We start from the raw sequence: 115343 nt of genomic DNA, 5'->3' as shown, positions 1-115343 counted from the left end.
ATGTTTGGGTGGTGAAACCTGACCAGACCATTCAGAAAGTCTTTGTGACTTTAGGTGCTTATGGTCGTGACAGCGTACCGGTATTGTCCGGCTTGAATCCGCAAGATTATGTGGTGATTGGCGGGGTACATTTATTGCGTGAAAAACAAAAAATCCAGCCGATTGACCGTGAAAACCGTGCCGTGAAAATTCAGGCAGGGACCGCATCATGAAGCAAGACCTGAATTCTGGATCGCGTTATAACCTGTCTGAATGGGCACTGAAAAATAAAGGCTTGATCCTTTATTTTATGCTGCTGTTGGGTATAGTCGGTATCGTTTCCTATTCCAAACTGGCGCAAAGTGAAGATCCCCCTTTTACCTTTAAAGTGATGGTGATTCAAACCTATTGGCCGGGTGCAACCGCTGAAGAGGTTTCCTTACAGGTCACCGACCGTATTGAAAAAGAACTGATGAGCACGGGCAAGTATGAGCGCATCATGGCCTTTTCACGTCCGGGCGAATCGATGGTGACTTTTGTTGCCAAAGACTCGTTGCGCTCCAATCAGATTCCAGATGTGTGGTATCAGGTCCGTAAAAAAGTCGGGGATATCAAACAGCAATTACCCAGTGGCGTACAAGGTCCATTTTTTAACGATGAATTTGGCGATACCTTCGGCAATATTTATGTCCTCACCGGCAAAGATTTTGACTATGGTGTATTGAAAGAATATGCCGACCGCTTGCAACTACAATTGCAACGCGTCAAAGATGTCGGCAAGGTCAATTTGGTCGGCTTGCAAGACCAGAAAATCTGGATTGAACTCTCCAATACCAAAGCAACTCAACTCGGTATTCCGGTCACGGCTATTCAACAAGCCCTGCAACAACAAAATACCGTGGCCAGTGCCGGGTTCTTTGAAACGGGAACCGACCGTATTCAGATGCGGGTCAGTGGTCAGCTACAAAGTGTTGAAGAATTAAAACAGATGCCACTTCTGGTGGCAGGCAAAACCATTCAATTGGGTGATGTCGCAGAAGTCTATCGTGGCTTTAGTGAGCCGGCTCAACCGCGTATGCGTTTTATGGGTGAAAACGGGATTGGCATTGCGGTCTCAATGCGTAAGGGTGGAGATATTCTGGCTTTGGGTGAAAACCTCGAAACCGAATTTTCCCGTTTACAAAAGTCTTTGCCTTTAGGCATGCAGCTGCAAAAGGTTTCCGATCAACCGGTGGCAGTGAAACACAGTGTCAATGAGTTCATGAAGGTGTTGGCTGAGGCGGTGATTATCGTTTTACTGGTCAGCTTCTTCTCACTCGGCTTCCGTACCGGACTGGTGGTGGCATTTTCCATTCCCTTGGTACTGGCGATGACCTTTGCCGGGATGAATTTATTCGATGTCGGACTGCATAAAATTTCATTGGGTGCCTTGATTTTAGCCCTCGGTTTATTGGTTGATGATGCCATTATCGCGGTCGAGATGATGGCAATTAAAATGGAGCAGGGCTATAGCCGGCTTGAGGCCGCAGGCTTTACCTGGAAGACCACCGCTTTCCCCATGCTGACCGGAACCTTAATTACCGCAGCAGGTTTCTTGCCGATTGCCACAGCAGCATCCAGTACCGGTGAATACACCCGTTCCATTTTCCAGGTGGTGACCATTGCCCTGATTGTGTCATGGTTTGCCGCGGTGCTTTTTGTACCGTATTTGGGTGATAAACTTCTCCCCGATTTTGCAAACTTGCCACAAAAAGCGCCGTGGTATCAGCGTCTTTGGGCGCGTCTACGCAAGCAACCTGAACCGCAACCGCTACAGCATCATGCCGGTGAACATCATGATCCATATCAAACCAAGTTTTATCAAAAGTTTAGAACTTGGGTGAATAGGTGCCTGACCTATCGTAAAACGGTGATTGCAGCGACGGTGGGTATTTTCATATTGTCGGTTCTGATGTTTAAACTGGTGCCGCAACAGTTCTTTCCACCCTCAAATCGTGCCGAAATTTTGGTGGATTTAAAACTGGAAGAAGGGGCATCGCTCACAGCCACAGAAAATGCGGTGAAGAAAGTCGAGAAATTCTTGTCGACCAAACAAGGTATCGACAATTATGTGGCTTATGTCGGCACGGGTTCAACCCGCTTCTACTTGCCGCTGGATCAGCAATTGCCACAAGCCAGTTTTGCTCAGTTTGTGGTCTTGGCTTCCTCTCTGGATGATCGCAATGAAATTCGCAAATCTTTAGATCAGGAAATTCGTAAATTGTTGCCGGATGTGCGTACCCGGGTATCTTTGCTGGAAAATGGTCCGCCAGTGGGTTATCCATTACAGTACCGTGTTTCTGGCGAAGACCTGAATCTGGTCCGTCAGTGGGCACATAAAGTTTCGGCCGTCATTGCAGAGAATCCGAATAGCACCAATGTCCATCTGGACTGGGGTGAGCCAAGTAAGGTTATTCATCTGAATATTGACCAGGATCGTGCCCGTCAAATGGGGGTATCGAGCTTGGATTTAACCAATTTCTTAAACAGTTCAGTGAGTGGTGCTACCATTAATCAATATCGTGAAAAACGTGAGTTGATTGAAATTCGTCTGCGTGGTGATCAGGCTGAACGGATTAATGTTGAGGCATTGTCCAGTCTGGCGGTACCCACTGCAAATGGTGTTTCTGTGCCGCTGGCGCAAATTGCAAAAATTGAATATAACTTTGAAGATGGTCTGATCTGGCATCGTAACCGTTTGCCGACCATTACCGTACGTGCCGATATTCGCAGCAAATTACAGCCGGCAACCGTGGTCGGTGAACTGGCTGAAAAAATGGATCAACTGCGTGCAGAACTGCCAAGTGGTTACTTGGTTGAAGTGGGTGGAACCGTGGAAGAGTCGGCACGCGGACAAAACTCGGTAAATGCCGGTATGCCATTTTTCTTGGCGGTGGTGATGACGTTATTGATGATTCAGCTCAAGAGCATGTCACGTGCATTCATTGTCTTGTTAACCGCACCTTTGGGTTTGATCGGAGTGGTGTTATTCCTGTTATTGTTCAATAAACCTTTTGGTTTTGTGGCGATGTTAGGCACGATTGCACTTTCGGGCATGATCATGCGAAATTCTTTAATTTTGATTGATCAGATTGAACAGGATATTCAGGAAGGACATGATCCATGGTCGGCGATTGTTGATGCAACCACGCGCCGTTGTCGTCCGATTGTGTTGACGGCATTGGCTGCGGTACTGGCAATGATTCCTCTATCTCGCAGTATTTTCTTTGGTCCGATGGCGGTTGCCATTATGGGCGGATTGATCGTTGCAACCCTGTTAACCTTGTTCTTCTTGCCTGCATTGTATGCACAATGCTTTAAAGTGAAAAAAAATAAGCAAAGTACATAATTATTTGACAAGAATCAGGTGCGAAATATTGAAAATTTCAATATAGTAGCACCTAATATTTGTATATATTTCTATAAAGCAATTTACTGCATATTAAAAAACTAAACGTGTAGTAAATGGGGTTAAAAAGCACATGAAGCAAGATAACTTAAGCCGACTTCGCCGTTCCATTGCGACTTCTTATGTCTTCATGTTTTTTGCTTTATTTACTGTGATTAGTGGCATATTTGCTTACTGGTATGCGCGCAAAGTCACACAAGTGGATGAGGTTGAAGTATGGCTTGAAGCTCAAGCGCTTTGGGTGATGCGAAATATTGTGATCTATTCTATTTTGGTGTTATTTGCTGCACTTTGGTTTATTCCGCTGATTTTCTTTTATTGGGATAGCGCACTTTGGGTAACCGGTTGTACGGTTGCTGGTGTAGTATTTACGATTATTGCCTTTTTGTTTCTGCTTAATGCTTGGCTTAAAGGCATCTCTCGATTTTTAAAAAATAAAGCCGTTTTCTAAGCTGGCTAAATTTTTTTCCATCATTCCCCTTGTAAAATTTGGATTGACCCCCAATTTCAGTCCACAGTTAAGCATTAAATCAAATTCCGTGAGGAGCATCGCCAGACATGGCTAAACGTGATTATTATGAGGTTTTGGGCGTCGCTAAAACCGCTAGTGATGATGAAATTAAAAAAGCCTACCGTAAGTTGGCGATGAAATATCATCCGGACCGCAATCCAGACAACCCTGAAGCTGAAGATAAATTTAAAGAAGCTGCTGAAGCTTATGAAATTTTATCCGATGGTGAAAAACGCAGCATGTATGACCGTATGGGGCACAATGCCTTTGAAGGTGGTATGGGCGGCGGTGGCGGCTTTGGTGGTGGTTTCAATGCAGAAGATATCTTTAGCCAGTTTGGCGATATCTTTGGTGGCGCTTTTGGTGGCGGTGGTCGTCAACAACAACGCGCACGTCGTGGATCTGACCTTCGCTACGTGATGGAATTGACTCTTGAAGAAGCGGTCAAGGGCGTGAAAAAAACCATTACTTTTACCGCACCTGCACCTTGTGATGCGTGTGATGGCAAAGGTTCAAAAAATCCGAAAGATGTTGAAACCTGTAAAACCTGTCATGGTGCTGGTCAAGTACGTATGCAACAGGGATTCTTCTCTGTTCAACAAACCTGTAGCACCTGTCGTGGTCAAGGTACCATCATTAAGAATCCATGTAATAAATGTCATGGTTCTGGTGTATCAGATCGTCAACAGACGCTGGAAGTTACCATTCCTGCAGGCGTGGACAATGGCGACCGCGTACGTTTAACCGGCAAGGGTGAAGCGATTCGTGATGGTCAGTCAGGCGATTTATACGTTGAAGTTGTGGTTCGTGAACACGAAATCTTCCAACGTGATGGTGCAGATCTGTATATGGATGTGCCTGTCAGCATTGCTGATGCCGCGTTGGGTAAAGAAATTCAAATTCCAACCCTCGATGGCCGTGTAAGTTTGAAAATTCCTGAGGGAACTCAAACCGGTAAAATGTTCCGCTTACGTGGTAAAGGGGTTAAACCGGTACGTACCAGTATGCAAGGCGATTTACTCTGCCGCGTCGTGATAGAAACACCGGTGAATTTGACTGCTCGTCAACGTGAGTTGTTAAAAGAATTGCAAGAAACGATGGATGGTGAGGACAGCAAATCATCTCCAAAGAAAAAATCGTTCTTCGGTCTGTTTGATTAATTTCAGACACAGTTTGAAAAAAGGGGGGAATATTCAATATTCCCCCCTTTTTTTATAGCCATTTAAGCGCTTATTCGATGATTGGTTGGTCAATAGCTTCCACATCTACCAATTGCGTTGCTGCTTCGCCAGCCGGTTCTTGCTTGGTCGCTGCCTGATTATTTTCAGCTTGAACCGGTGTAGCGCTATGGGTACGAATATTTATTTTGACTTGCGATAAGCTTTCTAAAGTATCTCCCGCTTGGATTGCAGGTTCTGCCCACGCTGTGCTGACGATGGTTGCCATAAAAACGGTTAACGCGATTTTTTTCGAATGCATGCTGATCTCCTTATAATTCATCTTTTGATCATTCGTGTCGCGTAGTCTGCGCAGTGATGTTTACAGGGAGATGAAAATCAGCAGCAAAATCATTTATTTTTAACGCTGAACGTTCAATACGGGAACTGGTCATGGCTAAGCCATTTGCATCGTGCTTTGGCATAAGCATTCATCATGACCGGTTTCTCTTTTTTCAATAAAAAATTTCAGGCTGAAACTTAGTCTCGGTACAGAGTTTTGCTATAGTAAGAACAATTTAGAAGCAACATTAGGAATATGTTATGTCAGCAGCTCCACGCATTGGTGTATTGGGTGCAGGCGGTCGTATGGGACGCATCCTCATTCAAGCAGTAAAAGAAGCAGGTTACCAGCTTGCAGCGGCAGTTGAACGCCCTGAAAGCAGCTTGATTGGTGCAGATGCAGGCGAGCTTGCCGGTATTGGTGCTGTGGGTGTTAAGGTTGTGGGCAATCTGCAAGACGTATTAAAAGACTGTGACGTGGTCATTGATTTCACAGCGCCTGTTGCGACTGAACAGCATTTAAAATTGTGCCGTGAAGCAGGGGTTGCCATTGTGATTGGCACTACAGGCATGAATGACGAACAAAAAGCATTTTTAGATGACAGTGCAACTCAAACCCCTGTGGTCTATGCAGCGAATTATTCTGTTGGGGTAAACGTCTCGATCAAACTGTTAGAACTTGCGTCCAAAGTATTTGGTGACACAGTTGATATTGAAGTGATCGAAGCACATCACCGTCATAAAGTGGATGCGCCATCGGGTACCGCACTGATGATGGGTGAAGCGATTGCCGGTGCTTTGGGTCGTAACTTAAAAGAAGACGCTGTGTATTGCCGTGAAGGGCATACCGGTCCGCGTGAGCGCAAAAGTATCGGTTTCCAAACCATCCGTGGTGGCGATATCGTAGGTGAACATACTGCAATGTTTATTGCCGATGGCGAACGTGTTGAAATCACCCATAAAGCCACCAATCGCATGAACTTTGCTTCAGGTGCAGTACGTGCTGCAGCTTGGGTGGTAGGCCGTGAAGCGCGTAAATATGACATGAAAGATGTACTTGGATTTAACGATATTCAAGTATAAAAATGCATCAAAATCATTTATAACAATACAACAAAATTAAAATAAGATGTTCAATGGAATGAAAAAAGTGATATTGATGGCTTGTGCTGTAGCAATGTTGGCTACAGTGCAGGCTAAACCTGTTGATAATGCCAAGCTCAGCATTAATAAAAACAATATTAAAGTTTGGACCTTTCAAAACAGTCAAAACCCTGTGTTTTTATACAAAGCTGAAACGACCTACGATACTGCGCTAGAAAAAGCGGTCAGTCTGATTTTGGATGTCGACCATGCGGTGAAATGGGTGCCGTATATGGGCAGTATCAAGGTCCTTTCACGGGATGACAAAAAAGGTGAATTTTTATTGTATATGGTGCTGGATTTTCCTTTTCCGCTGAAAGATCGTGATTTGGTGGTGCAAGGTAAAATGATCAAAGATGCTCAAGGTATTATCACGATTAAAAATAAAGCAGTCGATAAAGGCTATGCCAAAAATCCAGATTATGTACGTCTCACTCATTATGAGGGTGATTGGACTTTTCAGAGACTCACCAATAATAAAATCAAAGTTTCAACTTATGGTTATGCCAATCCTGAAGGTTCTATTCCTTTAACCTTTGTGAATATGTTTGTACAGCAGCAACCCTATCAGATGCTGCAAAAAATGAAGATGGAACTCGGCAAGCCATCCAGTATTCCCACTTTACCCGAAGCTTTGCGTTAATTAAAACCATTAAAAAGTCCGCATGATGCGGACTTTTTTCACAGTGTTTTATGAACAGGGATTGATAATTTAGTGCTTTGTTAGATGCAAGTTTCATTTGAATAAGCACCCATATTTACTGAAGAAACCAGACATGAAGCCTTCTGTATTTTGTAGTGGAGAAATCATGGAAAAAGTGGCGGTATATTAAATGATGATGAATTCCAATGCTGTTAATGCATTGCTGGGGTAATTCAATCTTTAAGTTTTCAAGATAAGCGTAATTTTGAAAGTTTTATTGTTGCTAAAAAACGCAGTAATTTGCAAAATATTGTTGACTGAAAATCAATAAATGAGTGGAAGATGAAATCGACCATCGAAGAACTTCACGCTTTTGTGACTATCGTGGATAGTGGCTCGATTGTGATGGCAGCAGAGCGTTTAGGACAAACCACATCAGGAGTCAGTCGAGCCTTACAACGCCTGGAGAATAAGCTGAATGTAACGTTGTTGGAACGGACTACACGTAAGCTGAAACTGACCCAGGAAGGGCAACTGTTTCTTGAAAGATCCCGCAAAATTTTAAATGACCTCGCCGAAGCCGAAGATGCTTTACTCAAGTCAGATACTGATACTTCTGGACTGATTCGGATCGATTCTGCAACGCCTTTTATCTTGCATGTGATTGTGCCGCTAATTCATGAATTTATGCAGCAATATCCCAATATCGAAATTGAACTGACTAATCATGATCAGGTGATTGATTTACTGGAACATAAAACTGATGTCGCGATTCGTTTTGGAGAACTGTATGATTCAAGTTTACATGCCAAATTATTGTGTCGCAGTCGCTTATATATTGTGGCCAGTCCTGCGTATTTAGAACAACATGGGATACCGCAATCTCCAGCAGATCTATCGCAACATGCTTTACTGGGCTTTAGTCAGCCGACCCATTTAAACACTTGGCCAATTCAATTCAATGGTGAAGATTTTATTGCTCATCCCAAAATAAAAGCCTCTAATGGTGAAACGGTTCGGCAATTAGCTTTACAAGGCGTCGGGATTACCTGCTTGTCACAGTTTCTAGTGGAAGAGGATTTACAGGCCGGTCGTCTGAAAGCCTTATTTGAAGATCAAATCAGTCTGCATTATCAAAAAATCCATGCAGTTTATTATCGACAAGAACACCTGCCGAAACGGGTGCGGTTATTTATTGAATTCCTGGCGCAAAAGCTTGCCGTGTATTTATAAGTAATTTAATTGTGAATTTTCAAAGAAAATCTGCCCAGCCATTGCGGTTGGGCAGATTTGAATTCAACAAGATCAAAGAAAAATTAGAAATCCGCTTTTAAGACAATCCGGTAACGTGCTTTGCCTGAGTGTAAGTGTTCAATTGCTTCATTGAGCTGTGACATTGGAAAGACTTCAATTTGCGGCGCAATATTTTTACGCGCTGCAAACTTGAGCATTTGACGCAGTGCAGCAGGCGAGCCGGTAGGCGAACCTGTGACCGATTTTGCACCACCAATCAGCATGCCCGCTGGAATTTGCATCGGCTCCAAAACCAGACCCAACATATGAATTGTGCCATGGGGTGCCAGACTACTTAAGTAAGCAGGCCAGTCTAAAGTCACATTGACGGTGCAGAGTAGCAAATCGAATTTGCCGCGCTGGGCTTTTAGCGCAGCCGAATCGCGACTATTTACCACATGGTCTGCACCCATGGCTTTCAGTTCTTCGGTCTTGTCTAAATTTGATGTGAATGCAGTAATTTCACAGCCCCAAGCTTTTAGCAGTTTAATTGCCATATGCCCCAAACCGCCAATCCCAATCACCCCCACATGGTGAATCGCTTGAATTTGATGTTTAAGCATAGGATCAAATACCGTAATCCCACCGCACAGCAGTGGACCGGCACTTTCTGGATCTAAATCTTCAGGGAGTGGAATTACCCATTGCCAGCCAGCGCGAACTTTGTCGGAAAATCCACCGGCATGATCAACAATCGTCGCTTTTTTCTCACCGCTACACATGACTTGCTGACCTGATACACAAGGATCGCAATACTGGCAGCTTTCGGCAGTCCAGCCGATGCCAACGCGTTGACCCACTTTCAAGCCTTTGGCTTCTGCACCCAACTGGGTAATGATGCCAATAATTTCATGCCCTGCGACTACAGGATAAACCGAAGATTTCCAGTCATTATTAATCACTGAAATATCAGAATGGCATAAACCGCAATATTCAACTTTGACTTCAACTTGATGCGCTTGTAATTCTCCAGCATCAAATTGATAGGCTTCAAGTTCTGCGCCAGCCTGCATGGCTGCATAGGCATGGATGATGTTGTCATTCATAAGTGAATCCTTTTATTATCTTGTTTGTGCTTTAAAATGATTTAAAAGAGCAGTGATTTTCATGATCATCGACCATACCGACAGCCTGCATAAATGCATAACAGGTGGTCGGTCCGACAAATTTAAAACCTTTCTTTTTTAAAGCTTTGGAAAGTGTCACACTGATTTCTGTTTGGGCAGGTGCCTGACGATAATCTGGTACATCATTATGTTTAGTTTGATCTGCAACAAAACGCCATAACCAGTCGCTGACATTGATCTGCTGTTGTTGTAATTCTTGGGTTAAATGTTGCCAGGCAATGGCATTGTTACGAATGGCTTTGAGTTTACCGATATGCCGAATCAAGCCAGCATCTTGTAGCATCTCTTCTAATTTAAGATCACTGAATTGTGCGATTTCGGCAATAGGGTATTGAAAAAAATGCTGACGATAGTTGTCCCGTTTTTTCAGCACCGTAATCCAGGACAACCCCGCTTGTTGGCCTTCCAGACACAGCATTTCAAATAAATGGGCTTCATCATGACTGGCTTTGCCCCACTCATGATCATGATAAGCGATATAAAGAGGATCATTCGAGCACCAACCACAGCGTTGAATCGACAATTTTTGATGCTCCTGAAGCGGCTTAAAGCTTAAATTCAGCCCATTGATCGTGTTGATTATCCCAATAATACAGCTCTGCTTGTGGTAAATCGGTGAATTGAATCCACATATCTGTGCCGGTTTTTTCGGCAAAACCGGTACTAATCAAAAGCGCTTCTTCAGTGATTTCCATCACCCAGCCTTGATGGCTTTTTCCAGCCAAAACAATTTTTTGTTGATTGCCTGATTCAGCAAATTCGACCAAACGATTGATCAGCGCTTCTGACATGAATAGTTCCTAAAAAATTAACGTAAATAAGGATAGGGGTTGACCACACCACGACCTTTACCATCCAGGTAAATCCCATAGTGCAAATGCGGTGCTGTATGCCGCGCATTACCGGTGTTACCGACATAACCAATCAGATCACCTTTTTTGACATAATCCCCGACATTTAAGCCGCGTTTATGCTCATCCAGATGGGCATAATAATGCCAGGTTCCGCCAGGCCCCATAATCCAAACCACTTTACCACCCAAATTGTTATTGCGTAAGTCAGCAATTAAACCTTCTGTGGCACTCAGCACTTTTGTTCCACGTGGAGCCATGATGTCAATGCCTTCATGGGTGCGTCCACTACTGCGGGAAGCTCCCCAAGTATCGCGTAACTGTTTGGCTTTTATATTTTGCACTGGAATAGGCAATGATGATTTCAGCTGCATACTTTTCAGCTTTTGTACTTGAGCAGGCGAAAGGGGTGTCGTTGAGGACTTTTTAGGACTTGAGGTACATGCGGCAATCCATAGCATGCTAAAACCAAGTAATAATGCATAAATAAAACGAAGCACTGTTCATCCTTTTTTCATTCTAATCTGTGTGAAAATTATTTGAATAACAGTGCCTGACTATGTCATAAATTTATGGCAGAGATCAATTTTTTCATCGCCGTGGGAATGCCCATTTCGGTTGCATTTTGTGTAGCTAACCAAGTGCCATTCAGTTCAATGGAAAGATGCTCTTGTTGATCCGCATCAACCTCAAAACACACCGCTTCAAGTTGCCAGGTAAAATGGGTAAAGCTATGCGTGATTTCAGCGCGTTGAATCACTTTTTTAAGTCCCAATGTCTGGCACAGGCTTTCAAACTCAACCGGATTTTCAATAATCGGCAAGCACCATAATCCACCCCATAGTCCGCTATTGGGACGCTGCTGCCATAACCATTGATCATTCGACTGAATCACCAAGACCTGTGCTGATTTGACCGGCACGGCTTTTTTCGGTTTTTTAAAGGGCAGTTCAGTTTCTAAACCCTGCTGATGCGCTTTGCAGTGCGGCTGCATCGGGCAATATAAACACAGTGGTTTTTTTGGGGTACATACGGTTGCACCCAAGTCCATAATCGCCTGAGTATAGTCGTGATTGCGCTCAACAGGACAAAGTTGTTCTGCCAGTTGCCACATCGCACGTTCATGTACAGGTTTAGTCAGATCATCTTCAATGGCAAAGAAACGTGCCAATACCCGCTTTACATTGCCATCCATAATTACGCCGTATTGACGTAAACCAAGTGACATGAGTGCACCAGCGGTCGAAGGACCAATCCCGGGAAGCTCGATCCATTCTTCTAAGTTCGTTGGAAAATAGCCCTGACGTGCCACAATTCCCGCAGCTTTATGTAAATTTCGTGCGCGGGCATAGTAACCGAGCCCTGCCCAATATGGCGCAACATCATCCCAACTGGCTAAGCCTAAATCGTTAACTGTTGGAAAGCGTTCTATAAAACGATCAAAATATTGCAGCACGGTTTTGACTTGGGTTTGCTGTAACATAATTTCAGATACCCAAACCTTATATGGATCATCAACCACTTGCCACGGCAGATCATGACGACCATGGACATCGAACCAGGAAAGAAGAGCATCGGAAAAAGAAAACTGTGACATGCGAACCGCGTATTTGGAATAGATGAATAGTATAGCGAAAACTCTGCAGCATTGCGGTTGCAACAAGACATAAAAAATGATGCCGCAGCATCATTTTTAAATTATTCGAATCTATTATTTACTCGCTGGTCATGCCCCAACGCTCATCCAGTTTTAAGGTCTGACCTTCATAACGTGGAATAATGTGAATGTGTAAGTGCTCTGATGCTTCACCAAATACACTGCCATCATTGAAACCAATATGAAAGCCAGAAGGATGGTGACGTAACTGAAGCTCATTACGTGCAAGCTCAAGTAAAGACATTAAGCTTTTACGCTCTTTGTCGGTGACCTCGAAAAAAGAGCTGACATGGCGTAGAGGAACAATGACAGAGTGACCTTTAGATAATGCATTCGGCTCAGGCAAAATCACCCCAAAGTCATTTTTATCAATGATGTCATATTCATCAAAGTTGCAATATGGGCAGTTTTTTTCAGTCATTGTTATATCCTCTTTAAAAATATCCGTGTAATTGGATGGGTAAATATAACCGTGTCATATTTACCCTAAATTTTATGCACCCAGTCGAGTTTTTAATAATTCGTACATGGCAGATAGACCTTTTTGTTCAGCTTCAGCGTTATAGCCCAGATCAACCCCATTCTGTTTAGCACGTTCATCTGCAAGTGGGTTACTAAAACCATGTTTAGCATCTTCAAAGATCATTACCTCATGCTCAACGTGTGCCGCATGCATTTCTTCCTTAAAGCGTGCCACATCATCCAGGCTGACCATGCTATCGAGTTCTCCGTGCAACACTAAAATTTCAGCTTTAACTTTTCCGGACTGGGCAGGTGCTTTCGGAGTCAATGTGCCATGGAACGTGACCACCGCTTGTAAAGGGGTACCAGAGCGTGCCAGATCAAGCACAACTTTGCCGCCATAACAGAAGCCTATAGCAGCCAGTTTATCTGCATTTACTTCTTCTTGCGCGGCTAATGTTGCTAAACCTGCAGACGCACGAGTCACAATTGTTTCAGGATCTTCAAAGGTTTGCATCATCCATTCACTGGCTTGTGGCACTGCAGTAGTTACTTTTTTATTACCATACATATCAATGGCAAGTGCTGCATAACCATGTTCAGCAAGTTCACGGGCACGCTGTTCAGTGTATTCATTTCGTCCCCACCATTCAGGTGCTACAATCACGCCCGCGACCGGTGTTGTCGATTCAGGCGCTGCAAAGTATCCAATTAAATGAGTTCCATCTGCAGCAGTGTACTGAATTTCGCGAGTTTTGATTGTTAGAGCCATTGATTCAATCCTTGTTCTTAGTGAAGTTGGTGTATTGATGAAAATATAGAAATAAAACATCTTTGATGATTGTACAAGATCGATTTATTTTGACTGCATAGTATTATTAATAAATTGAAACATGCTATTAAGTACGACTATTTTAAAATATAACAGTTTAATAAATATAAGTTTTTATTATGCTGTGTAGTGGAGCAAGGTAATATACGTCGCTTGAAAAAGAACAAGTGCACTTATATTGAATGCCAATACTGAAAATAGGTTGATTAAATCATAAAAAAATAGCGAGCAGGGAATGAGCATGATTTTTGCTCATATTGACCTACTCGTTATTTTTTAATATGGATTAAATAGGGGAGCTATTTAGTCGATTTAGGTAAGACTTCAAGAAGTTCTACATCAAAAATTAAAGTGCTATTCGGTTCGATCACATCACCAGAGCCAATTTGACCATAACCAAGTTGTGCTGGAATGAAGAAACGATACTGAGCACCTTCTTTCATCAGTTGTAAGCCTTCAGTCCAACCTTGAATGACTTGACTGACCTGAAATTCAGCCGGTTGATTCCGGGCAATTGAGCTGTCAAAAACTGTACCGTCTATTAAACGACCTTCATAATTGACTTTGACAACGGAATTGGCCTGAGGGGATTTCCCTGTACCTTGTTTTAATATTTGATATTGCAAACCAGATTTAGTGGTTTGCACGCCTTGTTTTTTAGCATTGGCTGTTAAAAATTCTGCCCCGATTTTGGCATTCGCATCTGCTTTTTGTTTCAGCTCGATAAGCTGTTTTGCATCACTGAGCTTTTTATGTTGGGTCAGAACGCGCGCCATTTCCTCATCAGTGAGGGCAGATTTACCGCCTTGAGCCGCGGTCTTTAAACCGAGCATGAAAGCATCTAAGTCCAAATCTTTTACAGATTCGGCATTGCTACGCCCCATTAAGTAGCCAAAGCTGTAGCCTACTTGTTCATTCAAACTACTGGTATTGGTTACGGGTTTTGCAAAGCTAGCCGTGGTGAAAAGGCAGAAACAAAGCAATGTTATAGGTGTTTTCATTCTCTTATCCCAAGATAAATAAGGAGAGCAAAAGCTCTCCTTGAATTTTTTTATTTTACTTTGATCAGTTCAACATCAAAAATCAGGGTACTGTTGGCAGGAATCATTCCCGGAACACCTTGTTCACCATAGCCCAATTTTGAAGGGATATAAAGGGTCGCTTTACCACCTTCTTTCATCAATTGCAGACCTTCAGTCCAACCCGGGATCACTTGATTTAATGGGAACTCAATCGGTTCACCACGTTCAATCGAGCTATCAAATACTTTACCGTCAACCAACTGACCTTTGTAGTGTACGGTCACCATAGAGTTGGCAGCAGGCTGTTTACCTGTACCTTCCTTGATGATTTTGTACTGTAAACCAGAAGCTGTAGTTTTTACACCCGGTTTTTTTGCATTTTCAGTTAAGAAAGAATCGCTAGCTGTTTGTACTTGCTGTGCTTGCTGAACTTGCTTCTGTTGCATTTCTTTCTGGAATTGCTCATAAGCTTGTTGAAGTTCTTGTTCTGTATAAGCAGGTTTATTTCGAGCGTGACCTTCACGTACACCGGTAACAAAGCTATTGATATTTAATTCAGGTGGTGTTTGATGTGCAACTTCGTAGCCTAGCGCATAACTGATTTTCTCAACAGCAGATGCATTCTTTGATGCTTTTGATGTCACAGTAGCCGGGTTTTGAGTTGCATAATAAACAGGTACAAGTGCAGCACCGCCTAAAAGAACAGCGACAGCGATGGGTAAGGCTTTACTCATAGGTTTTCCCAAATTCATTTTATATTCAAAAGTTGCATTAATTTTAGCAGACTTTCCTATCCAACACGTTTCGAGGAAGCCGCATTGTACAGAAATCCAATATATTCTTATCAAGCCAGTTATTCTATAACAGACTGAATATATAAAACATTTTTAATACAATTAAATATGAAATTCTTTTTTGAGTAAAGGAAGTATTTTTATTGTTCAATTTTTTAAATATGTAAGCTAGGTAAAGAAAAAAGTCAGGTTTACCAATGAAATAGTTTGGAAATTATAGACGTGGTTCTTCATTGGAGGCCGAATATAATTTTTTGGTCGATTTGATAACTGTGAGAAAACTATTTCCCAGAATGAATAAAATATTTTAAACGATAGAAAAAAATAAGTGGATTAGCTTGTAATTTATGATCACGATTTTTTTTACAATTAAAACAACTGCAAATTCTGCTATATTATAGGGCTGTTTATAACGTAATGATGATGAATAAAGCATCAATCACATAGGCTTCTATATGTTACAACTCTCTGAACTAAAAATAGCAATTATTGGTCTAGGTTATGTAGGACTACCTTTAGCTGTGGAGTTTGGAAAAAAAGTTCCAGTTGTTGGCTTTGATATTCACCAAAAACGTATTGAAGAATTAACACGTGGCCAAGATCATACTTTAGAAGTATCGCCTGAAGAATTAAAACAATCGACACATTTAAGCTATAGCACGAGTTTGGATGACTTAAAAAGCTGTAATTTTTTTATTGTGACTGTGCCAACGCCGATTGATCAATATAAGCAACCTGATTTAACGCCACTGGTAAAAGCCTCCCATAGTATTGGTCAAGTCTTGGAAAAAGGCGATATTGTGGTGTATGAATCAACAGTTTATCCGGGTGCGACTGAAGAAGTATGTATTCCTGAATTAGAGAAAATTTCAGGTTTAAAATTTAATGAAGACTTTTTTGCTGGTTATAGTCCGGAACGTATTAATCCGGGCGATAAGCTGCACCGTGTGACCAATATTTTAAAAATTACCTCGGGTTCTACACCAGAAGTCGCTGACTTTGTGGATCAGGTTTATAACTTGATTATTGAAGCCGGAACACATAAAGCCGCAACCATTAAAGTCGCTGAAGCTGCAAAAGTGATTGAGAATACTCAACGTGATGTCAACATTGCTTTAATTAATGAACTCGCATTAATTTTCAATAAAATGGGTATCGATACGGAAGCAGTTTTGGAAGCTGCAGGTACCAAATGGAACTTCTTGCCATTCCGTCCGGGTCTGGTCGGTGGTCATTGTATTGGTGTCGACCCGTACTACCTCACGCATAAAGCACAAGCGATTGGTTATCACCCGGAAATTATTTTGGCAGGCCGTCGTTTGAATGATGGTATGGGCGCGTATGTGGTGACGCAGCTGGTCAAAGGTATGATCAAGAAAAAAATTCAAGTTGAAGGTGCTAAAGTTTTGGTACTTGGCTTAAGTTTTAAAGAAAACTGTCCAGATATTCGTAATACCCGAATTATCGATATCGTAAATGAATTGCAAGAATATCATGTCAATGTTGATGTCTATGATCCTTGGGTAGATGCTGCGGAAGCAGAGCATGAGTATGGTATCAGTCCTGTACAGTCTGTGGAAAAAGGTGCTTATGATGCTGTGATCTTGGCAGTTGCACATGAGCAATTTAAAGACATGGGCGCTGAAGCGATCCGCGCACTTGGCAAGCCTGAACATGTGCTATATGACTTGAAATACGTATTGTCTCAAGCCGAATCTGACCTTCGCTTATAATAGGACATGCCCTCATGAATCAATATCAACAGGTATGTGAAACCCTGCAAGCTCAACCTAAAATATGGTTAGTGACAGGTGTGGCTGGTTTTATCGGCTCTAATTTATTAGAAACTTTATTAAAGTTAGATCAAACGGTTGTGGGGTTAGATAACTTTGCGACAGGTCATCAATATAATTTAGATCAAGTACAAGCTTTGGTGAGTCCTGAGCAATGGGCTAAATTTAAGTTTATTGAAGGTGATATTCGTCAATTCTCAGATTGTCAAAAAGCCTGTGCAGGTGTGGATTATGTCTTGCATGAAGCCGCGCTTGGCTCTGTACCCCGTTCCATTGCAGATCCGATCACCACCAATGAGACCAATATCAGTGGTTTCTTAAATATGCTGACTGCAGCGCGTGATGCAGGTGTATCTAGCTTTACTTATGCAGCGAGTAGTTCAACGTATGGTGATCATCCAGCATTGCCAAAAGTCGAAGAAAACATTGGTAAACCATTATCACCTTATGCAGTGACTAAATACGTGAATGAGCTATATGCTGATGTATTTGCCAAAACCTATGGTTTTAAGGCGATTGGTCTGCGTTACTTTAATGTATTTGGTCAGCGTCAGGATCCAAACGGTGCCTATGCTGCGGTGATTCCAAAATGGACTGCAGCGATGATTGCCGGTGAAGATGTGTTTATTAATGGTGATGGTGAAACCAGCCGTGATTTCTGCTTTATCGACAACACTGTACAAGCCAATATTTTAGCTGCGACTACGCAAGACGATGCAGCGAAAAACCAGGTTTATAATGTGGCAGTCGGTGACCGTACCACGCTGAATGACTTGTTTAATGCCATTAAAGTTGCGTTGAACGAAAATGACGTGAACTATGCCAAAGATGCTGTGTATCGTGAATTTCGTGCAGGCGATGTGCGTCATTCACAAGCCAGCATTGCCAAAATTGAAAAGGCTTTGGGCTATGCACCTGAGTTCCGTATTGATGCCGGTATTCAATTGGCGATGCAGTGGTATGTGCAAAATCTGAAATGAGACTGGCACGTTTGGTCCGTCAATATAAATCGATTGGCTTAATTACTTTAAGTTTATTAGTGGGTGCGATAATGACATTTATCGCACTTCCTTTTTTAACGCGCCTCTATTCGGTTCATGATTTTGGTCAGTACGGTGTGGCGTTGGCATTTGTCAGCGTCTTGTCCACGGTGGCGAATTTACGCCTCGATCAAGCCTTGTTGGTGGCGGAGCCTGAACATCAAAAAAGCTTGATCTTTGAAAGCAGTGTTTTTTCACTGCTTTTTTCAGTTTTAAGCGCCGTAGTGATTGGCCTTATTTACAATGCGGAAATGGCGGTTGCGATTGCGCTCGGTGTGTTTGCCAATACCCTCATTCAAAGTGTCTATAATTATAAATTTGCCCATGAAGCGGAATGGTTTTGTGCAGGCTTAAATATTTTCCGCAGTCTGATTGTAGTGATGGTGCAGCTGAGTCTGCCGTTGATGTTGAGTATTAATTTACTCAATAGTTATAGCTTCAGTTCACTTGTCATGATCATGGTGCTGTTGATCTATGTGCTGAATCAGCGTCTCTATCAAATCAGTTGGAATGCCTTTAAAAATTATAAGGATTTTATTTTCAGCAATACGCCGCATGCTTTACTGAACAGTTTTTCACATAATTTGCCATATTATGTGGTGGCGCATTTTGTTGGCTTTCAAGCAGTAGGTTTTTATTCCATTGTCGAGCGGACTTTGCGTGTGCCGATTAATTTGATGTCGCAAACCATCCGCCAGTTCTTTATCCGTAAATTCTATCAGCAGGATTCTGCTACTGAGGCTTTAAAAAGCAGTGTCTTTTTAAGTCTTGTATCTTTGCCGTTTTTTGCGATTTTCTTTGTGCTGCCTGAATCTTTTTATTTAATGATTTTTGGTCAAGCATGGCAGGGAATTGCTACATATTTCCAGATTTTAGCCTTGGGCTATTGGGCAGTTTTCTGTAATCCGCCAAGTTCGGCATATCTGATTGCCAAGCGCCAAAGCCATATTTTGTTTAAACTGCAAATTATCGAACTCATCATTAAGTTTATTTTGTTTGCAGGGTTATATTGGCTGTGTGCAGACAAATTGTATATGTTGCTTGCGGTGCCTGTTGCGCTGATCTTCTATAATTTTGCCATTTTAGCCGTGGTATGGAGACGTCCAGAATGATCTTTTTTAAATGTTTAAAATTGCTGAACTGGTTCTCTGCACAGTGTCGAAAAAGCCTATACGGCATGGCTTTTGCCAGTCGGTTTAAATATTTTGGACGCCGAACCAAACTCGAAATTTCAGGTAAAGTCAGCATCGGAAAAAATGTCTATATTGGCGATGATGTTACGCTAATTGTTGAATCAGGCGCATCATTGATTATTGGCGATAACAGCTTTATTGGTGAAAGTTGTTATATCAAATGCTTTGGTGGAAAAATTGAGATTGGGCATGATGTCAGCATCAATTCCAAATCCTTTTTAAATGGCTGCGGCGGTTTGAAAATTGGCAACAACACCCGTATTGGTACGCAAAGCATCATGATTGCCAGTAACCATAAGTTTGATGATCCCGAGGTTTTGGTGAAAGATCAAATTACCAAGCAGGGCATTGTGATTGGTGAAAATATTTGGTTTGGTGCAAGAGTGACAGTTTTGGATGGTGTCATGATTGCCGATAATAGCGTGATTGGGGCGTGTTCTTTGGTGAGTAAAAACATCACTGAAGCAGGCGTTTATGTCGGCATTCCTGCCAAGAAGCTGGAAAAGTCCTTACCGAAGTTACCAGATTAAACCAATATGTGGGGCAGTATCTGTCAGGCGCATTTTCGGTTAAAATAATCTGTCGAAAAAATGGGCTGATTAAAGCCCATTTTCTTTTGCTGTTTCACTTGAATTATTGCCTTTATCGGATCACACAGGTTTCAATCATGAGCTTTATCCGTGCTGTTTTTAACGCTGTCTTTGATTTGGCCTATTTTTTTGCCAAAGGCAGTGTGGCATACGCGCGAAAAAAAGGCGTGACCATTGGCAACAATTGCAGAATCTATATCCGCAGTTGGGGTTCTGAACCATTTTTGGTGAGTATGGGTGATGATGTTACCGTCACCTCAGGGGTGAAATTTATTACCCATGATGGCAGTACCTGTTTGGTCAAAGATGAGCACGGTAAACGCTATCAACGCTTTGCCCCGATTCAAGTCGGGTCGCATGTGTTTATTGGGGTCAACAGCATTGTGATGCCAGGGGTAACGATCGGTTCAAATGTGGTAATCGGTGCTGGTTCCGTGGTGACCAAAGACATTCCAGATAATTCAGTCGCCATTGGTGTTCCGGCTAAAGTTGTTTCAAGCTTTTCCGACTATCAAGCCAAAATCAAAGCCACTTGCGCCAGTGATTCTGAACTTGCAGGCATCACTGATTATGCCGAGCGTGTGCAGCGCGCAATTGAGCTGCAAGCTCAAAAACAGTCCCATCATTAATCTCCCATTCATTAGGTTTCGTTATGCTGAATAAAGTCATGTTCTTTTTACCCACACTTGGTGGTGGCGGGGCAGAACGTACGGTCATTCAACTTGCCAACAGTTTTGCTGAGCAAGGTTTGCAGATCGATTTGGCAGTATGTAATTTGAATGGTGAAAAAGCGAAATTGCTTGCTGAAGTGAACAGCAAAATTCAGCTGATTAATTTTAATTGCGGGCGTGTGGCCAATGCCTTATTTCCACTAAAAAAGCGTTTACAAGAACAACACTATGATTGTGTGGTTGCAACACAAACGCATACTAATATTATTTGCGCTTTTGCCAAAAAATTGGCGAGGGTGAATACCAGACTGATTTTTAGAGAGGTATCCACGCCTTCTAAAAATATGAAGCTTTCAGGCTTCAAGAAGTTTATTTTGACTAGTCTCATCAACTGGACGTATAACGCGGCAGACCAAGTGGTATGTGTGTCGAATGGTGTCTTGGAAGATTTTCGTGAATATTATAGCTATCAAAAGCAAAATTTAATCACCATTTATAACCCTGTGATTGATGATGCCTATTTGGCAAAACTAAAAGTCCTTGTTGAGCATCGTTTCTTTCAGCCAGAACAGAAAGTGATTCTTGCGGTGGGACGTTTAACTGAAGCGAAAAATTTTGGCTTTTTGATTCGTTCTTTTGCGAAATTACATCAGCAGCACCCTGAAACCCGTTTGCTTATTTTGGGCGAAGGTGAACTGCGTGCTGAGTTTGAAACTCTAGTAGCAAGTTTAGGTCTGCAAGATGTAGTCGATTTACCGGGGTTTGATCCAAATCCTTATGCCTATTTAAAATATGCCGATTTATTTGTTTTAAGTTCAAATTGGGAAGGCTTGCCAGGCGTTTTAATTCAGGCCTTAGCCTCTAAAATTAAAGTGGTCAGCACCAATTGTCCAAGTGGTCCAATGGAAATTTTGGTAAATTCAAAATTTGGTTTATTGGTTGAATGTAATGATGTCGAGGGCATGGTTGCTGCAATGCAACGCGCGCTTTTCCAGAATTATGTCGAATATGCGGATGCTGAATTGGAACAGCATTGCCAGCAATTTTATAAATCCAATGTGTTAAATCGCTATTTAACGATGATGGAGAACCCATCATGAACAAAGAATTGATGGTGCATGTGATCACCAATTTTGCCGGTGTGGGCGGTGCCGAAATGATGCTGGCACGCCTGATCAAGCAAACGCAAAATGAATATGATCATGTGGTGATTGCATTGATGAAAACATCGGATGTCTATGCGGATACTTTGGCAATCTGTTCATCTCACTATGCACTAGCGTGGAATGGTTTAAACAGTTTTGGTGTGCTTGCCAGACTTAAAAATTTATTAAAACAACTCGCACCAAAAACAGTGCAATGCTGGATGTACCATGCCAATGTGATGACCAGTCTCAGTGTGTTGGGCTTAGCGAATAAACCGAAGGTGTTTTGGGGGATCCATCACTCACTGGCTTCTCCAAAAGAAGAGTCGATAGCGACTAAATTATCTTTGGCAATCAGTAAAATGTTGTCAGCCAAACCGGCAGGCATTATTTACTGTGCGCATTCATCGTTACACCAACATCAGCAATATGGTCTGAATAACTTGAATGCACGAGTGATTGCCAATGGTGTATCGCTAGATAAATTTCAGCTGAATCCTGTATTGCATGACCCGATTGTGATTGGTTTTGCAGGGCGTTATCACACGGCAAAAGGCTATCCTTATTTATTTGAAACGATCGCCAAACTGAAAGATCAGCCGGTTATTTTTAAAATTGCCGGCCAAGGTGCCCATTTAGACAATCCTGAAATCAAGGGCTATTTTGAGCAATATCAGCTCGATGAAAATCAAGTACAGTTGCTGGATCAAATCTCCGATATGCCTGCATTTTATCAATCGATTGATGCCTTTTTAATGACCTCGATTACCGAAGGCTTTCCGAATGTGCTGGTTGAAGCGATGGCATCGGGTTTGCCGTGTATCAGTACCGATGTTGGAGATGCGAAATATATCGTGCAAGAACTGGGTTTAATTGTTCCGCCACGTGATGCTGATGCTTTGGCAAAAGCAGTCATGGACTATGTTTATTTAAGTCCAAGCCAGAAGCTTGAATTAAAGCAGTTGACCCGTCAGCGTGTGGAACAAAATTTTAGTATCGAATATGTCAGTCAGCAGTATGTGGCAGCGTGGAGACAGTCGGCATGAAGTTTTTAATGATTTGTAGCTATCTTCCTTCAGCCTTGAATTTTAGGGGGAAACTGTTAGAAGCCATTCAAGCTAAAGGCTATGAAATTCATGTGTTCGCACCTAATTTAACTGACTTTGCTGATGAGTTAAATCAGCTGCAGCAGTTGGGCTATCAGATTCATGAAATTCCAATGCAGCGCACAGGCACTAATCCGCTCAAAGACTTGAATACCTTGATGGAAGTGTATCGTTTAATTCGTCAAATTCAGCCCGATGTTGTATTGTCGTATACCATTAAACCGGTAATTTACGGGACTTTGGCGGCTTGGCTGGCGAAAGTTCCGAAGCGTTTTGCGCTAATTACCGGTCTTGGTTATGCTTTTCAAAATGTCGAGTCGGGCAAGCGCAGTATCTTTCAAAAAATGGTGCATGGCCTCTATGCACAAGCCCTAAAACAGGCTGATAAAGTGTTTTTCCAAAATCCGGATGATCTCAAGCTGTTCCAAGACATGCATCTATTGTCTGTAAGCAAACCGACAGTGGTGGTGAATGGTTCAGGGGTGAATGTGCAAGACTTTGAGGTTATGCCTTTGCCTTTAAATGATCAAGGCATCGTCAAAGCCTCATTTTTGCTGATCGCCCGTCTTTTAGGGGATAAAGGTGTTCGTGAATATGCAGAAGCGGCACGTATCATCAAAGCCAAATATCCCGAAACTGAATTTCATTTGGTCGGTTGGATTGATGATAATCCCTCTGCCATTTCTCAAGCTGAATTGGATACTTGGGTCAGTGAAAAAACGGTAAATTATTGGGGTAAACTCAGTGATGTGCGTCCTGCAATTGCGGCAAGTTCGGTCTATGTGTTGCCATCTTATCGTGAGGGTACACCGCGTACCGTGTTAGAAGCGATGGTGATGGGACGTGCGGTAATTACCACCGATGCGCCGGGTTGCCGTGAAACGGTATCAAATGGGGTGAATGGCTATTTGGTCGCGGTGAAATCGGTTGATGATCTTGTGCAAAGCATGCAATATTTTATTGAAGATCCAAAGCTGATCACCTATATGGGGCAGCGTTCACGTGAAATTGCACTGAATAAATATGATGTGCATCAAGTGAATCAACATATGATGACGGAAATGGAGCTGATCTGATGCTGAAACGTGTCTGTGATGTGGTGATTGCTTCGACGGCACTTATCATTTTGTCTCCTTTATATGCTTATGTGGCCTATAAAGTACGTAAAAATTTAGGGTCGCCCGTATTGTTTCGTCAGGTGCGTCCGGGGCTACATGGCAAGCCTTTTGAAATGATTAAATTCCGCAGCATGAAAGATGCAGTGGATGCGCAGGGCAATCCTTTACCGGACAGTGAGCGTTTAACGCCATTCGGCAAAATGCTCCGTGCCACCAGTCTGGATGAAATGCCGGAACTGTGGAATGTGATCAAGGGTGAGATGAGCATTGTCGGACCACGCCCGTTGTTGATGGAATACTTGCCTTTATATAATGTTGAACAAGCGAAACGCCATGACGTGCGTCCGGGTATGACAGGGCATGCACAGGTGAATGGCCGCAATGCCATTTCATGGGAAGAAAAGTTTAAGCTCGATACCTGGTATGTGGAAAATCAATCACTTTGGCTGGACTTTAAAATTATGCTAAAAACAGTAAAAAAAGTGATTGCCAAAGATGACATTAGTGCCGAAGGTGAAGCGACTATGACCAAGTTCACTGGTACGCCGGAACAGAAAAATGACTAAACTTTATGCGGTTTATGGTGCATCGGGGTGCGGTCGCAGTTTAATGCCGGTGGCACGTCAGCAATTGGCACGTGAAAATGATACATCAGAAATCGTGTTTATTGATGATGTCTTAGATGACATCCAAGTCGTGAATGGTCATCGTGCCATGAACTATGTGACTTTTAAAGCACAGCACGCTGAGCAGAAATTTGCATTGATAGCGATTGCGAACAGTGCAGTTCGTGAAAAGCTAGCGTTACAACTCGAACAAGATGGTATTTATTTATGGTCTGTGATTGCAGACAACGCGGTCTTAATGGATCAGGCTGAGATTGCAGCAGGTGCAGCTTTAAGTCCATTTGTCAGCATTACCTCGAATATTAAAATCGGTAAATGCTTTCATGCCAATTTATATAGCTATGTTGAGCATGATTGTGTGATTGGAGATTACGTTACTTTTGCACCGGGCGTAAAATGTAACGGTAATATTCATATTGAAGATCATGCTTACATTGGTGCAGGCGCTGTGATAAAACAAGGCACACCCGATCAGCCTTTGGTGATTGGGCGCGGTGCGATTGTCGGGATGGGGGCTGTTGTCACCAAAAGTGTTCCTGCAGGCGTGACTGTGGTGGGCAATCCTGCTCGTATTCTCGAGCAAAAATAGATATTAAAGCTAGGAAAAATCCATGTTAAACACTGCATTTGAGCCGTGGCCAAGTTTCACCCAAGTTGAAGCAAATGCGGTTTCAAAAGTTCTATTGTCGAATAAAGTGAATTATTGGACTGGTCAGGAATGCCGTGAGTTCGAAAAAGAATTCGCACAGTTTACAGGCACTGAATACGCCGTTGCTGTGGCAAATGGTACGGTAGCATTGGATTTAGCTCTCAAAGCACTCAATATTGGTCAAGGTGATGATGTCATCGTTACATCACGTACTTTTTTGGCATCAGCAAGCTCGATTGTCACTGCAGGGGCAAACCCAATTTTTGCCGATGTCGAACTGGCTTCGCAAAATATCTCGCGGCGTAGCATTGAAGCCGTCATCACGCCAAATACCAAAGCGATTATCTGTGTGCATTTAGCTGGCTGGATGTGTGATATGGATCCAATCATGCAATTGGCAAACGAGCGAGGCATTTTCGTCATTGAAGACTGTGCCCAAGCCCATGGTGCTATGTATAAAGGCAAATCTGCAGGTTCAATTGGTCATATTGGTGCCTGGTCATTCTGCCAAGACAAGATCATGACCACAGGCGGTGAAGGCGGCATGGTCACCACCAATGATGAAACACTGTGGAAAACAATGTGGTCATATAAAGATCACGGTAAAAATTTTGACAGCATTTATAATAAACAACATCCACCGGGTTTCCGTTGGTTGCATGATTCTTTTGGTACTAACTGGCGCATGATGGAAATGCAGGCAGTGATTGGTCGTATTCAGCTGAAACAGATGCCGGAGTGGACTGCTAAACGTCTGGATAATATGCACAAAATTCAAAGTGCCTTTGCCAATAGCCCATATTTCACTGTCGCTCAACCCTCAAGTGATTATGTACATGCAGCTTATAAATGCTATGTACAAGTGAATATTGACGCTTTACCTGAAGGCTGGTCACGTGACCGTATCATGCAAGAAATTAGCGGTTTAGGTGTGCCATGTTTTAGCGGTTCATGTTCAGAAGTGTATTTGGAAAAAGCCTTTGATGGAACAACGTGGCGTCCTGCACAGCGTTTAGAAAATGCCAAACAGCTTGGTGAAAGCAGCCTGATGTTTGTGGTACATCCAACTTTGTCTGAGCAAAGTATTAGCAAGACAGTGGATGCGATTCAGCAAGTCATTGCTAAAATCTAAACAGCAAAAGGGCGTATAATTTACGCCTTGTCCAATTTCCTAGACCTTACTTCGAGCCCTTTGTGAAAGACATTATCCGATCTATAGCATCATTACCGCGTCGCCAAAAACAAATCGTTTTGGTGCTAATGGATATTTGTGTTTTGCCATTGATGATGTGGCTGGCTTATGCCATTCGTTTGGCACGTCCCAACGTGCAAGTGATGCAAGGGCTTGATGGCTGGTATGTGTATATTGGTATTTTTGGCATTTTGATTTTTGCCTTGCTTGGCATTTATAGTGCCATTGTCCGTTCATTTAATGAAGATTATTTACTGCGGATCTCCATTGGCACATTTATTCAAATTGTCGCTCTATATGCCATTAAAAAGCTAGATTTGGCTTTTATCCCGATGAGTATTCCGCTCATGTACGGCTTTATGCTGTTTTCGTACATGTGGTGGAGCCGTGCTGTCATTCGCTATGCAACGATTAAAACCTTTGCCAAAAAACAAACCCGTAAACGCGTGGCGATTTATGGTGCGGGACTTGCTGGTCAACAAATTGCAGCAGCGTTAAATCGCTCAGATGATTATTTACCGGTATGTTTTATTGATGATAAAAAATCACTACAAGGCCAATCCTTAAGTGGTTTGAAAATTTACTCACCCAAACGTGCAGCGACAAAATTTGGAAAATTTGCGATTGAAGAAATTCTTTTGGCAATGCCTTCAGTGGGGCGTGCGCGTAAAAAAGAGATTATTGAATCTTTTGATTCTGCTAACGTGAAAATTATGGAATTGCCAGGGGTAACCCAGCTGGTCGATGGTCGAGTGCAAATCTCGGATATCCGTGAAGTGGATATTATCGACTTACTCGGCCGTGATCCTGTTCCACCTAAACCTGAGCTGCTTGAGAAAAATATTAAAGATAAAGTCGTGATGGTGACTGGAGCTGGGGGCTCGATTGGTTCCGAGCTTTGCCGTCAAATCGTGAAACATCAGCCGAAACTTTTAGTGTTGTTTGAGATGTCGGAGTTTGCACTGTATTCGATTGATCGGGAATTACAGGTTTCAGGCATTCAGGTGATCCCAGTTTTGGGTTCTGTCACCAATCAGCAAAAACTGGAACGTATTATTGCCCAATACCAAGTACAAACGGTTTATCATGCGGCAGCGTATAAACATGTACCGCTGGTTGAAGCGAACCCATTTGAAGGGATTTACAATACCTCAATTGGTACAGCGCGTAGTGTGGATGCTGCAGTAAATCAGGGTGTTGAAACCTTTGTGTTGATTTCTACCGACAAGGCAGTACGTCCGACCAATGTCATGGGTGCTTCTAAACGTATGGCAGAGCTCTATTGCCAAGGTTTAGCTGCAACAAAACCGCAAACACAAATCAGTATAGTTCGCTTTGGTAATGTGTTGGGTTCCTCAGGTTCTGTTGTACCTTTGTTTAAAAAGCAGATTGCTCAAGGCGGACCTGTGACGGTGACGCATCCAGAAGTAACGCGTTACTTTATGACTATTCCGGAAGCTGCACAGCTGGTGATTCAAGCTGGTGCCATGGGTACAGGTGGTGATGTATTCCTGTTGGATATGGGTGAACCGGTGAAGATTATTGACCTCGCCAAACAGATGATTCGTCTGAGTGGTTTTCGTCCTGTCGATGACCAAGGTATAGGTGATATCCAAATTCAGTTTACCGGATTGCGCCCGGGTGAAAAATTGTATGAGGAACTTTTGATAGATCAGGAAGGTATTGAAAAAACAGGTCATGAACGGATTTTAAAATCTTTTGAAAAATATGATGAATATTCTGAAATTTATAATGTTTTCAATAGTCTAAGTAAAAGTGTTGATAATAGTAATTCTCATCAGTTAACAAATATATTAAAAAAATATGTTGATGGATATAGGGTTTATTGACTTTGTTACACTAATAAAAGTTGAGTCTTGATCCAACTAACCAACTTTAAGATATGAGAAAAATTGTTTCGTAAGGGAGATGAGGTCTACCTAATTTGGTAAACTTACTCAGTACCTGAGCCAGCACCGCTACGCAAGTTGCATGAACCTCATTCACCTGATTTTGAAAGTTCCTCGCAGTGAGTTTATCCCCTAATAATTCAATATATTACATTTTAGTTTACACCAAACTTCGACGATGATAACCAGACCATTTTTTCCATAAGTGCCTGTCTAAATGCTTAACCATTTTGAGTAGCTCATTTCTTTCAATTAAATTTACTCTTGAATCCTTCTACGGTTTTGCATTAGGTCTTGGGGAAATAGCAGCATGAGTTTATCTTTGTGAAATGGCTTCACGATATTGTTTAGTATCAAAGGCACCATCTGTATAGACTGAATGGATGTGCTCGTCTAATGATATTTGATCAAGTAAATCACTAAGCATTTGTGAGTAACTAACATTATTGCGAGTGAGCCGAATAGCCACGTATTTTAAGGGGCTTTGAATCTATACTAATATATTCTTGTCATCTGCAAATCGTGGTGTAATCAGGTGCTTTTCAATTAAGCTCACACATTTTATTAAGTCCTGTACAAATCTAGAGGCTATTCTTAAAAACAGCCGAAAATAGAGATTTTATCATCAGGCAGCATTGAAGGCTGTATCAGTGTCAGTTTGCTTTCGACCTCGTTTGCCTTTTGATTGTGTATGCCATTGAGTATGAGGATCAAACCAAATACTCAAATTTTTTCAGTTAAACAAAATGTGATTATATTCAGGGCAGTTAAAAGTACGGTAGACCTTAGGTGCTGGTTTATTCATTTTAGACTTATAGGGAGGAATAAACTCTCAGTCAGAGGTTTGTGCAACAAAGCTGACCAACACTGCCTTAAATGACAGCAACTACAACGAGTAAAGCTTTCTCAAAGTATCCCATCCTGACTTACCATGTTGATTATAAGATTTTACCCATTCTTCAACATTTCTAGAATTTATATTAAATTTACTACCTGTTGTTTTTGATCCAAAACCTGATAAGTAATATTGAACAGCTTTAAGTTTGAATTCTTACGAATATTTAGCCATAGAAAGGTACCCTCCAAATTAGATGAAGTGTCCAACTTTCGGGGTACAGTTCATAATGACTGGCTTTTACAATAAAAAAATTCAATTGATAGGAATCAGATCCGTTTTATCCTTGTCTTTTGAAGCTTTATAACCATAAGTATAGTTATAACTATAACCGCGAGTACCACTTTGAATATTATTCAGAATAAAGCCATTCACTTTAACATTGGCGTGTTCAAAACGATTCAATGTTAATTCTAGCTCTTTCATTTGTGATTTTGCATAACGTGCAATGATTAAATTCACGCCGGCATATTGTGAAATGATAATCCCATCGGTCACGGCCAGTACAGGAGGCGTATCAATAATAATATGGTCATACATAGGTGAAAGTTGTTCTAGCATTACAGCGAATTTTGCAGAGCTTAAAAGTTCTGATGGATTCACCGGACTTTTGCCACGTGTAATCACATCTAAAGTGGAAACTTCAGTCGGTCTAATAATACTTTCAAGACTTTGCTGATTATTTAAATATTCAGCTAAACCAGGTTGGTTGTCATGATTGAAATATTTATGTAAGTAACCACGACGCATATCCCCATCAATGATTAAGACACGTTTATTACTTTGCGCTAAAATCGTGGCCAGGTTGGTAGAAATAAAGGATTTACCCACTTCTGGTGCAGGACCTGAAATCATAATGATATTGTTTTTCGCTTTACTCATGGCAAAGTGAATTGCGGTACGCATGCTGCGTAAGCTTTCAATCGCAATATCGTCGCCATTTTTAATCGCTAAAATAGGAATATGTTTTTTCTTTTTCAGCAATTTAATACGGCTTTCTTGAATAGTTGAATGAGGAACAGTAGCATAAACCGGTAAATCCAGTTCATTTTCAATTTGACTTGAATCTTTAATACCTGAGTGCATCATATTACGCAGTAGAGCTAGCAAGATACCGAGGAAACCACCCACAAAAAGAGAAAGAGCTAATACTATAAGTTCTTTAGGTTTAATCGGTTCAATAGGAAGTACCGCTGTATCGACAACACGGACATTACCAATTTCCCCTGCTTTAGCAATACGCAGTTGCTGGTAAGAATTGAGCAAAGCAGTATAGAGTTGGGTTTTAACCTCAACCTCGCGGTATAGTTGTAAATAGCGACGCTGCAAGTCTGGCAACTGTTTTAAAGTACTATTGAGCTCAGCAATTTTTTTATTAATCGCTCCCAACTGTGCATTGATTTGCTGCATCGCGGGATGTTCGTTGGTATATTTTGCTGCCATTTCAGCTTGTTGCTGTTGAAGTTGTGATTTTTGCGTCTCCAAAGTAATACTTTGGGTTAAATACAATTCAGACTCTTTGGTCACATCAACGGTATTATATTGTTGACGGAAGGTGTTAAATTCACGTTCTGCAATATCAAGCTGTTGTTTTAATTCAGGTAACTGTTCGTCGAGGAATTTGAGTGTTTGTGCTGTTTCAGCAGAACGACGTTCAATATTTTGTTGGCTATAAGCAACCAGAATAGAATTCAGGACTTTGGTGATATGTTCTTTATCTTGACCTTGATAATTCAGACCTAAAATACCGGTCAATTTACCTTTTTCAGCCACAGAATAATTATTTGTGATTGAACCCATAGCGGCCGGTAAAGACATTTTTTGGATATTATAGGTATTTTTGAATTGATTTTGAGTATAGATTGCAACTTTCCAGGTGCCATGGGCTGAAGTGTACTGGCTTTCTTGGTTGGTCGGTGCATTAAACAGAATATGCTTAGTCTTTGCATCGGTTAAAGTAAATTTGTTTGCATTAAAATTCAGCAGCAAATTCTTATCTAAATAATAAGCTGGAACTTCAAATTTTCTAACCTCAAAAGACTTGGCATCATCCTGGAATACCACGGATTTGGCTTGATAGTGAGTTTGATAATCATGCGGGCTGAGTAAACGATCAAAAAAACTATTTTCTGTTCCGGAAATTTTTAAATCCAGGTTTAGGTTTTTAATGACCGAACCCAGCACTAAACGTGATTTAAGCAGTTCTATTTCAGCTTGAGCCGGTTGTTTTTGTGCAATCATGCCCGATAGATTACCCAATAACGCGGCAGAGGTGCCTTTACTTTCTTCAACTTGTACTAAGGCATCGACTGAATAAGTGTCGGGTGTGGTTCTTAAATACAATAACGCACAGACCAAACTTAAAATCACACACAGTGCGATGAGTTTCCATTGAGCAATGAGTGAAAAAAAAAGCTCTTTTAAATCAATGGGATCTTCGGTTAAACTATTTTTTTCGTTCATAATAATTATTCTAAAAGTTAAATATATTGTTTCCAATCAGCAATGCAACTTTGTATGAGCTGACACGTCTCATCAAATATAGCCTGATCGTGTTTGTACGGGTCAGCTACATTCTTACTTTGCCAATGTCCCAAACGGAAAGTCTTGCCTTTAGCAAAAGGCCAGATTTGTTCTAAATGTTTTTGCTGATTTTGGCTCATCACCAAAATTAAATCAGCCTTTTTAATCAAGTCATTATTCAGTTTCTTGGCAATATGAGGACTCATATTGATGCCTAAATGCTGCATGCAGAGTATGGCTTTTTGATCTGCAGCATGACCGATTAAACCAAAAATACCTGCAGACTCAATATGGAGTTGCGGATATTGCTGTTTTAAAAAGTATTCAGCCATCGGGCTGCGGCAGATATTGCCCATGCAAACCACAAGAATATTTTGAATATTCATATTAATTGCCCACATTATTGGCCGTATTAACAAGACCAGAAAAAGGAACAACTTGGTTAACCACACGTTGCCAACGAGCAAGTCCAGAAGCATCGACATAGACAATATCATTGCTGCGCATTTTAAATTGATTGGCTAAACCAAAGTCACCGATACTGGTCAAATCTAAATGATAAATTTCTGTAGAGGTAGCTACAGTATTGCTACGAACTACATAAATTTTACTGCGGCTGGCAGAGAGAGGATTTAAACCTAAACTTTCACCTAACACATCACTTAAACTCATGCCTTGATCCCGAAGCAGCACGGGTTGATTTTGCCCGGACTCACCCATGACATAAATTTTTTGATTTTCTTTAGAGTTTACATAAATGGTATCATTGGGTTGAATCAGTAGGTTATGTAACGAATAGCCTGATTTTTCCAGTTCAATACTATTCAGGCTATAAGTCTGACCTTGGCGAACAAGGGTAATGGAGGTGTTGTCACCTTTTTCAGTATTCACCCCACCAGCAAGACCTAACGCAGTATAAATACTTACCGGTTGATCACTTAAGAAAAACTGTCCACCATGTATGACATTACCTTGCACAGAAAAGCGCTGGCCTTGATAAGACAATACCCGAGCAATAACATCTGGGGTTTTTAAATAACGAGCCAATTGACTGCGTAATTCCTGATTGACCTGTGTTAATGATTTTCCGGCAGCTTTATAACGACCAATCATGGGGAATTGAATATAACCATTTTGGTCAATCTGATAGCCATTGCTATTATCCGTTGCAGCTGTACTGATTTCAGGATACGCCCATAATTGAAGGGATAAAACATCACCCGGACTTAAGCGGTAGTTCTGCATTTTATTTTGGAATAAAAATGCGTAGTTTTTTAGATCATGAATTTGGGTTCGTTGCCCAGCAGGTAGGGTGTGTTGGGTCAATTTTACGATATTTACTTCAGTACCTAGTTCGGTTTTATAGATTCCCTCTTTTGGCAAATCATAGGTTTGAAAGCCAGATGTTATTGCACATCCGACTAAAGATAGGCTTAAGGTTAAAATGCCTAAAAGGTGTTTATAGTTCACTTGAAACCCCCTTTATTCTTATGTATTTAAAATTAGTATTTATTAGTAGTTATTAATTTTTTAGTTTACGTGATTAACATTTAAAAAACTATAACAAATTGTATACCTTGTCTATACTTATTTTAGGTCTCTGTGTGAGTTTGAGTTGAGACATACTAATAAGATTGGCTCAAAACGAGTCTAAAAATTCCATTAAATAGAGTATAGAGCTATAAGCGAGTTGCTTAAGCTATTAAAGCGATATTTATTGTTTCTAAATGTTATTGTCTGATGATTAAGGTAGCTGTGCCAGTATAATTTAAAAGAAAATTGGTGAACAAAAAAAGTATTTCCATATCAATTATTTCTATTTTAAAGGTTTTTTAGATTTTGATCTTTATTAAATTTCATCTATATTTAATAGATTTTAGATGTATTGTATAGATGAAGTGTTAATTAATAATCTATTGTTAATTAAGAAAAATATGTCATTGGCTATAAATATTATTTGGTTTATATTGGTTGAAAATTATCTAAAAAATGGTAGATATATAACCTTTGGTAAATACTACGAGGAAAATACTTGTTTATAAAGTGTAACTAGATTTGAAAATAATTTTTTTTGTATATGGTTTGTGTAATAAAATTAATTTATGTTATAAACAACTAAGAAGAATATATATGCCTAAAAGGCATTGATTGATTAAGAATAATATTTGAAAAATAAAAATGAAAAAAGGAACGCTAAAAATGATGATAAAGATATTAGTGACTGGGGGAGCTGGTTTTATTGGATCTGCTGTAATCCGGCATATCATAAAAGATACTGAACATCATGTTTTAAATATTGATAAATTGACTTATGCCGGTAATTTAGAATCTTTAATTTCTGTATCGGATAATCCACGTTACCAATTTTCTGAAACTGATATTTGTGACCATGCGGCTGTAGAACAATTATTTACAGATTTTCAGCCTGATATTGTGATGCATCTGGCAGCAGAGTCCCATGTGGATCGTTCGATTGATGGTCCGGCTGCATTTATTACCACCAATATAGTGGGGACTTATACGCTATTAGAGGTTGCACGAAAATATTGGCAAAATCTGGATGAAGGAAAAAAGTCTAAATTTAAATTTCATCATATTTCAACTGATGAGGTGTATGGAGATTTAGAAGGTACAACTGACTTATTTACTGAAAACACAGCTTATTTACCAAGTTCCCCTTATTCAGCTAGTAAGGCCAGCTCAGATCATTTGGTTCGAGCTTGGCATAGAACCTATGGTTTTCCAGTGGTGATAACTAACTGTTCAAATAATTATGGACCTTATCATTTTCCTGAAAAATTGATTCCATTGGTGATTTTAAATGCCTTGGATGGTAGGCCATTACCCGTCTATGGCAATGGTCAGCAAATTCGTGATTGGCTCTTTGTGGAAGACCATGCTCGTGCTTTATATCGAGTCGCCACTGAGGGAGTGGTGGGTGAAACCTACAATATTGGTGGGCATAATGAAAAACAAAATATAGAAGTTATTAAAACCATTTGCCAGATTTTAGATGAACTAGCACCTCAGTTGAATGGTCAAAATTATGAAAAATTAATGACTTTTGTCAAAGATCGACCTGGACATGATTTACGTTATGCCATTGATGCCTCAAAAATTGAGCGTGAATTAGGTTGGAAACCACAAGAATCATTTGAAACCGGCATTCGTAAAACAGTGCAATGGTATCTGGATAATTTGGAATGGTGCCGTCGTGTTCAGGATGGTTCTTATCAGCGTGAACGCTTAGGGGAGGTAGTATAATGTTAAGAAGAACAAAGGGGATTATTTTAGCGGGTGGTTCGGGGACACGTTTGCATCCCATTACCAAAGGTGTGTCGAAACAATTACTCCCTATTTATGACAAACCAATGGTGTATTATCCGTTGTCTGTGTTGATGCTGGCGGGTATTCGTGAAGTTCTTGTTATTAGTACCCCAGAGGATATTGATGGCTTTAAGCGCTTATTAGGGGATGGGTCACAATTTGGTATGGAGCTGAGTTATGCGATACAGCCCTGTCCTGATGGTTTAGCACAAGCGTTTATTGTGGGTGAAGAATTTATTGGTCAAAGCAATGTGTGCCTAGTTCTTGGTGATAATATTTTTTATGGCCAAGGTTTTACACCAATGTTACGTGAGGCTGCAGAACGTCAAAAAGGGGCAACTGTATTTGGCTATCAGGTTAAAGATCCTGAAAGATTTGGTGTAGTGGAATTTGATGAGCAACAACGTGCTATTTCAATAGAAGAAAAACCGAAACAGCCAAAATCCAACTTTGCTGTGACTGGTCTGTACTTCTATGATAATGAGGTCATTCAAATTGCCAAACAGGTGAAGCCATCTGAGCGTGGTGAGCTGGAAATTACCACAATAAACCAGATGTATTTGGAACGTGGTGATTTGAAAGTTGAATTGCTAGGGCGTGGTTTCGCCTGGTTGGATACGGGTACACAGGGGAGTTTACTTGAGGCAGCTCAGTTTGTGGAAACGCTTGAAAAGCGTCAAGGTTATAAAGTTGCCTGTCTAGAAGAAATTGCACTGAATAATGGCTGGTTGAGCAAAGAGCAAGTTTTAGCGATTGGTCAAACTATGAGTAAAAATGGATATGGTCAATATTTGATTTCTTTGGTGAAGGAATAACAATGAGTCTGGTTAAATTGATTGATTTATCAAGTTTTAGTGATGACCGTGGTGGATTTGTTGTTATTGAGTCTGGTCAAACAATCTCTTTTGAAGTTAAACGTTTGTATTATATTTTTAATACATCTGGTAACAAACCACGTGGTTTTCATGCACATATTGATTTAAAACAAATCGCTATATGTGTAAACGGGAGTTGCCGGTTTATTTTGGATGATGGTCTCCAGAGAGAAGAAGTTATTTTAAACTCACCAACAAAAGGGCTAATGATTGAAAGGTTAACTTGGCGTGAAATGCATGATTTTTCTGAAGATTGTGTGCTATTAGTGTTAGCAAGTAGTCATTATGACGAAACTGATTATATTCGGAATTATGATGAATTTTTGAGGGTTGTAAAAAATGATGCTCGATAATGGGTTTGTTATCAATGCGCCAAAACATTTATTACCTTCGTATAGAATTAGTCCTTTCCGTACAATTGATATTTATAAAAATAGAAGCATTCAAGGTGGGGGCGAGATAGGAATTGAAAAATATCTGTCGAATAGATTTGAATGTAGAAAGATACTTTTGACAGATAGTGGAAGAAGTGCGCTAGACGCTTCTTTAGTTGCATTAGGCCTAAAAGCTGATGATGTGGTAACAATATTTACTACAACAAATAAATTTTATATTAGTGGTTGTGTTACAGATCAGATTGAGAAATATTGTAAATGGTCAAGAAAAATTGAAAAGAATACAAAGGCTATATTGGTAAATCATGAGTTCGGTTATTGTAGTCAAGAAATGAAAAGTTATGCATCACTAGGGTACCCAATCATTGAAGACTTTGCTCACTCATTTGCCTCAGATTCAATCAATAATGATGCTGGATATTATGGGGATTTTTTAATATTTAGTTTTTCTAAATACTTTCCAATACAGATAGGGGGAGCATTGGTTTATAGTAATAAATTTAATATTAAAAATAAAGAAGGAAGTGGGTTTGAATCTTATGTAAGAAATACTGTTTCTGATTGTATAGATTTAATTCCAAGTATTAAGTTAAAGAAGCTTGAAAACTATAAATATTATTCGGAACAATTCTTAAAATTAAATTTGAAATCTTATTTTAAATTAGAAAAAAATGACTGTCCTGGTGTTTTTTGTTTTAAAATAAATAATGATATTGATTTAAATAAAATGAAAAATTTTATTAATTCCCAGGGTATAGAGTCAAGCATTTTTTATGGAGAAAAAGCATATTTTCTACCATGCCATCAAAATATGAATAAGCAGGATATTGATTATATATATACGGTGGTTAAATATTTCTTAGAGGTTAATTTATAGTTGTAAACTATTAGTTTAGCTTGTTAATAGTGAAAGTAGAGGAATGGCAGATTAATTTTTTGAAAAAACTGATAAAAATATAAAGTGAAAAAAGTATTTTAATTTTTATATAGCTAAATAGCCTGAATCAATTACATTTTATTATTAAATTAAATTTAAAAAAAAGTGATTGAAATAGAACTGATTTAGCTATGTTAAGAAGACGGCGGTAGAAGGCTTTAGTTTCAGAGCTATAGTCCCTAATTTTTTTATGAGATTGATAACAATGATTCCATTTCTCGACCTTAAAACTATTAATTCTCAATATCATGACAAGCTTGTAGCTGCTTGTATACGTGTTATCGATTCTGGTTGGTATGTAGGTGGTAAAGAACTAGAACAGTTTGAACAACATTTTGCAAATTATTGTGGAGTACAGTATGCAATAGGTGTTGCTAATGGATTGGATGCACTTATTTTGACCCTGCGTGCATGGAAAGAATTAGGTAAATTGAAAGATGGCGATGAAGTGATTGTTCCATCAAATACCTATATTGCAAGTATTCTGGCCATTACAGAAAATAATTTAAAACCCGTATTGGTTGAACCAGATGCTGAAACTTTTAATATTGATGATAAAAAAATAGAAGCAGCTATTACAGCTAAAACTAGAGTGATTCTGCCGGTTCATTTATATGGGCAACTTGCAGCAATGCCTGAAATCACCGCCATAGCAGCAAAGTATAATTTACTGGTGTTAGAGGATTCGGCACAGGCTCATGGAGCTGAAATAGCAGGAAAAAAAGCGGGTAGTTGGGGGGATGCTTCTGGCTTTAGTTTTTATCCAGGGAAAAACTTAGGTGCACTTGGCGATGCCGGTGCTATTACGACCAATGATCCTAAGTTAGCCAATATGCTCAAAGCGTTACGGAATTATGGCTCACATGAAAAATATAAGAATTTGGTACTTGGTGTGAATAGTCGCCTTGATGAAATTCAGGCTGCTATGTTGAATGTGAAATTAAATTTTTTAGACGGGGAGAACCAGTACCGTCGTCAAATTGCAGATTTATATTTGAAAGAAATTCAAAATCCAGAAATTGAGCTCCCATTAAAAAATATAGATGCAAAGAATTATACACAACATGTTTGGCATTTGTTTGTTATACGCACCAAGCACCGTGAAGCATTACAAAAATATCTGACAGAGCGCGGGGTAGAGACATTAATTCATTATCCAATTGCACCACATAAGCAACAAGCATATAAGGAATGGGATGATTTAAGTTTACCAATCTCCGAACAAATTCATGCTGAAGTTTTGAGTTTGCCTATTAGCCCTACTTTATCAAGAGATGACACAAAAAAAGTTGTGCAATTGTGTAATGGATTTAAAGTATAGATGAAATTACTAAAAACTAGTGTACTCAATGGCATAGCATTTTTAATTAAGATCGCTGCCATGTTTGTATTGAATAAAATTCTGGCTGTTTATGTAGGGCCAACAGGATATGCAGCAATAAGTCAGTTCCAAAATTTTACTCAAATGATCATTACTTTTGCTGGTACCGCCATCAATACTGGTGTAGTTAAATACACCTCAGAGTATTATGAAGATGAAAATAAACAACGAGAACTTTGGCAAACTGCTGGAAGTATTGTTGTAATATGCAGTTTTTTGTTAATGATGCTGATAATTTTATTTCAAAAACCAATAATAATGTACTTATTCCATTCTGCTGAATATCAAATAATATTAGTATGGTTTTCTATATTCTTAATATTTTTTAGTTTTAATGCATTACTGTTAGCTATATTGAATGGTAAAGAAGACATTACTAAGCTTGTGATTGTAAATATTTTTGGCAGTATATTTTCACTTATTATTACATCATTATTAGCTATGAAATTTGGTTTAAAAGGTGCATTAATAGCATTATCTATTTATCAATCCCTTAATTTGGTAGTAACAGTTATGCTGTGTTATCGAACAGATTGGTTTAAATTTAAATATCTTTTTGGAAAAATTAATAAAGAAATTGCACAAAAATTAAGTGTGTTTGCTGCTATGGCATTGGTCAGTGTTTTCTTTGGAAATATTGCACAAATCTGGTTAAGAAAAATTATCATTTCTGAATTTGGTATGAATTATGCTGGCTATTGGGATGCCATGACTAAGTTAAGCGATGGCTATTTAATGCTAGTAGGATCAATTTTAAGTATTTATTATATTCCAAAGTTGTCTCAATTGCATAAATACACAGAAATAAAAGAAGAAGTAAATTATGGCTATAAATGGATTTTACCAATAGCAATAATAACTTGTTTAACCATTTTTATATTGAAGGAATGGATAGTTCATTTGTTATTTACAGATCAGTTCTTGCCCATGTTGCAATTGCTTGCATGGCAATTAATAGGAGATATAATAAAAATAGGGAGTTGGATTGTATCATTTATGATGCTAAGTAAGGCAATGACGAAAATTTTTATAAGTACAGAAGTTTTTTTTGCTTTAAGTATTATTCCGTTAACAGTTCTATTTATAGAATTTTGGGGGTTTAAAGGAATTGCAATTGCATTCGCTGCTAACTATTTATTTTACTGGATCGTTTGCTCTTATTTAGCATTTGAAAAATTAAAAGAGGTATAAATGAATAATTCAATAAGCATAGTGATACCTTTATACAATAATGAGAAACATATTTATTCTTGTATAGATGCATTAAAAAAACAAACAGATAAAAATTTTGAAGTTATATTTGTAGATGACGGATCAACTGATAAGACGGTTGAAAAGTTAAGTTTTTGTTTAAAAGAAGATATTAAATTTGATTATAAGATTTTACAGCAAAAAAATGAGGGTGCAGCTCAAGCAAGAAAAACTGGTATAGACAGTACGTCATCACAATATATTATGATATACGATTGTGACGATATAATATCAAAAGATTTTATAAAAGAATTTTTTAGAATTATAAGAAATAATGATGAGGTCGATATTGTAATGCCAAATGTAAAGATACAAAATGAAAAAATGGAGTTTGTAGATTTTAAATTTTACTCAGATTCTATTCATCTTTCTAGTGAAGAGTGTTTATTAAATTCTCTGGATGGTTGGAAAATACATGGCTGGTTTATATGTAAAAAAGAAGTTTTTCTAAAAAGTTATATGGAATATAAAAAAATTAATTCCAAAAATAATAATTATATTAATAATGATGAGGTAATCACCCGACTGAATGTTATAAATTCTAAAAATATAGTTCGTAATGAGGCTGTCTATTATTACTGTTATAATGAAAACTCTGCTACAAAAAGCATAAATAGTAATAGGTGTTTAATGATTAAAAATGCTTTTATTATGGATGAGATTTTTTCCAATAAAATTGAATTTCAAGCAAAAGTTAAAGCGGAGTTGGTCGCTGTTATTTGGGGTAATTTTATATATATGCATAAACATAAATTACAACTTCAAAATTTGGTGGTGTGGAAGAGGGTAATTCGTGATGCAGTTGACCGACTCGATTATTTAAATTTAATGAGTAAATTTGGTTTTAAGAAGAAAATACAGTTAACAATATTAAAATTAATACATATATTTTAAGGAATTAAAATTATGACTACTCCTTTGGTTTCAATCATTATTGCTAGCTATAATCATGAAAAATTTGTACAAGATAGTATTCAAAGTGTAATTAATCAATCTTATAAAAATATTGAGTTAATTATTATTGATGATGGATCTCAGGATGCATCTATAGAGAAAATACAAGCATTGGTTTTATTATGTGAGCAGACGTTTACCAGGTTTGAATTTAGACATAGACCTAATAAAGGTTTAAGTGCAACTTTAAATGAAGCGATAGAATGGTGCGAAGGAAAATATATTGCAGCATTAGCTTCGGATGATGCTTATCTACCTGAAAAAACATCTCATCAAATTAAAATAATGGAAAATAGATCTGATATAGTTGCCCTATTTGGAAATATTAATTATATAAATGAAAATAACATAATAAGAAAAACAGATGATAGGGAAAAAAGAGAATATTTGTTTGATGATATACTGCTCAATAATCATATTATTCATTCATCTACTCAGTTAATTAGGACGAGTGCTATTAAAGACGTCGGTGGTTACAATCCTATGATAGTAATCGAAGATCTATATATGTGGTTAAAGCTAGTAAAAATTGGTAAAATATTTGTAGATGATCATATAGTTACCAACTATAGACTCCATGATAATAATTCTATAAAACGTACTACATTTATTTATAATGGTTGTTTAGATGTTTTAAGAGAATATAGTGAGCATCCGTTATATTTTAGAGCTATATACAGAATGTCATGGGGATATGCTGCTGCAATTGCATTAGAAAATAAAAAAAATAGTTTAAAAATACTAAGAAATATATTGATTATATCGCCTTTTTCTATTTTTTCTAAAAATTTTCTCCGATATATAAGAAATCTATTAATTAAATAAGGGGGTGTATATGGTTATCTATTGGTTGATTTGGTTTTATTTGTGCTTATGCAATATGCTTTCCTCTTATAAAAATAATGTAGGAAAGGTTTTTTTAATTATTACTTTTTTATTTTTATTTATTTTTATTGGGTTTCGTTATAAGGTTGGGGTTGATTGGTATAGTTATCTATTGTTTTATGAATTGACAAAATATACCGATTTAAAATCAATTATTCTTGGTGTAGATCCAGCTTATAATATCTTAAATTACATAGGCAATATTTTAGGTTATCAGGATACATTTTTTGTAAATGCAATCTGTGGATTTTTGGCACTGTTTTTTTTAATGAAAACGACTTTGAAATTAGAAAAATATTGGTTAGCTTTATTGATTTATTTCCCTTATCATCTTTTAGTCGTATCTATGAACTATAATCGCCAGGCTGTGGCTATTAGTATTAGCTTATGGGCATTTTGTAAGTTGTTAGAAAGACGATTTATTCAATTTTCTTTTTTAATTATATTCGCAGCATTGTTTCATAAAACTGCAATTAGTTTGTTATTATTTTTGCCTATCCTTTTATATACCAAGTTTCAGCAGTTTAAAATTTTAAATATTTTTTATATTGTGGTATCATTAATTTTACTTTCAATTATAATTTATTATTCTAGTTTTCAAGACACTAATGTATATCTTCAAGGTAATGAAGATATGAATTCTAAGGGTTTTTTTATTCGCTGGACGTATCATTTAATTCCTCTATTTTTATTTTATAAATATAATTATTTTTTTAAAAAACAAAGTTATTATCCTGTAATTCACTATTTTTGTATATTGGTCTTATTTATGCTGCCATTAGGTATTGGTTTTTCTACTTTGGCAGATCGCTTCAACCTCTATTTGATATTTTTTGATCTATTTGTAATCTGTACTATTTTTAGTTACTTATCAAAGGTAAATAAAATATTTTTGCTTATGGTGTTGATTTTATTTTATACGATGCAAATGTATTTATGGTTTTTCCATGGCTATTGGGCAATAAAAGCGTGGATTCCTTATCAAAATTATATATATAACTACTTGTTTAATAGTGTATTTTAATGAAAATTTTATATGTGATTACAGGGCTTGGTGGAGGTGGTGCCGAAAAAGTAGTTGCAGCTTTGGCTGATCAAATGCAATTACGTGGTCATCAAGTTAAAATAGCTTATCTAAAAGGAAGAGATATAGTTGTAAAACCTGAGTGTAAATCTGTTGAATTGATTTACTTAGGTTTTGAAAATTTAAGTAATTTTATTTTTGCATCAAAAAAATATCGTACATTAATTTTGTCTTTTAAACCGGATATAGTACATGCACATATGGTACATGCGAATATTTTTGTACGTTTAAACCGTATAGTTTGTAATGTACCTAAAATTATCTGTACAGCACATAATGCCAATGAAGGTGGTAAGCTCCGTATGGCAGCGTACCGGTTTACAGATAGTTTATCTGATATTAATACCAATGTTAGTGTTGAAGCCGTTGAAGCATTTATTCAAAAAAAAGCATTCAAAGATACTGCAATTGCAGTTTATAATGGTATAGATTTAGATAAATTTAAATATACTGAACTACCCCAATCAAAATTAAATCCTTATGATGAAAGGAAATTGATAAAAAAAATATTGGCAGTTGGTCGTTTAAATATTCAAAAAGACTATCCCAATTTGCTACAAGCATTAAAGTTGATAAAAGAATTAAAAAAATCTGATTTTAAACTTTGTATTGTTGGCGAGGGAGAAGAGAGAAAAAATATAATTAGTTTAATCCATCAATTTAACCTTGAAGCTCATGTAGAGCTATTAGGGCGGCGTGATGATATTCCAGTGTTAATCTCTACCGCAGATATATTTGTATTGTCATCGGCTTTTGAAGGCTTTGGTCTTGTGGTTGCAGAAGCTATGGCTTGTGAGACTTTTGTTGTAGCGACAGATTGTGGAGGGGTAAAAGAAGTTATGGGAAAGATGGGGATACTTGTACCACCTAAAGATAGCATGGCTTTAGCACAAGCCTTAATCACAGCAATGGAAATGTCCAATGCAGATATTAAAACAAATAATCAAAAAGGCTTGCAGTATGTTAAAAATAACTTTGACCTACAAGTAATAATAGAAAAATGGCTAAATCTGTATGAAAAATAAAAAAATTATTATTATTGGAACCACGGCATCTAATCTTTATGGCTTTCGCAAAGATTTTATTTTGTCATGTTTAGAACAAAATTATCATGTTTATGCTTTTGTATCAGAATATACAAATGAATGGTTAGCTAAAATACAAAGCTTAGGTGCTACCCCCATTACTTATCAACTTAGCCGTGGTGGGCTTAATCCATTGGCTGATCTGCAATCAACTTACCAACTTATGCATAAAATAAAAGAAATACAGCCTGATATAGTATTTTCATATTCAACTAAACCAGTGATTTATGCCACTTTGGCTGCTTACAAGGCAAGAGTTCCTTATATTTTTGGCATGATTGAGGGTTTAGGTTCACCTTTTACGATTCATAAACACGGTCAAAGTTTTAAAACTAAATTTATACGCTTCATACAAGTATCTTTATATCGTCTTGCATTCCCATATTTAGATAAAATTATTTTCTTAAACCATGATGACCCTAAAGATTTAGTAGACAGGTATAATATTTCTCATAAAACAAATGCGATTGAAGTTTTAGGACCGATAGGTCTTAATTTGCAAGATTATGTTTATACAAAATGGGATGATCAAAAAAATCTATCTTTTATTTTTGTAGCTAGATTAATCGCTGAAAAGGGAATCTTCGAATATTTAGAGGCTGCAAAAATAGTTAAAAAACAATATCCCGAAGTATTATTTAAGATTATTGGCGGTTTAGATACTGAAAATCCAACGGGGTTAAAACAAGCAGAATTAAATCGATTGATAGAAACCGGTATTATCGCATACGATGGATTTGTCACAGATGTTGATGAGCGAATACGTAATAGTGCAGTATTTGTATTGCCATCCTATTATCGTGAAGGTGTCCCACGCAGTACGCAAGAAGCGATGGCGATAGGACGTCCAGTGATTACAACTGATGTTCCCGGTTGTCATGAAACTGTGGTAGAGGGAGTGACTGGTTTTCTTATTCCAAAATGGGATGTGACCGCGCTAGTGAAAAAAATGATTCACTTTATAGAGCACCCTGAGCAAGTTAATACAATGGGATACCAAGGATTTTTATATGCTAAAAAAAATTTCAATGCTGATCTTATAAACCATAGACTATTACAAATTATAGGGATTAATCATTCATGAAAGTTTATTTAATAATGATTTTTTTGTATCTTATATAAAGAAGAAGTGAAAAAATTGATTGGCATTTAGCCGACAAAAAATAATTAGATTAGAATTTATAATGATATAATAAGTTATAGTGAGAAAAGCTATGAGTTTTCAAATAAAAAAATATGAAGATGCTGATAAAATTGCGTGGAATGAATTTTTATTAAATTGTAAAAATTATCACTTTATGTTTAATCGAGATTTTATGGAATACCATTCCAATCGGTTTGAGGACTTTTCTTTAATATTTAAAAATGATAAAGAAGAAATTATTGCATTGTTGCCTGGAAATATAAAAGATAATATATTTTATAGTCATCAAGGCTTAACTTTTGGTGGTTTTTTAATTAATAGAGAGACTCATGTTGTTGATATGCTGGATATTTTTTCTAAATTAAGGGTTTTTTTAAAAGATCAAAATATTGAAAAAATTATATATAAATGTATTCCAGTAATTTACCATAATTATCCAGCACAAGAGGATTTATATGCTTTATTCGTGAATGAAGCGAGTCTTTATCGTAGAGATGTGAGTGCTGCTATTTATTTGGAAGAAGAATATTCATATTCAAAAAGTAAAAAATGGTCAATTAACAAGGCGAAAAAAAATGGTCTAATTTTAGAGGAGATCAACCAGCCTAGCCTTGCTTGGGAGGTAATTCGTGAGGTATTGAAATATCATCATAATCAACAACCTGTACATAATGAAATTGAGATTGATTTATTAAAAAATAGATTTCCCAATAATATTAGGGCTTATACGTGTTGTTTAGAGGGGAATATTGTTGCAGCAGCTGTTACTTTTGAAACAGATAGAGTGGTTCATACTCAGTATTTAGCATGTAATAGTAATGGGAGAGAAGAGAGAGCATTGGATTATCTTATAGATTTTTTAATAAACAAAAGTATGAAGTCCGCTAAAATATTTGACTTTGGTATTTCAAATGAAAATAATGGGAAATTTTTAAATGCTGGGTTGATTAGTCAAAAAGAAAGTTTTGGTGCTCGAGCAATTGTACATGATTTTTATAGTATAGATGTATAGCGGCTTTGTTGTACAAAGGTGTCCATGATAGCTTACCTGGCAATATAATTACTAAATGAGTAAGCCTATACCTAAAACTTATCGGACAACCAATTGGTCTAACTATAATAAATTATTGATTAATATAGTAAATATCACGATCTGGTTTGATGCCAATACCCAATGGTATGCACAATCGAATAGAAAACCAGGTCGGAATCAAACCTATTCCGATGCTACCATCCAATGCTGTTTAATGATTAGATCACTATTTCGACTCTCTTTGCGCATGGTTACGGGTTTTGTACAAAGTCTCATTAAACTCTATGGACTTGATGGATCGCCCCGAATATCAGTGATATTCGTATTCGACCCTTTGTAGAAGGCAACAGCATATTGATATCGCGATTCGCTATCAAAAAAGTAGCGGCGGATTACATCTACTTATCGATATGAGAAGCATTGCTTCGTAAAGATTGAAATTCTTAGGTGAAGGCGAATGGAAGCGCAAGAAACACCCACTAGAATACCGTCGACAATGGCGGAAACTAGATATTAGAATAGACACTGAAACTCTGCAAATATGTGCTGTTCAGCTGACTACGAATAATATCAGTGACTCTCAGGTACTTTGTGATTTACTCGATCAAATACCTGAAGATGAACATATTGTTCAGTCTATACAGATGAGGCCTATGATACAAAACAATGCTGTCAAGTGATTGCAGATCGGCAAGCACATGCAGTCATTCCTCCCAGAAAGAATGCAAAACCCTGAAAAGATTCGAGCAAAGGTTCAATAGAAAGAAATGAGTTATTGAAGACTGTAAACCTTGCGAAGCAGTGCTTCTCAGGTCAAAAAAATTGGAAAAGGTGGTCTGGCTATCATCGCCGAAGTTTGGTGGAAACCAAGATGCATTGCATTAAATTATTAGGAGATAAACTCAGCGCGAGGAAGTTTCAAAGCCAGGTCAATGAAATTCATGCATGTGTGGCCATACTGAATAAATTTACGGAATTAGGCCGACCTCATACCCGAGTGGTCTCTTAAATTTAAGCCGCTTTGGAGGAGCTTTAACTTCTGATCTTTGTGCAACAAAGCGTTAGCTATGTTGATCTTATCTCATTATGGATAAATTTAGTGCATCTATTCATAATATTGGGTATTACTTTACATTTTGTCACATTTTTTTAAACATGATATTTGTCATATTTTGTAAGGTGCTGATTTAAAAAAAAACACTACTTTTCACTATTATTAATAAAAATGTAATATAGCTTATTTAAGGGGTAAATTTTGTGAATCAGCTTATTTTATTGATAAATTTATAAATATTTTATGTTTGTATTAAATGAATTATCATTAATATTTTTTGAATAAAAGCATTGATAAAAAAATATTAATGTCTTATAAAATCATAAATTAATACTTTTTACAAAAGATACCTCCCTAGTTAAAATAAAAAACAATTGATATGATTGAAAAAAAATAATAGACATATTGAGGTGTTTATTAATGAATTTACAAAAAGAAAAAAATAGAATAAAAAGCTCTGAAGAAAGTGCTGTTGTTGTGTATAAGCCTTTATTTATTGAGAAAAACTATATTTCCTTAAAAAAATATTCTACTAACATTTATGGATATAAAACCCAAACAATACAATTTTCTCAAAAAAAAGATCAAATAATTGAACTAGAGAAAACAATCTCTGGGCATCATCTTGGTGAAAAGGATTTGATCTTGAAAAATTCTTTTATACATCCGGAAAATTTTTATTTTATTGCTGATCATTTTAGAAATAGAGAAAGGGTGTTCAAACGGTTAGTTGATATAATTATTGCATTTATAGCTTTATTAATATTGTCTCCGATTTTTATTATTGTGGCTTATAAAGTACGGAAAAATCTTGGTTCCCCGGTCTTTTTTTACCAAGAGCGTCCAGGAAAAAATGGCAAGCTCTTTAAGATGATTAAATTTCGTTCTATGAAGGACATGTGTGCTCAAGATGGTAGTCCCTTACCAGATGATCAGCGTATTACTCCTTTTGGACAAAAATTGCGTGCGACCAGTTTGGATGAAATGCCGCAACTACTTAACGTGTTAAAAGGTGATATGAGTGTTGTCGGACCGCGTCCTATGCTAAAAGAATTTGTAGAATTGTATTCTCCTGAACAAGCACGTCGTTTAGAAGTGCGTCCGGGCATGACAGGTTTAGCGCAAGTCAGTGGACGTAATGAACTGGACTATGAAGAACGTTTTAAATGTGATGTCTGGTATGTCAATAATCATAATGTATGGGTCGACTTTAAGATTATGTTTAAGACAGTTAGTGTCATGGCAAAATGTGAAGGCGTTAATGCACCTGGTCATGTTGGGCCTTCATTATTTAAAGGTAATACAAAAAAAACAGATGAGGTAAAAATTAATTAAAATAATTATTAGGATTAAATTTTTTTATGTATTTAGTATCCTAAGTTGGGTTTGAAGTTTAAAATTGATTTGTACATTTAAATTATAAAAAATTTGGTCAAAGTTAAGTGGGTGTATTTACGTGATATGACCTACAGAGGTAATCCACGAAATAGTTTTACCCAAGCCAGACAGATAGTGATTGTTGTTGCAGATTATTTTTTTGCCCAAACCCAAGTTTTGAATTACACGGCTATTTTTTCTTTACAGTATCAATATCTGCTAATGTTTTTCTGAATAGACCAAACTCAAAGTTCCGGCACGTTGGCAGTACATCCGTTATACGAGTAATCTAGATCAGTTGGTGGAAAATGCATATTGATATAAAAATGTCCGTTTAGGATGGGAGGGCAACAGTTGGATGGGTGTTGGTTATTTACATTTCGGGGCTGTTTCTGGGTGGGTAAAATTTTATCGCAATATTCTGACCTGTTTGAAGCTATGGCTAATACTTGAATCAGGAGCCTTTTATTGCAGCAGATTTGGAGTATTAATGAACAATAGATGAATCTTTCACCACGGGATACTTCAATATAAGGCATATTAAAAATCTTATTAGTTCAAATCAATGATTAAAGTATTGGTGAAGATAAACAAGACATTTCAAATAATTCAATGCTTTATATGATTCAAGTGGCGTGGATCGTCATGATTACAATAAGTAGATTAATAGTGTACGTGATTATTATGTAGATCTGGCCAATGTACATTTATATGCCTTGAATAACCTATTATAAAATACCGGTTGCTATGCAGGGAATATCAGTACAGGAAATAGCTTTTCTGTCTTTGACAGTGAAAAATATTATTTGAATAATATGGTCGCAATTCCATTTGAATATGTACTATATCGCCCGGGTGATGCTGCTATCTCTTTTGCAGCTAATATTATGGAATTAGGTTGGACCGCACAATATGACCTGGAGGATACTTCATGATAGTTGGAGCTGGCAACAGGAGAATTCTAACGGTTTCAGATCTTGAGAATGGTACAAAAGTTGAGGAAGCTAGATTAGCTTTTTAAGCCTATATAACCCGAATCCTGCTTAAGGAAATGAGATCATTCATCTTGAGACTTACATTTTAAGCATAAAAAAGTCTATGCTTTGATCTGATAACACTAAAAATTAATCATAAAATTACATTTATCTTATGATTTAAAAAAAATCTTTATCCGCGATTCGGATTATAAATTATTTTAATAATTTCAATTAATATTTTTTGGAAAAGGGTATGCATAATTTAACAGATAATATTATTAAAAATGCAATAAAAGTAAAGATAGGGAAATTCGATCATCCCTTTTTAGTAGAACTATTATTTTATTCTTATTTGATATATCGATATCTTGGATTTTTAGCACATTTTGTAAAAGATCTCTTTTCTGCAAAAGAAATAGCGAGTGTTAAGGAGAGTAAAGAGGTCATGGTGAGACAACTTAAATATGGTTTTGAAAGCGAGGTTCAAGTTGATTTGTCTATTATCGTTCCCGCATATAATGTAGAAAAGTATATTAAACCATGTATTTATTCAATCCTAGAACAAGATATAAAATGTAATTATGAGATATTGATAATTAACGATTGTTCTACCGATTCAACAAAAGATTTTTTAGATGAATTCTTGCCTCATAGAAATATAAGAATATTTAATTTGAAAAAAAACCAAGGTCTTTCTGCAGCCAGAAATTTAGGTATTTTAAATTCTGTTGGAAAGTATCTAATGTTTTTAGATTCAGATGACTTTTTATATGGTGATTGCATACAAAAATCTATAGATCAGGCCATGAATTATAATTTGGATATAATCGAGTTTTCTTATGCCCGATTTCAATCTGAAAAAACTATAGATTATAATTTGATTGAATCGATTACTAACCCAGTAATGACTAATATTTATAGTGAAATGTTAGATTTTTCAGCAGGGTATGCATGGGCTAAACTTTATAAAAGAGAATTATTTGAAAATATTCGATTTCCAGAAGGGGTACTATTTGAAGATGGAATTATACATAAAATAGTATTTAGACTTTGTAATCAATATATGCATTTAGGATGTATTGGTTATTTATATAGAGATGCTCCAGATTCCATAACCAAATCAATAAAAAATAAAAACTTAGCATGGGATCATTTGTACATGATTCAATACTGTGTAGATGAAACCAAAAGATTAAATTTATCTATAGATAACCTGTTTTTTAGACAACTTATTAGGGAGTCTGGTTTAATGATGAAAAATAGGAGTTTTTATTTAAATTCTCCTGATCTATTATTTATTTTTTCTAGAGTAGCTGATTTACTTAATGAGTGTAATAAAGGTTTTGATTTGACAATTCGTGAGAAATTAATCTTGATTTGTATTAAGAATAGGTATATCAATGCTTGGAAAAGGATTGCATTTTAATTAATAGATTTCTTTTATAAATCAATTTTTACTCAGTTCCAAGTTATAAATTCCAGCAATTAAATTGAATCTCAATCCTAGTCTTTTACCTCTATTTCGGTAACGTTCAGCAAGGATCTTAAAGGTTTTCAAGCTACCAAATACATGCTCTATCCCGATTCTTCTCTTGTTAATTTCCTGATTATAGATTTTTAGTTCAGGCGCTAATTTACAGTATTTTTTGGTTTTTACTGGTAATAGGCTATTAGAATATACCTTATAAATTCCCTGATAGCCTTTATCTGCAAGCATAAAAGCTCCTGGAGGAATTTGATTTAAATTACGTTTGAATAGTTCGAAATCATGCACTGCACCACGCTCAGCACATAAACTCAGAATTCTTTGAGTTTTATAATGAATGATGGCTTGTACCTTGAAGGTATGTGTCTTTTTCTTGCCACTATAGCTTTTCTTCTGTTTTTTTAGGTCTTTGTATTGGGATTTCTGTGGCATCCACAATCACTACATTCCAGTCTATCCCTTCACCTTCAGGTAAATTCTTCGGTAAATTAAACAGATTTGACTGGATCAGGCAGTCTTCCACATAGCGTACAATTCTTGAAGCTGTTGGCTCTGAAACTCCGTAACTCGTAGCAACATGAAATAAGGTTCGGTATTCACGCCAATAGCTTATGCATAAGAGAATCTGATCCTCCATGCTCAATTTGGGTGGTCTGCCTTTGGAAGGAATTTGCTTCTTTAATTGCTCAACCATTAAATCAAAAGTTGACCACGAGATGCCTGTATAGCGCTTAAACTGTGTTTCAAAAAGCTTCTTTGAATCGATGTATTTCATCCGCAGATTATGCGCGAATACTCAGAAAATTAGAGACTAAATATTAGGAGACGGATGACTGCTTTTGACTTATGAAAGAGATCTAATATAGTTGTTTAAATAAATTTCACTCTATTTTTTTAATTTTATGTGCTTTGTTGTACAAACTATGACTAAAGGATTATTCATCTCTATAATTCTAAATGAATAAACCTATACCTAAAATCTACCGTACTTTTAACTGGAATATAATCCTACTTTGTTTAAGCGAAGAAATTTGAGTATTTAGTTTGATCCTCATACTCAATGGTATGCACAATCAAAAGGTAAGCGAGATTGAAATCAAACTTACACAGATGCAACCATTCAATGCTGCTTGATGATCAAATCAGGCGCCATTGCATCTCAATGGTATGAGCCCCCGAAGCATTTGAGGCAGCTTCAAAATGAGGCATTTTCATGTCTAATATACTGGGAGCCGTATAGTTGTCCAAGACTTAACATTCTAAATGTTTGTGCAATAAAGCCAGTACCCACATGCTTTAATTTTCTTGATTACTTTCCAGTGTCTTATTTATGATTTTTGAATTTACCGAATCTAATCCGAAAATTTTATTAAAAAAACTATTTCCTCTAAAAACATAGAATATAAAAGAAGGTATTAAAAGAGCAATCATTGAAAGTAAGGTAAAGTAATTAAATAAGTTTAAATTATAATTATCTAAAATTTTTCCAAAAATTATAATGAGTGGGTGGTGAAGTATATAAACACATAATGAAGATTTAACAATAAATATTGTCTGTTTGTTTGTGTGATTTATTTTTGAAAAAATGTAAATCAAAATAAAACTGATACATAATGAATTAATTAAGTGTAAGGTGGGTGTGATTATATCGTAAAGAGTAAATTTTTCCAAAAATAGAATAATATCTTTGGGTGTTGTTGCTGAAAATAGAAATCCATTTTTCTCCCAAATGATTTTAGTTAATGTTATCAATATAGTACTAGTGATCACTGCAATCGTTAAAATTTTTATAAAGTTATTACGGGTTTTTTCGATTAATTCATCATAATTGAAATATGAATATATTCCAATTATGTAATAAATTAGATATTTAAGAATATTGGATATAGAGTCTTGGAATAGGTTGATAATTTCAATTTTTGAAAATAAATAGTAAGTTGGTAGTGCTAGATAATAAAAAAATAAAGATAATATGATGTGCTTTTTATAATTTTTTTTATTTAAATAAAGGTATTGAATTGCTATAAAAGCTATTAGTGTTTGAAGAAACCAAAAATGAGATATCATGGCATCATAATTGAATGTACCATTATAAATTATAAAATAATATTGTGGTATACCTATGAGTAAAAAAAGAAGTATGGAAGGAATTAATATACGATTTTTTCTGTTTTCAAGATAATATACTTTCCCTTTTTTTTCTATAAGTAATGTGGAGAAAAATCCACTTAATAGAAAGAATGTTTCCATTCTGAACAGATGGAAAAATTCAAAAAAAAGTCCTATTGTATATGAATTGTAATGAGGGCTTGCATATACCCATGATACTGGGGCGACAACTAAGGATGCATGATAGAAAACACCTATTATAATCAAAATAGCTCTTAATAAATCAATACCAACTAATCGGGTTATATTATTATTCATGATTTTAGAATTTATTTTTATAAGATGTAAAATATACTATAAATTAGGACTGTGTTGTTCTATTTTACATAAATATTTTAAAGTTAAATTATCCCAATATCCTCCAAATCTAGGACATATTGTTTCGCAAAGGGATAGTCTACCTAACTATTTATTCAGTATCTGTGCAGCAGTGCTGCGCAAGTTGCATGAATTTCATTTACTTAGCGCTAAAAATTACTTGTTGTTAATTTTTCCCCCAGTAATTTGATGCAGTGTATCTTTGCTTCATCCAAGTTATGCCGATGATAACCCGCCCACTTTTTTATCTCTTTCTGCCTAAATGCTTAACTGTTGTAAGAAGATCATTCCGTTTCTGTGTAAATATTTTTTCATGACTTAGGGCGTGTTCTCATTTCAAAAATTGAAGATGCAAGTATAAAAATACCCGTATAAAATCTGCTTTCTATTTGTTTTATTGATGTTTTTAACATAATACATCGAGTTTTAACCGATGATATTTGGCTGCAAATCCAAGAAACCATGCAGTTTTATGGTTGTTATCGCTCTAAAAATATCATGGAAGCCATACTGTGGAAACTTCGTACTGGTGCTGCTTGGCGTAACATCCCTGAAGACTTGTGTCCTTGGCAACCTGCTTACAACCGGTTTAATCGTTGGGCGATTAAAGGATTATGGGATAAGTTTTTTTAAATTACGAGGCATACTGGATACATAATGAGTATTCATTGATAGAAGCTACGTCCGCGCTCATCAGCATGTAAGTGGAGCTAGGCACGGTGAAAATAGAGCAATTGGCACCTCACGAGGTGGCGCAACTACAAAAATACACTTGGCCGTCGACGCAAACGGATATCCGTTTGATTTTGACATCACTGGGGGTGAAGTCCATGACAGTCAAATTGCACCGAAATTAATAGAATTGGTTGGAAAAGCTGATGATCTGGTGGTGGATAAAGGTTATGACTCCGAAAAAATCAGAGAATGTGCGAGAATCTTTGATATGATCCCAGTGATACCAAGAAAATCTAACAGATCTAAAGGCAATCCAGAATTTGGTGGTTATTTATATCGATTACGACATTTGGTTGAAAATGCATTTGCACGTTTAAAACACTTTCGGGCAATAGCTACAAGATATGATAAATTGGCTAGAAATTATAAAGCTATGTTGCGGCTAGCATGCATATTGATTTGGTGTAAGGCGAAATGAGAACACGCCCTAGATTAACAAATTATGTTTCTAACAATATTGTCATTCTAAGAATAGAATAATGATATTGTTGAAATGGAATCTTAATAACCTTTTAAAACTTCAAAGTGTATTTTAAATGATCAAAAAAGCCATTCTCCCTGTCGCAGGTCTAGGTACCCGCTTTCTGCCTGCAAGTAAATCTATTCCCAAAGAAATGGTTACGGTTGTTGACCGTCCAGCCATTGAATATGTGGTGAAGGAAGCTGTTGCAGCCGGTATAGAACAAATCATTTTGGTGACGCATTCATCTAAGGCCTCGATTGAAAATTATTTCGACCGTAATTTTGAGCTGGAAACAACCTTAGAAAATAAAAAGAAATTCGATCTGCTGAAAGAAATTACTGAAATTTTACCACCCCATGTCAGCGTGATCAGCGTACGTCAGCCACAACCACTAGGTTTAGGTCATGCAGTACTCTGTGCTAAAGCCGTGATTGGGGAAGATGATTTTGCTGTTTTACTTCCAGATGTGTTGGTAAAAGATTCTGATACCACAAATGACTTAAGCTTAATGATTCAACGTTTTGATGAAGCTCAAGCCTCACAAATTATGGTTGAAGCTGTGCCTGAGCATCTGGTGGATCAATATGGAATTGTTGATGTTAAGCATTCACCGAATGAAGGTGAAAGTATCGTGATGCAGGGCATTGTAGAAAAGCCTGCAGTAGGAACAGCACCATCCAATCTATCTGTTGTTGGTCGCTATGTTTTACCTGCAAAAATTATGCAATTATTAGAGCAGACACCAAAAGGTGCGGGTAATGAAATTCAATTAACGGATGCGATTGCGATGCTGCAACAAACTGATACTGTGGAAGCCTATCGTATGAAAGGTCAAACCTTCGATTGTGGTAGCAAATTAGGTTATTTAAAAGCAGTATTACATTATGGTATCGATCATCCAAAATTGGGTGAAGATTTTAAAGCCTTAATTAAAGAATTAAAACTATAAAATTATAAAGCTATAAAATTAGGAGCTTCTATGAACGTTGCGGTATTTGGACAGACCCTTTATGCAGGTGTAATGGCAGCTTTATTGGCAGAGTGCGGACATCAGGTTTATTGGTGTGATGTATTAAAAAAGTCATCGTCAGAACAAGCCTATGCACAAGATGAAGCGGTTAAGCATTTATTGGATAAACAAGAAAAAAATGGGTTTCTTCAATATTGCAACTTCAATGAAGTTTGTTTAGACATCGATGCTTATTTTTTCAGTTTAAGTCCTGCTGAAGAAGCACAAGGCATCGAAGTTTTAAAAGAGCTCAAACAACGGCCCATTATTCATCCAAAGTTGATGATTAATGCTTCAACTTTGGGGCTACACAGTACTGAAAAATTCCAGCATATTCTTCCTCAAGATGATTGGGTATATTTACCCGATATGATTCAGGAAGGCAATGCGCTACCCAGTATGACGCAAGCCGAGCAGCTGATTGTCGGCTGTACTCGACTTGAAGTTCAAAATAAAGTCAGTGAATTGTTACGTCCTTTATTTCCGCGTCAGCAGCAGTATCTATTTATGCCTGTTTTAGATGCTGAATTTACCAAACTCAGTATTTCTGGAATGTTGGCAACACGCATTAGTTATATTAACGACTTGGCCGTGGTTGCGGAAAAACTAGGCATTGATATTGAGCATGTACGTCAGGGGATGGGCACGGATAGTCGGATCGGGTTATCCTATTTAAATCCAGGTGCAGGCTTTGGTGGAGAAAATTTCTCACATGATATTATGACTTTGGCGAATACAGTTTCTGGTACTGGGGTTAAAAGCCAATTACTGGCTCAAGTTTGGGAAATTAACGAACAACAAAAAGAGCTATTATTTAGGAAATTATGGAACTATTTTCATGGTGACTTGAAGGGGAAAACCGTCGCCATTTGGGGGGCTTCATTTAAGGAAAATACCTCTCGTATTCAACAATCTCCTATTCATGTCATGCTGAATGCCTTATGGGCACAAGGGGTTAAGGTTAAGCTCCACGATCCTCAAGCACTTGCTGAAATTGAAAAAATATATGGTCATCGTGAAGATCTGATTTATTGTACAGATCAATATGATGCTGTAAAAGGTGCTCATGCATTATGTTTACTCACCGCTTGGAAGCAATACTGGAGTCCAGATTACAAGAAACTGCTCCAAACCATGCAGCATCCCTTAATTTTAGATGGTCGTAATATTTATGATCCTGATTATGTTAGAGCACAAGGCTTTGCTTATATGGGAGTGGGGCGCTAATGGTACAGAATATTCAGCCTTTTATAGTCAATGATGATGAATCTATTTTAGTTAAACTGAATGCTTTAAAAAAACAATTTGAGCATGTGCATTTAAATGACCTGTTCGCACAAGATGATCAGCGTTTTGAAAAATTCTCGGTGATATTGGAACAGATTGTTTTAGATTTTAGTAAGCATCGTATTGATCAAAATGTATTAAATACTTTAATTCAGTTTGCTGAAACACAAAATTTAAAAAACTGGATTAAAAGGCTTTTTTCTAAAGAGCAGATCAATTACACAGAGCAGCGTGCTGCCATGCATTGGGCTTTGCGTCTTCCTAAAAATGATCCATTACATTCACAACTTTCAAATCAAGTACATGAGCAATTAAAACGAATGTTTAGCTTGGTTGAAAAAATTCACGCGGGCCAAGGTCGCGGTGCAACCGGTGAAGTGATTCAGGATGTGGTCAATATCGGGGTCGGTGGATCAGACCTTGGACCACTGATGGTGACCCGGGCTTTATCTGATTTTAAGCAAGCAACTGCAAAATCACTGAACGTACATTTTGTTTCGACCATAGATGGTAGTCAGCTCTCGGACTTATTACATAAACTGCGTCCTGAAACCACCCTGTTTATTATTTCATCGAAATCTTTTGGGACGATTGATACCTTATCCAATGCGCAGACAGCACGTTTGTGGTTAGAAAAAGTCTTGGGTCAACATACTCAGGTACTCAAGCACCATTTTGTAGGTGTATCGACCAAACCTGAAAAAATGACTGAATGGGGGATTACCGAGGAAAATCAATTTCTACTTTGGGATTGGGTGGGTGGGCGTTATTCTCTCTGGTCATGTATTGGCTTGCCTATTGCTTTAACGATCGGTGTGGAAGGCTTCAAGCAATTGCTTGCCGGTGCATCTGCCATTGATCAACATTTCCAAACTGCACCTCTAAATCAAAATATTCCGGTACTGATGGGGTTACTTGGGGTTTGGAACAATAATTTTCTTGATATTCAGACCCATGCGGTACTGCCGTACGATGGTCGCCTGAAATACTTTGCATCCTACTTGCAGCAGCTAGAAATGGAATCGAATGGTAAGTCGATTCAACGTAACGGTGAAAAAGTACAATTCGATACATGCCCGATTGTTTGGGGCGAAGTTGGACCGAATGCCCAGCATGCCTTCTATCAACTGTTACATCAAGGTACACAGGCAGTGTGTTGTGACTTTATTGCACCAGTGCAACGTTACAATTCTAATCAGTTTACCTATATAGATAATGCAGATGCATTAGTCGAACAGCATCATTTAGCCTTATCCAATTGTTTAGCCCAGTCGCGTTTATTGGCATTCGGTAATCAAGCACTTGATCAAAATGAATTAGAAAATTTAGCGCCTTATAAACAGTATTCGGGTAATCAGCCGAGCAGTACGATCTTATTACAAGAATTGAATCCCTATAGTTTAGGCATGCTGATTGCCATGTATGAACATAAGGTGTTCGTACAGTCTGTACTTTGGAATATCAATCCATTCGATCAATGGGGCGTGGAAAAAGGCAAAGAAATTGCCAATCAGCTGTTACCGATTTTAAATGGGGATATACAAGACATTTCGAGTTTAGATGCCTCTACTCAAGGTTTAATCCAAATATTATTGGGAAAAAAGCATGGCTAAAATTTTAGTGACAGGTGGGGCAGGCTACATCGGCTCACATACTTGTGTGGAACTGTTAAATTCAGGACATGAGGTTGTGGTTCTGGATAATCTTTGCAATAGTTCAGAAGAATCCTTAAATCGCGTGCAGGCACTTACCGGAAAAACCTTAGCTTTTGTGGAAGGAGATATTCGTGATGCACAAGTTCTGGATCAGGTTTTTCAGCAACACTCCATTGATGCCGTGATTCATTTTGCCGGTTTAAAAGCTGTAGGTGAAAGTCAGCAAATTCCATTGACCTATTTTGATAATAACATTGCAGGTTCAATTAGCCTGATCAAAGCTATGGAACGGGCAGGTGTATTTAATTTGGTTTTTAGCTCATCGGCCACAGTGTATGATGAAGCAAATACATCTCCATTGAATGAAGAGATGCCAACAGGTATGCCAAGTAATAATTATGGCTATACCAAACTGATTGTTGAACAGCTGTTACAAAAATTATCAGTTGCAGATGAACGTTGGTCTATTGCACTACTTCGTTATTTTAATCCGGTCGGTGCGCATAAAAGTGGGCGTATTGGTGAAGATCCCCAAGGGATTCCCAATAATTTGATGCCTTTTGTCACTCAAGTTGCAGTTGGTCGTCGTGAAAAACTGTCTATTTTCGGTAATGATTACGATACCGTTGATGGCACTGGAGTGCGTGACTATATTCATGTGGTCGATTTGGCTAATGCACATTTATGTGCTTTGAATAACCGTTTAAATGCTCAAGGTTGTCGTGCCTGGAATATTGGTACAGGCAATGGTTCATCGGTGCTTCAAGTCAAGAATACTTTTGAAAAAGTGAACGGTGTACCGGTCGCATTTGAATTTTCACCACGACGTGAAGGTGATGTGGCAACCTCTTTTGCAGATAATGCACGTGCAGTGGCTGAGCTTGGCTGGAAACCACAATATGCTTTAGAGGATATGTTGGCGGATAGTTGGAACTGGCAAAAGCAAAATCCGAATGGCTATCGTGATTAAAACATGTGTGTCATTCATAGGATGAAAAAAGGAGCTTGATAAAAGCTCCTTTTTTGATTGATTGAGGGTTTTAGCCTTCGATCAATTGTGTCACTTCATCCACATATGTCTGGATGCTTTTTGGATTTTGATCTCGACGGCTTTCAATATTTAAACGCAATAGGGGTTCGGTGTTGGATGCACGTACGTTCAAACGCCATACATCAAAATCTAAACTCACCCCATCCGTGTAATCAATCACAGGTTTTTGATCGGCATAGTGATCGAAAATCTTTTGAATCGTGGTTTGAGTATTAATCACTTTAAAGTTGATTTCACCCGAACATGGGAATTTCGCAATCATCTCTTCGACGAGGCTTGATAATGATTGTTTGGTTTCAGATAAAACGACAACCGCCAATAACCATGGAATCATGCCACTATCGCAATAAGCAAAATCACGGAAATAATGGTGCGCACTCATCTCACCACCGTAAACCGCATTGTGTTCGCGCATCACATCTTTAATGAACGCATGACCTGATTTTGATTGTACAGCAACACCTTGATATTGCTCGACAACATCTAGGGTATTCCAAACAAGGCGAGGGTCATGAACGATCTTTTCACCAGATTGTTTCAGTAAGAAGGCTTGTGCAAGCAGACCCACGATATAATAGCCTTCAATGAATTGACCTTTCTCATCGAAGAGGAAACAACGGTCAAAGTCACCATCCCAGGCAATCCCCATATCTGCTTGATGCTGAATAACTGCATCACGGGTGCTATCACGGTTTTCGACCAGTAATGGGTTAGGGATACCATTTGGGAAAGTCCCATCTGCGTCATGATGAATTTTGATAAATTCAATCGGTACATTTAGCGATAGGAATTTATCTTCAATCGCATCAACGACATGACCTGCTGCACCATTGCCGGCATTCACCACCAATTTCATTGGACGAATTTTTGAAATATCAATGTAAGTCATTAAGTGTTCAATAAATTCAGGCAGAATATTGTAGCTTTGCGTTGTGCCTTTTAGTGCAACTTCAGTAAATTCACCTGTTTCAGCCAAAGCCTGAATTTCTTTCAAACCGGTATCTGCACTAATTGGACGTGAGTTCTCACGAACTAATTTCATCCCATTATAGTCCATCGGATTGTGACTCGCAGTAATTTCGATACCGCCTTGTACATCTAAATGGAAGGCACCGAAATAGACTTCTTCTGTGCCGGTCATGCCTAAATCTAAAACATTAACCCCAGCATCATTTAAACCTTTAATCGTGGCCTGTTTAAGACTTTCACTGCTTAGACGGATATCACAACCAACGACAACTGTTTTAGGTTGATAAATCTGACCATAAGCACGACCAACTTTATAGGCAATGTCCTCATTCAGTTCAGTACCTAATTTACCCCGGATATCATAAGCTTTAAAACAAGTCAGTTGCGTCATACTATTTTCTCTTCTCTTTGCAAAGAAAAGGCCGGTTTTTATATGAAAGCAATAAAGTATCATACTCTGTTATGTATAAGTCATTTATTTTATTGATATTAAATTTAAATGATGCTTATTAAAGTATCATACTATGCAAAAAATTGATGTAAGCATAACCCTATTAAAATAAAAAAAAGTTTCATACCAAAATTCCAATATACTGAAAATAATGAATATATTTTCTTTTTTTTGGAATTCGATATGAAACTTTGTTACTAAGTATTATTGTTTATTACTCAGTATTGAACTTTATTACTCAAAAACAGTTTTCACCAGCCTCTATGTTTCGCTTATTCTACGGTGACTGATTTCGCCAAGTTACGTGGCTGATCGACATCGGTGCCACGCAGTACTGCAACGTGGTATGACAGCAGTTGCACAGGGATGCTATAAACAATTGGTGCAAGTAGCGCACTCACATGGGGAATATAAACGATATGTTGACGATCTTTTTCTTTAATGCCGCTATTCTCATCGGCAAATACAAATAATTCACCGCCGCGGGCTTGCACTTCTTCCATATTGGATTTGAGTTTGTCCAGCATGTCATCTTGAGGGGCAAGAATCACTACCGGCATGTCATTATCCACCAATGCCAATGGACCATGTTTGAGCTCGCCTGCAGCATAGCCTTCAGCGTGGATGTATGAAATTTCTTTTAGTTTCAAAGCCCCTTCTAGCGCAATAGGGAAGTTTGTCCCACGCCCGAGGAAGAGGCAGTGTTGTTTCTCTACAAAGAGTTCAGATAAACGCAAAATATCTTTATCTTTTTGCAGGGTATCTAAAATTACTTTTGGTGTATGCCATAAATCAGTAATGATCGCGGCAGTTTTTTCAGCAGTAATACTTTGCTTCACTTGACCAATTTTTAAAACCAACAGCATAAGGGCTGCGAGTTGCGTGGTGAAAGCTTTGGTTGATGCAACCCCAATTTCTGGCCCAGCCAAAGTGAGTAAACTATGGTTGGTTTCACGAACCATTGAAGATGTTGCGACATTACAAATGGTCAGGGTTGCAATGTTTAAATTTTTTGCAGCAGCACGTTTTTGTGTGTCACGAAGCGCAGCTAAAGTATCAGCCGTTTCACCTGATTGAGAAATACACACATACAGTGTGTTATTGACAATCACGGGTGTGCGATAGCGGAATTCACTGGCAATTTCAACCTGGCACGGTAAATCAATCAGTTGTTCGAACCAGTATTTTGCAATCATGCCCGCATGGTAACTTGTACCACAGGCAATGATTTGTACTTGTTGAATTTTTTCAAAATCAACCACAGCATCTTTTAAGAAATCTTCACGTAAAACATTTCCGTTTAACGCTTGGGAAATAGTTTGTTGAATCGCTTCTGGTTGCTCGTAAATTTCTTTGAGCATGTAGTGTTTGTATTCACCTTTCGATGAATTGCTCACAGTCGCATCTAATTCTTTAACAGGACGCTCAACCAATTGACCATTTACAAAGACTTCAATGCTGTTACGGGTTAAACGTGCAATATCACCTTCTTCAAGGTAAATAAAGCGGTTGGTAATTGGAAGTAAAGCCAATTGATCCGAACTGATAAAGTTTTCGCCAATCCCTACACCAATGACTAAAGGTGAACCTTCACGAACAGTAATGAGTTCATCAGGATGATCGGTATGTACGATACCCAGTGCATAAGCACCTTTCAATTGTGGAACAACTTGTTGAACGGCTGTTAAAAGGCTAGAAGTCGATTTCAATGCATCATTCACTAAATGTGCAACAACTTCGGTATCTGTTTGTGAAGTAAATACATAACCGAGTGCTTCAAGATCATCTTTGAGTTCTTGATAGTTCTCGATAATGCCGTTATGAACCACAGCCACTGTACCTGAAATATGTGGATGAGCATTATTTTCAGTCGGTTTACCGTGGGTTGCCCAACGCGTATGCGCAATACCGAGTGAACCTTGGAGATCAGCTTCTGCTACGGCCTGTTCCAGGTTGACGACTTTACCAACACGGCGTTCACGCAGTACATGGCCGCCATTAATCAGGGCTAGACCGGCTGAATCATAGCCACGGTATTCCAGGCGTTTTAAGCCTTCAATTAAAATATTGCTAATGTTACGTTCAGCAACGCCACCGACAATTCCGCACATATTTAAATCCTCTTATTTTTTCAGCTTTTGGGGGCGTTGATAGTTTTCTTTAGCCACTTGTTTTGAACGTTCGAAAGCCAAGCTATTCTCGGCAACATCACGGGTAATCACCGAGCCTGCACCAATGGTTGCACCATTGCCAATGCTTACAGGGGCAACCAGTGAGCTGTTTGAACCAATAAAAGCTGCATCGCCAATAATGGTTTTATATTTATTTGCACCGTCATAGTTACAGGTAATGGTGCCCGCACCAATATTTGAACCTGCACCGACTTCAGCATCACCCAAATAAGTGAAGTGGTTGGCTTTAGACCCTAGACCAATGCTTGAATTTTTAACTTCAACAAAGTTGCCGATATGCACATCATTTGCCAATTTTGCACCCGGACGTAATCGTGCAAATGGACCAATTTGCGCATCTGATCCAATCACAGCATTGTCAAAAATGCTATAAGGCTGTACTTTGGTGCCTGATGCAATCACAGTATTTTTAATCACACAGCCTGCGCCAATTTCAACGTTGTCACCGAATTCGCAATCACCTTCAATAATCACATTGATATCAATACGAACATCTTGACCAACGTTTAAGTTGCCACGTAGATCAAAACGAGCAGGGTCGATTAAATGCACGCCTTGCTGCATTAATTTTTTTGCTTGGTGGTTTTGGAATTCACGTTCCAATGCTGCCAGTTGAACACGGTCATTAACCCCTTCAACTTCAAAAGCAAGTTCTGGTTCAACAGAAGCAACTTCCAAGCCATCTACAATCGCCATGGCAATAATGTCAGTCAGGTAATACTCACCTTGCGCATTTTCATTCGAAAGCTTGGGTAACCATTGATGCAATTTGGCATTGCTGACACAGTAAATGCCGGTATTAAATTCTTTAATTTTACGTTGCTCTTCGGTGGCATCTTTATGTTCAACAATGGCTTGAATTTGACCATTTTCACGAACAATACGACCATAACCTGTTGCATCGTCAACAGTTAAAGTCACAATGCCAATGCCTGTTTTTGCTGCAGCATCAAGTAGATGTTGTAATGTCTCTTGAGTCACACACGGTACGTCACCTGAGAGGATAAGAGATACACCTTCAGTAGGAAGTACAGGGAGTGTTACTTTTACGGCGTGACCGGTACCAAGCTGTTCCGCTTGTTCAACCCATTGCACATTTTCTTGTGCGAAAGCTTGTTGTACTTGATCGCCACCATGACCATAAATGGTAATGATATTTGCTGCGTTGAGTTTTTTAGCAGTTTCAATAACATGACCGAGTAGCGGGCGTCCTGCTAAAGGTTGTAGCACTTTAGGCAGGCTGGAGCGCATACGTGTTCCTTTACCGGCAGCAAGAATAATAACGCTAGTCGACATTTTAAATCCTGAGTGTATTTATACAGCAACGAAATAGAAATAAGCACAGATGCAAAGTGCAGCCCAAATACCGGCAATGATGTCATCGAGCATTATGCCGAAGCCACCACCTACTTGGCGGTCAATGACACGAATCGGCCAAGGCTTCCAGATATCGAATAATCGGAATAAGCCAAAACCAATGAGTGCCCACAGCCAATTCATGTTGCCTAAATAGATTAAAGGCAAAAAACTGATGGACTGACCTGCAAATTCATCCCAGACAATACGGCCATCATCATGCACACCCATGACTTTTGCAGTATGACCACAAATATAGATGCCAATCATGGACATGACTGCGATGGCTAATATGGAGTTGAAAAAGCCCAATGCAAGCCATAACGGAATAAAAAGCAATGCAAATGCCGAACCAAAGGTGCCTGGAGCTTTTGGGGCAAGACCCGAGCCAAAGCCTACGCCGCAAAATACAATAAAGCGGTCGTATGCAGACATGGTTTTAAACTGAATGGCAGGCTTATGCAAAATGCTGATATCCCTGAAATTGAATGGATGACATTAATCCATTATGTAAAAAATTTAATCCCAAATTTTGGGTAATTTGTCCGATTTTACTAATTTTGACATCTAATTGTTGTTGCAAAAGTTTTTCATAATTTTGCGGACTGATTGTAAAGCATAATTCGTAGTCGTCGCCACCCGCGAGTGCGTATTGCCATTGCTTTTCTTGTTGTAATTTTTTTAAAGCGGCATCAATCGGTAGTTGGTCTAAATCCAAAGTTGCACCGACATGTGATGCTTTGAGGATATGTCCTAGGTCTTGGGCTAAGCCATCAGATACATCAATCATGCTCGAGGCTAAGCCTTTTAACTGTTGTCCGAGCTGACAACGTGGGGTAGGGTAATCCAGACGTTTTTGTAATGGATGACCTAAATGAGCTAGACCAAAAGCTGCATCGCCAACGGTTCCACTGACACAAATAAAGTCACCCACTTGAGCACCAGAACGTGTCACGGCTTGACCTGTTTCAATCCAGCCGAGGGCAGTGACTGAAATGGTCAGATGAGGGCTTTGAGTAGTATCACCACCAATTAAACTGACCCCAAATTGATCGCAACAATCATATAAACCCTGACTAAAGCCTTTCAGCCAGTCATGATCAATTTGGGGTAGGCTCAATGCCAATAAAATACTCTGCGGTTTGGCACCCATTGCGGCAATATCAGATAAATTAACAGCAACAGATTTCCAGCCAATGGCATGGGGAGAAGTATCTAGAGGAAAATGTCGACCGGCAACCAAAGTGTCGGCACAGATGACCAGTTGCTGGTTGGGTGGAGGGGTGAGCAAGGCTGAGTCGTCACCAACACCTAAATCGACAGAATTGACATCGGTAGATGTAACAGTCTGATGATTGAAATAGGTGTCAATGATCGAAAACTCAGCCATACAACAAATCTACTGAAAAATTAGTCGGCTTGTTGCTTTTCTGCTGCACGTAAGCTGGTTGCTAAACGGTCCAATACACCATTGATGTATTTATGGCTGTCTGCACCACCAAAGTGTTTAGCAAGCTCAATCGATTCATCTAGAACCACGCGATATGGAATTTCAAGATGATCTTTCAATTCATAGGCGCCCAGACGAAGGGTTGCAAGTTCAACGCCATCAAGGGCGCTAACTTCGCGGTCAAGCACAGGGATTAAGAGCGCATCCAATGCTTCATGATTGGCAACCACTTGAGTCAACAATTCATGATAATAGCCGAGATCCACTTTGTGCATGGCATTTTCCACACGCGTACGTGCTTCAATCTCATGCACTGGATTGTGGCTCATCTGCCATTCATAAATTCCTTGTACAGCAAAGCGACGTGCTTTACGTTTCGCTGCATAAGTTGCTTGAAGTGTTTGCGACATAGCGTTAAATAGCCTTTAACAAGTTAACCATTTCAATCGCAGTAAGGGCAGCTTCGCCACCTTTATTACCTGCTTTTGTTCCAGAGCGTTCAATCGCTTGTTCAATACTATCCGTAGTTAATACACCGTTGATCACTGGTAAGCCAGTGTCCAGACCAACAACGCCTAAACCTTTGGCACATTCACCAGCAACAAAGTCAAAGTGAGGCGTGCTACCACGAATCACGGCGCCAAGTGCAATGATCGCATCAAAACGATCTGAAGCGGCAAGTTTTTTTGCAACGACAGGAAGTTCCCAAGCGCCAGGTGCGTGAACAACAGTGATATTATCCTCTGATACGCCATGACGTTTCAACGTATCAATTGCACCTTCTAGCAAATGTTCAACTACAAAGCTATTAAAGCGACCCACTAAAATCGCGTAACGGCCTTCGCTCGCGAGATGTAACATACCTTCAATACGGCGAACTGCCATAGCTACCTCGATTATTTCTCTGTTGTTTGTTGTGCGGTGATATATTCAACCACTTCTAAGTTAAAGCCTGATAGTGCATTAAAACGTAATGGAGAGCTCAGCAACTTCATTTTTTCAATGCCCAAATCACGTAAAATTTGTGCGCCGACACCAATCGTTTGATATTGCTGTGAAAGCGCAGCATTGGATTTTGTTGGTTTTGGCACAGTCAAGTTGTCCAGTGCAGGACCTAAATCTTGTAAGTGGCGTTGACCAATCCAGACCAAGACACCACGATCACTGTTCGCAATTTCTTTTAATGCACGGTCTAAGTTCCATGCCGGTTCGCCATCTTGTTTATTCAGTTTAAGTAAGTCACGTGCTGGATTAAAACCATGTACACGAACAGTGGTCACGCCGTCTTTCGGTTGACCTTTCACTAAAGCTAAATGAACGTCTGGGTTACCAATTTCGCGGTAACGATATAAATCAAATGTACCGTATTCTGTATCAATGCTTTGTTGGTCAATACGCTCAACCGTTTGTTCATTGGTCATGCGGTAATGAATCAGATCGGCAATGGTACCCATTTTCAAACCATGTTTTTCTGCGAAAACTTCAAGGTCTGGACGGCGTGCCATGCTGCCATCTTCATTAATAATTTCACAAATGACAGATGCTGGCTCAAGACCTGCTAAGCGAGCAAGATCGCAACCTGCTTCAGTATGACCGGCACGGTGCAATACGCCACCTGGCTGCGCCATCAATGGAAAAATATGTCCCGGTTGTACGATGTCTGCCGGTTTTGCATGTGCTGCAACCGCAGTTTGAATCGTGTGTGCACGTTCAGCAGGAGAAATACCTGTTGAAATACCTTGTGCTGCTTCAATCGACAAGGTGAAGTTGGTACCGTGTTGTGCACCATTAGCATCCACCATTAAAGGTAGATTGAGTTGCTGGCAACGGTCGCGACTCAGCGTTAAGCAAACTAAACCACGCGCATGCGTGATCATAAAGTTGATATCTTCTGGACGCACGTGTGTCGCAGCAATGACTAAATCACCTTCATTTTCACGATCTTCATCATCCATCAGGATGACCATTTTTCCTGCACGGATATCTGCTACGAGCTCTTCAACAGTATTGAGCGGCATCAACCTTCACCTTCTTTTTGTCTCAAATGACATTTTGCTTGCATTGATTGCTGCATAGTCTAACGTGTTTTGACGTCATTTGCCTATGCTTATTGATTTCCCTAAACTGTCCATTGTTATACACAGTCGTGGAATGCTTGAAAAGAGGACTTTATTTTTAAAAGCCGTGATTATGCCCAATCTTTAAGCAGTTGAAATACATAAATAACGACAAGCTTATGCAGAATATTGATGATTGATTGGATTTTAAAGTGCTATTGCATAAAAAAAGCCCCCATCTTTCGATGAGGGCTTTTTTGAATCTGGAGCGGGAAAGGAGACTCGAACTCCCGACCCCAACCTTGGCAAGAGTCACCGACATAAAATACACTAAACAACATAATTGGTACCTTAATAAACTCTATATATAACAGTTATATAGAGTTTTTATTTTGTGTGGTGTAATTTAAGGTAGGGTGGGGTACTTTGATTTTTGGTCACTAATTTATTGTGATAATCAACAATAATAACCAACATACACATGCTTAATCTAAAGGTGTTTTACTGACTGGTATAATTTTATAATGAGAGGGGTGTTGCCTGGGGCTACGGTTTCTGTTTTGCCTTTTGGCGTAAGACGTACAAATATAAGCTTTCTACTTTTTCACGTGCCCATGGTGTGGTACGCAAGAATCGCAATGATGATTTAACACTTGGGTCTATGCAAAAACATCTAATTTCAATTTTACGACTTAAACCTTCAAAGCCACCGTAGTAATCCAATAATTCATCCAAAATGTCAGCATACTTTTTGAAACACCATCCAAAAATCAAAACACCCTCGTCAGATTCTACTTGCCTCAACGTAGGTTTAACGAGCTTCCATAAATCTTTGCTTGTAAATGATTGATTTGATAAAAAAGAGTCACTTGATCGTGACTAACGTCATCATAAAGCATACGAGATAATTGTGTTGCTGTTGTTTGTTCAGTGGAACAAATCAAATAGTCGGTATAGAGGTCTAACAGATCTTATTCATACCATCAATTATAGGACTTTTTAAAATTCAGTGCGTAACATCAGTTATATAAGCGCGAGATATGTTATATCTATTTGTAGAAAAATAAATACTGAAACTTCGTTGAGCTAATCTGATTTTTGCTAGATTACGATATCTTTTATAGTGTTTTTTTTTCAACACCTTAAAAAAAATATGTTGTTTTTCATACATGCTAAAACCAATGTTTAATTTATAAATTATTGTAAAATATATAAAAAAAATATGGCATATCGTTTGCAAAGACCGTTGATAAATTTTCAAAGAGTCTTTTCATGTTTAAGTTTAACCAAATTAAAATTGGCATTTTAACAGCCACGTTTTTTACAGCAGGCTCTGTACCAGCATATGTATTTGCAGAAAGTCAGACAGCTAAAGGGACTGAAGATGTAAAGCGTTTGGCAGATGTGGTCGTCACCGCGCAATATAAAAAGCAAAATATACAAGATGTTCCGTCAGCAATTACAGCTGTTTCTGGTAAAGATATTGCGGCCAAGGGGCAAACCTTTATTGGTGATGTCTTAACATTTGCCCCCAATGCAAAAGCACAAAATACAGATGGTGACAGCCGGCCACGTTGGTATATCCGTGGTTTAGGCACAGGAGATGTTGCTGCATCAACAGTGTATCCAGTCGGTATTTATGCTGATGGTGTTTATTCCAATTCGCCTGTTGCAGGCGGTGGAGATTTATTCGATTTGGAGCGTATTGAAGTACTGCGTGGTCCTCAAGGAACACTATACGGCAAGAATACAACAGCCGGTGCTGTTAACTTTATTTCTAAAAAACCTAATTTTAATGATGATCCAAATGGTTATGTCACTTTTGGTTCAGGTGAATATAATCTGCATACTTTTGAAGGTGCAGCAAATGCCAAACTATCAGATAATGTCGCAATTCGCGGCGCATTTTACTCTGAGGACCGTGATGGCTTCGCTGAAAATATTGCAACTGGAAAAAGCTATGGTGATGTAGATAAAAAATCATACCGTCTGCAAGTTTTGGCTAAAGTGACCGACAATACTGAGGCTTTATTAAAATTACATAGCCGAACTTATAATGGTAATGGAAGTAATGGATCTCTTGCTGTAGGCAAATATTGGGGTATATATGATGCTCCTGATAGTCGTGATGCAAATGTTGATTTGAATGAAAGCGGAAAAATTGACAATGACGGTGCATCATTAACGCTGAACAGCAAAATTGGTAATTTAAATTTCACGTCAATTTCAGCGATTGATCAAACTAAGCAGCAGTCATTCACAGATGGCGACAGTACACCTTATGATGTGTCCCGCAGTTATGCAAATAATGAATGGAAGCAGTTTACACAAGAAATCCGTCTAGCTTCGGATGCAAGAAAGCCATTCAGCTGGATTGCTGGCGCGCATTACTTTGATGAAGATTTAAACGCGAATGGCGTATCTGCGCGTGTAAATAAGCTGCTGCCAAATGGCGCATCGAACCAAACAGCAACTAATCCAGCGTTTAGGCAAGTCACTGTTGATCAAGGCAATCAAAGCTTTGCTTTTTTTGGAAACTCAACTTACAGATTTACGGATGCTTTTAGTTTAACTGGGGGCTTACGCTGGACATGGGAAAAGAAAGATTTAGCGCTTGATTTGCTGCAATATCAAACGGCGGATACGTCATCAGGTGCATGGTGGACGAAAGAAGGATATGACAATATTAGTCTTGTTGCAGCAGCAGGGGCAAACGGGACAGAAAACCGCAAAAAAACTTGGAAAGAGTTCACCTATGACATTACACCAGAATATCAAATCAACGAAGACGTGAAGACATATTTTAAATATGCGCACGGTTTCCGGTCTGGCGGATTCAATACGGGTATTTCCGGCAGGCTATCTCAGCTTTCAACGATTGATCCTGAATATTTAGACAGCTATGAATTGGGGATTAAATCGCAGTTGCTTGATGGTGATTTAATTGCTAATGCCAACGTATTTTATTATGACTATCAAGACATTCAAACCAATCTGCTGGTGAATGTTCAAGGTGAAGGCGGCGGGGTTACCTCAGTATTAACCAATGGTCCGAAAGCGGAAGTCAAAGGTGCTGAATTGGAATTGGATTATTTAGCTACAGATAATCTTCGTTTGCGTTTAGCTGCAGCCTACTTAGATAGTGAATATACGGATTTTGTAGACCGCAACCCAATAACAGGTGCTGTGAGTGCGGATAATACAGGAAATAGCTTGGTCCGTTCTCCAAAATACACATTAGGTGTTGGTGGTTCGTATACATTTAATCTTAATGATGGTGCAAGAATTGTTCTGGGCACCGATGCTAGCTATCGTGACCGAGAATATTTCCTGGTAAACCGTCAAGATCATACTGTTGATCCGTACTTAAGCCAAAAACCATACACCTTATGGAATGTAAATGTTGGCTATCAATCAGCAAATAACAAATACCAAATTAATGGTTATGTAAAAAATTTACTGGATGAAGAATATCAAACTCACGGACGCCCGAATGGCGCTGTTGGCCAGTATGTCCGCACTTTTGGTGCACCGCGTCAAATTGGCGCTTCTGTAACTGTTAAATTCTAAAATAGTGGGAAATATATGAGTATTGAATTTTTTACCCGTTTACCTTTGCATGGTGAAACTGAATTTTTGCCGGGCGATCCGCGAAATCGTGGAGACTGGAGTAAAGTTGAAGGTCAGGATAATACTGGCGCTGTATCCAGCTTTAATATAGGCGATGATTTCAGTTATATCGACTATTTAAGTCAAGTAGCTCGGTCAGCAGAAATTAATGGCTTCTCTGGCGTACTTATGGTCAATTCTCCATCTGGAGAAGAACCTTGGACAGTTTGCTCGCTATTGGCACGTGAAACAAAAAAATTAAATTTTGTGGCAGCATTTCAGCCCTATCATTTTAGTCCATATAACGCAGTCCAAAGTGCTGCAACTTATCAGCGTGCAACTGGAAACCGTTTAGTGTGGAATATCATTAATGGCGGTTCAGAAGTCATTCAGCGTCAGGTTGGAGATGTGATTCAGCATGATGATCGCTATGCGCGTGCTACTGAATTTCTAGATGTAGTTAAAGGTTATTGGTACAATGAAAATTTCCATTATCAAGGAAAATATTATCAGGCAGAAGGCGGTGGTTTAAAGTATCCGCTTAATAAAGCGGAATTGCCAATTATCTGTACCGCAGGCTCATCAGAGGCTGCGCGTGAATTTGCAGCTAAACATGCAGATTACTATTTAATGCGTGCAGAGAAACCGGAAGAAATTCAGAAGTTGATTGCGGATGTACGGGAGCGCGCTATCCGCCATGGTCGCACTGAAATTAAATTTGGTTTATCAGTAGATACGATTGCACGTGCTACTAAAGAGGAAGCCCTCGCTGTGGCACAGCGTTTTTTGGATGAAGCGGCGGAAAAGCAACGGCTGAATGTTGGTGCAGCACATAAAGGTTTACGTTCTGCACGTGTCTTAAGTTTTGAAAAAGAATATCAAGATAAAGCTGGATCAAAATCTGTACATGATTTCTTTATTCATGACAATGTATGGTCCGGATTTGGCTATATCGGCATTCCGCCCGGAGTAGCATTGGTTGGAAGCTATAAACAAATCATTCAGAGTATTGAAGAATATCAAAGCATAGGCGTTGATTTATTCTTCTTGGCAGGATATCCACATTTAGAAGAGAATTACCGTTTGGGTGAGCACATATTGCCATACTTCAGAGAGCAGCGTGAAAAGCTGAAGCGTACAACTTTGATTTCAACTGATCAAGTCGCATAAACGCTCTAAACCTTCATCTATTGAACAGCCAATATTCAGATATTGGCTGTTTTTATTTATATCTTTCAAAAATTGTGAATCAATCGTTATTTGCTGAATGAGGTGTTTAAAAAGCAACAATCACCTAAGAAAAGTGATTTAAAACATACAGTTGAATTTGTTTATTAATTATAAGTTGTTGAATTTTAATATATAAAATAATGGCACGCAACTTGCGAAGAAAAGGCATAACTTTTGTCACGATAACAACAGGTGATTGCGATGTCCACATCCGAGCAAGAAGCACAATCTCATAAGCTGAATAATATCTGGGTCACACGATGTCCAGTGCCTACAGCCACAGGGATTGCAATTAAACGCGGAACCTTGGCAAAAAAATTTGCTAAGCAAAACATTGAAGTTTTTACACTACAAGATTCTAAAAAAGAATTGTCAGTTCATCATTATGACCATCAGCTAGCAGCTTTGTTCCGCGAAGGTGGCAATGTTCCTGCATTGGCAGCTCGTGCGGAAGGTGCACCGAGCCGTTTGATTGGCTTAACGTGGATAGATGAATGGCAGGTCATTATTGTACGTCCTGATTCTGACATTAAAAATCCTGAAGACCTTAAAGGTAAACGTATTGCATTGCCTGCATATGCAGAACAGCGTGCTGGCAGTATTTTCCGCGCAATGTCTTTGCAAGGCATCCGCGGGGCTTTGCAATTGGCGGGCCTGCAATTTAAAGATGTTGAATTCGTGGAAACTGCTGAACGTGGTTTAAACAAAGATCAGCAAGTCTCAGAAGGGCGTGATGCCAGCACTTTCTGGTCTGGTTTAGATGCATTGCTTACACATGAAGTAGATGCTGTTTATGTCAAAGGAGCATCTGCTGTTGAAGCTGCAACAAAACGTGGCTTAGTGGTTGGCATTGATCTTGACCAGTTTCAAGATGTTACTTCCCGTATCAACAATGGCACACCGCGCCCGATCACAGTCCATGAAGATCTTTTAGAACAACATTTTGATCTGGTAGTAGATTTTCTTGAAGAATTATTTGATACCGCGGATTGGGCAAAAGATCATTTAAATGAAGTGTTGAAAATTCTGCAAAGTGAAACGATTGCTGGGGCTGAAAGTGTGGCAACAGCCTACCGCAATAATTTCCATTTAGGTTTGCACCCTTCTTTAAATCCAGCGCGCATTGATCTTTTAAAACAGCAAAAAGATTTTTTGTGGCTACACGGTTTCCTTGAACATGATGTGGATATCGATGCTTGGATCGATGCACGCCCTTTACAAGCTTTGCTGCAGCGCCGCCAAAAGAAAGCATCTTAAATCTTTCACCATACATTTCAATTTTTAAGAGAACAATATCATGACGATTATCCAAACACCATTATCTGAACAACTCATTACTTTTATTGATCAGCAGCGTGAAATTGCTGAATACGCTTTTGATGTGTTTCGTCAAAGCAATACCATCACTGCTAATGGAACAGTGAACTTTGTGGAACGTGTACCATTTGAAGACAAACTGATTACGATTAATTATGCCGGTCCGTGGAAACGTGATGTGAAAAGTACGGTTTCTGTTGAAACATTGGATGGTGAAGTGATTTTAGGTCGAAAAGCAGGTGGAGGTCGTTATAACAAGCTGTTTCGTGAGCATGCCGATGTAACGACTATTTCACATGTACATGCGCCAAATTTAGGAGCATGGGCACAAACTCACCGTACTTTACCTGTACGTTATGTTCCAGTACAGCGTTTTCATTTATTCAAAGAGCTGCCGAACTATATTGACCGCCGTCAAGCGGAAGTAGATTTTATTTTAGACCAGCTGAAAGTAGATATTGAGAACCGTGCAATTTTAGAAGCTAATGGAGGTGCAACAGTATGGGGTCGCAAGGGCTTGCAAGAAACTGCCGAATTTATCTTATTGCTAGAAGAAGGTGCACAAATTCAGTTACTGGCTGAACTGGTTGGCGGCAGCCGTGAATATGGTCCAGGTGTATTACAACAGCAATGGAAAATGAGTGGCTTAACTGAAAAAGCGAAAGCACTTGGATTATTAGCTGATTAAAGATACTTGAGGAAAATAAAATGGCTGTAAAAATATTATGGTATCTCACCGCACCAGATGGTCCGTATCCATGGCTTGAAGATGGACGCTGGGAAACAGATTATGAGCACTTGCAACAGGTGGCTTTTACTGCAGACAAATTAGGCTTTTATGGCTCTTTAATGGGGACAAGCAGCTATGAAACCTTAGCGGTTGCTGCCAGTCTGATCCCTTTTACCAAGCATCTTAAATTTTTAGTGGCGCAGCATCCAGGTGAAGTAAAATCTGCAGTGCTAGCTAAGTACGCACAAACCTTTGATGAATTTTCAAAAGGTCGTTTGCTGTTCAATGTTGTCAATGGCAATGACGCTGGTTTAGCTGCATTGGGTATTCATTATCCACATGATGAACGCTACGACTTCAGTAAAGAATACTGGACAGCATTCCAGCAAAACTATTTAGGCGATCGTAACGGTTTTAACGGTAAATTCGTGAAAATTGCGCCTCGAGTTGAAGGCGGGGCGCCAATGAGTAAATGGCATGGTCCAACAAACCTTAAAGGTGTTCAGCTATGGGGTGCAGGAACTTCAGATAAGGGGATGCAGCACTCTGTAGAGCTGCTGGATGTATATCTAAGTTTTGCCAATACACCGCCAAAATTGGGCGAAAAATTTGCCAAGGTCGCGGCAAAAGCAGCTTCAATTGGCCGCACTTTGGAATATGGCACACGCCTGCAAATTATTGTGCGTGAAACAGAAAAAGAAGCTTGGGAATACGCCCAATCATTGCTGGATAAAATTGATGTGGATTATGCCATTCAGGCAGTTAAGCGCCAGCTTCCGCCAGGTGCTGATTTTGATACGTATATCAGTCCAGATCCGCAAGTTCAGCACAACTTAGAAGCATTGCGTGCAGGAAAATTGCCGCAAGCGCGTGACTTTGAAATCTATCCAAATATTTGGACAGGCCCATCATGGTTTGGTTTTGACATCCTAGGTCCAGCTTCCGGAACGACATTGGTTGGTAGTGCAGAAAACGTCGCAGCGCGTATTAAAGAATATGAAAGTTACGGCACATCAGCATTTATTTTGTCGGGATTTCCGCTGATTAGTGAAGCTTACCGTGTCGCGCACCTGTTATTCCCGTTGCTTGATTTAGACCATGGCTTTGAAGTGCCGTCAGTTAAAGTGAAGCAACACCAAAACAATCAAATTCAAACCCATCTGCAGCAGCGTACTATTGCTTAACAGAGCATAAATCGTAAAAAGTAGGCAAGAACAATGACAAATATTACTCGCAGAGAATTGTTGAAACAGACAGGAGTATTGGGGATTGGAGCAGTGGTTGCGAGCAGTATGTTGGGTTGTTCTCGCTCTGATCAGCACGCCGCTGAAACTGCTGAGGCATCTGCTCAAGCGGAACAGCCAAAGCGTGGTGGTGAAATAAAAATTGGCGTAATTAATGGCAATCAGGCTGGCAATTTGGATGCACATAAGCCTGTGGGCTTATCCAGTGCATTCCGCGCTTGGCCTTTATATGCAAAATTATGGGAATGGGGAACGAATATCCAGCCAAAGTTGGCTTTGGCTGAATTCGCAGAGCCAAATGCCAATGGTACGTTATGGACTATCCGTTTGAAAAAAGGATTGGAATTCCATCACGGCAAAACCATTACTGCAGATGATGTCATTTTTTCCTTACGCCGTTTGACTGATCCAGTTTTGGCATCACCTTACGCATCTTATTTGTACTCGTTGGAACGCGATCAAATTAAAAAGCGCGATGATTACACCATTGAGATACCATTCCAAGCAGGAAAAGGCCTAGTAGCTTTACCAGAAGCTTGGATGAGCTGGGGCGGAATTGTTCCTACAGATTATGATCCAGTGAACAATCCGGTCGGCGCCGGGCCATATAAATTAGATAAATTTACACCGGGTCAGCGCTCCCGATTTGTCCGATTTGAAAATTACTGGAAAGCGGATCAGCCTTATGCTGATGCAATAGAAATTATTGATTTCAAAGATCAAACTGGACGTTTAGCTGCGCTTCAGGCCGGTCAGATTGATGTCGCTTCAGGCATTATCGCTGAGCATCTTCCTTTAATTCAGGCCAATAAGCGTCTGCAGGTTGTTTCTTCAGAAACTGATGCCTATCAATCATTCGAAATGAATCTGGCTAAACCTCCATTCAATGATCCTCGTGTACGTCAGGCATTTCGCTTAATTGCTGACCGTGATGATCTGGTTAAACGCGCATTGGTTGGACAGGGGCGTATAGCGAATGATTTGTATTCGTTTAGTGATCCTGTTTATAACCATTCTATACCCCAGCGCAGTCAAGACTTAGCAAAAGCCAAAGAACTACTGAAACAGGCAGGTTTTGATAATAATTTGACTGTGAGTTTGTATACCGGACCTGACAGCAATGCAGCGTTGGTGTTTGCTCAGCATGCTGCCCAAGCGGGTGTAAAAGTCAATGTGAAGCAGGTCGATCCAGCAACTTTTGCGAATGCAGTGAAGCAGGATTGGCCTTTTGTCACTGGTTCAAATGTATCACGTCCATTTCTGCTGACAGCTTTACAAATTGATGGTCCAGGTGCTGCTAATAATAAAACACGCTTTCAGCATGCGCGCTTTAACGATTTAGTTTCGCATGCACTTCAGGAAGCAGATTTAGAAAAACGAAAAATCTATGTCCATCAAGCTCAAAAAATCCAGCATGAAGAAGGTGGTTTACTGATTTGGGGCTTTAATAATGTCATCGATGCCCACAGTACCAATATTGGCGGTATTGTTCCTGACCGTACCGGCTTTGCTGCATGGCGTACTGATGGCTTTTGGAAAAAAGGCTGAGAAATATGACTACACAAACTTCTGAATTGGTGAATACGCGCCTGGAAGAGCAAAAAAAAACATGGGAACTGCCTGCATGGTTCCCTTGGTTTGCTGGCCGTTTACTTTCCGGCTTGATGGTGGTTTTTGTCATCAGTTTAATTGTGTTTATTGCAACACAAGCACTACCTTCTGATCCCGCACGAGTGATTTTAGGGCCAGAGGCACCTGAAGCAACTGTGCAGGTGCTGCGTGAGCAACTTGGGCTAAATCAGTCTATCTTGATTCAATATTGGAATTGGGTAACCCAGTTCGTGCAGGGAAATTTTGGACAATCGATTGATTCCCATGTCCCTGTAAAAAACATCATTCAAAACTTTTTCGCCAATACGCTGTTCCTCAGCATATTGGTGATCGTGGTGACTGTGCCTATTTCCGTTTTCACTGGTGTTTGGCTGGCGTTACGACGTGACAGTATCCTTGACCGATTTATTGTTTCGAGCTCGATTGTATTCAAGGCTATACCAGGATTTGTTTTGGCCATTTGGCTGATGATGTTTTTTTCAATCTCTGTATTTCAAATTTTACCTGCAGCATCACTGCTTGAGCCGAATGTTTCAATTTTTGCTCAATTGCACTATTTGATATTACCGGGGCTGACATTAGCATTGTCCTTAGCGCCATATCTGATGCGCCTAGTCCGTGGATCTATGATTGATGCATTGGAATCTGAATATGTGGTGGCTGCGCGATTGAGAGGAATTCCAGAAAATCGAGTGATCTGGAAACATGTATTACCCAATGCATTAGTACCGACAATCCAAGCAATAGCATTATCACTGCGGGTACTCATCAGCGGAGGCTTAATTGTTGAGGTAGTATTCAGTTACCCGGGGATCGGCAATGCGCTTAATGCGGCTATTGAAATGCGCGATATCCCAACCATTCAAGCAATTGTCTTGCTGTTAACCATCTGTGTGGTGGTAGTGAATTTAGCTGCCGATTTATTGACGACGTTATTAACCCCGCGTTTGCGTACAGCACGCCATTTTAGAGCTCGTTCTCCAGGTAAACGCTTGGCTTCACTCTTATGGAAGTCTGGTCGTCCTGTTACCGTGAAACCGGTAGACCGCCGTAATGCTTTGAAAAATATTCACCCAAGCTCAGAGCAAGGAGAATAACCATGTCGATTATTACTTTGCATCGAAGCAAATTTTTTCAAACATTGATTCGTGAACGTCAGGTTCGTTTCGGGTTTAGCGTCACGCTTATTGTTGTGCTGTTCGCTTTGCTAGGGCCTTTGTTCGCGCCTCAGAATGCTACTGCCTTGGTCGGTTTTACATATGGCACTGTAGACCAAAATGCCTTGTTGGGCTATGACTATATTGGTCACGATGTTTGGTCACGCCTACTACATGGCGGACAGTCCATTATCTGGATGTCTGTAGCTGCAAGCTTTATTGCTTTGCTGATCGGTTCAGCATTAGGGCTTTTGGCTGCATTAGCAAAAAAGAAAACCGACCAGTTCATTACATGGTTGACTGACATTTTTATGGCATTCCCAGATCTAATTTTAGTATTGCTCATCGTTTCTATGTTGGGCAGAGATCCTTGGTTGATTGTAGTTACAGTATCGATTGCTTTCATTCCTGCAGTGATCCGTCTTGCCCGTGGTGTTGCTCTGAATATCGTTGAGCAGGAATACGTTGAAACAGCCAAAATTTTAGGTTTCTCGAAACTCTATATTTTATTTAGGGAAATTTTACCCAATATGCTGACGCCTTTACTGATTCATTTGGGCGTCATGCTGACCTGGGCTGTCGGTATGCTTTCAGGTTTGGCATTTTTAGGTTATGGCGTTGCACCGCCTGCAGCTGACTGGGGCTTGATGATCAATGAAAATCGTGCAGGTTTGCTGATTCAGCCATGGGCGGTGTTGGCACCCGTTTTACTTATTGCACTGTTTGCGCTAGGAACAAATGTTTTAGCTGAAGGGGTTGGTCGAGCAGCAGCAAGGATTGAGGAAAAATAATATGATCATTAAACAGCAGGCTGCCATACTGGAAGTAAAAAACTTGTCTGTAGCACTTGTGGCAACAGGTAATGACATTATTTCGGAAATTGATTTCACATTGCAGGCTGGTGAGATACTCGGCTTGGTGGGTGAAAGTGGCTCCGGCAAGACCACTTTATCCAGTGCTTTGCTGGGCTATACTCGTCATGGGGCGAAAATTATTTCTGGTCAGGTCATTTTAAATGGCCGGGATATTTTAAAGCTGAATGATCAGCAAATCCGTCAAATCCGCGGATGCCAAATAGCACATGTAGCACAGGATCCAGGAACAGCACTGAATCCGGTACTTAAAATTGGACAGCAATTTGATGAACTGCTTGAAGTGCATCAGCCTGAATTAAGCAAATCTGCTCACCAGCAAAAAATTCTTAAAATTTTAAAAGAAGTAGGATTGGCAGCAGATGAGGAATTCTTAAAACGTTATCCACATCAATTGTCTGGCGGACAGCAGCAGCGTGTACTTTTGGCCCTGGCTTTTATTTTGCAGCCGCAGCTGATTATTTTAGATGAGCCGACAACGGCATTAGATGTGACGACGCAGAGTTTAGTGTTAAACATCATTCGTCAATTATGCCAAGAATATCAAGTCGCTGCGATTTATGTATCGCATGATTTAACTGTAGTTAAAGACATTGCACATCGTGTCCTTGTGCTTTATTCAGGACGTATTGCCGAAGATACTTGGCTGGAGAATTTATTTGAACAACCGCGCCATCCTTATAGTTATGGGCTAATTCAAGCAATCCCAGATGTGGTAGAAAAGCGTGAATTAAATCCAATTCAAGGGCATGCACCATCTCCAAATCACCGTAGTCCTGGCTGTGCCTTTTCCGATCGTTGTGCTTATGCAACAGCACGATGCCGTTCAGAACGGCCTCATTTAGTTGCTGTTGAGCACGCACAGCATCCGCATTTTATTGCTTGCCATCATCCGGAATGGTACAAAAATGCTGAACAGGTACATGCAGCGCATTTACTACAAGAGGATGGGCTAAATACACAAGAGATTGTACTTCGTGCTGAAAACATCAATGCCTGGTATGGACAGTATCAAATTTTATTTGATGTGAATCTTCAGATTCAGCGCGGTGAATGCCTTGCTTTAGTGGGAGAAAGTGGTTCTGGTAAAACTACATTATCTAAAGCCATTGCCGGTATTAATGAAAGTGTGACAGGCATTTTGAGTCTTGAAGGACAAACTGTTCCATTTCAGGCTAAGAATCGTAGTCTGAAGCAGCGTCATAAGCTGCAGTACATTTTCCAAAACCCGTATAAAGCACTGAATCCGATTCATACGATTGAGCATACGCTGTCTAAAGTTGAGCAGCATTTTTTCAAAACATCTACTGATGAAACAGCTCAGCGCGTATCTGAAGTATTGAAACAGGTTTCGCTGCCGGATCAGATCAAATATGCCTATCCGCGTGATTTATCAGGTGGTGAACGCCAGCGTGTAGCCATTGCACGCGCACTTTTGTGCCAGCCGGATATTTTGATTTGTGACGAAATCACGTCAGCACTAGATGTTTCTGTACAGGCTTCCATTTTGCAATTGCTGCAGCAACTCCAACAGCAAGGCGTCACGATTTTATTTGTGACCCATAACTTAGGAGTGGTCCGTGCGATTGCCAACCGTGTTGCTGTCTTGCAAAAAGGCAGGATTATCGAAACTGGCGATACAGATCAAGTGCTCTCGAATCCCAAGCATGCATATACGCAGCTGCTGTTGGCGCATGCACCATCATTATTTAAAACACCGTCCCAGACAATCTCAGATCAGCAACTTAGTTACGTTTAAATTCAGTAATAGCTTTAGGAAAAACAATGAACGATATTACACAGCAAAACTTTTTAGAAATTGGTACTGTACGTCATTTAAGAAATGAGCAGGAAGCGCTTAAAGTTGCAAAAGAAGTGGCTGCTCAGCTGCAAAGCTATGCGCAGGATCCTGCTTATAACAAGACTTTACCATATGCTCAAGCAAAACTAATTTCAGAATCAGGCTTAACGACAATTAGTGTACCCAAAGAACATGGAGGCCTAGGAGCATCTGTTCTGACCATTGTGAATGTAGTAAAAATCATTTCGGCTGCAGATTCTGGTGTGGGACAGCTCCTTCAAATTCATTTCACGATGTTTCGTGGCATTTTGACAGGCTACAGTGATGAAATCCGTGACCGATTGTTGGCTGATATTTTAGCTGGAAAACGATTAGGTAATGCCTTGGCTGAAGTCGGTGGTAAAAATAAATTTGAGCACAAAACCCGAGTACATCGAAATGAAGCAGGTCAATTGATTTTGAACGGCAGTAAATTCTATTCGACAGGCTCTTTTCTTGCCGAGTGGATTTCATTGTTTGCAGCTGGAGATGAAGGGCCAGCGTCTATTCTACTGCATAGAAATACACCAGGATTGGAATTGGTTGACGACTGGGATGCGATTGGCCAAAACAACAGTGTCAGCGGTACCGTCAATTTTAACAATATTGTCGTGGATGAGCGCTTTATTGCAAAACGCCCTAGTCAGCCTCCTTTGCGTACAGGACTGACTTGGCCGCAAATTTTGCATGCAGCGATGGATACAGGCATTGCATCTGGTGCACTACAAGCAGGAATTGATTATTTAAAAGATCATGCTCGTCCTTGGGTGGAAAGCGGTGTTGATGCAGCTGCGCATGAGCCGCATACTATTAAAGAAATTGGTGAGTTTGCAGTACTACTACGTTCTGCTGAAGCATTGTTAGACCGCTCAGCAGTCATATTTGAACAGCATCTGAAAGATGTTCATGACGAAGAACTACAGACTGAGCTGATCTTGTCAGTTGCAGCAACTCGAGCTCAGTCAGATAAGGCATCACTTAAAATCTCCAGTGAAATTTTTGCCTTGCTCGGTGCTAGCTCAACATTATCTAAATGGAATCTAGACCGTTTCTGGCGTAACGCACGTACACATACGACACATGATCCAATCAGATGGCGTTTGTACCATGTGGGGAACTATTACATTAATAATATTCCGCCAGGTGAATATAACTCTGTACTGTTAAAAAAACAGGCTGAAAACGTGACCAAATTAAATAAGTAATTCATTTTTATTTTATATTTTTATTGATAAAAAGGGCTGATATTCAGCCCCTTTTTAATTCAATTAAAGTGTCAAAAAATCTAGGAGAAGTCTTAGATTCATTAAATTTTACTGAAGAGGTTTCAGTGAGTAAGACGTATAAAAATAAAGGAATGTTTCTGAGACAAAGTTGCATAAAAAAAGCCAGCCATAAACATATGGCCGACTTTAATGGCATTTAAAAATCAGGCCGCCGATTCAGTTATTAGTGATTGATATAGTCCTGGTGCCAGCCATTCTTTGACATTAATTGGGTTGGGAATAAATTTCCAACGATAGAGGAAGTCGCTTAGGTCTTGTAAAGCAAGAATCGAGGTTTCATCAAAATTGGTATTCAATTTGAGATGCGCATCTTCTCCGTAAGCGATGGGTATCCATTTATCGGCGCTATGGCATTCTTGTGCAAGATATTGCAAGGTTTCCTGCGGGTGCTGATGAGACCATTGTTCTGCCTCAAGTACAGAAGAAACGATATGCTTAACCTGTTCTGGATGCTGTTGTAAAAAATCACGATCTACTGTCAACGTACGTGGAGTACCATTATTTGAACGTAAAATTGGATCTGGATGTGCACCAATATCAATAATGGTATGCAGAGCGAAGTCTTGTGCAATCTGTACAGCTAATGCGCCTTTTAAAAAGATCGTATCGACTTCTCCAGTCAGTAGCGCCACCAATTCAGCACTTGCATTCAGTGGATTACGGGCACCATAAAAACTTGAATCTGAACTGTCTGATAATAGCTGTTGTTCTTTAGCACGGATAATATCCTTACGCTGCGTATTCACCAGATCCACAGCATCGACAGTAAGCCCAACGGTTTTTAATGAGTTTTCCAAACCACGAATGGCTTGCGCTCTAGAGAAATCAATGAGAGCATCCTGATTATGAGGCAAACCAAAACGTTTACCTTTTAAATCTGCGGGGGTTTTAATGCCGCTATCGTGTCGTGTCAAAAGCAGCTGGGCCTCATCTGCCCAAGACAAACCAATGACTTTGGTATTTTGCTGTAAAGAATATGCCCAGATTGCAGGGATGCTGCCACCATGACGCACTGAATTCTGCAAATTGTGATTAAAGTGTGAATTACGGATATCTTTGGAATTTGATTCACGTAGAGATTTGATTTCAATTTGGTCAGCTTCAAATTTTTTCTGTAGCCAGCCTTTTTGAATGGCAATGCCAAGTCCAGTTGGAACAGGGCAGCGTGTGTACCATACCGTAGATAACGGTGATGAATTTTTTGTTGTCATTTGTACATACTCTGAAAGGAATAATGTACTTGGAGCAATAATAATGCCAATTTATAACTAATTGAATTTCAAATATATTATTTTAATATTCAAAAAAAAGCGTTATTTATCTGAAAAAATGTTGTTATTTCAACAGATTGTTGGATTCAATGTGGTAGTAGCAACACCAGAATATGAATAGAAAAATATTTCAATAAAAAACATGTACTTAAAATAGTGAAAATAAGCATAAGACTGGCATAGATCTCGCAATAGGTTGTTATTCTATTGTTCTACTGCATATTTTATGTTTAAAAATTATCCTTTGCTGCGAAGTTTGGCTTTATATCGGTATATGCCATACCGTTTTGCACTTACAGCACTTTTATTCCTTGGTGCGAATATCGGAATTGCGCTACAACAATTCTCAGTTGGTCAGGCCATCGATCACTTAAAGTATGCTAACTCCAGCAGTATGTTTGCCTATGCCTTGACTGATCCGCAAAATCCTTGGTTTTGGTTTACTGTGATTATATTAATTGCTTCGGTACGTGCCATTATTCAATATTTAGGAGGGTTATCTTCGCTGATCATTGGTCAGGATTTGCTAACAATTTTACGGGAAAAAATTTTTAAGCAAGTTCAGGATCTGGACATTAAGTGGCACTGGAAACATGGGTTAGGCGAGGTACTGACCCGAACGACGCGTGATGCGGATAAATTAAAAGAAGCATTGATCAACTTCTGGCGTCAGGTTTTTGAATCAACTTTAGTAGTCCTGGTGAGTATTGGCTTACTTTGCTATTACCATCCGCTTTTAGGACTCGTACCTCTATTATTTATTGCTTTAGGCTTGGGTGTCTTATTCTATTTAACCAATAAGATGGTGGTTTTAGATCATCAAGTTGGATTGGCTTATGAAAAAGTGAGTGACTCTTTATCTGAAAATATACATGGCATCAGAGTTATTAAAGCGTTTGGCCTAGAAGGTGATAAGTCAGACCAATTCAGTAATTTCATCCAAAATTTTATCCAGCGTTCAGCCGATGCAATTGGCTTTGGCGCACGTTACTTGCCGATACCGCAGATTATTATTGCCTTGCTATATGTCTGGGTGATGGGATTTGGTGCTTATTTAATCAGTGAGCAGCAGTTGAAGGTAGGACAATTCGTCGCGGCTTTGTTAATGGCCAATATGCTAGTGTTTCGTATCGAAAGTATCGGTCATGTGTTACATATCTTTGCTGGTGCAAGAGCTTCAGCTGCACGAATTTGGCAAATGCTTGATGTGAAGCCTGATATTCAGGATGGTGATGTTCAGCCAGATTTTCGTTCTGATTTAGGTTTAGAGCTTAAAGTAGAAGGACTCACACTTCAGACTGAAACTGGCAAATCTTTGCTTAAAAATATTCACACCCATTTTAAACCCGGTCAAATTGTGACGATTGTAGGAAAAACAGGTGCTGGTAAAACAACATTACTGAATATGCTAAACCGTTTTTTTGATCCAAACCAAGGCCGGGTATTGATTGGTTCAGAACAGCAGGGCTGGTATGACACGAAAACTTTGCAGCTCAAAGCGTTGCGTGAATATGTGCAAATCATACCGCAAGAAAATTTCTGTTTTTCTGGAACACTGGCAGAAAATTTACGTGTGGCTAAACCTGATGCGACACCAGAAGAAATGACTCAAGCACTGTATTTAGCTTCGGCTGTGGAACTGTTGGAACGGTTGGAACATGGACTAGATACTGTGATTGGTGACAAAGGGGTCACGTTATCAGGTGGACAGAAACAGCGAATTTCATTGGCGCGTGCCATTTTAAAAGATTCTCCAATTTTGGCCCTTGATGATTCCACCAGTGCTTTAGATGCAGCAACCGAAAAAAATGTTTTAGAACGCCTCAAGTCGATGTCTGATTTAAGTTCATCAGGATCGAAAAAGCCTAAAACAATCATTATCAATTCAAATAAACAGACCACCATTGCACTCTCTGATTGGATTATTGTTCTTGATCATGGAGAGATTGTGACTCAAGGAACACATACAGATTTGATCCAAAAAAGCCATTTTTACTGTCAGATTATGGGGTTTGAACAGCCTTACTCATCTCAACCCACAGCTGTATGTGAGGAGGTATAGATGAATCCAACTATACAGCAAGCTGATAAATCTAGCCTTAAATTATCTGATTTGCAAATTGAAGAAAAACTGGCCAAAACCCAGATTAAACGCAATATGTTTCACCGCTTGATTCCACTGATTCAACCCGTGAAGCATTTGATTATTGCTTTAATTGCTGTGGAGTTTTTTCAGGTTTTGACGATTTTTGTGCGTCCTTGGGTAGTTAAATATGTTCTAGACACAGGTTTTATTCGTGATGGGCAAACAATTTTACTGAATTATTCTGCCCTGACACTAGCTATCACGGTATTGTTGCTTAGTTGGATCTTCCGTTTCGGATTCGCTGGGCTTTCTAAATACCTGTCAGGCATCACCGCAGTGAAAGTCATTAACCAGCTTCGTCAACGGATCTTCGACCATGTACAGTCCTTGCATATAGGTTATTTTGATAAAACCAAAGCAGGACGCATTATTAGCCGTGCCGACCGTGATGTAGACATGCTTGAACCTGTCTTGGTGCAGGGGCCACCAGAACTGCTATCCGCAATTTTACGATGTAGTTTGGCTTCAGTGCTGTTGTGGCATATTTATCCGCCATTCTTTTGGACACTGTTTATCATTATTCCTGTACTGTTCTTTTTCACTCGTATTTTTAAACGGATATCACAAAAACGTTGGGGTAAAGTCGCTGAAGAGCGCAGTAAATTCACAGCACATCTTGTTGAAACCGTGAATGGCGTTAAGATTATCCAGCAGATGGGTTTCATTGAAAAAAATGGGCGAAAATATAAAAAATTGCTGCATGATTTCAATCAATCGATTATTCAAGGGAGCATTCGAACAAGTTGGTTTGCACCCCTTACAGGATGGCTGGCGGCTATTGGAACAGCTGGACTGTTAGTTGTCGGCAGTGATGCCTTAAGCCAGGGGTATATTACAGTTGGCCAATTTGCTGAAAGTATTTTTTACGTCTTTTTATTCCTAGCACCGCTGCAGGAACTTACAGATTTATTTGACCGCTATTCAAATGGCACTGCATGTGCTCAACGCATTTTCCTGCTTTTAGATACCCAGCCTGAAATTCAGGATAAAGTAAATACATTGAGATTAAATGTGATTCAGGGAAATATACGTTTCAGTAAGGTTAATTTTGCTTATACCAGCAAACCCGTATTAAAAAATTTGTCACTCAATATAGAAGCCGGTCAAACAGTTGCTATTGTGGGCCCAACAGGTCATGGCAAAAGCACTATTGTTCAGCTGTTAACGCGTTTTTATGAACCGCAGCAGGGTGAGATTTATATTGACCGGTATGCACTTCGGGATATCCAGCAGCAGAACTTAAGGCAGCACATGAGTATTGTTCTTCAGGAAAATGTTCTTTTTAGTGGGACAGTACTTGATAACTTAAGATTGGTTCGTCCATCCGCTACGGATGAGCAGTTGGTAAAAGCAATTGAAGATCTTGGCGCAGATGATATTTTGCAGGAGCTTGCGCAAGGCTATCATACCGAAGTCGGCGTTTTAGGGGCAAATTTAAGTCAAGGCCAGCGTCAGCTCATCTGTCTGGTACGGGCATACTTGGCAGATCCTAAAATCCTAATTTTAGATGAAGCCACTTCTGCGATTGATATTTATACTGAACAAAAGATTCAGCAGGCACTACGTAAACTGTGTCAGGACCGGACATGTATTATCATTGCACACCGTCTAAGTACAATACGTGAAGCAGACAAGATTGCAGTTATTGAAAATGGTCAAGTAGTTGAAGAAGGATCTCATACCAATCTTATGCAACGTAAAGGTCATTATCATCTTTTATATGATTCATATCAGCAAAACCAAATCCAGTTTTAATAAAAAACCGCCTTTGGGCGGTTTTTTATTAATTCTTTTAAGTAATTGTTTGTATTCAAACAAAAAGTCTCATTATTGTACTTTTCATAACACTTATAAAAAATCAAAATATAATTAAGCTGTTGTTTTTATTTGATATTGTAAGTGGCATTATCTTTGCTCAAGCACGGGCACCATTTAGCTTTTAGAAAAAATTCATTTATGCCAAATTCATATCTATCTACAGTTTTTATTGTCAGTGCTTTATCGAGTAGCATTGCATTGGCGAATGAAAAAATCACGCAGACTCAAGAAGACAGTATACAGCTACAAGAAGTGGTTGTTACCGGTTCCCGTCGTGCTATTTCTACACCATTGCAATCGCACTCTCCAGTAGATGTCGTCACAGCTGTACAATTGCAGGCAACGGGTGCAACAACAGTGGCCAAAGCTCTTACACAACTTTCTCCATCAGCAAGTTTGCCAACAACTCCAGCAGGTGGCTTTGCTGCTTCAACCCCGCCAAGTATTGCGTTGCGTGGTTTAGCCGGTGATCAGACACTTGTGCTCGTAAATGGAAAACGCCGTCATACGTCCTCATATTTTACACGACAGGGGTATGCTGGCGGACGTGGCGCAGCTGTGGTTGATTTAAGCTTAATTCCTATCAGTGCTGTGAAACGTATTGAAATTTTAAGAGATGGTGCAGCTGCTCAATATGGCTCAGATGCTGTTGCGGGTGTCGTCAATATCATTTTGAAAGGGCTTTGTTGCATAAAGGTTTGAAAGGCTGAGTTCCCTTAAGCTACTCAAATTTAAGAGACAACTTGGGTATGAGGGCGACCTAATTCTGTGAATTTATTCAAGACTGCCATGCGTGCATGGATCTCATTCACCTGACTTGGAAAACTCCGCGCTGTTAATTTATCGCCTAATAATTTGATGCAATGCATCTTGGTTTCAACCAAACTTCGACGGTGATAACCAGACCACTTTTTCCAAAGCGATCTGCCTAGCCGTTTGACTGTCTTTAATAATTCGTTCCGCTCTATAGACCTCGCTTGCTGATCCTTCCAAGGCTTTGCATTCTTTCTAGGTGGAATGATCGCATGTGCATCTCGATCTAAAATGACTTGTCGGCAGTGCTTTGTGTCATAAGCACCATCTGTATAAACAGAATTAATTGGTTCATCCAAGGGAATTTGAGCAAGTAAATCTTCGAGTACTTGAGAATCACTGACATTATTTGTGGTGAGTTGTACTGCACGTATTTGCAGGGTTTTAGCATCTATAGCAATGTGAAGCTTACGCCATTGGCGACGATATTCAGCCCCATGTTTCTTGCGTTTCCATTCACCTTCACCAAGAAACTTCAAACCAGTAGAGTCTACGAGTAGATGCAGTCCATCACTACTTTTTTGATAGCTAATCGCAATATCAATATGCTTTTGTCTACGACAAAGGGTGGAATAATCCGGAGCTGTCCAATCTAATCCAGAGAGTTTAATCAGACTTTGAACAAAACCTGTGACCATACGTAAAGAGAGTCGGAATAGTAATTTGATCATTAAGCAGCATTGAATCGCTGTATCGGAGTAGGTTTGATTTCGACCTTGCTTGCCTTGTGATTGTGCATACCACTGAGTCTTTGGATCAAACCAAATGGAAATATTACCTCGGTTAATTAAGGCTCGGTTATAGGATGACCAATTGGTTGTACGGTAGATTTTAGAGGCAGGCTTATTCATTTTGAAATTATATTGCTGAATAAGCTTTTGATGCTAGGTTTGTGCAACAAAGCCCCGCTGGAACAAAAATATTCCTGATCAGCCAGGCCAATTGCTTAGATCAGAAACGATCGATGTGCCAGCATTACGCTTAAGCAATGCCAGCCATGCGATTCGTATCCTATATAGTTCAACAAGTGGTAAGGACAGTAAAACGCCAGTTGTGGTTTCCGGTAGTATTCATTTACCTAAAGGTCAGGCTCCCGAAGATGGCTGGCCAGTTGTACTATGGGCACACGGCACGGTTGGGCTTTCAGACAACTGCGCGCCGTCGTGGAATGGTCGTTCCTACCGTGATGTAGAATATTTAAACCGCTGGCTAAAAGAAGGCTTTGCGGTCGTCGCCACGGATTATGAAGGTTTAGGTGTACCTGGACCGCATTTCTTAATCAATGTGCCAATGCTTGGCTATAGTATCCTGGACAGTGGACGTGCAGCTTTAAAATCTAAACTTCCATTAGATAACAAATTTGTCATCGTTGGACAATCGCAAGGCGGTGCTGGCGCAGTTGCAGCATCTTCTTATTCCGCATCCTATGCGCCTGATCTGAATATTAAGGGTTCTATAGGCACCGGGGTCATTTATAAGGACCCGGAAGCTAAACAGGAAGATAACAATTTAAAGCTGAATCCTTTTGAAGTCAGCCCGTCACTGGCATATGGGATTTATGGATTTTTAGTGACTCAAAATTTATATCCTCAAGTTAAAACAGAAGATATTTTCAAGCCAGCAGCATTACCTTTAATTGAGCAGGCAAGAACGACATGCTTGGCCAGCTTTACTGGTGATATCCAGCATGCAGGGTTATCTCCAGCAGCAGCTTACCAGCCTAATCCACCTGCTTACTATAAGCAGCTTCAGGAACAGCAGGGGAAAGACTATGGCTATTACCCAACTTTAAAAATTAACCACCCAGTGTTTATTGGGACGGGTGCCAATGACAAGACACCTGATGCCCGTTCACAGATAAAATTGGTCGCAGATCTCTGTAAAGCAGGAACCAACGCCCAAGGACATCTATATTATGGTCTAGGTCATAGTGAGACGGTAAATGCATCATTAAAAGACTCGATTCCATTCGCGAAAAAAGTGATTGCTGATCAACCCGTTGAATCCATCTGTAAACCACAAATTAAATAAGATAAAAAAACCGGAATTTAAACTCCGGTTTTTTTATTATGCAGATTTCTTTTTGCATTTTTCTGCTTCTTCTCGTACAGCCGGAATAATATATCGGCCGTAATCCACTGTATCGTAAATTGGATCATAGCCTCGATTGAGGAATGTCGTTACCCCTAAATCAACATAGTCTAAGAGTGACTCAATGATGGTATCTGGTGTTCCGACTAAAGCTGTCGTATCGCCATAAGCTCCTACTGCTTTAGCAGTCGGCATCCATAATGCGCGGTCATGGCGGTCTCCGCGTTCTGCTGCTGCCAGAAGACGCAATGAACCTGTACCTTTAGGACGTGCAGGGACATTTGGATTATTGGCTTGATATAACGGGTTACTTTGAATATCAGCAAGAATTTTTTCAGCGCGTTTCCACGCCAGCTCCTCAGTTTCTCCGATAATCAGACGTACAGACAAACTGACTTCAGGAACTGGACGGCTGAATTTAGCAGCTGCAGCTTTCAGTTTGTCGATCTGTTCTTTAACACCTGTTAATGGTTCGCCCCATAATGAATACAGATTGGCTTGTTGCACAGCGATTTCATAAGCAATATCTGAAGAGCCACCAAAAGAAATTGGAATATGGCCATTCACAGGTTTTAATGGGATAAAGGCATTTTCAATGTGAAAAAACTCGCCTTCATAATTAAACGGCTCATCACTGTGCCACAGCTTATTGATGATTTCTAGATATTCATTGGTACGCTTATAGCGCTGAATCTTATCTGTAATGAAATCGCCTTCTTGCGGCTCTGCTGTAATACCCGTAATTGCATGTAAACGGATACGACCGCCACCTGTCAGGTGATCTAGCGTCGCAAATGAACGTGCTGCTAAATTCGGTGTCTGGATTGCTGGGCGATGTGCAATCATGAAACCCAATCTTTCAGTGTGCTGTGCCAAAAAGGCTGCAATCTGCGTGCTGTCAGGACTGGCTGCGCTGTTCGCAATCAGTACTTTGTCAAAGCCGGCATATTCATGTGCATGCGCATGATAGCGCAAATATTCTAAATCCAGCTTATTGGTGATACGGGTGCCGCGGGTTTCAGACCATTGGTTGGGAAATACCATACCGACGAATTCAATACTCATATTATTGTCCTTCTATAGGGTTGTGATTAAATTTTCCAAAGTTTTTCAAAGCGCCATGTGGCAAATTGCGTATTTTCAGCAGTTAAACCGCCGATATTTTGATGGGCTGCATCAATGACATTGCCGAATCCCCAAATCAGCAGGCCGCCGCGCTCATGCTGAATCCGCTGAGCATGATGCAATATTTCACGACGCTTGGTGAGATCAGGCTCAGACAAGCCTTTTAAAAATAAAGTGGTATATTCCGGGTCTTTGAAATTGATTTTATTGGTGGTGGCAATCGGGGCATCATTCACCACAGCAGTGGATAAATAGGGCGTTCCCACATTGCCGGAATTGGTGGAAATTTGCCAATTGGCGCGCTGCGGGCTGTTAAAGGTAGCACTGTCGACTTGGCGCACGTTGATGGTGACATTGGCAAGTTTGGCTTGCTCAGCAAAAACTATGGCAGCTTTGCTTGGGTCTCCTGCCAGGCTCACCAATTCGACTGTCAATCCATCTACAAATCCGGCTTTAGCCAATAATTTTTTAGCTTCTTCAATATTTTGCTTACGCTGCGGCAAATCCAGGTATACAGCATCCTGCGGGGAATAGAGGTCATTCGCCACGCGGCCCTCACCATTTAATGCTTGCTGTACCAGCGCAGGACGGTCTGCGATAAGGCGGAAAGCCTGACGCACTTCAGGTTGGTCAAAAGGGGCTTTCTGCATATTAAAGTCAAAACCGTAATGAATATTGGTTTTAGAGCGAACAGTTTGAATATGTTTGGCTTTTTCTAAAATCTTGACGTATTCAGGTGTAATCGAATTAGCAATATCAATTTGACCGGACAAGAGGGCGTTGAGCCTTGAAATCTGGTCTTTGAAATCAATAATTTCAAAGCTGTCTGCATACGGCTTATCAGCCTTGAAATAATTTTCAAAACGGGTGAAGATTGAGCGCTGCCCTGGAACAAAACTCTTGACGCGGTAGGGGCCAGCGCCAACAGGATTGTGAATCGGATCAAAATCTGTCGGCACAATAGCGCCAAAATTCACCCAAGTTTCCGGCAGGGCATAAAAGCCGGGGATCTCTTTGACAAAACTGATCTTAACTGTATACGGATCCAGCTTTTTTAATTGATTGCGGTCAATCCACTGCACCAAATTCCGGAAAGGTGAGGCCAGCTTCGGATCAGTTAAACGCTGCAAAGAGAAAATGACATCATCTGCACTGATTGTTTTACCGTGATGAAATTCTAGTCCTTTTTTCAGCCGGATGGTCCATTCACTGGCATCGGCATTCGGTTCTGAAAATTCTGCCAGCGCCAAACGCGGCAGCATATGCTCATCCCATTCCCATAATTTGTTGTAGACGGCAAAACCACGGATTACGCTGCCGCCAATAGGCGATAAATGAGGGTCTAAATTTCCGGCCTGCTGCCCGCCGATCACTCCCATTTTAATTGAGCCGCCGTGTTTGGGCTGCTGAGATGCTGCCGCAGTTTTCGCATCAGATACCGCTGATTTGTTCTCTGTACGGTTGCAGCCGCTTAGGAGCCCCGCCGCGCTGGCAGTGCCGGCAATACCGAGCGCCGTATTCTTTAGGAAATTTCTGCGGTTCAATCCTTGCTGATCATTAGACATATGAAACTCGTAAAAACCAAATTTGGCTGTTTCATTGCAGGACTAATGCCAATTTTAAAAGTAATGAAACTTATTGAATTTTAATAAATAAATAAAATGCTGAAATCAGCTGCTGTTCAGAAATCAACATTATTGTTGCTTTTACAGATTCGTCCAGAGCGATGATGGCTAAAACTTAATGAGAGAAAACATTGAATTTTAAGCACTTAAAATGAATTTTTAATATTGGCATAGACTTTGCCTTAAAAGCTGCATCATTGCCAAACATTTGACTGAATCTATGACGATTAAATTTCCTTTAAGTACTTTAGCGGTTGCCATTGGCCTGCTGCTGCAGCAGGCACATGCTGAGAATCTTGCCCCCGTCCTGAATAAAGCTGCTTCTGAAAGAGCACAAGATGTGATTCAGCTGGCTGAAGTCGAAGTGGTGGGGGCCAAAAAAGTTAAAACTAACCTGCCTAAGCGTGAAGTCCGTTCTATTTATGGCACCAATGAAAAAGTTCTGGACACGCCCCGGGTGGTCTCACAAATTAGTGAATCTCAGCTTGAAAATGAAGTCATAAAAAGTGCAGATGATTTAGTGAAATTTGCACCCGGCGTTACGCGCGGCGGCGGTCAAAATGTGAATTTTGCGCCACAGATCCGCGGACAAAACTCCGAGGTATTTCAGGACAGCCAGCGTATTTACAATACCCGGCATCCAAGCAATTTCAATGCCTATGAAGCTGCAGATATTGTATCAGGCCCAACAGGTGTCATCTTTGCGCCTGCATCCGGTTCTGGCGGCTATGTGAATTTCATCAGCAAGAAACCGAATTTTGAACAGGCCGAAACAACGATTAAAGGCGTGCTGGGCTCATGGTATAAAGGGAAAGGTTCAGAACCGCACCTCTCTTTAACTTTGGATCATACTGCGCCAATTAATGATGAACTGGCCTACCGTGTCAGTGTCACGGGCCAGCAGTCAGACGACTTTTATGACAATGTTAAAAATGATTTTAATGCCTTTTATGGTGCCTTGGCTTGGCGTCCCGATGACAGCCTGCGTATTGACTGGAATTTAAGCTACGATAATTACAAAAACTTTAATGTTACCCATGGCTGGAACCGCGCAACACAGGCTTCAGTGGATCAAGGCCAGTATTATAAAGGCCGGGCGACACCGATTATTCAAAGCGGCAGCCAGTATTGGTCGCCTGTATTTGAATCGGGTGCTGCCGATTCACCCATCATTGGGTGGCAGCAGCGGGAAGCCAATAGCCAAAAACAATATGTGGCGGTAGGCCCTGTCCAGACTACACCATTGCCAAGTGCGACAGTGGAGGGCGCCGGCACAATCCGCGGCTGGGTTTATGACCCATCCATACCCGGCAACGAGTTAGTCAAACTGGAAGATTATGTTTCAGGCCGTGCTGAGGATAAAAACAGCGCTAAACGTCTCAGCACTCAATTGCGGGTGGCTAAAGATTTAAATGAAAACTGGCGTGTAGTAAACAGCAGCCTTTATCAGAAAAGTGAAGATTTAGGTGACTCAGTTGGCAGCTTCTTTACCGATATGAGCCATGAGTTGTTTGATAACCGTCTTGAATTTCAGTCAGACTATGATTTTAAAATTGCAGGAATAGACCTCAAACATCGTTCAAATACGGGTGGTACTTACCGTTACGAAGGATTCAAAGCTCTTGCAGCTAATAACAGTTTCAACATCAATCCTTATGATCTGACGAATGACCCTTCACAAAAAAACCCAGGTGATTTGTTAGGTTTGGAGAACAATACTAATTCAACTGGAGGCTGGATTGGTCAAGCCGGTGTGCCTCAGTATTCACAGTATTATGGCTATTTAAATCTGCCGCCAATGTATGCCATTGGGCATGGTTTATATGCAGAGAAAGGTGGTTTCCCAACTTCTGGCGGTGCGGTATATACTGGAGAAGGCTCATGGGATACCTATAGCTTATTTACTCAGCAAAATTTTGTATTTAATGAAAAATACGGGTTGAATTTGGGTATTAACCATAGTTCAGTGCATGCAAGCTTATCTAATCCTTTGGTGTTGCAGAATTCAGATCAGCGCAGTCATCATGACAGTTACAGCTTATTAAGCTATCAGGCCAGCACTTTTTATAAGCCGACTCAGAAAAGTACCTTATATTTTACCTATGACAAAAGCACTGCCATAAATACCGGTGTATTCGGACCATTTTTAACATGGGGAGCCAAGAATCAGCTCAATCCATTGTCATTTGACAGTCAAAGTCTTCTTAAAGAAGTTGGCATCAAATATGAAGCTATCCCGAATGAATTATTTTTGAGTTTAAGTTGGTTTGATCAAAGCCGTGATTTATCGCCTGATAGTAATGGCAACATGGCAAAGCTTAAAATTGATGGTATTGAGTCTTCATTGCGCTGGCAGGTGCAGCCAAATATTGCTATTGGTGCCAACTTGACTAAATTAAATCCAGTTTATACATCTATTGTACCTTCTGGTTTTTCTCCGTTTGGATTTCATGTAGACAATGCTACAGTCTGGGGAGACAGCAACCGCCTGAATCAACGTACTGCGGGACGTTATCAAGCAGCGGGGATTCCAGAATATTCTGCCACAGCTTATCTAGATTACCAGCATGAAACGGGATTTGGCGCCAATATTTCAGCATGGTGGACCAGTGACTGGTATACTAATTTAGCGCAGAATGTGAAAGTTCCAAATAATTATAATATTGATTTGGGTTTATTTTACCGTCAGCCACAGTGGACAGTTGGCTTAAATATTTTGAATCTGACCAATGAGCGAAATTTTGTAAATGGTTTAGCCGGATCCAACTCAGAATTTCTGCAGCCAATGCGGCCATTAACTGTTCAAGGCCAATTCAGTTACAGTTTCTAAATAAAATAAATCTTAAAAACCTGCGAACAGCAGGTTTTTTTAATGTGAAATATCTATCTTTATAAATGCTAAAAATATCTTATTTTAAGAAAATAAAATGATGATATATTAATGATTAATTGTTATTTACTTTAAACGAGAAAAACATATAACCTACAAATATTATCAAGATTAAAAAGAGTATTTTATGCAATCTTATTTAGACAATGAGTATAGAATTGTCTCTTTGCCTGAAAGTAGTGTGCCAGTTAAACCCATTCGTGCGAAAACTATAATTTTTTCAGATCAAAGCTCGAAAGAGCTGCTGAATAAAATTGAAACCATTGCACCGAGCAATGCCAGTGTGATTGTGTATGGTGAATCAGGCACCGGTAAGGAGTTGGTCGCACGAGAAATTCACTTGAAAAGTGATCGAAAAAATAAAACTTTCTTGGCGGTAAACTGTGGTGCATTAGTAGAAAATCTTGCAGAATCAGAGCTTTTTGGCTATGAGGCTGGTGCTTTTACTGGTGCTACAAAATCAAAAATAGGTTTGTTTGAAACTGCTAATGGCGGTACTTTATTTCTCGATGAGGTAGGGGAATTACCTTTATCGCTACAGGTGAAATTGCTACGTGTTATTCAGGAACGTGAAGTGTTACGTGTAGGCGGCCGTAAACCGATTCCAGTTGATATTCGTATTATTTCTGGTACGCATGTAGACTTAAAACGTGCCGTAGCTGAGAATAAATTTAGATTGGATTTATATTACCGTTTAAATGTAGTTAATATAAGTATATTGCCATTAAGGGAAAGAAAAGGAGATATTCTTCCTTTAGTTGATTATTTTATTAATAGTTATTCAAAGAAATTAATTTCGCCTAAAAAAATCATTACTGACCGTGCGAGAAATGCATTATTAAACTATTCATGGCCTGGAAATATTCGTGAAGTTGAAAATGTTATTCAATATGCTTTATTGGTTAGCGGAAGCAATTCTATTGATATTGAGCATTTAAAATTTTTAGGTGAAGAATTTATTTCAGTTAATCAGGATTTAGATTTGCTGGATGAATTTGAAAACGTATTAAAACGTATATTTGATGCCCATGATGGAAACGCCCTAAATATCATCGAACAAAAGGTGATCAACACTGCTTTTTCAAAATGCTGGAACAACCAAGTAAAAACAGCAAAGATGCTCGGCATAACTCGTAATGTCCTTCGCAATCTTTTATCTAAATATGATTTATTGCCGAATAAGGTAGTAGATGAAAATGAAGTAGCATGAGTTGTTCATGTTATTTGAATTTTTCCTGTTGAATAATTTATTTTTTTATTTTCAATTTGCTTAACTGTAATCCTACCTCAAACAAAATGCACATTGGAATCGCCAAAGACAGCATGCTCAAAATATCAGGCGGTGTGATAAACATGGACACAAAAAAGAAAAATACAATGATATGCCGTCTGTACTGTTCCAATGTCTCAATTTTCATAATTCCGATTAAAATAAGTACATAGGTTAGAATAGGGATTTGGAAAGCAAGACCAAATGCCAAAAATAATTTTAAACAAAAGCTGAGATAGCTGTTGATGTCCGTCATTGGCAGGACATTATCAGGAGATGCATAAACAAAAAATTTAAGCGCTAAAGGCAGAATGACAAAGTAGCTGAATAAAATACCGCAAAAGAATAACCCAGCACTTCCTAATACAACGCCTATACCAATTTTTTTCTCATTTTTATATAGCGCAGGAGCAATAAACTTCCATACATGATACAGGGTAATTGGAATAGTCAGTAAAATCGCGATATATAAATTAAGTTTAAATGGGGCTAAAAAAGTGCTGACGACATCCGTCGCGATCATGGAAGATTGGGCTGGTAGTAATTTGACCAAAGGCGCAGCCAACCATGTATAGCTTTGATGTGCAAATGGTAATAAACAGAAAAAAACACCTAATACGCTGCCGATAATATAAATTGTGCGTGTTCTTAATTCTTTTAAATGCTCGGAATATTTCATTTTTCCGGTATCATTCAATTCTTCTAAAATCTGATGATCTGTCATATAGCTTTTTTCACTTCCTGCGATATTGATGCTGCCTGTCGGAAGGGTACTAAACTGAAGGATGAAACTGGTTCATAAAGATGGGACTTATTTTTTTGTACCTGAACATTCAGTTCATATTGTTGCTGATCAATCTTTGCCTGCATTTCTAATAAAGAAGCTTGCAGTTGTGCTTCATTGTCTTTAATCCGCTGCAGCTCTTGCTGCATGAATTGCTTCAGTTCGCCCAATTCTAATTCTTCTTCAATATCTTGCTGAACTTTCTGTACCAGAGACTTAAAACCTCGATATTTAAGCATGACTTGGCGCAGGACTTGTGGAAATTTTTCAGGTCCTAAAATAATCAGTGCAATGATACTGAATGCGAAAATTTCGCCAAAACTGACATTAAACATAAATGAATACTTAAATCTTTAATTCACGGTTTTTTCAGATACATTTTCAATGACTTTGGCTTGGTCATTTTTTTGATGTTCAAGGTGCAGTGTCTGATTTTCATCTTTAACAGAATCCTTAAAGTCTTTAATCGCACCACCTAAATCTTTGCCGAGATTTTTTAATTTAGACGTGCCAAAAAGTAAAATAACAACAACTGCAAATAGTACGATATGCCAAATGGATAAGCCCATAGCAGTGACTCCTTAAGATAGAAAAGATCAGTTTAATTGGATGACTTCAAGTTATGAAATCATAATAAAACCGATCATTATGGTAAAAATTCTAAAGCAAAAATTTAGCTGTTTAATGCGTTAAATTTGCAATCGCTTGATTACGCAGCTTAAATAGCTGGGCATCTTCTTTTAGTCGAGGATGTGCTACATTAATTGGAATAATGTGCTTAATTTTTCCGGGACGTGGAGACATGACCACGACTCGGTCCCCTAGGAAAACTGCTTCTTCAATATCATGGGTCACTAAAATCATCGTGATTTTTTCTTGTTCCCAAATCCGCTGCAGTTCTTTTTGGAGAATGTCGCGAGTAATAGCATCCAGTGCGCCAAATGGTTCATCCAGCAGTAGAATATCTGGTTTGTTGACGAGGCCCCGGGCAATCGCTACACGTTGTGACATACCACCAGACAGCTGATGTGGGTAGGACTTTTCAAAACCTTTCAAGCCCACCAATTCGATATGTTCTTGAATGAGCTTTTCTTTTTCAGCTGTAGATAATACTGTTTCTTCTAATGCCAAGCCTACGTTCTCGCTTACAGTGAGCCAAGGCAGTAATCGATGCTCTTGAAAAATCAGGCCACGTTTCAGGTCAGGGCCTTTTACCGGTTGACCATTCAAGCGTATTTCGCCTTCATATTCTTTATCTAAACCTGCGATCAAGCGTAATAAAGTCGACTTGCCACAGCCGCTGCTTCCGACAATTGAAACAAATTCACCTTGCTGGATGTCTAAATCAATCTGATTGAGTACAGTTAATAGTTTCTGTTCTTGCTGAAAATGCTTATTTACATTATGAATGGTTAAAAATGACATATGATAAAACTCAAATAATTTATGCTGAATGGCGTGGACGCCAGCGAAGTAGATGTCGAGACAATGCTCGAACTGATGCGGTCATCGCGATCCCTAATAAAGTCACTGTCAAAGCACATACCAATAGAATATCCATGGCTGCATTGGCTTCAGCTTTCATCATGACGCCGCCTAAACCAACGCCAGCATTAAATAAAAGCTCACTTGCTGTAGTGGTAATCCAAGTGAACGGTACAGCAAGGTTGATACCCGTTAAAATATAAGGAATGGCTTGAGGCAGACGGATGCGGCGGAATTCACGCCAAGCCGAAAATTGATAAATGCCGGCCAATTCTTTGTATTTAGGATCATCATGCGAGAGCCCTTGATAGGTATTAATCACTAGAGGATAAAAAGAAGCTAATGCGATGATAAATATTTTGGCATTTTCACCATTGCCGAGCCATAACGCAATTAAGGGCGTTAAACCAAGTAAGGGAACTTGGCGAATTGTATTAAATATAGGTGATATCAATGCATTTATGATTTTTGAGTAGGCGAGCAGAGCACCAAGTGCCAATCCTGTAGTACCGCCGAAAACAAAGCCTAAAAGTGCTTTTTTCAAACTTCCCCAGGTATTTATAAGGAGTTCACCAGACTGAAGCAGACTTATAAATGCGTCATAGATATGCTGTAAAGGTACAAAAGCATAAGCATGTCCTGCATTATGAGAAGAACTGTATTGCCATAAGCCTAATAAGAGGATCGGAATAATCCAGCTTTTTAAAGACCGTGGCAGTAAAGTGAATTGTGGACGAGATGTAATCAAAGAGCTCATTTTCATTTTCCTTTACTGTTGCTTATATTGAATAAAGCGCTGTTCAACTTGTCTTAAGCTCTTATCCAATACAAAACCAATTAGGCCGGTGATAAATACACCTACCATGACAATATCAAGTCTCAACATTTGGCGTCCCAGTTCCATCATTTGACCAATGCCTGTACCGGCTGCCAATAATTCAACTGCCACCAGAATCAGCCATGCACGCCCAAGTGCGATACGTAAACTGCTAATCAGAGGTGGCATAACTGAAGGTAAAATGATGTATTTGACCCGGTTTTTTAATTTGAGCTGATACACCTGACTTAATTCCATATATTGCTTAGGCACGCCTTCAACTGCTTCAATCATGGCTAATGCAACCGGGAAAAAACAGGCTTTAATAATGAGTAGAATCTTGAATGTTTCACCAATGCCAAAAATCAGGATAAAAATCGGAATCAGGACAAAAATCGGAATTTGATACAGTACATTGAAGATCAGAGAAAAATAGTCTTTCACATGACGATTTGTTGCGTAAACAATGCCAAATGCAATGGCTGCTGTTGCACCTATGCTGAAACCTGCGAAAAGGCGAAATAAGCTGTCTTTCAGATGCAAATATAGTTCACCTGACTGAATTAGATTGATAAAGCTTAACCACACATTCTCAGGTGGGACTAGAATCTGATCTGGGAATAATTGCAAGCGACAAGCGACATACCAGACAAAAAACAAAATTAAGGGAGAGGCACAGGATATTAACCAATAGACATTGATCTTTTTGAATAAATTAATTCCATGCCAGGAAATCCGGCCAGATGTTAATTCTATATCTGCTGTTTTATTGAATGTTTTCACATCACCACCTTAAGGTTGATTTGCCCAGTAATTCTCAAGATTCAAATTTTTAATTGCTTGCTGGGTAAATTTTGGATCTACAAGTTCTGAGCTTTGAACAGGATTTTGAATTAATTGATGATCAACGGCATGTTTAATTACCCGATCATAATGTGTAGTTAATACCTGTATGTCATAACTTGGATTCCAGTTATATTTCCAGACAGAATTATTGTCTTGTTCACGCTGAATCACTGTAAGTGGCTGACCAAATTTAGTTTGGCTTTGCTGGTATTCACCCTGATGTTCTGAAATCCAGTGGTAGGCGCGCACAGTGGCATCAGCCAAGAGCTGAGTCACATCAGGGTTAGCATTTACATATTGTTTAGAACCCCACAATTCTGCACGCATTTTCCAATCGCGCGGTAAATTGCGTGATGACCAGATAATCTTGCCAATTTTTTTATCTTCAAGAATGTGCGCATCACTCAACGTAAAGAAAGCATCCACACTGTTGGCTGCAACGGCAGATGTTCCTGCTTGAGGATTCAGGTTAACAATCTGAAAATCACTCAGCTTTAGGCCTTTATCTTGAATCAATTGAGCGAAGTTGACTTCCCACGGACGGCCGCGGTGCAATACAATTTTCTTGCCTTTTAAATCTTCAATGTGGGTTGCTTTGGATTGACTAGGGACGACTAAATAGACATTGCTGCCTATACCGCCTGGTACAATAATCTGAGTTTTCGTGCCTATTGCATTTAAAAATACAGAGGGTAAATTGCCGTAAAATGCAAAATCAATTTTGTTATTGAGAAAGTTTTCATTAACTAAGGTAGCCACGGCAGCGGTAGTTACAGGCTCCCATTTTAAATCCACATGACGCTTTTTTAATTCTTCTAAAAAGATTTGATCTTTAGCAATAATTTCAGGCGCGCCAATAAAATCTAAAGATCCTGTTGTGCCATTCGCAACAACAGCAATACGCAGTTCTTTTGAACTCTGATTTTTTCCAGCAGATTGGGGCGTTTCCGCTTCCTGCTTGGAACAACCTGAACTAAGCAAAATAGAGCTAAAGACCAGTACGGAGAAAGCTAAAAATTTTGAAGACATAAAGGTACAACTATATAAAACGTATTTAGGCTTCGGTCATAGCAACAAGCAAGCCAACTTTTTAAGTTAAATAAAAACAAAGGTTTATGTTGAGGAGTAAATTGATTTTTCAATTGAGTGTTGGCAGATCAACACTAAAAATAAAATAAATGCTGATCTGCAAACAGTTGTATTCGTCTTGCTAATTGAATTAAATTAAAAAATATTAAAAAACAATTGCTTAATTAAATTTATAAAATCGGCACAAAATCTGCAGTTGAATGGTTTCTAAATATTAAATCAATGAAATTGAAGCGAGTTTTTATATGTCGGTTGAGTTTTTATGGCGTCTTCCTGTTCATGGTGATGGTCGCAGAGCACATACTTCACATACACGTGGTGAGTGGAATAAGTTACAACCTGATCAAGCCCCTAAACGAGTAGCACCATCTTTTCACGATCAAAGTTTTGCCTATTATGATTATGTTGAACAAGTCGCAAAGGCTGCAGATATCGTCGGCTTCCATGGTGCTCTCATTCCGGCTTTTCCACATACAGAAGAACCTTGGACGCTTGCAGCTGCTTTGGCACGCCAAACACGTAATTTACGCTTATTGATTGCAATTCAGCCATGGTTTATTCATCCAGCCTATGCAAGTCAAATGGCAGCGAGTTTGCAACGCCTAAGCAATGGCCGAGTAGAGTGGAATGTGATTTCTGGAGGTGGTGGTAGCCAGCAAAAAGCATATGGTGATTTTATTGATCATGATAAACGCTATGCGCGTACAGCTGAATTTTTGGATTTCGTAAAAGGCTATACCCATCATGCTCCATTTAATTATGAAGGTGATTTTTTCCGTGTTGAAAATGGCGGCTTACAGTACCCAATGAACCAGTACTCGGTGCCTCGTTTATGGTTAGCCGGAGCAAGTGATGCTGCTTTACATGTTGCTGGAAAACACGCGCAAATTCATCTTACTTGGGCTGAGCCTCTTGAACAGCAAAAACAGGTGATTGAAAATGCTAGATCATTTTTAAATCAGCATTATCCAAATCATCGGGTTAAATTTGGTGTCCGTATTGATGTACTCGCACGCCCAACCTATGAGCAAGCCGTAACAGAATTAAAGCAAATGCATGAATCCGTAGATTTACAGGTTCAAAGTTTTGCTCGTTTAGATACGGAATCAGTTGGTGCTCAACGCCAGAAGAGCCTCAGTGAAGGCAAGAATTTTGATGAGCTATTTCTCAGTCCTAATTTCTGGGGTGGTATGTCAAAAGTCCGTGGCGGACCGAATGGCATTTTAGTTGGAAGCTATGAACAAGTCGCTGAACGGTTACAGGAATACATCGATATTGGTGTCGATCATTTTATTTTAGCCAGCAATCCTCATTTGGAAGAAGCCTATCGCGTTGGTGAAGAAGTTTTACCTTTACTGCATCGCTAGATCTTGCCTAGCAATACCGATGATGTATCGGTATTGCTGTTCCTACAACACTCTACTGTTTGAATAACAACACCCTTCGTCAAAATACTTAATAAAAAAAACAGAGTAATTTAAAAAAAATATAAAAAACAATAATTTAATTAGTTGGCATGGCTTATGCAGTATTACATACAACTTTAAAACATGATTTGCGAAATTATCATGAGCAATATTGGAATTCATCAGTACAAACGCGCTGTACTGTACGATCAAATCAAGGCGGCACATCAGCAGCATGCTATTGTGACAGCAGATTGGTTTAATTCAACAGCTTGGCGGCATATACATCCTACACAGAAAAACAAAGGCGTGCTTATTGCATTAGCCATTGTTACTGGACTACACCTAGGTGTTTGGTACCTGTCAGAACAGTTTAAAACACAGCCGCTGCTGATTAAAAAACCTGAACCAGTAGTGATTGAAATTATTAAACCAAAGGAAGATCCGCCAAAAATCATTAAGCCGAAGATTCCGCCGATCACTAAAAAGGTAGAAATTCCGCCAATTCAGCCTAAACCGGTTCCGGTGTCAAAGCCAGTTGAAAAACCAGCTGTTGTTAAGGTAGCGTCCACTAAACCTGTTCAAAGTAAGCCTATTGAGCAGCCGGTCGTGCAAGAAAAAATTACTGCGCCAGTGAAGCAGGTCGTTCCAGAATCTCCTGCTGAAAAAGCGGCTCCTCCTGTAACACAGAATTTACCTGTAAGTGAAGCTAAAGGCTATGCAGGGTATTTAAGTAACCCTGCACCTGAATACCCAGAAATTGCGTTAGAGCGCGGATGGGAGGGCTCAGTATTGCTGCGTGTAAAAGTTTCAGCTTTTGGACATCCACTATCTGTCGAAGTTAAGCAGGGGAGTGGTAAGAAGGCACTTGATGATGCAGCACTTAGAACAGTAAAACGCTGGAAGTTTTCCCCAGCCATGCGAGGAAGTACTGCGATTGAAGGCTGGGTCGATGTACCTATCAACTTCAAGTTGCCGGCTTAAACCCGAATTATAAATCTGATTCAAAATTTAAGGAATATTACCATGTCAAATATCAATCATTTTATCCATGATACAACTATCTGGACCTTAGTAGCATTTTCTGTTGTGACTTGGGTATTGATCTTAGTTAAAATTGTTCAAACTCAAAAAGCAGCTAAACTTAATAAACAATATGTAGAAAAATTCTGGCAAGCTAAAAATTTGACAGAAGCGGTAGAACAATCCAAACAAGAGATTGGGCCAGCTGCTCAAGTTGCTCAAGTGGGTTTCCAAACCTTAATAGATGCAAATGAAAAAACCCACCATGATTTACAGCAATCATGGAGCCGTCAAGATTTATTAGAGCGCCACTTGCGTAAACAAATTTTGACTGAACGCCGTCAGTTGGAAAAAGGCAATGCCTTACTTGCTTCCATTGGTAATAACGCACCATTCATTGGCTTATTTGGTACCGTATTCGGCATTATCAATGCACTGCAAGCAATCGCAGCTTCTGGAAATGCAAGTATGGATGTCGTAGCTGGACCTATCGGCGAAGCATTGATTGCAACAGGTATAGGTATTGCAGTAGCAGTTCCAGCTGTTTTAGCTTACAACTACTTTGTCCGTCAGATTAAAGGCATTGGTGCTGATTTAGATGATTTTGCAACTGATTTTGTAAGCTTAAATCAAAAGCATGGTTTTCAGATTGCGGCTCAACCTGCCAAAGTTTCTAAAGCTGAGCCTGTTGTTGTAGCAGAAGCTAAAGAAAAAGGAGTATTTGCATAATGGCAATTTCAACTTCTGAAGATGATGATGTAGTGAGTGATATTAATATCACACCTTTAGTCGATGTCATGTTGGTCCTGCTGATTGTATTCATTGTCACAGCACCGCTATTAACTAACACAGTAAAGGTAAATTTGCCGAAAGCAGCGCCCACACAGCCTACCGATCAGAATAAAGCCGTTGTTATTAGTGTTAATCCGAAAGGTGAGATCTTTTTAGATCAAGATAAAGTTGCATTAGAGCAATTTGAAAATGAAATTCAAAGTAGAAAAAATGCCAATGCAAATTTAGCTTTGAAATTTAATGCTGATGAGACGGTGCCTTATGGTACTATTGCTAAGCTATTAGCCAGCATTGAACGTGTAGGTGTTGAAAAATTGTCATTGGTAACATTGCCCAAAGGTTAATTCAACAATTCTCAATAAATAAGCTGAAAAGCCTGTAATAATTTTGTATAATTACCAGTTGAATTTTGGCAATAGTCACCGACATAAAATACATTGAATTACATAATTTGTATTTAAAAAAACCCTATATATAACATATATATGGGGTTTTTTATTTGTGTGGTGTAATTTAAGGTAGAGTAGGGTGCTTTAAGTTTTGGTCACTAATTTTAATATGTAGATCAACAATAATTACCGACATAGATGTTCTCTATCTAAGGGTGGTTTACTATTTGGTATAAAATATTATGATGAGGCTAGGGCTTTGACAGCTACGATTTCTGTTTGGCCTTTTGGCGTAAGACATACAAATATAAGCTTTCTACTTTTTCACGTGCCCATGGTGTGGTACGCAAGAATCGCAATGATGATTTAACACTTGGGTCTATGCAAAAACATCTAATTTCAATTTTACGACTCAAGCCTTCAAAGCCCCCATAGTAATCCAATAATTCATCCAAAATGTCAGCAAGTTTTTTGCCGTGTAAAGGGTCATTGGAGGTGTTCATAATAGATCAATCGTATTTTGGGAGGCCATTATTATAACCTGGGCTAGTTGGAAAACGAGAGGGTTGGAATGTAGGTGATGATGGACTGAATAGCCACCAATTTTTTAGAGACTTTTAGTTAGATAAAACGACGAATTAACGAGGTGTTTAGGAAACTATCATCTCCATAGCGATCAAGACACCGCTCAAGCTAAGCGATCAAGTTAAGCATCTTATTGAAACCTAGGCAGAGGGAATACAACCTTATTAAGCTGATGTCATTATTGGATTTGTCACTCAGTGTAACAATCCAAAAAATTATTTAAATCCAGCATTAAAGGCTGGACTCATTCAGCATATGTTACCTGATAAACTAAAAGGTTCTAAGCAGAAATACAACTTGAAAAAATGACCAGAAAAAGTATAGAAAACTGATCATTAAGATACTTTATGGTAATCAAACCTGGGTCAGTGATCTAATCAGCTTCAAGAAGGTCTTGTTGGTGCAAGACATTATAGACTTATGTGCGGTATTAGGATTCATGTCATCTAACCCATTAAGTTCAAGAGATATTGGGCGGCCAATACATGCTAAATGTAAGCAAAATTTAAATGCAGCAAGCGCATGACCATCTTTGACTGAATAGAGTTGTAGACGAGGAAAATCCTCTTGTGTTGATGGATGTTTATCTGTTGATGCTTTTGCTAGTTTGAAAAGTTGAGGCTGTTGTTTAGCATCTAACTTTGTTTGCAAATCTTGTCCAAATAAGTGCCAAAATTTGGCAGGAAATAAAGCCTTAACCTGGGAGTAAAAATGTTCGAGTTGATCGATATCCTTCCAGCGATAATGGATACCTGTGTGTGATGCGGTCACTCGATTCAAAAATACATTCAGGACGCATGCAATTTGTGTTGGTTTTTTACGAGCTATTTTCTGTAAATGTTCAAAAAAATAAGTCACCGCATGAAGCTCTTCAGCGGTATCAAGCATCGCTGGCTTTAAGTGGGTTGAGCTCTCAATACTAAATAAACGCGGATTCCCTTTTTCTGATTTAATATTTGCTAAATTTAGGGCATTTTCATACCAATAATTGACGAGCTCTTCTGGTAAGCACATACGTTGAGCTGCACTTTTAGGATCGTTAGTAGTCTCCAATATATTGAGCGTTTCATAGAAGCGTTGAAGTGAAATTTTAGAATCTTCTGTACCAACAAAGAAAGCGAAAAAGTCATGGGGTTGATTTGTTTGTACTGACAGTTCGTTAAGAATGTCAGTAGCATTACTCTGGAGCCAGTTTGTTTGATCGTTCAATAATATAGTCGCTAGAACTGCTTGGTTTTTTTCAAAATTAAAGTCTTTTTCATCCTTTGTTATTTTCAAATTTTTAAACGTTGCATTGTAGCCCATGATTTTTTTAGCCAGTTCATTTGGCATATCTGGATGATGTTTCAGTAGTTTTTGACCAGCAATGAGATAACTTAAGTGAATATAACTTTTGAAAGTTTCAACGGGCTCTATATGCCCTAAAAGATGGGCGATAACAAACCAATGGTTTTGTCCATGTTGATTTTGAAGAAGTTCAGCTCGAATTTTTTCATATTCGTTTTCACTATAGTCAGTCAGCTCTTGCACAAGTGGTGCATATTCACAGTTCAGTAAAAGCGATAAATGATTCGCTGCCGTGTGACGAAAAGAGTGAAAGGAGTAATGATGCCCTTTAAAGACCTGATTCAATATCAGTTTTAGGGGCACAGTAACAGTGTGTTTATTCAGTTTTTTATTTTCATTCAAGTTGCTGAATAAATATAAACTTTTCTTATTCTCTAAACGTTTTTCAACAACAAAATCGCTAAAAAATTGGTACTCATCATCTTTAAGCAAAGCGTAGGCAGGCACAATCCGTTCAGCACTATCTGTTTTGAGCAGATGTTGATTCCCTTGTTTTTTTGAACCATAAGGTTGAATCCAGATAGAAAGTTGATCGAAACCCTCGATATCTTTTACACGTAAACCGAGTATTTCATTGATACGCATACCGGTGCGGTATCCTAAAATATAAATGATTTTTAATAATTTATAGTGATTGTCTGAGATGGATTGGTCATGTAAGAGCTGATTTAACTTCTTTAATATTACTTGGAAGGCTGTGTGACCAATAATGCGTGCACGAGGTCTACTTTGTGATGCAATAAATTCGAGTTCGAAATCTTCTGCTTGAAAAACAATTTGTTGAAAGGTGTGAAAGCGTTTCAACATACGAATAGTTTGGTCTTTAGATTTTTTAAACTCAGGTTGATCTGCTTCATCAGCAAGTCGTGTATTGCTAATGATTTGTTGATAGATTTTGTTCAGCAGATCATTAATGTCATCGTCGGTATCGAAGTATTGTAATGCATGAGTTAAAAACGGTTCTGCGATCCGGGTATAGTATGTATAGATTGAACTATCTGCGAGTTTTTGATTGTCTTGAAATGACTTAGTGTACTGAGTTGTATCAAAATTAAAGGTGGTTGATAATTTTTTTATTTGCTCTGAACCTGGTCGATAGAGACTGATGAGCCATAAGATAATGCGCTTAGAAAACTCATTAAACTGCTCTTGGTGACGCAGGCAAAAATCAATAATGAGTTCAGCAATGGGTTGCTCTGTTGATGATGTGCGAATAATTTTCAGCAAGTTTTTATGAATAAATATCACATTTTCTACCGCTTCAGAGGTATTTAGATCAGGTAAGGGCTTGGTTGCAGAAGAGGCATTTCTCTCTATTTCATCAACTAACTGAGTTTTAAATTTTGGGAGAGCAAAGTTTTCAAACTCATGTTCAGATAAACCACAAGTGAGTGTTTTTTCTAACAAGCATTGTGATAATGCTGGGTCAACATCTGAATTTTTCAGTTGTAGCCAGTTGAAATTGGAGTAGTCACGTAGAAATTTAAAAGTCTCGCTTGTGTATGGATGTTTAATTTTTTGAAAAATGAGACGAAGGTAAGCACCCACGTCAAGACTGATGTCACGAATTTGTCTTGTATTGAAATGAATGAGCCAAAGGCGTGTTAGTTGATCTGGAACAAAATTACGCGATTTGCGTATCGTTTTTTCATCAATAAATAAATCACCATAGCTCTGAGAAAGTGGCTCTAAAAAGATGATATTAAAATCGCAAATTTTTTGGATTTTTGCCGGGTTTTTTAAATGTTCGAGCAAAGCATTTGATGAAGCTGTTTGATTTAATCCACCGTATAACATTGAGCAAAGCAGAATATTCCCAATAATTTCATCATCAGAAAAAGCGGAACTATCTTGAGCAAGAATCCAATAATCCCAAAGTTTTTCTATAATGATGTCAATTTCATGACCGGCCTGGATCCAATCTGGGGTGAAAATTGGTTCATCGCGTTTCATCTCAAAGGTGAGGTACGGTAATGGGAAGTCTAGGTTATTGCTCTTATTGAGATATTTGATATATGTTCGGAAGAATTCATGTGCATATTTTTTCCAAGCCAAATTTGGTGCTTTACGTTTAATAAACTCATAAATCGCGGGATAAGCTTGAATTAAGTCTTCAGTTGAGAATTTTTGTTCATCAAAGTATTGTCGGAGCTCTTGTTCTGCATCAGCTCGTAGGGTCTTTTCTAATTCATTACGTTGAAGTTGACGTCTATCTTCAGCATAGCGTTTTTTTTGGATTTTTTTATTGAATGATGACATGTACTTCAATCCCGCTAATTTTAAATTGATCTTTCATTTGCTCTAAAACATCTGCAATTTTAGAAAATTGAGAGAGCGATAAACTGGAAAATGGATGTGCTGCTTCTTGTTGCATGAGCTCATGTCCAAAGAGAGCTAAAATCTCAGGTTCGGTAATTTTATGAGTTAAAAAAGCACGTGCTGTGTGGCGGTGCCAGTTTGCATGATCAAGGCCTAATTCAGGATGAAAATTTTTGACTATAGAAGGGCTTAGTGATATCCACTCGTTATTTTTGATAATGCCAAGTAATGGCAATTGACTTGTTTTGATTTGTTGTAAGGGATCAGCTAAGTGTGAGTGGCTCATTATGATTTGAATCGAAAAATATTCTAAAAAATTAAGGAATTTTTTTATCTCTTCAACTAAAAATGGGCAAAGTGGAATGAGGCGTCCGAATCCATTGCGACCGCCTACTTCTTTGTCAGAAACCATCAAAATTTGGCGTTTTAAATTAAAGTTTTTAAGAAATCCAGGGAATTCAGCAACGGGGCGTGCTGCTGTAAAAAGAAGGAGGATATGCCATAGCCAGATGTTGTAATGATTAAAGATTGAAATTAGGTCATCTTCGGCTTGTGAAAAAATATTAAATTTCAATACAGCAAAAATCTCTGTAATGACCTGTGGTTTTGGAGCTTTACGACTACCAAAATGAGTTATTGAATCAGGGAGCGAAGGTACCCAGCTTTCATATGTGCTTGCTACATCTGCACAAAGTGATTTTAGAATATCAATATATTGTGCATGTAATCGTGGGATATTCTGATGACAATAAGAAACAGATGATGACTGATTGGCATCAATCCCTGTGATTAAATCTGCGAGTTGTTTATTCCCTGTTTTTGCAAGAACCGTATGATGCAGTAGAGAACTCACCTTTACGACAGACAGTTTTGGAATTAATAATTCTTGTCTTAATTTGCGTAAATATTGCTGTATATCATCGAAACTAACCGAATTCATTTTGCGGAGATCCTTAATGAATAGATTAGGGATTGGAATGTCTAAATAGATCGTCTGATTGAGCAAGTTGTCTGAATACTCAAAATCGCGGTTCTCAAATACATTAAATTTACTGCTTAAGAAGAACTGATCATTTTTATGGATCAATTTTTGGCGGTTATTTAAGTTTATAGCTCGCTTGCTTTGTATATATAGCCACTCATTCACACTGTTGCCTGTTAAAAATGAGAGCATCAGGATCAAAGCACTTTTATTTTGATGTTCAGAGTAGTCCATATGAAGTCTTTTCAGTAGATGATTCACGCTAGATGGATTCGGGAAAAAACTACTCGACGTGAGTAAATGTTCTTTGCGTTGAATATGTTTTGCAACAAGCGGTAGAACATAGTTTTGACTCGTTTCTGAATGTGCTGCGAGTGGTGTGACGTGAGTTGGATTGACAACAATTTGCCTATTAATCGGCTCATCAATTAACGTTTCTATATTCAGTGCTTTAGATTTAGCACCTTTTTTGATTTCGATACTTTCTTCAATGAATTGTTCTTCATCAAGAAACTGATGTTGAAGCTGTGTATCAATACTTGTACGTGCAATCTTCGCTTTGTTTTTTAAAACGTAGTTAAAAGTAATGCGAATATCATTGAGTAGATTGCGATCAAACTCAGGCAATTTATCCGTATCTAATGTGATCAGATGTTGAATAAATTGTTCTAAGCTCAGCGTTGGATCTTTAAGATAGACATTCCAGAGGCGTTTATACTCTTCTGTATTATGATATTTTTTTTCAGTATCTAAATTTTTATTTGCAGTCCTAAAGCGCTGGAATAAGCGCTTTACGGTATTGAAGTGTTCTGTGTGTGCTTGTTTAAAAAGCTCTGGTTTAAGGTCAGGAAGAGCAATTAAATAAATTGCCGCTTTTAAAACTAAAATATTCCAATGTTGTGCATGAGTTTGTGACTCAGATAACTGCGAAATTGAATTGATATATGAAGTGATGGGTAGATTGCTAATCTTAACTTTTTTAGAAAAAGGGATTACTGAAGGTTTTGGCAGATTTGACTGAAATTCTACATCGACGTTAAAGTAATCGAGATTGAGACCATCTAGAAAGTTGTCAGCCTGTTGCGAAGACAATAGTTTAATTACAAAGTTGATGTGTTGTGCACGTTCAAATTTCTCATTAGCGAACAATTTTTTAATCGTTTTTTTGAGTGAGATCATCGGTAAATCAACATGCTCGTTTAGATCATTAAACATTATGATCTCCAAATTTTTTCTGTACTTAGACAGCTATCAGAGTGATCAACGAGTTCTTTTACACATCTGCTGTGTAGTGATAATTCATTAAAAATATGTGTGCGCTGTTGGTTGGTATTTTTAATCCGCTGATTGAGTTGATTTCGAGAACATGAAAGTAGTTGTGCAAGCAGTTCTAGACTCATTTGATGATGTGGTTTTAAAGATGATTTTTTGTTAAGCGTTAATAGTGTTTGACGTGAAAGATGCGTGTTAATTAAGTGCAATGTTTTTCGTGGATTTAACGACCGAATATCAAATTTTGTAGCTTTGATGAATTGAATAAATTCACGACTGCATAACTCCATTAGAAATGCTAACTCATCATCTGAAAAAGATTGTTGATGGTGAATAATTAAAGTGATTTCCTTAATATCCTGCTTTAAGTAGCTAATATATAAGTGAATATTATTAAGGATGGTGTAGCCATCAAATTCTGAGGTTTTCCACACATGGAGTTCTTTTATACGATTAGAAATATCTAAATCTGCAGCGAGATTTTTAAACATATTTAAGTAGCATACGTTGAAACCATAAGCACATGGATGAATGATGATTCTGCTTTTTTTGAAATTTTTTACAGTACTTATCCGTGTTGCTGGAAACTTTAAAAGTAGTTCAGATGTCAAATCCATGTGTCTATTGAATAAAAAATAATACAGTAATATTCACGTATATTTGGAGTTTTTGAATATGGCAGGAGGCATCATTTTTTTCTTGTTTTAAATTATTATCTTAAGTTTTTATTATTGAGATTTTAAAATTTCCCCCCTCGCTTGGATACTCACTATTAGTTAGCTATATTTGTGAGTTGGCAAAAAATATCATGTTTCTATTATGATGTTCACATAGCGGATTAGAATGAATAGGGTAGGGAGGATTACAACTGATTATTACAATAACAATGCTCAAATTTTTTTGATAGTACATACCGAGTTGACATGCAGAGTTTGTACGAACCATTTTTTAAGTATTTCCCTACACAAGTAAAGATTTTGGACTTGGGCTGTGGGTCGGGTGGTGACACTTTGGATTTCAAAAGTAGAGGGTATCAAGTTGATGCAATAGATGATTCTCTGATTATTATTGAGAGGCAGTAAAATCTACCTTTATTTCTTGCTAGTCTTTTATCACATAGATTGGCTTATGCTTAAAGGAACCAATTCCCCACTTAAGTACAAGTGGGGAATTGGATGAGGGCTCATTAGACAGATCGTGAAGCAGGTGTTTTATCCGATGGTTAGGCTGGTTCGTCCGCTTTTACGCCTTTTTGATACAGAGTATAGATATAAATCGGAATATCTAAGTCTTCTAAGTGCTTATAGATCAGGGGACGTACATCTTCCCAGTCTAAACTACCAACACCTGTTGCAAGGCGTGGTAACGCCAAACTTTCGATTTTCTCTTCTTGAATCAACTCTTTTAAGTTTTTCAGAGTGCGGTTTACATACTCTGTTGATGCTTTGCCTGGTTTGGAGCCTTGATCATAGGCGGCTTCCTGGGTCATCAGATTGATGATACGTTGACCTTCAGCATTCACCCATGTCCATTGCTCTCCCGCTTTAGGATGATAAATATGACAATAGTTGCGAAAGTCTTTATATAAAGCCGGCCAGTGTTCACGCAGACTGAAGGCTAGACCTGTTGTAAAGTTATCATTCGGTGCAACACCGTGGGCAATTGCACGTGCATCACTTAGTAAAATATCTCCAGATACTTCGTAAATCATAGATTTGACTCCTGTTTTTAATGGTCTTGTTAAACTGATCTTCTATACTTATTCTAGTCAATCATGACTATTTTTCTATTTCATTTATTAACTACTAAGTATTTGCTAATAAAGAAATTTTATAAAAACTTATGTTATAATTTTAAGGGTAAATCAATCCTGTTTCTATAAGAAATTAGTACCAATTTTCAAAGCAAAATTTCGGTTGGTGATACTAGCCAACATAATGGAGTTATGAGCTGTGTCAGTTGATCAGTGATGAGACCTCCATTGGCTGATTAGATCCTATTAGATTAAAGGAATCTAATTAACCCGAATTACGGATAAGAAAACCGCTTGAAAAAAAGATGGTTAGAGCCATTTAGAAAGTTACTACACAAACCAAAGACTCTAACCACCATGTTTGATTTTACAGAAATCTTCTGTGCCATT

97 protein-coding genes and 9 pseudogenes (1 of these 106 running past the window's edge) are annotated in these 115343 nt (G+C 38.9%); 61 read left to right on the top strand and 45 right to left on the bottom strand.

Features of this window, described 5'->3' with window-relative positions; genetic code table 11:
• The 4 genes from HLH16_RS06840 to dnaJ form a co-directional block, all read left to right on the top strand.
• A protein-coding gene (locus tag HLH16_RS06840) for an efflux RND transporter periplasmic adaptor subunit (protein ID WP_171528775.1) crosses the window boundary here: on the top strand, window positions 1-212 show its 3' end. Its footprint begins 895 nt before the window's first position; the window shows 212 of its 1107 coding nt (coding positions 896-1107); its start codon lies beyond the left edge, outside the window; it ends in the stop codon at window positions 210-212.
• Window positions 209-3367 (top strand): efflux RND transporter permease subunit, encoded by a 3159-nt coding sequence (locus HLH16_RS06835; RefSeq protein ID WP_171528774.1) that lies wholly within the window; start codon window positions 209-211, stop codon window positions 3365-3367. Before HLH16_RS06840 ends, HLH16_RS06835 begins: the two co-directional genes overlap by 4 nt.
• Window positions 3368-3500: 133 nt before the next feature.
• A complete protein-coding gene (locus HLH16_RS06830; RefSeq protein ID WP_171528773.1) occupies window positions 3501-3878 on the top strand; it encodes a hypothetical protein in 378 nt (125 codons plus the stop codon).
• Between the two features lie 107 nt (window positions 3879-3985).
• Window positions 3986-5098: a molecular chaperone DnaJ gene (dnaJ, locus tag HLH16_RS06825; RefSeq protein WP_067725695.1), complete on the top strand. Its 1113-nt coding sequence runs from the start codon at window positions 3986-3988 to the stop codon at window positions 5096-5098.
• A gap of 70 nt (window positions 5099-5168) precedes the next feature.
• Here dnaJ and HLH16_RS06820 read toward each other — a convergent pair whose 3' ends face one another.
• Window positions 5169-5417 (bottom strand): hypothetical protein, encoded by a 249-nt coding sequence (locus HLH16_RS06820; protein ID WP_171528772.1) that lies wholly within the window; start codon window positions 5415-5417, stop codon window positions 5169-5171.
• 28 nt (window positions 5418-5445) lie between these two features.
• Window positions 5446-5580 carry a hypothetical protein gene (locus tag HLH16_RS15845; protein ID WP_284729910.1) on the bottom strand — a complete coding sequence of 45 codons (135 nt, stop codon included), beginning with the start codon at window positions 5578-5580 and terminating at the stop codon, window positions 5446-5448.
• 118 nt (window positions 5581-5698) lie between these two features.
• Between HLH16_RS15845 and dapB the strand changes: the two genes are divergently transcribed.
• The 3 genes from dapB (at window position 5699) to HLH16_RS06805 (ending at window position 8456) form a co-directional block, all read left to right on the top strand.
• Window positions 5699-6520, top strand: a complete 822-nt coding sequence (dapB, locus tag HLH16_RS06815; protein WP_171528771.1) for a 4-hydroxy-tetrahydrodipicolinate reductase — start codon at window positions 5699-5701, stop codon at window positions 6518-6520.
• Window positions 6521-6578: 58 nt separating this feature from the next.
• Complete coding sequence (locus HLH16_RS06810) at window positions 6579-7223, top strand: START domain-containing protein (protein WP_171528770.1); 645 nt, start codon at window positions 6579-6581, stop codon at window positions 7221-7223.
• Window positions 7224-7565: 342 nt separating this feature from the next.
• Window positions 7566-8456, top strand: a complete 891-nt coding sequence (locus HLH16_RS06805; protein ID WP_171528769.1) for a LysR family transcriptional regulator — start codon at window positions 7566-7568, stop codon at window positions 8454-8456.
• 83 nt (window positions 8457-8539) lie between these two features.
• Here the strand turns inward: HLH16_RS06805 and ahr are convergent, their stop codons facing one another.
• The 9 genes from ahr to bamJ (HLH16_RS06760) all read right to left on the bottom strand — a co-directional run bounded on the left by ahr (window position 8540) and on the right by bamJ (HLH16_RS06760) (window position 15201).
• Entirely contained in the window at window positions 8540-9562 is a 1023-nt protein-coding gene (gene ahr / locus HLH16_RS06800) for an NADPH-dependent aldehyde reductase Ahr (protein ID WP_171528768.1), read from the bottom strand.
• 31 nt (window positions 9563-9593) lie between these two features.
• Complete coding sequence (locus HLH16_RS06795; protein WP_171528767.1) at window positions 9594-10166, bottom strand: DNA-3-methyladenine glycosylase I; 573 nt, start codon at window positions 10164-10166, stop codon at window positions 9594-9596.
• Between the two features lie 22 nt (window positions 10167-10188).
• Window positions 10189-10434, bottom strand: coding sequence for a hypothetical protein (locus HLH16_RS06790; RefSeq protein ID WP_171528766.1), 246 nt, complete (start codon window positions 10432-10434; stop codon window positions 10189-10191).
• Between the two features lie 17 nt (window positions 10435-10451).
• Window positions 10452-10955 (bottom strand): M23 family metallopeptidase, encoded by a 504-nt coding sequence (locus tag HLH16_RS06785; protein WP_171528796.1) that lies wholly within the window; start codon window positions 10953-10955, stop codon window positions 10452-10454.
• 101 nt (window positions 10956-11056) lie between these two features.
• Complete coding sequence (mutY, locus tag HLH16_RS06780; RefSeq protein WP_171528765.1) at window positions 11057-12091, bottom strand: A/G-specific adenine glycosylase; 1035 nt, start codon at window positions 12089-12091, stop codon at window positions 11057-11059.
• A 118-nt stretch (window positions 12092-12209) separates the two neighbouring features.
• Window positions 12210-12572 (bottom strand): HIT family protein, encoded by a 363-nt coding sequence (locus HLH16_RS06775; RefSeq protein ID WP_171528764.1) that lies wholly within the window; start codon window positions 12570-12572, stop codon window positions 12210-12212.
• Window positions 12573-12644: 72 nt separating this feature from the next.
• Window positions 12645-13385, bottom strand: a complete 741-nt coding sequence (locus HLH16_RS06770) for a dienelactone hydrolase family protein (RefSeq protein ID WP_171528763.1) — start codon at window positions 13383-13385, stop codon at window positions 12645-12647.
• 359 nt (window positions 13386-13744) lie between these two features.
• Entirely contained in the window at window positions 13745-14446 is a 702-nt protein-coding gene (bamJ, locus tag HLH16_RS06765; protein ID WP_171528762.1) for a BamJ family beta-barrel-assembly machinery protein, read from the bottom strand.
• Between the two features lie 50 nt (window positions 14447-14496).
• Window positions 14497-15201, bottom strand: coding sequence for a BamJ family beta-barrel-assembly machinery protein (bamJ, locus tag HLH16_RS06760; protein ID WP_171528761.1), 705 nt, complete (start codon window positions 15199-15201; stop codon window positions 14497-14499).
• Between the two features lie 515 nt (window positions 15202-15716).
• On the opposite strand from bamJ (HLH16_RS06760), the gene tviB reads away from it, so the two are divergent.
• From tviB to HLH16_RS06700, 12 genes are all read left to right on the top strand, one after another.
• A complete protein-coding gene (tviB, locus tag HLH16_RS06755; RefSeq protein ID WP_171528760.1) occupies window positions 15717-16994 on the top strand; it encodes a Vi polysaccharide biosynthesis UDP-N-acetylglucosamine C-6 dehydrogenase TviB in 1278 nt (425 codons plus the stop codon).
• 14 nt (window positions 16995-17008) lie between these two features.
• Window positions 17009-18034, top strand: coding sequence for an NAD-dependent epimerase/dehydratase family protein (locus tag HLH16_RS06750; protein WP_171528759.1), 1026 nt, complete (start codon window positions 17009-17011; stop codon window positions 18032-18034).
• Complete coding sequence (locus HLH16_RS06745) at window positions 18031-19206, top strand: lipopolysaccharide biosynthesis protein (RefSeq protein ID WP_171528758.1); 1176 nt, start codon at window positions 18031-18033, stop codon at window positions 19204-19206. The genes HLH16_RS06750 and HLH16_RS06745 overlap by 4 nt, the downstream gene beginning before the upstream one ends.
• Window positions 19203-19817, top strand: a complete 615-nt coding sequence (locus HLH16_RS06740) for an acyltransferase (RefSeq protein WP_214646642.1) — start codon at window positions 19203-19205, stop codon at window positions 19815-19817. Before HLH16_RS06745 ends, HLH16_RS06740 begins: the two co-directional genes overlap by 4 nt.
• Window positions 19818-19954: 137 nt before the next feature.
• A complete protein-coding gene (locus tag HLH16_RS06735; RefSeq protein WP_171528757.1) occupies window positions 19955-20506 on the top strand; it encodes an acyltransferase in 552 nt (183 codons plus the stop codon).
• A gap of 23 nt (window positions 20507-20529) precedes the next feature.
• Window positions 20530-21648, top strand: a complete 1119-nt coding sequence (locus HLH16_RS06730; protein ID WP_171528756.1) for a glycosyltransferase — start codon at window positions 20530-20532, stop codon at window positions 21646-21648.
• Window positions 21645-22739 carry a glycosyltransferase gene (locus HLH16_RS06725; RefSeq protein ID WP_171528755.1) on the top strand — a complete coding sequence of 365 codons (1095 nt, stop codon included), beginning with the start codon at window positions 21645-21647 and terminating at the stop codon, window positions 22737-22739. The genes HLH16_RS06730 and HLH16_RS06725 overlap by 4 nt, the downstream gene beginning before the upstream one ends.
• Complete coding sequence (locus HLH16_RS06720; RefSeq protein ID WP_171528754.1) at window positions 22736-23875, top strand: glycosyltransferase family 4 protein; 1140 nt, start codon at window positions 22736-22738, stop codon at window positions 23873-23875. Before HLH16_RS06725 ends, HLH16_RS06720 begins: the two co-directional genes overlap by 4 nt.
• Window positions 23875-24483 (top strand): sugar transferase, encoded by a 609-nt coding sequence (locus HLH16_RS06715; protein ID WP_171528753.1) that lies wholly within the window; start codon window positions 23875-23877, stop codon window positions 24481-24483. Before HLH16_RS06720 ends, HLH16_RS06715 begins: the two co-directional genes overlap by 1 nt.
• Window positions 24476-25132 (top strand): NeuD/PglB/VioB family sugar acetyltransferase, encoded by a 657-nt coding sequence (locus tag HLH16_RS06710; RefSeq protein WP_171528752.1) that lies wholly within the window; start codon window positions 24476-24478, stop codon window positions 25130-25132. The genes HLH16_RS06715 and HLH16_RS06710 overlap by 8 nt, the downstream gene beginning before the upstream one ends.
• 22 nt (window positions 25133-25154) lie before the next feature.
• Window positions 25155-26324, top strand: coding sequence for a DegT/DnrJ/EryC1/StrS family aminotransferase (locus tag HLH16_RS06705; protein ID WP_171528751.1), 1170 nt, complete (start codon window positions 25155-25157; stop codon window positions 26322-26324).
• 62 nt (window positions 26325-26386) lie between these two features.
• Window positions 26387-28234, top strand: coding sequence for a polysaccharide biosynthesis protein (locus tag HLH16_RS06700; protein WP_171528750.1), 1848 nt, complete (start codon window positions 26387-26389; stop codon window positions 28232-28234).
• Window positions 28235-28280: 46 nt separating this feature from the next.
• Here HLH16_RS06700 and HLH16_RS06695 read toward each other — a convergent pair.
• From HLH16_RS06695 to HLH16_RS06675, 5 genes and pseudogenes are all read right to left on the bottom strand, one after another.
• Window positions 28281-29099, bottom strand: a pseudogene (locus HLH16_RS06695) (transposase).
• An 81-nt stretch (window positions 29100-29180) separates the two neighbouring features.
• Window positions 29181-29330, bottom strand: a pseudogene (locus HLH16_RS15920) (helix-turn-helix domain-containing protein); the annotation flags it as partial.
• Window positions 29331-29444: 114 nt separating this feature from the next.
• Entirely contained in the window at window positions 29445-31652 is a 2208-nt protein-coding gene (locus HLH16_RS06685) for a polysaccharide biosynthesis tyrosine autokinase (protein WP_171528749.1), read from the bottom strand.
• A 17-nt stretch (window positions 31653-31669) separates the two neighbouring features.
• Complete coding sequence (locus HLH16_RS06680; RefSeq protein WP_171528748.1) at window positions 31670-32098, bottom strand: low molecular weight protein-tyrosine-phosphatase; 429 nt, start codon at window positions 32096-32098, stop codon at window positions 31670-31672.
• A 1-nt stretch (window position 32099) separates the two neighbouring features.
• Window positions 32100-33182, bottom strand: coding sequence for a polysaccharide biosynthesis/export family protein (locus tag HLH16_RS06675; protein ID WP_171528747.1), 1083 nt, complete (start codon window positions 33180-33182; stop codon window positions 32100-32102).
• 735 nt (window positions 33183-33917) lie between these two features.
• On the opposite strand from HLH16_RS06675, the gene rfbB reads away from it, so the two are divergent.
• From rfbB to HLH16_RS06600, 15 genes and pseudogenes are all read left to right on the top strand, one after another.
• Window positions 33918-34976 carry a dTDP-glucose 4,6-dehydratase gene (gene rfbB / locus HLH16_RS06670; protein WP_171528794.1) on the top strand — a complete coding sequence of 353 codons (1059 nt, stop codon included), beginning with the start codon at window positions 33918-33920 and terminating at the stop codon, window positions 34974-34976.
• Complete coding sequence (gene rfbA / locus HLH16_RS06665) at window positions 34976-35854, top strand: glucose-1-phosphate thymidylyltransferase RfbA (protein WP_171528746.1); 879 nt, start codon at window positions 34976-34978, stop codon at window positions 35852-35854. Before rfbB ends, rfbA begins: the two co-directional genes overlap by 1 nt.
• Window positions 35855-35856: 2 nt before the next feature.
• Complete coding sequence (locus HLH16_RS06660; protein ID WP_171528745.1) at window positions 35857-36267, top strand: sugar 3,4-ketoisomerase; 411 nt, start codon at window positions 35857-35859, stop codon at window positions 36265-36267.
• Window positions 36254-37186, top strand: coding sequence for a DegT/DnrJ/EryC1/StrS family aminotransferase (locus tag HLH16_RS06655; protein WP_171528744.1), 933 nt, complete (start codon window positions 36254-36256; stop codon window positions 37184-37186). The genes HLH16_RS06660 and HLH16_RS06655 overlap by 14 nt, the downstream gene beginning before the upstream one ends.
• Window positions 37187-37451: 265 nt before the next feature.
• Window positions 37452-38567: a DegT/DnrJ/EryC1/StrS family aminotransferase gene (locus HLH16_RS06650; RefSeq protein WP_171528743.1), complete on the top strand. Its 1116-nt coding sequence runs from the start codon at window positions 37452-37454 to the stop codon at window positions 38565-38567.
• Window positions 38568-39818 (top strand): O-antigen translocase, encoded by a 1251-nt coding sequence (locus tag HLH16_RS06645; protein WP_171528742.1) that lies wholly within the window; start codon window positions 38568-38570, stop codon window positions 39816-39818.
• A complete protein-coding gene (locus HLH16_RS06640) occupies window positions 39819-40772 on the top strand; it encodes a glycosyltransferase family A protein (protein WP_171528741.1) in 954 nt (317 codons plus the stop codon).
• A 12-nt stretch (window positions 40773-40784) separates the two neighbouring features.
• On the top strand, window positions 40785-41657 hold the full coding sequence (locus HLH16_RS06635) for a glycosyltransferase family 2 protein (protein ID WP_171528740.1): 873 nt from the start codon (window positions 40785-40787) through the stop codon (window positions 41655-41657).
• Window positions 41658-41667: 10 nt separating this feature from the next.
• The gene (locus HLH16_RS06630; RefSeq protein ID WP_171528739.1) at window positions 41668-42741 is read left to right on the top strand and encodes an EpsG family protein; all 1074 of its coding nucleotides are present in this window, start codon (window positions 41668-41670) and stop codon (window positions 42739-42741) included.
• Window positions 42741-43826: a glycosyltransferase gene (locus HLH16_RS06625; protein WP_171528738.1), complete on the top strand. Its 1086-nt coding sequence runs from the start codon at window positions 42741-42743 to the stop codon at window positions 43824-43826. The genes HLH16_RS06630 and HLH16_RS06625 overlap by 1 nt, the downstream gene beginning before the upstream one ends.
• Window positions 43816-44970, top strand: a complete 1155-nt coding sequence (locus HLH16_RS06620) for a glycosyltransferase family 4 protein (protein ID WP_171528737.1) — start codon at window positions 43816-43818, stop codon at window positions 44968-44970. Before HLH16_RS06625 ends, HLH16_RS06620 begins: the two co-directional genes overlap by 11 nt.
• Before the next feature lie 130 nt (window positions 44971-45100).
• On the top strand, window positions 45101-46042 hold the full coding sequence (locus HLH16_RS06615) for a GNAT family N-acetyltransferase (RefSeq protein WP_214646640.1): 942 nt from the start codon (window positions 45101-45103) through the stop codon (window positions 46040-46042).
• Between the two features lie 55 nt (window positions 46043-46097).
• Window positions 46098-47072 (top strand): annotated as a pseudogene (locus HLH16_RS06610) (IS5 family transposase).
• A 759-nt stretch (window positions 47073-47831) separates the two neighbouring features.
• Window positions 47832-48452: a sugar transferase gene (locus tag HLH16_RS06605; protein WP_171528793.1), complete on the top strand. Its 621-nt coding sequence runs from the start codon at window positions 47832-47834 to the stop codon at window positions 48450-48452.
• A gap of 1272 nt (window positions 48453-49724) precedes the next feature.
• The gene (locus HLH16_RS06600; protein ID WP_171528735.1) at window positions 49725-50897 is read left to right on the top strand and encodes a glycosyltransferase family 2 protein; all 1173 of its coding nucleotides are present in this window, start codon (window positions 49725-49727) and stop codon (window positions 50895-50897) included.
• A 21-nt stretch (window positions 50898-50918) separates the two neighbouring features.
• On the opposite strand, the gene HLH16_RS15630 is transcribed toward HLH16_RS06600, so the two are convergent.
• The 4 genes and pseudogenes from HLH16_RS15630 to HLH16_RS15740 all read right to left on the bottom strand — a co-directional run.
• Window positions 50919-51389, bottom strand: coding sequence for a transposase family protein (locus HLH16_RS15630; protein ID WP_214646639.1), 471 nt, complete (start codon window positions 51387-51389; stop codon window positions 50919-50921).
• Window positions 51337-51732: a transposase family protein gene (locus HLH16_RS15625; protein ID WP_214646638.1), complete on the bottom strand. Its 396-nt coding sequence runs from the start codon at window positions 51730-51732 to the stop codon at window positions 51337-51339. The genes HLH16_RS15630 and HLH16_RS15625 overlap by 53 nt, the downstream gene beginning before the upstream one ends.
• 521 nt (window positions 51733-52253) lie before the next feature.
• Entirely contained in the window at window positions 52254-53384 is a 1131-nt protein-coding gene (locus HLH16_RS06590) for an acyltransferase family protein (RefSeq protein ID WP_171528734.1), read from the bottom strand.
• A gap of 212 nt (window positions 53385-53596) precedes the next feature.
• Window positions 53597-53736: pseudogene (locus HLH16_RS15740) on the bottom strand (IS5/IS1182 family transposase); the annotation flags it as partial.
• Between the two features lie 170 nt (window positions 53737-53906).
• On the opposite strand from HLH16_RS15740, the pseudogene HLH16_RS06585 reads away from it, so the two are divergent.
• The 5 genes and pseudogenes from HLH16_RS06585 (at window position 53907) to galE (ending at window position 59563) form a co-directional block, all read left to right on the top strand.
• A pseudogene (locus HLH16_RS06585) lies at window positions 53907-54597 on the top strand (IS5 family transposase).
• Window positions 54598-54715: 118 nt separating this feature from the next.
• Window positions 54716-55591, top strand: coding sequence for a UTP--glucose-1-phosphate uridylyltransferase GalU (gene galU, locus HLH16_RS06580; RefSeq protein WP_171528733.1), 876 nt, complete (start codon window positions 54716-54718; stop codon window positions 55589-55591).
• Between the two features lie 30 nt (window positions 55592-55621).
• On the top strand, window positions 55622-56878 hold the full coding sequence (locus HLH16_RS06575) for a nucleotide sugar dehydrogenase (protein ID WP_171528732.1): 1257 nt from the start codon (window positions 55622-55624) through the stop codon (window positions 56876-56878).
• On the top strand, window positions 56878-58551 hold the full coding sequence (gene pgi / locus HLH16_RS06570) for a glucose-6-phosphate isomerase (protein ID WP_171528731.1): 1674 nt from the start codon (window positions 56878-56880) through the stop codon (window positions 58549-58551). The genes HLH16_RS06575 and pgi overlap by 1 nt, the downstream gene beginning before the upstream one ends.
• On the top strand, window positions 58544-59563 hold the full coding sequence (galE, locus tag HLH16_RS06565) for a UDP-glucose 4-epimerase GalE (RefSeq protein WP_171528730.1): 1020 nt from the start codon (window positions 58544-58546) through the stop codon (window positions 59561-59563). Before pgi ends, galE begins: the two co-directional genes overlap by 8 nt.
• Window positions 59564-59633: 70 nt before the next feature.
• On the opposite strand, the gene HLH16_RS06560 is transcribed toward galE, so the two are convergent.
• From HLH16_RS06560 to HLH16_RS06520, 9 genes are all read right to left on the bottom strand, one after another.
• Window positions 59634-61004: a phosphohexomutase domain-containing protein gene (locus HLH16_RS06560; protein ID WP_171528729.1), complete on the bottom strand. Its 1371-nt coding sequence runs from the start codon at window positions 61002-61004 to the stop codon at window positions 59634-59636.
• A 332-nt stretch (window positions 61005-61336) separates the two neighbouring features.
• Window positions 61337-63175 carry a glutamine--fructose-6-phosphate transaminase (isomerizing) gene (gene glmS, locus HLH16_RS06555; protein WP_171528728.1) on the bottom strand — a complete coding sequence of 613 codons (1839 nt, stop codon included), beginning with the start codon at window positions 63173-63175 and terminating at the stop codon, window positions 61337-61339.
• A 12-nt stretch (window positions 63176-63187) separates the two neighbouring features.
• The gene (gene glmU / locus HLH16_RS06550; protein WP_171528727.1) at window positions 63188-64552 is read right to left on the bottom strand and encodes a bifunctional UDP-N-acetylglucosamine diphosphorylase/glucosamine-1-phosphate N-acetyltransferase GlmU; all 1365 of its coding nucleotides are present in this window, start codon (window positions 64550-64552) and stop codon (window positions 63188-63190) included.
• Window positions 64553-64570: 18 nt separating this feature from the next.
• The gene (locus HLH16_RS06545; RefSeq protein ID WP_171528792.1) at window positions 64571-65047 is read right to left on the bottom strand and encodes a phosphatidylglycerophosphatase A family protein; all 477 of its coding nucleotides are present in this window, start codon (window positions 65045-65047) and stop codon (window positions 64571-64573) included.
• 22 nt (window positions 65048-65069) lie between these two features.
• Window positions 65070-66002 carry a thiamine-phosphate kinase gene (gene thiL, locus HLH16_RS06540; RefSeq protein WP_171528726.1) on the bottom strand — a complete coding sequence of 311 codons (933 nt, stop codon included), beginning with the start codon at window positions 66000-66002 and terminating at the stop codon, window positions 65070-65072.
• 20 nt (window positions 66003-66022) lie between these two features.
• On the bottom strand, window positions 66023-66472 hold the full coding sequence (gene nusB / locus HLH16_RS06535; RefSeq protein ID WP_131290429.1) for a transcription antitermination factor NusB: 450 nt from the start codon (window positions 66470-66472) through the stop codon (window positions 66023-66025).
• Between the two features lie 4 nt (window positions 66473-66476).
• The gene (gene ribH / locus HLH16_RS06530) at window positions 66477-66947 is read right to left on the bottom strand and encodes a 6,7-dimethyl-8-ribityllumazine synthase (protein ID WP_004649641.1); all 471 of its coding nucleotides are present in this window, start codon (window positions 66945-66947) and stop codon (window positions 66477-66479) included.
• Between the two features lie 11 nt (window positions 66948-66958).
• Window positions 66959-68080, bottom strand: a complete 1122-nt coding sequence (gene ribBA, locus HLH16_RS06525; RefSeq protein ID WP_171528725.1) for a bifunctional 3,4-dihydroxy-2-butanone-4-phosphate synthase/GTP cyclohydrolase II — start codon at window positions 68078-68080, stop codon at window positions 66959-66961.
• Between the two features lie 585 nt (window positions 68081-68665).
• Window positions 68666-68893 (bottom strand): VF530 family DNA-binding protein, encoded by a 228-nt coding sequence (locus tag HLH16_RS06520; protein ID WP_171528724.1) that lies wholly within the window; start codon window positions 68891-68893, stop codon window positions 68666-68668.
• A 498-nt stretch (window positions 68894-69391) separates the two neighbouring features.
• On the opposite strand from HLH16_RS06520, the gene HLH16_RS06515 reads away from it, so the two are divergent.
• From HLH16_RS06515 to HLH16_RS06470, 10 genes are all read left to right on the top strand, one after another.
• Window positions 69392-71689, top strand: coding sequence for a TonB-dependent receptor (locus HLH16_RS06515; RefSeq protein WP_171528723.1), 2298 nt, complete (start codon window positions 69392-69394; stop codon window positions 71687-71689).
• A gap of 15 nt (window positions 71690-71704) precedes the next feature.
• The gene (locus HLH16_RS06510; RefSeq protein ID WP_171528722.1) at window positions 71705-72898 is read left to right on the top strand and encodes an LLM class flavin-dependent oxidoreductase; all 1194 of its coding nucleotides are present in this window, start codon (window positions 71705-71707) and stop codon (window positions 72896-72898) included.
• A gap of 261 nt (window positions 72899-73159) precedes the next feature.
• The gene (locus tag HLH16_RS06505) at window positions 73160-74215 is read left to right on the top strand and encodes an ABC transporter substrate-binding protein (RefSeq protein ID WP_171528721.1); all 1056 of its coding nucleotides are present in this window, start codon (window positions 73160-73162) and stop codon (window positions 74213-74215) included.
• Window positions 74216-74252: 37 nt separating this feature from the next.
• A complete protein-coding gene (locus HLH16_RS06500) occupies window positions 74253-74963 on the top strand; it encodes a class II aldolase/adducin family protein (RefSeq protein ID WP_171528791.1) in 711 nt (236 codons plus the stop codon).
• Between the two features lie 20 nt (window positions 74964-74983).
• Window positions 74984-76189, top strand: coding sequence for an LLM class flavin-dependent oxidoreductase (locus HLH16_RS06495; RefSeq protein WP_171528720.1), 1206 nt, complete (start codon window positions 74984-74986; stop codon window positions 76187-76189).
• Between the two features lie 33 nt (window positions 76190-76222).
• Window positions 76223-77797, top strand: a complete 1575-nt coding sequence (locus HLH16_RS06490) for an ABC transporter substrate-binding protein (protein WP_171528719.1) — start codon at window positions 76223-76225, stop codon at window positions 77795-77797.
• A gap of 5 nt (window positions 77798-77802) precedes the next feature.
• Window positions 77803-78957 (top strand): ABC transporter permease, encoded by a 1155-nt coding sequence (locus HLH16_RS06485; RefSeq protein WP_171528718.1) that lies wholly within the window; start codon window positions 77803-77805, stop codon window positions 78955-78957.
• Window positions 78958-78959: 2 nt separating this feature from the next.
• Window positions 78960-79808 (top strand): ABC transporter permease, encoded by an 849-nt coding sequence (locus HLH16_RS06480; protein WP_171528717.1) that lies wholly within the window; start codon window positions 78960-78962, stop codon window positions 79806-79808.
• Between the two features lies 1 nt (window position 79809).
• Entirely contained in the window at window positions 79810-81648 is a 1839-nt protein-coding gene (locus HLH16_RS06475; protein WP_171528716.1) for an ABC transporter ATP-binding protein, read from the top strand.
• Window positions 81649-81674: 26 nt separating this feature from the next.
• Entirely contained in the window at window positions 81675-82934 is a 1260-nt protein-coding gene (locus HLH16_RS06470; protein ID WP_171528715.1) for an acyl-CoA dehydrogenase family protein, read from the top strand.
• Window positions 82935-83158: 224 nt separating this feature from the next.
• Here the strand turns inward: HLH16_RS06470 and HLH16_RS06465 are convergent, their stop codons facing one another.
• A complete protein-coding gene (locus tag HLH16_RS06465; protein ID WP_171528714.1) occupies window positions 83159-84226 on the bottom strand; it encodes an ABC transporter substrate-binding protein in 1068 nt (355 codons plus the stop codon).
• Window positions 84227-84512: 286 nt separating this feature from the next.
• Here HLH16_RS06465 and HLH16_RS06460 point away from each other — a divergent pair, with 286 nt between their 5' ends.
• The 3 genes and pseudogenes from HLH16_RS06460 to HLH16_RS06450 all read left to right on the top strand — a co-directional run.
• The gene (locus tag HLH16_RS06460; RefSeq protein ID WP_171528713.1) at window positions 84513-86348 is read left to right on the top strand and encodes an ABC transporter ATP-binding protein; all 1836 of its coding nucleotides are present in this window, start codon (window positions 84513-84515) and stop codon (window positions 86346-86348) included.
• Window positions 86349-88187 carry an ABC transporter ATP-binding protein gene (locus tag HLH16_RS06455; protein WP_171528712.1) on the top strand — a complete coding sequence of 613 codons (1839 nt, stop codon included), beginning with the start codon at window positions 86349-86351 and terminating at the stop codon, window positions 88185-88187.
• A gap of 201 nt (window positions 88188-88388) precedes the next feature.
• Window positions 88389-88928 (top strand): annotated as a pseudogene (locus HLH16_RS06450) (TonB-dependent receptor plug domain-containing protein); the annotation flags it as partial.
• Window positions 88929-88981: 53 nt separating this feature from the next.
• Here the strand turns inward: HLH16_RS06450 and HLH16_RS06445 are convergent.
• Entirely contained in the window at window positions 88982-89914 is a 933-nt protein-coding gene (locus tag HLH16_RS06445) for an IS5 family transposase (protein WP_171528710.1), read from the bottom strand.
• A 58-nt stretch (window positions 89915-89972) separates the two neighbouring features.
• Between HLH16_RS06445 and HLH16_RS06440 the strand changes: the two are divergent.
• Window positions 89973-91094 (top strand): annotated as a pseudogene (locus HLH16_RS06440) (lipase family protein); the annotation flags it as partial.
• A gap of 36 nt (window positions 91095-91130) precedes the next feature.
• On the opposite strand, the gene HLH16_RS06435 reads toward HLH16_RS06440, so the two are convergent.
• Complete coding sequence (locus HLH16_RS06435; protein WP_171528709.1) at window positions 91131-92219, bottom strand: LLM class flavin-dependent oxidoreductase; 1089 nt, start codon at window positions 92217-92219, stop codon at window positions 91131-91133.
• A gap of 26 nt (window positions 92220-92245) precedes the next feature.
• On the bottom strand, window positions 92246-93844 hold the full coding sequence (locus HLH16_RS06430; RefSeq protein WP_171528708.1) for an ABC transporter substrate-binding protein: 1599 nt from the start codon (window positions 93842-93844) through the stop codon (window positions 92246-92248).
• 394 nt (window positions 93845-94238) lie between these two features.
• Between HLH16_RS06430 and HLH16_RS06425 the strand changes: the two are divergent.
• Together HLH16_RS06425 and HLH16_RS06420 are read left to right on the top strand one after the other, a co-directional pair.
• Window positions 94239-96734, top strand: a pseudogene (locus HLH16_RS06425) (TonB-dependent receptor); the annotation flags it as partial.
• Between the two features lie 187 nt (window positions 96735-96921).
• Complete coding sequence (locus HLH16_RS06420; protein WP_171528706.1) at window positions 96922-98004, top strand: sigma-54 interaction domain-containing protein; 1083 nt, start codon at window positions 96922-96924, stop codon at window positions 98002-98004.
• A gap of 37 nt (window positions 98005-98041) precedes the next feature.
• Here HLH16_RS06420 and tatC read toward each other — a convergent pair whose 3' ends face one another.
• From tatC to HLH16_RS06385, 7 genes are all read right to left on the bottom strand, one after another.
• On the bottom strand, window positions 98042-98788 hold the full coding sequence (gene tatC, locus HLH16_RS06415; RefSeq protein ID WP_171528705.1) for a twin-arginine translocase subunit TatC: 747 nt from the start codon (window positions 98786-98788) through the stop codon (window positions 98042-98044).
• Window positions 98785-99183, bottom strand: coding sequence for a Sec-independent protein translocase protein TatB (gene tatB / locus HLH16_RS06410; RefSeq protein WP_171528704.1), 399 nt, complete (start codon window positions 99181-99183; stop codon window positions 98785-98787). Before tatB ends, tatC begins: the two co-directional genes overlap by 4 nt.
• 18 nt (window positions 99184-99201) lie before the next feature.
• Window positions 99202-99417 carry a Sec-independent protein translocase subunit TatA gene (locus tag HLH16_RS06405; RefSeq protein ID WP_171528703.1) on the bottom strand — a complete coding sequence of 72 codons (216 nt, stop codon included), beginning with the start codon at window positions 99415-99417 and terminating at the stop codon, window positions 99202-99204.
• Between the two features lie 112 nt (window positions 99418-99529).
• Window positions 99530-100273 (bottom strand): ABC transporter ATP-binding protein, encoded by a 744-nt coding sequence (locus HLH16_RS06400; protein ID WP_171528702.1) that lies wholly within the window; start codon window positions 100271-100273, stop codon window positions 99530-99532.
• Between the two features lie 19 nt (window positions 100274-100292).
• On the bottom strand, window positions 100293-101090 hold the full coding sequence (locus tag HLH16_RS06395) for an ABC transporter permease (protein WP_250850243.1): 798 nt from the start codon (window positions 101088-101090) through the stop codon (window positions 100293-100295).
• A gap of 12 nt (window positions 101091-101102) precedes the next feature.
• A complete protein-coding gene (locus HLH16_RS06390; RefSeq protein ID WP_171528789.1) occupies window positions 101103-101906 on the bottom strand; it encodes an ABC transporter permease in 804 nt (267 codons plus the stop codon).
• A gap of 36 nt (window positions 101907-101942) precedes the next feature.
• Complete coding sequence (locus HLH16_RS06385; protein WP_171528700.1) at window positions 101943-103025, bottom strand: ABC transporter substrate-binding protein; 1083 nt, start codon at window positions 103023-103025, stop codon at window positions 101943-101945.
• Between the two features lie 305 nt (window positions 103026-103330).
• Here HLH16_RS06385 and HLH16_RS06380 point away from each other — a divergent pair, with 305 nt between their 5' ends.
• From HLH16_RS06380 to HLH16_RS06365, 4 genes are all read left to right on the top strand, one after another.
• Window positions 103331-104452: an LLM class flavin-dependent oxidoreductase gene (locus tag HLH16_RS06380; protein ID WP_171528699.1), complete on the top strand. Its 1122-nt coding sequence runs from the start codon at window positions 103331-103333 to the stop codon at window positions 104450-104452.
• Between the two features lie 201 nt (window positions 104453-104653).
• Window positions 104654-105475, top strand: coding sequence for an energy transducer TonB (locus HLH16_RS06375; RefSeq protein ID WP_171528698.1), 822 nt, complete (start codon window positions 104654-104656; stop codon window positions 105473-105475).
• A 42-nt stretch (window positions 105476-105517) separates the two neighbouring features.
• Window positions 105518-106243, top strand: a complete 726-nt coding sequence (locus HLH16_RS06370) for a MotA/TolQ/ExbB proton channel family protein (RefSeq protein WP_171528697.1) — start codon at window positions 105518-105520, stop codon at window positions 106241-106243.
• Window positions 106243-106650, top strand: coding sequence for an ExbD/TolR family protein (locus HLH16_RS06365; RefSeq protein ID WP_104499313.1), 408 nt, complete (start codon window positions 106243-106245; stop codon window positions 106648-106650). The genes HLH16_RS06370 and HLH16_RS06365 overlap by 1 nt, the downstream gene beginning before the upstream one ends.
• Before the next feature lie 311 nt (window positions 106651-106961).
• On the opposite strand, the gene HLH16_RS06360 is transcribed toward HLH16_RS06365, so the two are convergent.
• Complete coding sequence (locus HLH16_RS06360) at window positions 106962-107198, bottom strand: VF530 family protein (protein ID WP_074947644.1); 237 nt, start codon at window positions 107196-107198, stop codon at window positions 106962-106964.
• Between the two features lie 259 nt (window positions 107199-107457).
• Here HLH16_RS06360 and HLH16_RS15915 point away from each other — a divergent pair, with 259 nt between their 5' ends.
• On the top strand, window positions 107458-107589 hold the full coding sequence (locus HLH16_RS15915) for a Fic family protein (RefSeq protein WP_350643836.1): 132 nt from the start codon (window positions 107458-107460) through the stop codon (window positions 107587-107589).
• A 64-nt stretch (window positions 107590-107653) separates the two neighbouring features.
• Here HLH16_RS15915 and HLH16_RS06355 read toward each other — a convergent pair.
• The 3 genes and pseudogenes from HLH16_RS06355 to HLH16_RS06345 all read right to left on the bottom strand — a co-directional run bounded on the left by HLH16_RS06355 (window position 107654) and on the right by HLH16_RS06345 (window position 113817).
• Window positions 107654-110886: pseudogene (locus HLH16_RS06355) on the bottom strand (site-specific integrase).
• The gene (locus HLH16_RS06350; protein WP_171528696.1) at window positions 110870-113143 is read right to left on the bottom strand and encodes a hypothetical protein; all 2274 of its coding nucleotides are present in this window, start codon (window positions 113141-113143) and stop codon (window positions 110870-110872) included. Before HLH16_RS06350 ends, HLH16_RS06355 begins: the two are co-directional and overlap by 17 nt.
• Window positions 113143-113817, bottom strand: coding sequence for a hypothetical protein (locus tag HLH16_RS06345; RefSeq protein WP_171528695.1), 675 nt, complete (start codon window positions 113815-113817; stop codon window positions 113143-113145). Before HLH16_RS06345 ends, HLH16_RS06350 begins: the two co-directional genes overlap by 1 nt.
• Window positions 113818-114123: 306 nt before the next feature.
• Between HLH16_RS06345 and HLH16_RS06340 the strand changes: the two genes are divergently transcribed.
• Window positions 114124-114282, top strand: a complete 159-nt coding sequence (locus tag HLH16_RS06340; RefSeq protein WP_227574695.1) for a class I SAM-dependent methyltransferase — start codon at window positions 114124-114126, stop codon at window positions 114280-114282.
• Between the two features lie 140 nt (window positions 114283-114422).
• Here HLH16_RS06340 and HLH16_RS06335 read toward each other — a convergent pair whose 3' ends face one another.
• On the bottom strand, window positions 114423-114911 hold the full coding sequence (locus HLH16_RS06335) for a macro domain-containing protein (protein ID WP_171528694.1): 489 nt from the start codon (window positions 114909-114911) through the stop codon (window positions 114423-114425).
• Between the last annotated feature and the right edge of the window lie 432 nt (window positions 114912-115343).

The organism is Acinetobacter sp. ANC 5378, from assembly GCF_013004315.1.
Classification (GTDB): domain Bacteria; phylum Pseudomonadota; class Gammaproteobacteria; order Pseudomonadales; family Moraxellaceae; genus Acinetobacter.
The sequence above is the reverse complement of the archived record's forward strand: the minus strand, read 5'-3'. Positions and strand labels throughout refer to the sequence as shown.

What these genes read in the sequence shown, in the direction of transcription:
- HLH16_RS06835 (WP_171528774.1), top strand. Translation starts at nt 209, where the DNA reads ATGAAGCAAGACCTGAATTCTGGATCGCGTTATAACCTGTCTGAATGG.
- HLH16_RS06830 (WP_171528773.1), top strand. Translation starts at nt 3,501, where the DNA reads ATGAAGCAAGATAACTTAAGCCGACTTCGCCGTTCCATTGCGACTTCT.
- dnaJ (WP_067725695.1), top strand. Translation starts at nt 3,986, where the DNA reads ATGGCTAAACGTGATTATTATGAGGTTTTGGGCGTCGCTAAAACCGCT.
- HLH16_RS06820 (WP_171528772.1), bottom strand. Translation starts at nt 5,417, where the DNA reads ATGCATTCGAAAAAAATCGCGTTAACCGTTTTTATGGCAACCATCGTC.
- HLH16_RS15845 (WP_284729910.1), bottom strand. Translation starts at nt 5,580, where the DNA reads ATGCCAAAGCACGATGCAAATGGCTTAGCCATGACCAGTTCCCGTATT.
- dapB (WP_171528771.1), top strand. Translation starts at nt 5,699, where the DNA reads ATGTCAGCAGCTCCACGCATTGGTGTATTGGGTGCAGGCGGTCGTATG.
- HLH16_RS06810 (WP_171528770.1), top strand. Translation starts at nt 6,579, where the DNA reads ATGAAAAAAGTGATATTGATGGCTTGTGCTGTAGCAATGTTGGCTACA.
- HLH16_RS06805 (WP_171528769.1), top strand. Translation starts at nt 7,566, where the DNA reads ATGAAATCGACCATCGAAGAACTTCACGCTTTTGTGACTATCGTGGAT.
- ahr (WP_171528768.1), bottom strand. Translation starts at nt 9,562, where the DNA reads ATGAATGACAACATCATCCATGCCTATGCAGCCATGCAGGCTGGCGCA.
- HLH16_RS06790 (WP_171528766.1), bottom strand. Translation starts at nt 10,434, where the DNA reads ATGTCAGAAGCGCTGATCAATCGTTTGGTCGAATTTGCTGAATCAGGC.
- HLH16_RS06785 (WP_171528796.1), bottom strand. Translation starts at nt 10,955, where the DNA reads ATGCTATGGATTGCCGCATGTACCTCAAGTCCTAAAAAGTCCTCAACG.
- mutY (WP_171528765.1), bottom strand. Translation starts at nt 12,091, where the DNA reads ATGTCACAGTTTTCTTTTTCCGATGCTCTTCTTTCCTGGTTCGATGTC.
- HLH16_RS06775 (WP_171528764.1), bottom strand. Translation starts at nt 12,572, where the DNA reads ATGACTGAAAAAAACTGCCCATATTGCAACTTTGATGAATATGACATC.
- HLH16_RS06770 (WP_171528763.1), bottom strand. Translation starts at nt 13,385, where the DNA reads ATGGCTCTAACAATCAAAACTCGCGAAATTCAGTACACTGCTGCAGAT.
- bamJ (WP_171528762.1), bottom strand. Translation starts at nt 14,446, where the DNA reads ATGAAAACACCTATAACATTGCTTTGTTTCTGCCTTTTCACCACGGCT.
- bamJ (WP_171528761.1), bottom strand. Translation starts at nt 15,201, where the DNA reads ATGAGTAAAGCCTTACCCATCGCTGTCGCTGTTCTTTTAGGCGGTGCT.
- tviB (WP_171528760.1), top strand. Translation starts at nt 15,717, where the DNA reads ATGTTACAACTCTCTGAACTAAAAATAGCAATTATTGGTCTAGGTTAT.
- HLH16_RS06750 (WP_171528759.1), top strand. Translation starts at nt 17,009, where the DNA reads ATGAATCAATATCAACAGGTATGTGAAACCCTGCAAGCTCAACCTAAA.
- HLH16_RS06745 (WP_171528758.1), top strand. Translation starts at nt 18,031, where the DNA reads ATGAGACTGGCACGTTTGGTCCGTCAATATAAATCGATTGGCTTAATT.
- HLH16_RS06740 (WP_214646642.1), top strand. Translation starts at nt 19,203, where the DNA reads ATGATCTTTTTTAAATGTTTAAAATTGCTGAACTGGTTCTCTGCACAG.
- HLH16_RS06735 (WP_171528757.1), top strand. Translation starts at nt 19,955, where the DNA reads ATGAGCTTTATCCGTGCTGTTTTTAACGCTGTCTTTGATTTGGCCTAT.
- HLH16_RS06730 (WP_171528756.1), top strand. Translation starts at nt 20,530, where the DNA reads ATGCTGAATAAAGTCATGTTCTTTTTACCCACACTTGGTGGTGGCGGG.
- HLH16_RS06725 (WP_171528755.1), top strand. Translation starts at nt 21,645, where the DNA reads ATGAACAAAGAATTGATGGTGCATGTGATCACCAATTTTGCCGGTGTG.
- HLH16_RS06720 (WP_171528754.1), top strand. Translation starts at nt 22,736, where the DNA reads ATGAAGTTTTTAATGATTTGTAGCTATCTTCCTTCAGCCTTGAATTTT.
- HLH16_RS06715 (WP_171528753.1), top strand. Translation starts at nt 23,875, where the DNA reads ATGCTGAAACGTGTCTGTGATGTGGTGATTGCTTCGACGGCACTTATC.
- HLH16_RS06710 (WP_171528752.1), top strand. Translation starts at nt 24,476, where the DNA reads ATGACTAAACTTTATGCGGTTTATGGTGCATCGGGGTGCGGTCGCAGT.
- HLH16_RS06705 (WP_171528751.1), top strand. Translation starts at nt 25,155, where the DNA reads ATGTTAAACACTGCATTTGAGCCGTGGCCAAGTTTCACCCAAGTTGAA.
- HLH16_RS06685 (WP_171528749.1), bottom strand. Translation starts at nt 31,652, where the DNA reads ATGAACGAAAAAAATAGTTTAACCGAAGATCCCATTGATTTAAAAGAG.
- HLH16_RS06680 (WP_171528748.1), bottom strand. Translation starts at nt 32,098, where the DNA reads ATGAATATTCAAAATATTCTTGTGGTTTGCATGGGCAATATCTGCCGC.
- rfbA (WP_171528746.1), top strand. Translation starts at nt 34,976, where the DNA reads ATGTTAAGAAGAACAAAGGGGATTATTTTAGCGGGTGGTTCGGGGACA.
- HLH16_RS06660 (WP_171528745.1), top strand. Translation starts at nt 35,857, where the DNA reads ATGAGTCTGGTTAAATTGATTGATTTATCAAGTTTTAGTGATGACCGT.
- HLH16_RS06655 (WP_171528744.1), top strand. Translation starts at nt 36,254, where the DNA reads ATGATGCTCGATAATGGGTTTGTTATCAATGCGCCAAAACATTTATTA.
- HLH16_RS06650 (WP_171528743.1), top strand. Translation starts at nt 37,452, where the DNA reads ATGATTCCATTTCTCGACCTTAAAACTATTAATTCTCAATATCATGAC.
- HLH16_RS06645 (WP_171528742.1), top strand. Translation starts at nt 38,568, where the DNA reads ATGAAATTACTAAAAACTAGTGTACTCAATGGCATAGCATTTTTAATT.
- HLH16_RS06640 (WP_171528741.1), top strand. Translation starts at nt 39,819, where the DNA reads ATGAATAATTCAATAAGCATAGTGATACCTTTATACAATAATGAGAAA.
- HLH16_RS06635 (WP_171528740.1), top strand. Translation starts at nt 40,785, where the DNA reads ATGACTACTCCTTTGGTTTCAATCATTATTGCTAGCTATAATCATGAA.
- HLH16_RS06630 (WP_171528739.1), top strand. Translation starts at nt 41,668, where the DNA reads ATGGTTATCTATTGGTTGATTTGGTTTTATTTGTGCTTATGCAATATG.
- HLH16_RS06625 (WP_171528738.1), top strand. Translation starts at nt 42,741, where the DNA reads ATGAAAATTTTATATGTGATTACAGGGCTTGGTGGAGGTGGTGCCGAA.
- HLH16_RS06620 (WP_171528737.1), top strand. Translation starts at nt 43,816, where the DNA reads ATGAAAAATAAAAAAATTATTATTATTGGAACCACGGCATCTAATCTT.
- HLH16_RS06615 (WP_214646640.1), top strand. Translation starts at nt 45,101, where the DNA reads ATGAGTTTTCAAATAAAAAAATATGAAGATGCTGATAAAATTGCGTGG.
- HLH16_RS06600 (WP_171528735.1), top strand. Translation starts at nt 49,725, where the DNA reads ATGCATAATTTAACAGATAATATTATTAAAAATGCAATAAAAGTAAAG.
- HLH16_RS15630 (WP_214646639.1), bottom strand. Translation starts at nt 51,389, where the DNA reads ATGCCACAGAAATCCCAATACAAAGACCTAAAAAAACAGAAGAAAAGC.
- HLH16_RS15625 (WP_214646638.1), bottom strand. Translation starts at nt 51,732, where the DNA reads ATGAAATACATCGATTCAAAGAAGCTTTTTGAAACACAGTTTAAGCGC.
- HLH16_RS06590 (WP_171528734.1), bottom strand. Translation starts at nt 53,384, where the DNA reads ATGAATAATAATATAACCCGATTAGTTGGTATTGATTTATTAAGAGCT.
- galU (WP_171528733.1), top strand. Translation starts at nt 54,716, where the DNA reads ATGATCAAAAAAGCCATTCTCCCTGTCGCAGGTCTAGGTACCCGCTTT.
- HLH16_RS06575 (WP_171528732.1), top strand. Translation starts at nt 55,622, where the DNA reads ATGAACGTTGCGGTATTTGGACAGACCCTTTATGCAGGTGTAATGGCA.
- pgi (WP_171528731.1), top strand. Translation starts at nt 56,878, where the DNA reads ATGGTACAGAATATTCAGCCTTTTATAGTCAATGATGATGAATCTATT.
- galE (WP_171528730.1), top strand. Translation starts at nt 58,544, where the DNA reads ATGGCTAAAATTTTAGTGACAGGTGGGGCAGGCTACATCGGCTCACAT.
- HLH16_RS06560 (WP_171528729.1), bottom strand. Translation starts at nt 61,004, where the DNA reads ATGACGCAACTGACTTGTTTTAAAGCTTATGATATCCGGGGTAAATTA.
- glmS (WP_171528728.1), bottom strand. Translation starts at nt 63,175, where the DNA reads ATGTGCGGAATTGTCGGTGGCGTTGCTGAACGTAACATTAGCAATATT.
- glmU (WP_171528727.1), bottom strand. Translation starts at nt 64,552, where the DNA reads ATGTCGACTAGCGTTATTATTCTTGCTGCCGGTAAAGGAACACGTATG.
- HLH16_RS06545 (WP_171528792.1), bottom strand. Translation starts at nt 65,047, where the DNA reads ATGTCTGCATACGACCGCTTTATTGTATTTTGCGGCGTAGGCTTTGGC.
- thiL (WP_171528726.1), bottom strand. Translation starts at nt 66,002, where the DNA reads ATGGCTGAGTTTTCGATCATTGACACCTATTTCAATCATCAGACTGTT.
- nusB (WP_131290429.1), bottom strand. Translation starts at nt 66,472, where the DNA reads ATGTCGCAAACACTTCAAGCAACTTATGCAGCGAAACGTAAAGCACGT.
- ribH (WP_004649641.1), bottom strand. Translation starts at nt 66,947, where the DNA reads ATGGCAGTTCGCCGTATTGAAGGTATGTTACATCTCGCGAGCGAAGGC.
- ribBA (WP_171528725.1), bottom strand. Translation starts at nt 68,080, where the DNA reads ATGCCGCTCAATACTGTTGAAGAGCTCGTAGCAGATATCCGTGCAGGA.
- HLH16_RS06515 (WP_171528723.1), top strand. Translation starts at nt 69,392, where the DNA reads ATGTTTAAGTTTAACCAAATTAAAATTGGCATTTTAACAGCCACGTTT.
- HLH16_RS06510 (WP_171528722.1), top strand. Translation starts at nt 71,705, where the DNA reads ATGAGTATTGAATTTTTTACCCGTTTACCTTTGCATGGTGAAACTGAA.
- HLH16_RS06505 (WP_171528721.1), top strand. Translation starts at nt 73,160, where the DNA reads ATGTCCACATCCGAGCAAGAAGCACAATCTCATAAGCTGAATAATATC.
- HLH16_RS06495 (WP_171528720.1), top strand. Translation starts at nt 74,984, where the DNA reads ATGGCTGTAAAAATATTATGGTATCTCACCGCACCAGATGGTCCGTAT.
- HLH16_RS06490 (WP_171528719.1), top strand. Translation starts at nt 76,223, where the DNA reads ATGACAAATATTACTCGCAGAGAATTGTTGAAACAGACAGGAGTATTG.
- HLH16_RS06485 (WP_171528718.1), top strand. Translation starts at nt 77,803, where the DNA reads ATGACTACACAAACTTCTGAATTGGTGAATACGCGCCTGGAAGAGCAA.
- HLH16_RS06480 (WP_171528717.1), top strand. Translation starts at nt 78,960, where the DNA reads ATGTCGATTATTACTTTGCATCGAAGCAAATTTTTTCAAACATTGATT.
- HLH16_RS06475 (WP_171528716.1), top strand. Translation starts at nt 79,810, where the DNA reads ATGATCATTAAACAGCAGGCTGCCATACTGGAAGTAAAAAACTTGTCT.
- HLH16_RS06470 (WP_171528715.1), top strand. Translation starts at nt 81,675, where the DNA reads ATGAACGATATTACACAGCAAAACTTTTTAGAAATTGGTACTGTACGT.
- HLH16_RS06465 (WP_171528714.1), bottom strand. Translation starts at nt 84,226, where the DNA reads ATGACAACAAAAAATTCATCACCGTTATCTACGGTATGGTACACACGC.
- HLH16_RS06460 (WP_171528713.1), top strand. Translation starts at nt 84,513, where the DNA reads ATGTTTAAAAATTATCCTTTGCTGCGAAGTTTGGCTTTATATCGGTAT.
- HLH16_RS06455 (WP_171528712.1), top strand. Translation starts at nt 86,349, where the DNA reads ATGAATCCAACTATACAGCAAGCTGATAAATCTAGCCTTAAATTATCT.
- HLH16_RS06445 (WP_171528710.1), bottom strand. Translation starts at nt 89,914, where the DNA reads ATGAATAAGCCTGCCTCTAAAATCTACCGTACAACCAATTGGTCATCC.
- HLH16_RS06435 (WP_171528709.1), bottom strand. Translation starts at nt 92,219, where the DNA reads ATGAGTATTGAATTCGTCGGTATGGTATTTCCCAACCAATGGTCTGAA.
- HLH16_RS06430 (WP_171528708.1), bottom strand. Translation starts at nt 93,844, where the DNA reads ATGTCTAATGATCAGCAAGGATTGAACCGCAGAAATTTCCTAAAGAAT.
- HLH16_RS06420 (WP_171528706.1), top strand. Translation starts at nt 96,922, where the DNA reads ATGCAATCTTATTTAGACAATGAGTATAGAATTGTCTCTTTGCCTGAA.
- tatC (WP_171528705.1), bottom strand. Translation starts at nt 98,788, where the DNA reads ATGACAGATCATCAGATTTTAGAAGAATTGAATGATACCGGAAAAATG.
- tatB (WP_171528704.1), bottom strand. Translation starts at nt 99,183, where the DNA reads ATGTTTAATGTCAGTTTTGGCGAAATTTTCGCATTCAGTATCATTGCA.
- HLH16_RS06405 (WP_171528703.1), bottom strand. Translation starts at nt 99,417, where the DNA reads ATGGGCTTATCCATTTGGCATATCGTACTATTTGCAGTTGTTGTTATT.
- HLH16_RS06400 (WP_171528702.1), bottom strand. Translation starts at nt 100,273, where the DNA reads ATGTCATTTTTAACCATTCATAATGTAAATAAGCATTTTCAGCAAGAA.
- HLH16_RS06395 (WP_250850243.1), bottom strand. Translation starts at nt 101,090, where the DNA reads ATGAGCTCTTTGATTACATCTCGTCCACAATTCACTTTACTGCCACGG.
- HLH16_RS06385 (WP_171528700.1), bottom strand. Translation starts at nt 103,025, where the DNA reads ATGTCTTCAAAATTTTTAGCTTTCTCCGTACTGGTCTTTAGCTCTATT.
- HLH16_RS06380 (WP_171528699.1), top strand. Translation starts at nt 103,331, where the DNA reads ATGTCGGTTGAGTTTTTATGGCGTCTTCCTGTTCATGGTGATGGTCGC.
- HLH16_RS06375 (WP_171528698.1), top strand. Translation starts at nt 104,654, where the DNA reads ATGAGCAATATTGGAATTCATCAGTACAAACGCGCTGTACTGTACGAT.
- HLH16_RS06370 (WP_171528697.1), top strand. Translation starts at nt 105,518, where the DNA reads ATGTCAAATATCAATCATTTTATCCATGATACAACTATCTGGACCTTA.
- HLH16_RS06365 (WP_104499313.1), top strand. Translation starts at nt 106,243, where the DNA reads ATGGCAATTTCAACTTCTGAAGATGATGATGTAGTGAGTGATATTAAT.
- HLH16_RS06360 (WP_074947644.1), bottom strand. Translation starts at nt 107,198, where the DNA reads ATGAACACCTCCAATGACCCTTTACACGGCAAAAAACTTGCTGACATT.
- HLH16_RS06350 (WP_171528696.1), bottom strand. Translation starts at nt 113,143, where the DNA reads ATGTTTAATGATCTAAACGAGCATGTTGATTTACCGATGATCTCACTC.
- HLH16_RS06345 (WP_171528695.1), bottom strand. Translation starts at nt 113,817, where the DNA reads ATGGATTTGACATCTGAACTACTTTTAAAGTTTCCAGCAACACGGATA.
- HLH16_RS06340 (WP_227574695.1), top strand. Translation starts at nt 114,124, where the DNA reads ATGCAGAGTTTGTACGAACCATTTTTTAAGTATTTCCCTACACAAGTA.
- HLH16_RS06335 (WP_171528694.1), bottom strand. Translation starts at nt 114,911, where the DNA reads ATGATTTACGAAGTATCTGGAGATATTTTACTAAGTGATGCACGTGCA.